Raw genomic sequence first — 115343 nt, forward strand, 5'->3', positions numbered from 1 at the left:
CCATGCGAGAGTAGGGAACTGCCAGGCATCAAATAAGTGAAGAAGCCCATCCTGCCGGATGGGCTTTTTTGCGTCTGCATTTTGGGGCATGCACTGCCGGATGGCGATGTAAACACCTTCTCCAGCCTACGGCTATCGTCCTACCCACTGCGTAACAAACTTTGCAATTTGCTGTATATCATTGATATCTAACAATGGGGCATCCACAGTGAGCGGGACATCACTGGCAACCGCGATAACATACTCATCCATCGCCAGCTCTTCAGGCGCGTGCCCGCAACCCTCGCGAAAAAGCAGGATCTTCGCGACAGGTTCGTGTTTAAAACCCTCCACCAGTACCAGATCCAGCGTTGAAGTATTCATTCGGCTCACCAGGTATGCTAAATCCAGCTCAGGCTCTTCCGGTGTTTCCGTCATCAACGCCCAGCGTTGCTGGCTGGCGACCAGCGTTTGTGCTGCTCCAGCTTTACGTAACTCATAGCTATCCTTGCCAGGTTTATCGACGTCCATATTGTGGTGGGTATGTTTAATTAATCCTGGGCGAATCCCTCTGGCACACAGTTCCGGGATCAGTTTTTTGAGCAGTGTGGTTTTTCCTGTGCCGCTCCATGCGGCAATACCGAGCAATGGGATCATGATTTATCCTGCCATTTGGCTAATTCTTCCGGCGTGTTCACGTTCACAAACGCATCTTTATGATCGCTAAAATCGACGGCGTGTCCGCCTGCCTGGCGCATAAAGACCATCACCCGTCGTTCGCCAGCCTGAAGATAGTCCTGCAGCAACGGCTGCATGGCTCTGTTCATCAGCGCAATGGTCGGGTGATCTCGTTCTCCATCATGCACCCACACCACTGGCGCATTTTTGCGCTGTTCTGCCAGTCGTGCGACCAGATTATGTGGGATATAAGGCATATCGCAGGGGCAGAATAAAAACCAGTCTCCTGCCTGCTGCAAAAATACCGACAGCATTCCAGCCAGCGGGCCCGGGAAATCAGCTAATGAATCGGGGATCACTTTCAGGCCGCTTTGCTGGTAAATATCCTGATGGCGATTGGCGTTAACCACTACGGTCTCGACCTGTAAGGCGAGAGCATCGGCGACATGCCGCCATAAAGGCTTACCGTCCAGCTCAAGCAGTCCTTTATCTGCTCCCCCCATCCGCCTGGCCTTACCGCCTGCCAGAACAACCCCTGTAATTGCACTATCCAGAATCACTGATATCGCCTCTTTTAATGTGGGATTGACCCTGCTAACGTATCTGTATTAAGCGTAAGGAGCACAACCATGAAATGTAAACGTCTGAATGAAGTTATTGAACTCCTCCAGCCAGCCTGGCAGAAAGAACCCGATCTTAACCTGATGCAATTTTTACAGAAACTGGCGAAAGAGTCAGGTTTTGACGGTGAACTGGCGGATTTAACTGATGACATTCTGATCTATCACCTGAAAATGCGTGACTCAGCGAAAGATGCGGTGATCCCAGGCATTCAGAAAGATTATGAAGAAGACTTTAAAACCGCACTACTGCGCGCACGTGGCGTAATTAAAGAGTAAAAGCTTGTAATCGCCGCCACCGAACGCGCTGCGAAATGATATCCTGAATCATTCGTAGTAATTTCCGGATGATGGGATGAATAACAACGCTTTTAATTTCCAGACGCTACACCCGGATACCATCATGGATGCGCTGTTTGAACAGGGGATCCGGGTGGATTCCGGGCTTACCCCGCTCAACAGCTATGAAAACCGTGTCTACCAATTCCAGGACGAAGATCGTCAACGCTTTGTCGTAAAGTTTTACCGTCCTGAGCGTTGGTCCGCCGATCAAATACAGGAAGAACATCAGTTTGCACTGGAGTTGGTGCGTGATGATGTGCCGGTTGCAGCGCCGATTGTGTTTAATGGCCAGACGTTATTGGGGCATCAGGGATTCCACTATGCAATATTCCCAAGTGTCGGGGGACGCCAGTTTGAAGCCGACAATATCGATCAAATGGAGTCGGTTGGCCGCTATCTGGGACGTTTGCACCAAACCGGGCGTAAGCAGCTTTTCGCTTTTCGACCGACCATTGACCTTGAAGAGTATCTGGTTGAACCGCGTAAACTTTTCGACAGTGCGCAGATTATTCCATCAGGGCAAAAGGCGGCTTTCCTGAAAGCAACAGATGCGCTTATCGCCGCGGTTACCGAACGCTGGCATACTCGTTTTGATCCCCTGCGCCTGCACGGTGACTGTCATGCCGGAAATATTCTCTGGCGCGATGGTCCGATGTTTGTCGATTTAGATGATGCCCGCAATGGCCCGGCCATTCAGGATTTATGGATGCTGCTTAATGGTGACAAAGCTGAACAACGTATGCAGCTTGAAACCATTATCGAAGCTTATGAAGAGTTTACTGAATTCGACATCGCTGAAATAGGACTCATTGAACCTTTACGCGCCATGCGTTTAGTTTATTATCTTGCCTGGTTGATTCGACGTTGGGCCGACCCTGCGTTCCCAAAAAACTTCCCGTGGTTAACCGGAGAAGATTACTGGCATCGTCAGACTGCGACCTTTATTGAGCAGGCAAAAATTCTGCAAGAACCCCCCTTGCAATTAACGCCAATGTATTAATCGGAGAGATTTGAACATGAAAAAAATATGGCTGGCGCTGGCTGGTATGGTTTTAGCTTTTAGCGCATCGGCAGCGCAGTTCCAGGATGGAAAGCAGTACATCACACTGGAAAAGCCTATTGCGGGTGAACCGCAGGTGTTGGAGTTCTTCTCCTTCTATTGCCCGCATTGCTACCAGTTTGAAGAAGTACTTCACGTGTCTGATAACGTGAAGAAAAAACTGCCGGAAGGCATCAAGATGACTAAATACCACGTTGAGTTTTTGGGACCTCTGGGTAAAGATCTGACCCAGGCGTGGGCTGTTGCTATGGCACTAGGGGTTGAAGATAAAGTTACGGTACCGTTGTTTGAAGCGGTACAGAAAACCCAGACCGTTCAGACTACCGCTGATATCCGTAAAGTATTTGTCGATGCGGGTATTAAAGGTGAAGATTATGATGCGGCATGGAATAGCTTTGTGGTGAAATCTCTTGTCGCGCAGCAAGAAAAAGCGGCAGCCGATCTGCAATTGCAGGGCGTTCCGGCGATGTTTGTTAATGGCAAATATCAGGTGAATCCGCAGGGCATGGATACCAGCAGCATGGATATCTTTGTACAGCAGTATGCTGATACCGTGAAATATCTGGTAGGTCAGAAGTAAACGAGAAAGCCGGTCAGAGACCGGCTTTTTTAGTTGAGGCTTTAAACGCATCTATTTGCGTATCTTTCTCGCCCCACAACATATTCAGCCACAGCTGAAATCGACGCTTAAACCCTTTATCGTTAACGTAATCACCGTGCAGTTCCTCTTTAACCGGTTCCAGATTCACCCGTACGACAATGCGCGTCAGCTTACCGCTCAGCATATCGTAGAAAGGATGACTGCTGTTTTCCGGATAACACAGCGTGACGTTCAGCAACTTATCAAACTGCGACCCTAAGACATTCAGCGCCATCGCAATACCGGCAGCTTTGGGCGGCAGCAGATTTTTATAAGGTGACCGGGTCTGCTGGCGTTTCTCCTGGGTGAACCGTGAACCTTCGACAAAATTAACGATAGTTGTCGGATGCACACGAAACTTCTCACAAGAAAGACGCGTCGTTTCCACATCTTTGCCACGTCGTTCAGGGTGGCGGAGTAAATAACCCCGTGAATAGCGCTTCATAAATGGCATATCCAGCGCCCAACACGCCAGGCCAATAAAGGGCACCCAGGCTAACTGCTGCTTAAGGAAGTATTTATTCATCGGGATGTGCTTACGAAACAGAACGCAGAGCACAACGATGTCGGCCCAGCTGTAGTGATTACAGATGAGCAGATACCAGTTTTTCTTGCTAAGACCTTCCAGTCCTTCAACATCCCACTTTAGCCGTGGATTAAGGTGCAGCAGTAGCGCCAGACCTTCACACCAGCAGTACATCATGAAATTACAGAACACGGAAACCTTGCGCCAGACGAAAGGTATGGGCAAAAGGAGTTTTACAATCCCGGCCAGGATGATCGGCACAGAACATAAAATCGTGACCAATATGGTCAATACGATACTCAGCAACAGCGTTATCGCGGCGAGTATTCTCGTCATAATTAAATTATTCAAAAGGTTAGCCATAGATAGTGCGCTAAAAGGGCGCAAGGGACTGATTTTATCAGAAAACGGACCAAATGATGGATCTTCGCTGAATAGAAAAAAAGGTAATATCTATCCACATCCCGATATAAGCCGGAAAGATGATATAAAATTCTGCGGCGTTAAATAATGCAATGAAAAATAAGGTAAATTACCATGATGTATAAATTATCTTGTGGCATAAAAAGGGTTGAAAATTATTTATTCACAAACTTATCCACAACTCACTTTGCGAACACCCCAGAAGATCTGCAAAAGTTTTTCGACAAATGCCGTGAAAAACTCATGTTTTCATCCTGTCTGTGGCATCCTTTACCCATAATCTGATAAACAGGCACGGACATTATGGTTCAGATCCCAGAAAACCCACTTATCCTTGTAGATGGCTCATCTTATTTGTATCGCGCATACCATGCGTTTCCACCGCTGACCAATAGCGCAGGAGAGCCTACTGGCGCGATGTACGGTGTCCTCAACATGCTGCGTAGCTTGATTTTGCAATATAAGCCGACGCATGCGGCGGTGGTATTCGACGCCAAGGGTAAAACCTTCCGTGATGAATTATTCGAACACTACAAATCGCATCGTCCGCCCATGCCAGACGACCTACGTGCGCAGATTGAACCTCTACACGCCATGGTAAAAGCAATGGGGTTACCGCTGCTGGCTGTCTCAGGTGTGGAAGCGGACGACGTTATCGGTACGCTGGCGCGTGAAGCGGAGAGTGTCGGCCGTCCGGTGCTAATCAGTACCGGTGATAAAGACATGGCTCAGCTGGTGACGCCGAATATTACTCTCATCAACACGATGACCAATACGATCCTCGGCCCGGATGAGGTGGTGAATAAGTACGGCGTGCCGCCGGAACTGATTATCGACTTCCTGGCGCTGATGGGGGACTCCTCCGATAACATTCCAGGTGTGCCAGGCGTGGGCGAAAAGACGGCGCAGGCGTTACTTCAGGGTTTGGGAGGGCTGGACACGCTCTATGCTGAATCAGACAAAATAGCAGGCCTGACGTTCCGTGGTGCAAAAACCATGGCCGGCAAGCTCGAGCAGAATAAAGAGGTGGCATACCTCTCTTATAAGCTGGCAACCATCAAAACAGATGTCGAGCTGGAATTAGCCTGCGAGCAGCTGGAAGTACGAGAACCCGCAGCAGACGAGCTGTTAAGTCTGTTCAAACAATATGAGTTCAAGCGTTGGGTTACTGATGTTGAAGCCGGAAAATGGCTGCAGGCGAAAGGAACGAAACCGGCGGCAAAACCACAGGAAACCATCGTCATTGATGAAACGCCTGAGGAACCTGCTACCGTTATCTCGTACGATAACTATGTGACGATTCTGGACGAAGTGACGCTGGAAGCGTGGATTGCGAAGCTGAAAAAAGCGCCGGTCTTTGCCTTCGATACAGAAACGGACAGCCTGGATAACATCTCTGCGAATCTGGTGGGGCTCTCGTTCGCCATTGAACCAGGCGTAGCTGCGTATGTCCCTGTCGCGCATGACTATCTGGATGCTCCCGATCAGATTTCCCGCGACCGTGCGCTGGCTCTGTTGAAGCCGCTGCTGGAAGATGAAAAAGCGCATAAAGTTGGGCAAAACCTGAAGTATGATCGCGGTATCCTGGCAAACTACGGTATTGAATTGCGCGGTATCGTCTTTGATACCATGCTCGAATCCTACATTCTCAACAGCGTCGCCGGGCGACACGATATGGACAGCCTCTCTGACCGCTGGCTGAATCATAAAACCATCACCTTTGAAGAGATCGCCGGGAAAGGCAAAAACCAGCTGACCTTTAACCAGATTGCACTGGAAGAAGCCGGTCGTTATGCAGCGGAAGACGCCGACGTCACGCTACAGCTGCATCTGAAAATGTGGCCAGAGCTGCAAAAACATAAAGGGCCGCTAAACGTCTTCGAGAATATCGATATGCCGCTGGTCCCGGTCCTGTCCCGCATAGAGCGTAACGGTGTCAAAATCGATCCTGCCGTATTGCACAAGCATTCAGCAGAGCTGACGCTGCGTTTGAACGAGCTGGAGCAAAAAGCGCACGAGATAGCCGGGGAAGCGTTTAACCTCTCCTCAACCAAGCAGTTGCAAACCATTCTGTTTGAAAAGCAGGGCATTAAACCGCTGAAGAAAACGCCAGGTGGTGCACCATCAACATCGGAAGAAGTGCTGGAAGAGTTAGCGCTGGATTATCCGCTGCCGAAGGTGATTCTGGAATATCGTGGGTTGGCAAAATTGAAGTCTACCTATACGGATAAGCTTCCGTTGATGATCAACCCCAAAACCGGACGCGTGCACACCTCTTATCATCAGGCTGTCACGGCGACCGGGCGTTTGTCCTCTACCGATCCTAACCTGCAAAATATTCCGGTGCGTAATGAAGAAGGACGCCGTATCCGCCAGGCGTTTATCGCGCCAGAAGACTACGTGATTGTCTCGGCGGACTACTCGCAAATTGAACTGCGCATTATGGCGCACCTCTCGCGTGATAAAGGGCTGCTTACCGCCTTTGCCGAAGGGAAAGACATTCACCGCGCAACGGCCGCAGAAGTCTTTGGTTTACCGCTTGATTCCGTAACCAGTGAACAGCGCCGCAGCGCGAAGGCTATTAACTTTGGTCTGATCTACGGCATGAGCGCCTTCGGTCTTGCGCGCCAGTTGAATATTCCTCGCAAAGAAGCGCAGAAGTATATGGATCTCTACTTTGAGCGCTACCCTGGTGTTCTGGAATATATGGAACGCACGCGTGCGCAGGCAAAAGAGCAAGGGTATGTTGAAACCCTGGAAGGGCGTCGCCTCTATTTACCGGATATTAAATCCAGTAATGGTGCGCGTCGTGCCGGAGCTGAGCGCGCGGCAATTAACGCCCCGATGCAGGGCACTGCTGCAGATATTATCAAACGCGCCATGATTGCTGTGGATGGATGGTTACAAACCGAGCAGCCTCGCGTGCGCATGATCATGCAGGTGCACGATGAACTGGTGTTTGAAGTGCACAAAGATGACCTGGAAAGCGTCTCGAAAAAGATCCATCAGTTGATGGAGAACGGAACGCGGATTGATGTGCCGTTGCTGGTGGAAGTCGGAAGCGGCGAAAACTGGGATCTGGCGCACTAGTGGTTTGCTGAATAACGCGCTCTTTTCGTAACTAAGCAACATAAGCGAGCACTTTTTGTGATGACCATTAGAATTCCCTATGTCGGGAATGAAAAAAAATTACAAAAAGTGCTTTCTGAGCTGCTTAAAAAAGAGTAAAGTTATTCGCGTAGGGTACAGAGGTAAGATGTTCTATCTTTCAGACCTTTTACTTCACGTAATCGGATTTGGCTGAATATTTTAGCCGCCCCAGTCAGTAATGACTGGGGCGTTTTTTATTGTGCGAAAGAAAGATTTCGCACATGCTGTAGACCGGATAAGACGCGCAGCGTCGCCATCCGGCATATCAGTGGATTACTCCCCGTCCTGCGCCTCTTCAATCGGTGCCAGTTCACTAAACCAGCTATCCAGTTTCTGACGCAGTTTATCCACGCCCAGCTTTTTCAGCGATGAGAATGCTTCTACCTGCACATCGCCATTAAACGCCAGCACGGCTTCACGCACCATATTTAGCTGCGCTTTGCGCGCACCGCTGGCCAGTTTGTCCGCTTTGGTCAGTAATACCAGTACCTGAACGTTGCTCTCAACTGCCCACAGGATCATCTGCTGATCGAGATCTTTCAGAGGATGGCGAATATCCATCAGTATGACCAAACCTTGCAGACTCTGGCGTTTTTCCAGGTACTCAGCCAGTGCGCGCTGCCATTTGCGCTTCATCTCTTCCGGTACTTCTGCATACCCGTATCCCGGTAAGTCAACCAGACGCTTACCGTCAACCACTTCAAACAAGTTGATGAGCTGAGTACGGCCCGGCGTTTTAGACGTACGCGCCAGACCCTTTTGATTTGTCAGGGTATTCAGTGCACTGGATTTGCCTGCGTTGGAACGGCCAGCAAAAGCCACTTCAATTCCCGTATCGGAAGGTAAATGGCGAATATCAGGCGCACTCATCACAAAATGCGTCTGTTGATAATTCAAGTTAGTCAACGTGGTCGTCTCCATCAATCAAGGCTTTGCAGCGATTATACCTGAACACCAGCAAAAGGCGGATTTTTCGACGCGCGGGTTATGTAAGTTAAAACCACGTGCTTTGTGAGACATTGCCGATAGTATTTATGCGAGATGAGAGAGTGAATATCAATACATGTTAAATAAATCATAGAGTTATAATTGAGTAGTATTCTGAAAAGCCGAAACTGTTAAGTCGGCTACTTGTGCGTGTAACCCAAAAGAGTAAAGTAGCGTCCATAGCGAGGGAGCTAACAGGATACACGACTCAGGATGAGGGTCAGGAGCGCCAGGAGGCGAAGACACAGGATTGTCAGGAAGACAAACGTCCGGAGACGTTAGTAAAAGGAAATGGAAACAACACGGAATGTTTCTGGCTAAGGGAAAAACAGGGTGTGTTGATAGCCGACATGGATTGTAGGGCCCGTTAAGGGTTGAGAGTCAGGAAAAAAGGCGGCAGATTACTCTGTCGCCTTTTTTCTTTATTTCTGCTAGATTCCGGCGCAAATATATACTGAATAAAAACAGCCAAAGACGAATCATTATGAAATCAACTTCTACACCACGCGGTAAAGGTCCTGCAAAAGCGCGTCGTAAAACACGCGAAGAAATTAACCTGGAAGCTCGCGACCGTAAGCGCCAGAAAAAACACCGTGGTCTTGCGGCAGGTAGTCGTGCGGCCGGCAGCGACGGCGCATCAGGTGGCGGAAACCAAAATAAGCACAAAGATCCTCGTATTGGCAGTAAAACTCCCATTGCATTGGGTGTGACCGAAAAGGTCACCAAACAGCACAAACCGAAGAGTGAGAAACCTATGCTTTCACCGCAGGCTGAGTTGGATTTACTGGAAACGGATGAGCGCCTGGATGCGCTGCTGGAACGTCTTGAAGCTGGAGAGGCTCTGAGCGCTGAAGATCAGGCCTGGGTGGATGCCAAGCTGGATCGCATTGATGAGCTGATGCAGAAACTGGGTCTCTCTTACGATGATGACGAAGACATCGATGAAGAGGATGAAAAACAGGAAGACATGATGCGCCTGCTGAAGGGTGGCAACTAACGGTTTTGTACCGTGGGTCTTCCCGTCCTGCTTATAACCCTTCCGGTTATATGTTATCTGGTGTGGTTATTCGTTAAACTACAGCGATTGTCGCGGCGCCAAAAGTGGCTGCGCAACCGGCTTATCACCCGCAGTGGAGGTAAGCCGGTACGCCGTACCCGCCAGAAACGCCATCGGAAGGAGTGAGTATGTCTGAGCAGTTAATCGACTGGGACCTGGCCCTGATCCAGAAATATAACTATTCCGGGCCACGATATACCTCGTACCCGACCGCGCTGGAGTTTTCCGCAGACTACGATGCCGAGGCATTTCTGCAAGCCGTAGCGCGTTACCCTGAACGTCCACTCTCTTTGTACGTCCATATCCCGTTCTGCCACAAACTGTGTTACTTCTGCGGCTGCAACAAAATTGTGACCCGTCAGCAGCATAAAGCCGATCAATACCTGGATGCCTTAGAACAAGAAATTATTCATCGTGCGCCGCTGTTTGCCGGTCGTCATGTCAGCCAGTTGCACTGGGGCGGCGGTACGCCAACCTATTTGAATAAAGCGCAAATCAGCCGCTTAATGACGCTGCTGCGTGATAACTTCGACTTTAACACGGATGCAGAAATCTCGATCGAAGTCGATCCGCGTGAAATCGAGCTGGATGTGCTCGATCATTTACGTGCTGAAGGCTTTAACCGCCTGAGCATGGGGGTGCAGGACTTCAACAAAGAAGTTCAGCGCCTGGTAAACCGTGAGCAGGATGAAGAGTTTATCTTTGCGCTGCTTAATCATGCACGTGAGATCGGTTTTACCTCCACGAATATTGACTTGATTTACGGTCTGCCAAAACAGACGCCGGAAAGCTTTGCCTTCACCCTGAAGCGTGTGGCTGAGCTGAACCCCGATCGCCTGAGCGTTTTTAACTATGCGCACCTGCCCACGCTTTTTGCCGCACAGCGTAAGATCAAAGATGCTGACCTGCCAAGCGCGCAACAGAAGCTGGATATTCTGCAGGAGACCATCTCTTCGCTGACCGAAACGGGCTATCAGTTCATCGGGATGGATCACTTTGCCCGTCCGGATGACGAGCTGGCGATTGCCCAGCGTGAGGGTGTTCTGCACCGTAATTTCCAGGGCTATACCACCCAGGGCGATACCGACCTGCTGGGCATGGGCGTTTCCGCCATCAGTATGATTGGTGACAACTACGCGCAAAACCAAAAAGAGCTGAAGCACTATTATCAGCAGGTGGACGAGCAGGGTAATGCGCTGTGGCGCGGAATTGCCCTGACCCGCGATGACTGTATTCGCCGGGATGTCATTAAGCTGCTGATCTGCAACTTCCGTCTCGACTACGCCGCTATAGAACAGCAGTGGGATCTAAGCTTTGCTGACTATTTTGCCGAAGACCTGAAACTGCTGGCGCCGCTGGCGAAAGATGGGCTGGTGGACGTGAGTGAGAAGGGGATTCAGGTGACGGCAAAAGGTCGTCTGCTGATCCGCAATATTTGCATGTGTTTTGATGCTTACCTGCGCCAGAAAGCGCGGATGCAGCAGTTCTCGCGGGTCATTTAGCGGTTCGCCGGATGGCGCTTCGCTTGTCCAGCCTACGGTGATGTAGATCCGGTAAGCGAAGCGCCACCGGGCGGTGCTTGTTCAGCTAAATAGCCCAACCAGTACCGCACACAGCACTGCGGCAACCGCAGTTTGTGGCGTATGGCTGTCAACCGAGCCGCTCGACAGCAGATTAATAATTGATTCCAGCATGATGGCTTCCCCCGTTTTCCGGGCACGATCATACTTAACTCATCGGAACAGTAAAGCTCAAAATAGCAGCACTTTGCGCTCAATTATCAATCTTTACACAGCGACAATCTCTCACTCCATACCGAGTTCTTTTAACTTACGCGTCAGGGTATTACGCCCCCAGCCGAGTAAGCGCGCCGCTTCCTGTTTATGGCCCTGAGTATGACGCAATGCGGTAGTTAACAGCGTGCGTTCCATTTCAGGCTGCGCTTCGGAGAGTAAGTTTTGATGACCGGAACGTAATGCCCGGTCAGCCCACTGTGCCAACAGGGTTGCCCAACTATCAGGCTGCATATGTGAAGGCGCGTCCGGAACGGTCGCTTCAAACAGTTCAGCCGGTAGGTCCTGAATCAGTACTTCCTGCCCGGCGGCCATCACGGTTAACCAGCGGCAGGTGTTCTCAAGTTGGCGAACGTTGCCCGGCCAGGCCAGACGCGTCAGCGCGGCCTCAGTTTCAGGGTGTAGCTGCTTGGCTTCCACTCCCAGTTCGTGAGCGGCTTCCTGCAAGAAATGACGCGCCAGGCGCGGGATGTCTTCCCGTCGCTCGCGCAGCGGCGGCAAATGGACGCGAATGACGTTCAGCCGGTGGAATAAGTCTTCGCGGAACTTGCCTTCCTGCACGCGCAGTTCCAGGTTCTGGTGCGTGGCCGCGATAATGCGCACGTCCACCTTCACTGGCGCATAGCCGCCGACGCGGTAAAACTGTCCGTCGGCTAACACACGCAATAATCGCGTTTGCACGTCCAGCGGCATATCACCAATTTCATCGAGAAACAGCGTGCCGCCATCAGCCTGTTCGAAACGTCCCTGACGAATGGTATTGGCACCGGTAAATGCGCCTTTCTCGTGACCAAACAGTTCAGATTCGATTAAATCCTTCGGAATAGCCGCCATGTTAAGGGCGATAAACGGCGATTTGGCGCGCGGGCTGTGACGGTGCAGAGCGTGAGCGACCAGCTCTTTACCGGTCCCGGACTCGCCGTTGATCAGGACGCTAATCGAAGAGCGGGAAAGCCGGCCAATAATGCGAAAGACATCCTGCATCGCGGGCGCTTCACCAATGATATCGGTGGTTGGGCCGTTGATCTGAATATTACGCGGCTGCTGCTGTTCCTGATAATGGCTAATGGCGCGCTCGACCAGCGCAACGGCCTCGTCAATATCAAACGGTTTGGGCAGATAATCAAACGCCCCTTGCTGGTAGGCGCTGACGGCGGCGTCCAGATCGGAGTGCGCTGTCATTATGATGACCGGAAGCATTGGATGGCGCTGTTTAATCTGTTTTAGCAGCGTCAGACCGTCCATCCCCGGCATGCGGATATCCGACAACAGCACGTCCGGCGTTTTGCTGGCGAGCGCGTCCAGTACCTCTTTTCCGCTTTCAAATGTGGTGCAGTTGAGTCCTGCCCCTGCGAGCGCACGTTCAAGCACCCAACGGATGGAACTATCGTCATCAACGACCCAGACTATTCCTCGTTGCATAAACGTCACCTCTATTTCCTGATAGGCAGGTAAACCGAAAACTCGGTATGACCCGGCCAACTGGTAAATTCAATTTTGCCGGAATGTTGATCAATCAAATTACGGGCGATGGATAATCCCAGCCCGGTTCCCCCCTCGCGTCCGCTGACCATTGGGTAGAACAGCGTATCCTGCAAATGTGGAGGAATACCCGGACCGTTATCCTCAACGTCAATACGCGCCGCCAGGCGGTAACGCATGCCGTGCAGTGTGAGTTGAAACGCGGTGCGGGTGCGCAGAATAATCTCACCGCCTTCCGGTCCCAGTGCCTGGAGTGCATTACGCACGATATTCAGCAGAACCTGTTCTATCTGGTCGGGATCGTGCAGAATTTCTGGCAGACTTGGGTCGTAATCGCGGATTAGCGTGACGTTTTCCGGGAGCTCCATAGAAACCAGCGCCACGACGCGCTCTGCCACTTTATGAATACTTTCCGTGATATGCATTCCGGGCTGCTGCGGCCCCAGCAGGCGGTCGACCAGGTTACGCAGGCGGTCCGCCTGCTCAATAATAACCTGGGTATATTCCTTTAGTGCCGGGTCCGGGAGCGCTTTACTCAGTAGTTGCGCCGCACCGCGTAATCCACCCAATGGGTTTTTAATTTCATGCGCCAGACCGCGCACCAGATCGCGGGCGGCTATTTGCTGGGCATGCTGGAGCTGTTCCTGACTCAGACGGCGCTGGTTATCCATGGGTGCCATCTCCAGCAGGATCAGGCCATCAGGCAGCCTCTGTGCGGTCACAGAGAGGATATGCGAGTGGCTATCTATCACCAGCGTCACTTCGTTGTCTGTGAAGCCCTGGCCCGCTTCCAGGCTCTCTCGCATCAGCCCGATGTTTAATGAGAAATAACTCAGCAGTTCAGAAAGCGGCGTGCCGAAGAGTTTGCGAGAACTTTGGGCAAGCAGTTGCTGTGCCGCGGGATTGGCGTAATGCACCGCCAGCTCATCGTCGACAAGTAAAATGCTGTTAATTAACGAATTGAGGATCTGCCCAGCATCGGGCAGCGTGCCGGTTGCCATTCAGCAGTCTCCTGAAAAAGGTTGCACCAATTTAGTGCATTATAGCTTTTTACGCATAAAAAACGCGAGAAAGCAGGTTGTCAGTGGAGAAAAAAGCCCATCGTGTGATGGGCTACAGATGACTGGCAAACGCAGATGCCGGATGGCGTCCTATCATTCGCCATCGATCTCAAGCCTGCCTGAGCAGGCTAAAAGTTCCACGGCAACTCAAACGATTAAACGCTGTAGTACAGCTCAAACTCTACCGGGTGCGGCGTCATGCGCACGCGGTCATCTTCTTCGCGACGCAGCGTAATGTACGCATCGATCGCTTCATTGGTGAACACGCCGCCCGCAGTCAGGAACTCGCGGTCCAGATCCAGTTCGTTCAGTGCTTCTTCCAGAGAGCCAGCAACCTGTGGGATCTCTTTCGCTTCTTCCGGCGGCAGGTCGTACAGGTTTTTGTCCATTGCTTCACCTGGGTGGATCTTGTTCTTGATACCATCAAGACCGGCCATCAGCAGCGCAGCAAAGCACAGGTATGGGTTAGCAGCCGGGTCCGGGAAGCGCACTTCGATACGACGTGCTTTCGGTGACGCGACCACCGGGATACGGATGGAGGCAGAACGGTTACGGGCAGAGTAAGCCAGCATAACCGGTGCTTCGTAACCCGGGACCAGACGCTTGTAGGAGTTGGTGGTCGGGTTCGCCAGGGCGTTGATGGCTTTAGCGTGTTTGATAACGCCGCCGATGTAGAACAGCGCCTGCTCAGACAGACCTGCATATTTGTCACCGGAGAACAGGTTTACGCCATTCTTGGACAGGGACATGTGGCAGTGCATACCGGAACCGTTATCGCCGAACATCGGTTTTGGCATAAAGGTCGCGGTTTTACCGAAACGGTGTGCGACGTTGTGAACCACATATTTGTAGATCTGAATTTCGTCCGCTTTTTTGGTCATGGTGTTAAAGCGGGTGGCGATTTCGTTCTGACCCGCGGTCGCCACTTCGTGGTGATGCGCTTCAACAACCAGGCCCATCTCTTCCATGACCAGACACATGGTAGAACGGATGTCCTGTGAAGAATCGACCGGAGGAACCGGGAAGTAACCGCCTTTCACGCCAGGACGGTGACCTTTGTTTCCACCTTCGTATTTGGTGGAAGAGTTCCATGCGCCTTCGATGTCATCGATAGCCACGTGGGAACCGGAAATAGAGCTGCCGAAACGGATGTCGTCGAACAGGAAGAATTCTGGCTCTGGCCCGAACAGCACGGTGTCTGCAATGCCGGTAGCACGCAGGTATTCTTCAGCGCGTTTAGCGATAGAACGCGGGTCGCGGTCATAGCCCTGTAGCGTACCGGGTTCCAGGATATCGCAACGGATGATCAGGGTAGATTCTTCAAAGAACGGGTCAATGAGTGCAGTAGAAGCATCTGGCATCAAAACCATGTCTGATTCGTTAATGCCTTTCCAGCCACCGATTGAGGAGCCGTCAAACATTTTGCCTTCTTCAAAGAATTCGGCATTTACCTGATGAGCAGGAATCGTGACGTGCTGTTCTTTACCTTTAGTGTCAGTGAAGCGCAAATCAACAAACTTCACTTCGTGTTCGTTCAGCATCGTCAAAACGTGTTCAGCGGACATACTTACTCTCCCGGATTGGTCATTGTCGTCGTGGTAACGAGGTCTTCAATTCTGCAAAAATTGGCCGTGTCGCCGTAAAAAATATAAAGCGAAATCTGTGCCAACTTTTAAATTGCCCCCAAAAGGCGTTATCATGCGCACTATCGTGCAAAGGGGTTGCACCATGAAGGTTGTATTGCACCATTATAGTGCTTTAATGTGAACATTAAGCACCATATTGGTGCAATTAACATGAGATTATCCCTTTTAACGCTCCGTGAATGTGATCACAAAGAAACTCTGCAATACTTGTTTGCGGAGGATGTTTGTGATCCTGTTTTGTACTGCGATTAATCCGTGTACAATAACGCGCTATTTCTAAAATGCCTGAGGCAAAGTTGTGATCGAAAATTTGCGTAACATCGCCATCATCGCGCACGTAGACCATGGTAAAACCACCCTGGTAGACAAGCTGCTCCAACAATCCGGTACGTTCGACTCTCGTGCCGAAACCCAAGAGCGCGTGATGGACTCCAACGATTTGGAGAAAGAGCGTGGGATTACCATCCTCGCTAAAAACACCGCTATCAAGTGGAATGACTACCGTATCAACATCGTTGATACCCCGGGACACGCCGACTTCGGTGGCGAAGTTGAACGTGTAATGTCCATGGTAGACTCCGTACTGCTGGTGGTTGATGCAATGGACGGTCCGATGCCGCAGACGCGCTTCGTGACCAAAAAAGCCTTTGCTCATGGCCTGAAGCCAATTGTTGTTATCAACAAAGTTGACCGTCCTGGCGCGCGTCCTGACTGGGTTGTTGATCAGGTGTTCGACCTGTTCGTAAACCTCGACGCAACCGACGAACAGCTGGACTTCCCGATCGTTTACGCTTCAGCGCTGAACGGTATCGCAGGTCTGGATCACGAAGATATGGCGGAAGACATGACCCCGCTGTATCAGACTATCGTTGACCGTGTACCGGCTCCGAACGTTGACCTTGATGGCCCGCTGCAGATGCAAATCTCCCAGCTGGACTACAACAACTACGTTGGCGTTATCGGCATCGGTCGTATCAAACGCGGTAAAGTTAAACCGAACCAGCAGATCACTATCATTGATAGCGAAGGCAAAACTCGCAACGGTAAAGTCGGTAAAGTTCTGACCCATCTGGGTCTTGAGCGTATCGAGAGCGACGTTGCAGAAGCGGGCGACATCATTGCGATCACCGGTCTGGGCGAACTGAACATCTCCGACACCATCTGCGATCCGCAGAATGTTGAAGCGCTGCCGGCGCTGTCTGTTGATGAACCGACCGTTACCATGTTCTTCAACGTCAACACCTCTCCGTTCTGCGGTAAAGAAGGTAAGTACGTTACTTCTCGTCAGATCCTTGATCGCCTGAAAAAAGAACTGGTACACAACGTTGCGCTGCGCGTTGAAGAAACGCCGGATGCAGACGCATTCCGCGTGTCTGGCCGTGGTGAACTGCACCTGTCCGTTCTGATTGAAAACATGCGTCGTGAAGGTTTCGAGATGGCGGTTTCCCGTCCGAAAGTTATCTTCCGCGAAATCGATGGCCGTAAACAAGAGCCGTTCGAAAACGTAACGCTGGACGTCGAAGAGCAGCACCAGGGTTCTGTCATGCAGGCACTGGGCGAGCGTAAAGGCGACCTGAAAAACATGAATCCAGATGGCAAAGGCCGCGTACGTCTTGACTACGTGATCCCAAGCCGTGGTCTGATCGGCTTCCGTTCAGAATTCATGACCATGACCTCCGGTACCGGTCTGCTGTACTCCACATTCAGCCACTACGACGACGTGCGTGCAGGTGAAGTGGGACAGCGTCAGAACGGTGTTCTGATCTCCAACGGCCAGGGTAAAGCAGTAGCGTTTGCACTGTTCAGCCTGCAGGATCGCGGTAAGCTGTTCCTGGGTCACGGTGCAGAAGTTTACGAAGGCCAGATCATCGGTATTCACAGTCGTTCTAACGACCTGACTGTAAACTGCCTGACCGGTAAGAAGCTGACCAACATGCGTGCTTCTGGTACTGATGAAGCAACCACGCTGGTTCCAGCGCAGAAAATGACTCTGGAGCAGGCTCTGGAATTCATCGATGATGATGAACTGGTAGAAGTCACGCCGACGTCTATCCGTATCCGTAAACGTCACCTGACTGAAAACGATCGTAAACGTGCGAATCGTGGTCCGAAAGAAGACTAATTAGCGCGCTTTAATGACAAGACCCTGCCTTACGAGGCGGGGTTTTTTTTGCCCGTAATCCCTGGTTTCAGGCGGGTTTACGTGGATTCCCTGCCTTGCGAAATATTCTTTCCTCAAGATGTCTGCCTTAAGAGAGCCTGGTCACAAATCTTTCTAAAGCTCAACGCGGTTGTTTGCTTTCTTTTTTATCGTCAGCGTATGATTGGGTTATCTGGTTTAAACCAAGTGGATTAAACAATGACAAGTAATCAGTCGACCGTTGAGAATGCGAAAGAGAAGTTAGATCGTTGGTTAAAAGATGGCATCACCTCCCCTGGCGGAAAACTGCCCTCAGAAAGAGAGTTGGGAGAGTTGCTGGGGATCAAGCGCATGACGCTACGCCAAGCGCTATTAAACCTCGAGTCTGAATCCAAAATCTTTCGTAAAGATCGCAAGGGATGGTTCGTCACGCAGGCACGCTTTAACTACAGCCCGGAATTATCAGCAAGCTTTCAGCGCGCAGCGCTTGAGCAGGGTAGAGAGCCTTCCTGGGGATTTATTGAGAAAAGCCGGGTTTCTCAGTACCCGGAAGTTGCCGCACCACTGGTGTCAGCAACGCCATCTGATGAACTGTATCGGATAACGGGCTGGGGAGCGCTGGAAGGTCATAAAGTTTTCTACCATGAAACGTTTATCAACCCGAAAGTTGCGCCAGGCTTTATTGAGCAGCTTGAAAGTCAGTCATTTTCTTCCGTATGGGAAAATGAATATAAAAAAGAAACCGTAATCAAAAAACTGGCTTTTAAACCCGTCAGAATGGCCGGTGACATTAGTAAGTTTATTGGTGGTTCTACCGGGATGCCCGCCATTCTTATTGAAAAACACCGGGCTGACCGCGATGGCAACATCGTACAAATAGATATTGAGTATTGGCGATTTGAAGCAGTTGATCTCTTCATTAACTTGTAGGTACGTTTATGGTCACTAAAGATAATGCACATAAAATTCTGGCGCGTGTAGATAGTCTTCCTCTTTATCTTCACGCTTATGCTTATCATTTGAATATGCGTGTTGAACGTATATTACCGAATGATTTATTAGACATTGCCAGTGAAAATAATTTACGCGGCGTGAAAATTCACGTTCTTGATGGTGAACGTTATTCTCTTGAAAAGATGAATAACAATGAACTGTCAGCGTTTGGTGATAAAGCGCGTAAGCTGCAACTGGATATTCATATTGAGACCAGTTCCTCAGATAAAAAAGCCATAGATCAGGCCGTATCTATTGCATTAAAAACCGGCGCTTCTTCCGTAAGATTTTACCCGCGCTACGAAGGTAATCTTCAGGAAGTACTTGCAACAATTACGCAGGACATCAAATATTTACGCGATAGCTATCGGGATAGCGGACTGACCTTTACCTTAGAGCAACATGAAGACTTAAAGAGTCATGAACTGGTGTCACTTATTCAGAACAGTGACATGGAATCGCTCTCTTTACTGTTTGATTTTGCTAATATGATTAATGCCAATGAGCATCCGTTGGCGGCGTTAGACACAATGTCACCGCATATTACCCAGGTACACATTAAAGATGCGTTAATTATTAATGAGGACGCGGGACTGGGTCATAAAGCCTGTACCTCAGGTCAGGGGGATATGCCGTTTAAAGATCTGCTGACCAGGCTTATCTGTTTAGGTGATGAGAAACCGCAGGTAACGGCTTACGGGCTGGAAGAAGAAGTTGATTATTATGCTCCAGCATTTCGTTTTGAGAATGAAGGCGATAACCCCTGGATACCGTGGCGTCAGGTGAGTGAAACACCATTGCCTGAATCAGAGCTACTCGAAGAGCGTTTGTTTAAAGAAAAAAAAGATGCCATCCAACAATTACAATTTGTGCGTAGCACGCTACAACAAATTAAAAATGAGGCGCATCATATTCTAATTAATAAACGATAACTACTATATAAAAATTCATTATCCATTCCAGGTGAATGGCTCAGTCGTTATTTTCAAAAAATGATTTAAATAATCATTTAGGGGATGCTATGCTCGCAAAAAAGCAATGGGCACTTTTTAGCCTGTTAACATTGTGTGGCGGTACAATCTATAAATTACCCTCACTGAAAGATGCGTTCTATATTCCGATGCAGGAATACTTCCATCTGACTAACGGTCAGATTGGTAACGCGATGTCAGTAAACTCGTTTGTGACGACCGTGGGTTTTTTCTTATCTATTTATTTTGCAGATAAACTTCCACGTAAATATACCATGTCTTTTTCGCTCATTGCGACCGGGTTGTTGGGCGTCTATCTGACCACCATGCCAGGCTATTGGGGGATCCTCTTCGTCTGGGCGCTGTTTGGTGTCACCTGCGACATGATGAACTGGCCGGTGCTATTAAAGTCCGTCAGTCGACTTGGCACCAGTGAACAACAAGGGCGTCTGTTTGGCTTTTTTGAAACGGGTCGCGGCATTGTTGATACGATTGTGGCGTTTTCCGCATTGGCCGTCTTTGCCTGGTTTGGCAGCGGACTGTTGGGATTCAAGGCCGGTATCTGGTTCTACTCTGCCATTGTGATTATGGTCGGGATCATCATCTTCTTTGTTCTGAACGATAAAGAAGAAATCCCTGCGGCAAAAATCCATGGTGCTGAAGATGCACCTAAAAACCCGACTATGTCGTCGGTACTGAAGGATAAGACCATTTGGTTAATTGCCTTCAACGTCTTCTTTGTTTATGCCGTATATTGTGGATTAACATTCTTCATCCCGTTCCTGAAAAATATTTATATGCTGCCAGTTGCGCTGGTAGGTGCTTATGGGATTATCAACCAATACTGTCTGAAAATGGTCGGTGGCCCGATTGGGGGGATGATCTCGGATAAGATCCTGAAATCACCAAGTAAATACTTATGTTATACATTTATTATTAGCACAGTGGCACTGCTGCTGCTGATGGTTCTGCCACATGAAAGTATGCCGGTTTATTTAGGGATGGTGTGTACGTTGGGCTTCGGTGCCATCGTATTTACCCAGCGTGCCGTATTCTTTGCCCCGATTGGTGAAGCTAAAATTGCAGAGAACCAAACGGGTGCAGCAATGGCATTGGGTAGCTTTATTGGTTATGCCCCTGCGATGTTCTGCTTCAGCCTGTACGGGTATATTCTGGATTTGAACCCAGGGCTTATCGGCTACAAAATTGTGTTTGGCATTATGGCGTGTTTTGCCTTCTGCGGCGCGATTGTCTCCGTGATGTTGGTTAAACGGATTAGTGAAAGAAAGAAAATGCTGCAAACTGCAGAAGCGTGATGCGTTTCGCTATCGGATAGGACGAAAAAGCCGCTGAATATCAGCGGCCTTTGCGTTAGTAAGCTCATACTTAGAAGAAGTATTTTGCACCAATACGAATCTGATTTTGTTCGCGATGATAAGGTTCCACATTACGATCTAACCAGCGTAACTCAAGGTAGGGCAGCCAGTTTTCGTTGATGCGATATTTAAAGGTATTGGTAATTTCCCAGTGGTGATCTTTACCATTACTACTATTGAAGTCATTCACCCGTATAAAGTAGTGAGGCTCAAAAGTATAGGAAAACTTGTCCGTAATGCTGAAGTTCCAATAGTTGCCGATCTCATAGGTATCGTTGTTATCCAGATCACCATTTAAATCGGTTGAGCTGTAGTTATTATGGTTATACCGGTTACGTACTGTAAGATTAAACCAGGGCGTAAACTTATAGTTCACATCCAGATACACCGCCCCGCCAGAACCAATACTTTTATCGTTTATCAGTCCGCCTGGCTGGATAGTGAGTTTATCTGTTGGTTTGAATAATGGATACCAACCTTCTATTTCGTTATAGCCATGTTTTAACTCATCTTTACGTTGCATGGTGTAGGTGTTAGTGAGCATGATACCCGCGCCCATATCGGAGTTATAGCCAACGCGCAGCATGACCTCCATCTGATCGGACGCCAGATTATACGCCTCGCGGTTTTCCACATAGACACCAGCAAAAACAGAGGTGGAGACGACAGAGGATAAAAGAATTATTGTATTTAACTTTTTCATAGTAAATCCATTTTTTAAGCGTAGGGAAGCCGCCATCCATTGAGATGGAATAAGCGGCAATTATTTTTATACGTTTACAATAGAGGTGTTCTTTTTATTACTGCCAGTATCAGACTGATAGTTTTTTTTCTTCCGTTGAGTTATTTCATCGATAATGAAAGCAAAGCGTGTTTCATTAAGTTTATAAAATAATCCCATCGTGAAGGCTGCGATAATGGCGAGTCCGCAGGGCCAGAGAAAAATAAGCTGACGCAAACCGAGCAAGGTGGTCTCACTTTGAGCGATGTTGGGAATATAGCCGATTTGCGTCAGCATGATGCCTGGCAAGAAACCCGCCAGCGCAGCGGAGATTTTTCGCGAAAAGGTGTAACCCGTATAAACTGAACCCTCGGCGCGAATCCCCGTTTTCCATTCACCATAGTCAACCGTATCCGGGACCAGCGCCCAGTTCAGACTGTTAACAAAAGCGGTCCCGAAAAACGCCATGCATGAGAACGTGACAAATAAAAACGACGTCCCGCCCCAGAAAAAGTTCAGCACATCGCCGATAGCCCATAGCGCCAGACCGCCGAGGTATACCTGTTTTTTACCGAAGCGCTTCACGGTTGCGGGAACCAACAGCACACCGACCAGAATGCACCCCATGCTGAAAAAACCCATCCATGACAGCAGATGGATATCGTTGAGCACGTACTGGGTGTAATAGACCTGAATCGCCAGTTTGATGTTGAATGCCGCCAGCGTACACAAGTTGGCGATGCACAGTACTAACAGGGGAGGGTTATAGAAAATCGCGCGAAACGATTTGAGAATGCTGGGCTTATGATGATCCGGCATGATGTCGATATAGCGTTCTTTCACGCCGCTGAAACACCACCACATACTGAACAAACCACAAACAGAGAAGATCAGCGCGGCAATCAGATAGCCCAGCGAAGGCGAACGGGTAAAAAGCGCCTGAATCGGCATAAAGCCAACGGTACACAGTAAAAGGCCTACGGTAGCACCGCCCTGACGCCAGGCGGCAAGTTGGGCGCGTTCATGCGGGTTTTTAGTGATGGCAGGAACCATCGCCCCGTAGGAGCAGTTCATCAGGCTGTAAAACAGTCCGAACAGCATAAATAACACCGTCGCCAGCCCTGTTTTCACCGTCAGCGTAAAACTGGTGGCGAAAAATTGCGTACTGGCAACCAGGGCGACAGGAAACGATGCATATAAAATAAAAGGTCTGAATTTCCCTTTTGCGCCAATATTACGCCGCGAATCCAGCAATACACCGGTCAGCATATCGGTAAAGGCGGTGAAGAACTTCGCCACCAGAAAGATGATTCCACCGTACCAGGCTGGCATCCCGAGTTCATCGGTATAAAATTTAAGCAGATACAGCGTGCCAATACACAGCATCAAATTTGAGCCGAAGTCGCCCACTCCGTAGGCGAATTTTTCACGCAGGCTCAGTTTTAGCGTTAGCGGATCATGGTCAGACATAATCGCTCCTTAATAACGCCCCGTAGGGCGCTATTCATTATTATTATCAAACGGGTTGTTTACGCGCTTCTATCTCTTCAACGATGCGAACATACATCTTCTCGTTAAGGTTGTAGAAGCAGCCCATTGCTACGATGGTGATGACTGCCAGGGCACACGGATAAATAAAAATTAGCTGGCGTAAACCCTCGACGGTACCCGCCGATTGCACCACGTTGGGTACGTAGCCAATCTGCGTTAGCATCCAGCCGGGGAAGAAGCCGGCCAATGCCTGTGAGACTTTACGGAAGAAGGTAAAACCGGTGTATACCGTACCTTCAGAGCGTACGCCGGTGCGCCATTCGCCATATTCCACCGTGTCAGAGACCAGCGCCCAGTTCAGGCTGTTTACAAACGCCGAACCAAAGAAGGCCAGACAGGAGAAGGCGACAAAACTGACCGACCCGCCGCCAAAGAAGTAGTTGAGCAGATCGCCCGCCACCCAAATCAGCAGGCCGCCAATGTAGACTTTCTTCTTACCAAAACGTCTGACCATCCCCGGCATCAAAAACACGCCGATGAAGATACAACCCATGCTGAAAAAGCCCATCCAGGAGAGCAGGATCGGGTCGTTCAATACGTATTGGGTGTAATAAACCTGAATCGCCAGTTTGACGTTGAACGCGCCCAACGTGCAGAGATTGGCAACGCACAGAATAAACAGCGGGCGGTTACCGGCAATGGCGCGGAAGGATTGCAGTAATCCCGGTTTTTGCGTCGCATCCACCGGCTTCACTTCTACATAGCGCTCTTTCACACCGGCATAGCACAGCCACATAAACAGCAGGCCGAACAGTGAAAATAGCGTGGCGGCGAAGATATAACCCAGCTGCGAGTTGCCTTCGATCAGGTTCATCACCGGAACAAAACCCACGGTACACAGCAACAAACCGAGGGTTGCGCCGCCTTGCCGCCAGGCGGCCAGCGAGGCGCGTTCGTCCGGGTTTTTGGTAATGGCAGGAACCATCGCGCCGTAAGAACAGTTCATCATGCTGAAGAACAGCCCGTACAGCATAAACAGTACTGTCGCCATCACCGTTTTACCGGTTACCTCAAACGGCGTGCCGACAAAGTTGGCAATAGCTAAAAGCGTTACCGGAAAAGCCGCGTAAAGCACAAACGGACGGAATTTGCCTTTCGGACCGATTTTGCGGCGCGAATCGAGCATAATCCCGGTCCCCATATCGGTAAACGCGGTAAAGAACTTGGCGATAAGGAAAATGATGCCACCGTAAGTCCCCGGTAGACCAAGGACATCGGTATAAAACTTGAGTAAATAGAGCGTACCAATGTCCAGCAGGATATTGGAACCTAAATCACCCATCCCATAGGCGAGTTTTTCTTTAAAAGGTAAGCGTAGGGTTGCCGGATTGGCTGTATTCTGACTCATGATTATCCCTCATTTGCCCGCGAGTTTCCGCGCGGGCGAGCCTGATTAGATGCTGCGTAAAGTTGCAAACAGTGATGCCCATTCACTCTTCGCGCGATAAAACACCGGAGGCTTGCCAATCGGCGCGTCCACGGTGATTTCTCCACCCTGGTAAGTTTCCCCGGTCCAGACGTTGACCCAACTATCCTCTGGCAGATACAGCGTCCAGTCGCGCTTACCCTGTTCGTGAACCGGTGCGACCAGCAGATCCTGACCCAGCAGATACTGGTATTTCAGGGTGTAGGTTGCGGCGTCGTCTTCGTAATGCAGGAACAGCGGGCGCATCACCGGCAGACCGGTAGCGCTGTTTTGTGCAACGGCCTGTTTGAGATACGGTTTCAGGGTGGTGAACACAGTGGTCATGCGGGCAAAGTGAGCGATGGTTTCTGCGTCACCATCAAACTGCCAGTTATCGCCAGGGCGGTTGCCTTCGTGGGTGCGCATCATCGGCGTGAAGGCGCTAAAGTCACACCAGCGTAGCAACAGCTCTTTACTGCGCTTCATGTCAAACAAGGTGGTGTAGCCGCCGATATCGCTGTGGTGCAGACCGTGGCCGGTCATCGCCAGCGACAACGCGGCAGGTACGACTGAGGCCAGACCATCGTCGAGGCTCCAGTCCACATTCTGATCGCCTGCCCACATCATGGTGGAGTATTTCTGGCTGCCGGTGTAACCCGCACGCATAAAGAACAGGATCTCGCCGAGTTTGCCGGTCTCCTGTAGCGCTTCGTAGTTACATTTAGCCCACAGTGCCGGCCAGGCGTTGTGCATGATTTCGGCGCTGACGCCGTTGTGCAGATACGTATCAGTCGGCAGGTATTCGCCAAAATCTGCCATCCAGCCGCCGCAGCCCAGTTCGATCATGTTTTTCTTGATGACCTCTTTGAACCAGTCGTAGGCCTCTGGGTTGGTCAGATCGACCACGCCGCCGTAAAACTCGCCGAACTCAACCAGGTAGTCATCGCCAGAGGCATCTTTTGCCAGATAGCCGTGTGCAGCCGCCTCGGCGCAGAGATCTTTATCGCTGGCAACGTACGGGTTGATGTAGGAGAGGAACTGCACGCCTTCTTCTTTCCACTGCTTAATACGCGTATCAAGCTGAGGATAGTTGTCGCTGTTCCACTTCCAGTTCCACATCACGCGTTTGCCAAAGGAGGTCATGCGGATCCCGGACCAGTCCTGCGCCCAAATGCCGTTTACTTTCACGCCTGCGTTACGCATGGTATCCAGCTTAGTCTGGCAAACCTCAGTACCGCCCTGAATACCGAGCGTGACGCCATCATAAATCCAGTCCGGCAGTTCCGGCTGACGACCCAGCAGCGCGGTCAGTTTTTCCAGCAATGAGATGTAAGTGTCAGCGCACTCGAAGCGCAGGGTAGTTTTGTCCTCCCACAGTGCCAGCTCGTGATACTCCGGTGCGCTGAAGTCGAAATTCATATAGCAACTGTTATCAACGTGGCAGTAGTACTTTTGCGTGCTGACGAAGGTCGGCTGTGGGAAGAAGGTCCAGTAATAGTCACCGCCGGCGTTCTCTTTACAGTCGGCCTGCCAGGTGACATAGCTGTTTTTATTACGGCCCACGCCCTGTTCGCTGGTCCACAGCGGGAACGGTTTACCGCGTAAGTCGAAGTAAGAGAACTGTTCACCGCAGCCGTAGATATGATCGTCCGCCCTGGCGGCCAGTCGCAGCCAGATGCGGTTATGGCTGAGATCGTCGTTGTGCAGATCCAGCTTCAGGCGACCCTGCACATCGGTAGAGATGTGCAGCGTGGCGTGGATGGTGCTGCCGCGGCTGAAATGCACCCGCCAGCCGTCAGGCGATTCGCTAACCGTGGTGTCGGTCAGGGCAATCTTCTCATTGAGCCTGTCTTTAATGCTGAAGTTGCCGCGGAACATATCAATGTCGGCAACGCCAGCGCCAATCCACAGACAAGGAGTTTCTGCGCTGTGACGTAAAATCAGGCGCTGGTGGTACGTTAAAGCAAATCCATCAGGTAATGATGTGAGTTCTAATGCGGTTGACCGTTGTTGTAGCGAATTCATTATCGTCTCCGTAAAAATAGGGTAATTCGGTAATTTGTCGGAAATCTGTTATTCACTGCCGATTAAAAAATGCATCTGATGTTGTTCTCCGGGTGCGAGATGAATCAGGCTCATTCCGGAATTAAAGGCATCTGGCGGGCAGGTCATGGGTTCTACCGCCAGGCCACGTCTGGCTAATTTCTCGCCGGTATACACCTGTAGCCAGGGCTGGTGGCTGCGTAAAAAAGTGGACATGTTTTGCGATGGGCTGGTCATCCTGACTTCCCACTCAGCGTCTGGTGGCAAGGTTCTGAACGTATGATCGAGAGTGGTCTGTGCGATTAAACGCGGCGTTGTGAAGTCCCGTTCATCATGCGTTTCTTCACACGCCGGAAGTGTTAATTGGCAGCTGTCGATGGATTGCAGGTTACAGGTCAAATAGGGATGCGCCCCTGCGCCATAAGGGGCCGTTTCCTCGCCCACATTCTGCGTGCAAATAGAAACGTGCAGCCCGCTGGTGGCATCCAGCCGGTAAATCACTTCTGAAATCAGCGCAAACGGGTAGCCATACGAAGGCGGCAGAAAAATTGTCAGCGCCACTTCCGAGGTCGACTGACGCTGTATTTGCCAGTCCCGCCAGGCCAGTAACCCATGAATCGCGGTATGCGAAACTGGGTCGTTAACGGCAAGCTGAAATACCTTGCCGTTATAGTGATAGCTGCCGTCTACAACTCGGTTTGGCCAGGGAATTAATACTTTCCCCAAATGCGCCAGCGGCATCTCTTCCGGCTTGTGGGGGATAACGAGATGGCGTCCGTAATGCGTCAGCTCCGCCAGCCCGGCACCAACCGTGACGATTTTCGCCTGGTAGTGGCCCGCCTGAAGATGAATAGTTTTTCCACTGTTATGCATGGCAGCTTACCTTGTGGCTTATTTGGCGTTAACGTCCAGAAGACCGGCGGCGACCGCCGGAGCAAGGCCCGGAGCCAACGGCAGACGCGGGATCACCAGGCAGTGCAGCAGGTGATAAATGTCCTGCTTGCCGTCCCAGACTTTGGTGGTCACCTTGTTATCGGTGTCCAGCTCCTGCCACCATGAACCGGTCTCGTAATCCATCAGCCAGGTGATGCAGTAATCCCACCACTTTTGATACCAGGCTTCGTACTGGCTGTCGCCGGTGAGGGTATACAGGGCGTAGGCGGTGCCCATGGCTTCGACTATTGGCCAACGCACTCTTTCGCGAACAATAGGTTTGCCGTCCCAGTCCACCGAATAGACAAAACCGTCTGCGCCGTCCGGTGCCCAGGCGTCGCGGATAGTCGCGTGGAACAAGCCTTTGGCATCTTCCAGCAGCCAGGCGGGAGGCGTTTCGAAGCGAGCTTCCAGCGCAGCATGCAGATGCAGCATCAGGCGGCCCCACTCGATCCAGTGGCCCGGCGTGCCGCCGTAGGCGCGGAAGCGGTGGGCTGGGTTATCCTTGTTGTAATCGCGAATAGGGTTCCACCGGGAATCGAAGTGTTCGTTGACGCGGTACTCGCCGCTGCGGGCGACATCATGAATAATCACCGACGCAATACGCAGTGCGCGATCCAGCCACTTACGGTCATGGGTGACGTCATACACGATCAGAAAGGCTTCCACTGCGTGCATGTTGGCGTTGCCGCCGCGATAGTCTTCGGTCTCGCTGAACGCTTCGTCCCAGGACTCCAGGCACATCTGCTCGTCTTCGCTCCAGAAGTACTTCTCGATAACCTCAATCGCATCATCAAGCAGTTTTCTGGCCTGCGGATGACCGGTGGTGACCGCGCTCGCCGCGCCGAGTAAAACGAAGAAATGCTGATAACCCTGCTTGGAGGCATCCATCACGCCTTCATCATTCACGCAGGCGTACCAGCCGCCATAGCGCGTGTCGCGCAGAGCACCGTTCAGGGCTTTTATTCCGTGATCGACCAGCTGATAAGCGCCGGGGCGACCCATCGATGCGGCCACGGAATAGACGTGCAGCATGCGGGCGGTGATCCACAGATGTGTCCCCATATCCGCTCTGACCTGACCACTGTTTCCCAGCCAGCCAAACCCGGTCGGCACCGCGGCGTTCTTACCAAAGTTGAAGATACGGTCGGTTTCCTGCTCCAGCCAGCGGTTGTGGCTTAGGGTGTTAAACCATTTCATGCTTTGATCCTCGATTAGCGGCGGGCCATCATTTCGTCGACGATATCGCCCAGGCGCTGCAGCTTCGGCGCAGAAACGTCACGCAGCATCAGCTCGGTATCCGGCAGACCCACGACCGATGACCAGACCGCGCGTCCGGCCAGGAAACCAGATGCGCCAGCTGTCATCGCGACGCTTACTGCGCGTGGGAACAGTTTTTCATCCACGCCGGAAGAGAGAATGACCCACGGCATGTTGATGTTTTCATTCAGGCGTTGGGAGGCGGTAAGCAGTTCTTGTTGAGAACCTTTGCCGTACAGCGGCATCTCGACCTTGTAGAGATCGGCGCCGCTGTCGCCCAGTTCTTTAGCGGCATCGATAATGGCCTGCTCGCGATTGAATTTATCGCCACGACGCGGCGGGCGGACTACCGGCTCGATAATGCTCAGCAGGCCACTGGAGTGGCACATTTCATTAAATTCTTTCACCATGTCCAGGCGCTGCTGGGCATCTTCATCGCTACGCCACAGCACCAGCAGTTTGAGCGCCTTGGCACCATCCTGCTTCACGGCCTGCGGATCGATATTTTTATCAATAATCACGCTATCAACGGGGATACCGTTGCCCGGAATGAACGCATCGGCGGCCACAATCATGGCGCAACTTTTAGCGATAGCGTTTTGTTCTACCACCTGGCGGTAGCAGAACTGCTGATCAACCAGAATGGCTGAGGCATAAGGAGAAAGAATCTTCGCCGCATTCACTTTGAAATCGGTCAGAATGCTGTCGCTGACCGGAGATTTCGCACCCGCTGCGGCAAACATTAAGCGCATAGCTTCGCGCTGATCGACTGCCAGCATGGCAAAACCACCGGAAGCTCGGGTGATATCTTTCAGGGAGTACTTCGTCATTGTTCAGTCCTTACTTATCTGTGTGTTTATTTAGCCCGGCGGATGCGCGAACCTGTTCAAGAATGGCGGTCCAGTCTTCCCGACCACGGCCAGCGGCGCGTGCCTGGTTATAGACTTCGCGTGAGGCGGCACCGAGTGGCATCGGCACATGCAGCTGATTGGCGACATCCAGCGCGATGCCAAGATCTTTGTGGGCCAGATCGATCATGAAGGCTGGGGAGAGATCGCCTTTCAGCACTTTGTTGGGCCAGGAGGTGGTGAAGTGGCCTTTTCCGGCGGGGGTACCGCTCATGACTTGCAAGGCCACATCAAAGGAGAGGCCGAGTGCCTCGCACAATACGGCGGCTTCGGCAGACAGCGCGTTCAGTGCGATACTCATGTAGTTGTTGATGAGCTTCACGCGGATGCCCATCCCGGGACCACCTGCATTGATCAATTCATTACCCATTGCCATCAGTACCGGCGTGGCGCGTTCGACCTGCTCTGCCGTTCCGCCCGCCAGCAGCAGCAGCGTGCCCGCGACCGCGTGATCGGAAGTGCGCCCGACCGGACAATCCATCATGCTGAAGCCTTTGGCGCGCATATCGGCAATTAACTTGTCGGTTTGCAGCGGGTGAATAGTGGACATATCAATCACTAATGCTTGCGGGGAAAGGCTTTCGCAGACGCCTGCTTCGCTGAATAAAACGCTGTGCACCAGATCGCCGTTAGGCAGCATGGTGATAACAAACTCCGCGCCTTTTGCGGCCTGAGCTGGGCTGCTGGCAGGCTGCGCGCCTTGTTTTACCAGGCGCTGAACAGCATCCGGGTTAACGTCAAAGACGCTGAGTTGATGGCCCTGTTTCAGCAAATTGCTCGCCATCGGTGAACCCATCTGACCTAATCCGATAAATGCTATAACTGCCATAACGTTCTCCTGAGACGTGGATGTCATTTTTTGTCATTTAAAATCGGTCTTTTCTGTCTGTTTTTGATCGTATTTGTAATTTATGGTCAAAAAATTGACAGCCGTCACTTTTTAAACATTTTGTGAAATTAAAATGAGCTCATCCCGAAACGTTTGAGGAATGACCATGATTCGTGTTGCTTGTGTGGGTATTACCGTGATGGATCGCATCTATTACGTAGAAGGCTTACCGACCGAAGGGGGCAAATATGTGGCGAAGCGCTATACAGAAGTGGGGGGAGGGCCAGCGGCAACGGCGGCAGTGGCTGCGGCGAAGCTGGGCGCGCAGGTGGACTTTATTGGCCGCGTGGGCGATGACGACACCGGAAATAGCCTGTTGGCGGAGCTTGAATCCCTGGGGGTAAATACCCGTTACACCCGACGCTATACGGGGGCGAAGTCTTCGCAGTCGGCGATTATGGTCGATCAACAAGGGGAGCGGATTATTGTCAATTACCCCAGCCCGGATTTACTGCCAGACGCCGACTGGCTCAACGAAATCGATTTTTCCCAGTGGGATGTGGTGTTGGCGGATGTTCGCTGGCATCAAGGCGCAAAACAGGCGTTCACGTTGGCGCACCAGGCAGGCGTGATGACGGTGCTGGATGGCGATGTTACGCCACAGGATATCAGTGAGCTGGTGGCGTTAAGCGACCATGCGGCATTCTCTGAACCGGGTCTGGCACGTCTGACCGGGATAAAAGAACCTGAAGCTGGACTAAAAAAAGCACAAACGCTCACAAATGGACATGTCTATGTGACGCGCGGCAGCGAAGGCTGCAACTGGATAAAAAATAACGTGTTACAACATCAGTCTGGGTTCTCAGTGGATGTGGTTGATACTACCGGTGCCGGGGACGTTTTTCACGGCGCACTGGCATTTAGTCTGGCTTGCGGCTGCGATCAGGAGGATGCTGTCAGGTTCGCCAGTGGGGTCGCGGCGCTGAAGTGTACGCGTCCGGGTGGACGTGCGGGGATCCCTGACTGTGATCAAACCCGATCTTTTCTGTCACTTTTTGTATAAAATGCCAGGGCAATGGTTTTTCGAGGAAATTTCATGAGCCTTACCGAACTAACCGGTAATCCGCGACACGATCAGCTGCTTATGCTGATTAGCGAGCGCGGTTATATGAATATTGACGAGCTGGCCAGTCTGCTGGATGTCTCCACGCAGACCGTGCGTCGTGATATTCGTAAATTAAGCGAGCAGGGATTGATTACGCGTCATCACGGTGGGGCGGGTAGAGCGTCCAGCGTGGTGAATACGGCATTCGAGCAGCGTGAAATCTCGTGGACGGAAGAGAAAAAAGCCATCGCGGAAGCGGTGGCTGACTACATTCCTGACGGCTCGACGGTGTTCATTACCATTGGTACCACCGTGGAGCAGGTGGCGCGGGCGTTGTTAAATCATAACCATTTACGCATTATCACCAATAGCTTGCGTGTGGCGCACATTCTTTACAACAATCCGCGTTTTGAAGTGATGGTGCCTGGCGGAACGCTGCGCCCGCATAACAGCGGCATTATCGGCCCTTCTGCGACGGCGTTTGTGGCTGATTTTAGGGCGGATTATCTGGTGACCAGCGTAGGGGCTATCGAAAGCGACGGTGCGCTGCTGGAGTTTGATGTTAATGAAGCCAGCGTAGTGAAAACGATGATGGCCCATTCGAGACACATTCTGTTGGCTGCCGACCATACGAAATACACGGCTTCCGCCGCAGTAGAGATTGGCAATGTGTCACAGGTGACGGCGCTGTTTACCGATGAATATCCCGGCCCGGCATTGCACAATTTACTCCAGTCACAACAGGTAGAAATTGTGCAGGTGAGTCCCTCTCAGGATGATGTTCTGGCGATGTAATCCCATCTGGTGATGGCGCGATAAGTTCGAAGCCATCACGTGCTCATAGTCAAACTTCTCCTTTCCCGCTACAGTTATTCATCCACGGCGAGTAAGGAGAAGGGCATGCTCTATATCTTTGATTTGGGTAATGTGATTGTCGATATCGACTTCAATCGCGTGTTAGGCACATGGAGCGATCTGAGCCGTGTACCACTGGCTTCGCTAAAGCAAAGTTTCACCATGGGGGAGGCTTTTCACCAGCATGAGCGGGGTGAAATAACCGATGAGGCCTTTGCCGAGGCGCTGTGTCATGACATGGCGCTGCCGCTGAGTTATGAGCAATTTTCCCACGGCTGGCAGGCTGTTTTTGTCGCCTTGCGCCCTGAGGTCATCGACATCATGCATAAGCTGCGTGAGCAGGGGCATCGAGTAGTCGTGCTGTCGAATACCAACCGTCTCCATACGACGTTCTGGCCGGATGAGTATCCTGAAGTGCGTCAGGCGGCAGACCATATCTACCTTTCTCAGGAACTTGGCATGCGTAAACCAGAAGCGCGGATTTACCAGCATGTCCTGCAGTCTGAAGGTTTTTCCGCCGCGGATGCGGTCTTTTTTGATGACAACGCCGATAATATTGAAGGGGCTAACCAGTTAGGGATCACCAGCATCCAGGTCGTCGATAAAACGACTATTCCTGACTATTTCGCGAAGTTGTTATGCTAAAAAACGTGCAACAAAAAGCCGGGCACCATACGCGTCCTGTACGGGCCTGGCTGAAGTTATTATGGCAACGCATTGATGAGGACAACATGACGACGCTGGCGGGGAATCTTGCCTACGTCTCGCTGCTCTCGTTAGTGCCGCTTATTGCCGTAGTTTTTGCGCTTTTCGCCGCATTTCCGATGTTTTCCGACGTCAGCATTCAGCTACGGCATTTTATTTTCGCTAACTTTATCCCTGCGACGGGAGACGTCATCCAGCGTTATATCGAACAGTTTGTTGCTAACTCGAACAAAATGACGGCCGTCGGCGCATGTGGGCTGATTGTGACAGCGCTATTGCTGATGTATGCCATCGACAGCGCGTTAAATACCATCTGGCGCAGCAAACGCACGCGGCCCAAAGTATACTCTTTTGCCGTCTACTGGATGATTTTAACGCTGGGTCCGCTACTGGCGGGGGCCAGTCTGGCGATCAGCTCTTATCTTTTGTCCCTGCGCTGGGCCAGCGAACTCAATACCGTTATTGATAACGTTCTGAGGATGCTGCCGCTGGTGCTCTCCTGGCTCTCGTTCTGGCTGCTTTACAGCATTGTACCGACCACGCGCGTGCCCAATCGTGATGCAGTGATCGGCGCTTTTGTCGCCGCCGTATTGTTCGAAGCCGGGAAGAAAGGATTTGCGCTCTATATCACCATGTTCCCGTCTTATCAGCTCATTTACGGCGTCCTGGCGGTGATCCCCATTTTATTCGTCTGGGTCTACTGGACGTGGTGTATCGTCTTGCTAGGCGCGGAAATAACTGTCACTCTCGGGGAATACCGCAAACTCAAACAAGCCGCAGAACAAGAAGAAGCAGACCAACCATGATTGCATTGATTCAGCGCGTAACCCGTGCCAGCGTCACCGTGGAGGGCGAGGTGACGGGTGAAATTGGCCCAGGACTTTTAGTCTTATTAGGTGTCGAAAGGGATGATGACGAACAGAAAGCGAACCGCCTGTGCGAACGCGTGCTCGGCTATCGAATCTTCAGCGATGCCGAAGGAAAAATGAACCTGAATGTGCAGCAGTCAGGCGGCAGCGTGCTGGTGGTGTCGCAATTTACGCTGGCGGCAGATACCGAGCGCGGTATGCGCCCGGGCTTCTCAAAGGGCGCAGCGCCCGATCGTGCAGAAGCGTTATATGAATACTTTGTTGAGCGCTGTCGCCAACAGGAGATGAATACGCAAACCGGACGATTCGCTGCCGATATGCAGGTTTCACTGGTTAATGATGGCCCCGTGACGTTCTGGTTACAGGTATGAACCAGCTTCCGGCGTGGTCGCGGGTAACAAGAGAGAATACAACTATGTATCACCTTCGAGTACCGCAAACAGAAGAAGAATTGGAGCGTTACTACCAGTTTCGCTGGGAGATGCTGCGTAAACCATTGCATCAGCCAAAAGGCTCTGAGCGGGATGCCTGGGATGCCATGGCGCATCACCAGATGGTGGTGGATGAAGAGGGTAATCTGGTCGCGGTTGGGCGTCTTTATATCAATGCGGATAACGAAGCTTCTATACGCTTTATGGCCGTTGACCCGTCTGTTCAGGAGAAAGGACTGGGTACGCTGATGGCAATGACCCTAGAGTCCGTGGCACGTCAGGAAGGAGTAAAGCGTGTAACCTGTAGCGCCCGTGAAGATGCGGTCGAATTTTTCGCCAAGCTGGGATTTGTGAGCCAGGGAGAAATCACCACGCCGCAAACTACGCCGGTGCGCCACTTTTTGATGATTAAGCCCATCGCGACGCTGGACGATATTCTCCATCGCGGCGACTGGTGCGGGCAATTACAGCAAGCCTGGTACGAACATATTCCGCTGAGCGAGAAAATGGGCGTACGTATTCAGCAATATACCGGGCAGAAATTTATTACCACGATGCCCGAGACCGGCAATCAGAATCCGCACCATACCCTGTTCGCCGGGAGCCTGTTTTCTCTGGCAACATTAACCGGTTGGGGGCTTATCTGGCTGATGCTGCGTGAACGCCATCTGGGCGGGACGATTATCCTCGCTGACGCGCATATCCGATACAGCAGGGCGATCACCGGAAAGCCGACGGCCATTGCCGATCTGGGTTCGCTGAGCGGCGATCTCGATCGTCTGGCGAGAGGCCGTAAGGCGCGAGTTCAGATGCAGGTTGAGCTTTTTGGCGATGACAAGGCGGGTGTGGTGTTTGAAGGCACGTACATTGTGCTACCCGCGAAGCCATTTGGCTCATATGAAGAAGGCGGGAACGAGGAAGAGTAGGGGGTATACCCTCTACTCGATAAATGCATCTGCCGGAAGTTTAAAGCGTTCTGCAAGCGCTTTAATATGGCTTACAGTCAGTGCTCTACGGCCATTTAGGATGTTGCTGACGTTCGATTTAGAACCAAGTTCGTTGGCGAGGTCGGTGGCTTTTAATCCGTACTGATCCATGAGCGTACGCAATACGGAAACGCCAGAGGGAGTTTGTTTCAGGCGTTGATTGAGCGCTCTGAATTCTGGTGCATGTTTTTCGTATTCACTGATTCGGGCACTGAGCAATTCAAATAGTGGGTTTTCAAGATCGTCGTGGTCAACCAGAAATTCTACTAGCGCTAGTGCCCTTCGATACTCCGTTTCATTACGTTCGTCCCCCAAAAGCGGGATGGTTTTTACAGCATGGCTGAAGGTATCAACGATCTTTTTTGCGCTGGCTGCGTCCATATGACGATGAGATCTCATTCTTTATGGCCCCGATAATATTCTGTCAGTTTGTCATATTCGGCGTGGAGAACGATATGCTTCACAAATACTTTATGTAACCTGAAATCTATGTAGGCAATGAGTCTCAGGTTGTTACCAGAAACATCAATTACCCACCATTTATTCCTGTACTTAAAATTATCAAGAGAAGGAATATACTGTTTCATCTCTTCAGGGTGATTGAATGTTTTTTTCTCCAAAACATTCAGCAACTCAGCGAGAGCAAGCCCATGGTTTGGATACATGAGCATAACCTCATTGAATGGTTTTCGGCTGATAACATGCACGATGTAGTTCCATTACATAGTTTTCAACCTGAAAACAATCTAACGCAATGCCATCATGTTTTCAAGTTGAAAACAATATTGAATATTAAGAAATCATCTCTGCTGATGGGCTTCTAACACGCCAGACCACGTCTTGCATGGCGCTTCGTGCCGCCTGGCTCACCCCTGCCAACTGGAAAAATCCGTGAATAACGCCGAGATAGCGTTGGCAAGTGCATTCCACATCCTGTTCCTGGAATCGTTGATACAGGGCCTCGCCTTCATCTCGCAGTGGATCGAATTCAGCGGTAATGATGTGCGTGGGCGGCAGACCGTTGAAGTCTTCACGCCAGAGTGGGCTGGCTTCGGGATGCAGCGGATCGGTTTTCGGCATATACATCTCGTAGCCCGACAGCAGCGTGTCGCGGGTGATAATGTAATCCTGTCCATTATGGTCATAGCTCGCAAACCTGGCGGTTGCGTCCAGCATCGGGTAGATCAGCATAAGCTGCGCAGGTTGCCATTGCCTGGCCGCTTTCAGGCGTAGTGCGGTGACCAGCGCCAGGTGTCCGCCTGCGCTGTCGCCAGCAAGGATTATGCGCTCGCGATCGACACCCAGTTTCTGGGCATATTTCCAGACAATATTAGCCCCTGTTTCAGCATCGTTATGTGCTGCCGGGAAGGTATGTTCTGGCGCGAGGCGGTACTGTACTGCAATGACCCGACAGCCGCTGAACCAGGCGAGTTGCCTTAGCTGGTTATCATGCGTGGCAAACCCACCGCTGACAAAACATCCACCATGATAGTAAATGATGCAGGGTAGCGTTCCCGCAGTGTTAAGAGGCGAAACAACGCGAAACGTCATGGCATCGAGTTCAATATCTTCAACCTGTACACGGTTTTCTGTTTCTCCGGCCAGCACCGTACTGGCGATGTAACCTGCCCTCCGGTCATCAATATTCAGCTCGCGTGAAGAGGGGCGGCCAGCCGTAATAAACTCAGCAACGAGGTCCGCAACTCCTTTTTCAAGTGCCATTTGTGGTCCCTTTATCTGTATGGATATACAGTCTTATAACCTGATTTGGTACGAATGGAAATGGGAAAATCGGTATGTGTATGATTCTGGAAAGCGGCTCGCAAAAGTAAAAATTGCCGCAACGAAGACTATTTTCTCGCCAATGGCAGGTGTATGTTGTTTGAAAATTAATCGCTGATGATATACTGGAGGTATATGTGAGTATAATGGCTGGGATGGATATGGGCAGAATATTACTCGATTTATCAGACGAAGTGATTAAACGCCTCGATGATCTCAAGGTGCAGCGCAACTTACCTCGTGCTGAACTCTTGCGGGAGGCAGTTGAGCAGTATCTGGAAAGGCAGGATCAGGCTGAAACCACAATTTCCAGCGCTCTCGGACTCTGGAAAGGTTGTGAGGAAGATGGCGTTGAGTACCAACGCAAACTTCGTGAGGAATGGTAATGGTTAAAGGAGCCGCGCTTTTTGACACCAATATTCTCATCGACCTGTTTAGTGGACGGAGTGAAGCAAAGCAAGCGATTGAAACATGGCCGCCGCAGAATTCAATTAGCCTTATCACTTGGATGGAGGTGATGGTTGGGGCAAAGAAATATCATCAGGAATCTCGCACACGCGTTGCGTTGAGCGCCTTTAACGTCATTGGAGTGTCACTGGATATTGCTGAAAGAAGCGTCAGTATCAGACAGGAACATGGGATGAAATTGCCGGATGCCATTATTCTGGCAACAGCACAGATTCATCGTCTTACGCTGGTTACGCGAAATACCAAGGACTTTGCGGGTATACCCGGAGTGGCTACACCGTATGCGCTATAACCCGGGCGGCTGACGCCGCCCGGTAGTACTGACGCCTTACTCCCCTTCGCCCGGGAACATGAACGGGTTGATGGAGCTGCGGGCGAAGCCCTCTTGCTCCATGTGCGCGTCCAGCATCAGTGAAGCGAGGTCGTCGGCAACGGCTTCGACTTTCGGGTCCTTTTCCTGATAGAGAATCTTCAGGTAAGTCCCGCAGTCGCCGCAGCTTTCGGCTTTAATTGCCGACTGCTCGTTATCCAGAGACCAGTAGTTCAAGTCACGGCTTTGCTCGCAGTTGCTGCACTTCACGCGTACCACGTGCCATTCGGTTTCACACAAGTTGCAGTGCAGATAGCGCAGCCCCTGAGTCGTACCAATTTGCACCATGCTGGAAACTGGCATTGAACCGCAAACCGGACAGAACTGGCGCTGTTCACCGTATTCCGCACGGGCTTTGCCGGGGATCAGGCTTGCCATTTGTGCCCAGTAGAGCGACAGGGCGGCCCAGATGAACGGCGCTTTATCGCTGCTGACGGATGCAAAGTCAGAGGCAAACAGCGCGCTGGCCATCAGTTCCAGCTCCTGCTCTGAGGCTTTTTCCAGATTCTCGATCACCGCTAACGCGGGACCGCTCATTTCTGGTTTCAGCTCAGCAATTAACGATTGCAGCAGTTTTTGCCAGTGCTTATCGCGTGGCAGTACGTGGATATCCAGCGGCGGCTTGCCCTGAACGTTCGCTTCTTTGATGCGCGCGGTCAGGTCTATCTGCAGCGGATGGTCGTACAGCACCACTTCCTGCGCGTGGGCGATCAGCGCAGCAAAGCGCAGATAATCACCCAGCGGGTTGTTCTCGGCCAGCTCGCGCAGACGCTCAGCGCGGCGGTTATACAAATTTTTGAGTCTGGGGAATAATAACGGCGGAATCATATCCGCCGTGCGTTTCTCGCTCTTCTCCAGCTCATCTTGCGGGATTATGCGAATACTCATTCAGATGACTTTTCCTGTTTCTGGCGGACTTCACGGTACCAGCGTGGGTGATGTTTCTTCGCCCATGAGCTGGTGACCCATCCTTCCACCATCGCGGTAATGGTGCCTTTCACCCATAGGGCGGCGTAAATGTGCACCATGATAACCACAATTAACGCTACTGCGGCAAATGAATGCAGCATTAACGCGAATCGGATCACCGGGATTGAGAAAGAAGGCGCAAAATACGGACGCCAGATGATCACTCCGCTCACCAGTAACAGGACCAGGAAGATAATCGCCGCCCAGAATACGCATTTCTGGCCGAAGTTATAACGTCCCGTGTCACCGACTTCCTCGTTGACGACAATCTTACGAATATTCTTCGCCCAAAAGATATCATCCCGATTGATTAGATTGTGGTGCCAGTAACGGAAAAACATGATGATAAACGAGGCAAACATAATCACGCCGACAAACGGGTGCAGAATTCGCGCCAGTTGCGGGGTGCCCATAATTTGCATCAGCCAGTTGAAGGATGGGAAGAAAAAGCCCAGCCCGCTTATCGCCGCTAGCATGAAGCAGAAGGCGGTGACCCAGTGGTTGATGCGTTCCGGCGCCGTATAGCGCACGATGGTGTCACGTCGTTTCATTTGCGCACCTCGTCGTCTTTTTCATGCAGATTGTCTTCTTCCTCTTCCGCACGGTTCGGACCTACGCCGACGTAGTGGAAGATGCTGGCCGCAAATGTCGCTGCAAAGCCGACGGCTGCGAGAGGTTTCCAGATGCCTTTCCAGAACTTCACGGTGGCGCTGATTTCCGGGTTCTCCGGCAGGCCGTGGTACAAATTCGGCTTGTCAGCATGATGCAATACGTACATGACGTGCGTACCGCCAACGCCGACCGGATCGTACAGACCGGCGTTATCGTAGCCACGGGTTTTCAGCTCTGCCACGCGCTCGCCTGCCAGCGTTTTCATCGACTCTTTAGTGCCGAAATGAATCGCGCCGGTTGGGCAGGTTTTCACGCAGGCCGGTTCTTGTCCTACCACCACACGGTCAACGCACAGCGTACATTTGTAAACGCGGTTGTCTTCCGGGTTGAGGCGCGGCACGTCGAACGGACAGCCCGCAATGCAGTAGCCGCAGCCAATACACTGCTCAGACTGGAAGTCGACAATGCCGTTGGCATACTGAATGATAGCCCCTTCCGCCGGACACGCCTTCAGGCAGCCCGGATCGGCGCAGTGCATGCAGCCATCCTTACGGATCAGCCACTCCAGTTTGTCGTCTTGCTCCACTTCCGAGAAACGCATCACCGTCCAGGATTTGGCGGTCAAATCAGCCGGGTTGTCGTACACCCCAACGTTGTTGCCCACTTCATCACGGATGTCGTTCCATTCCGAACAGGCCACCTGACACGCTTTACAGCCGATACAGGTGGTGACGTCGATAAGCTTCGCCACCTCTTCCTGGTGATCCCGCGCCTGAGGCGCGGGGGTGAAACCATTAGTAGCGGAACGACGAATGATGTCCTGCGATTGATAAGCCATAGGTCGTCTCCGTTACACCTTTTCCACGTTCACGAGGAAGGACTTAAATTCCGGCGTCTGCGTGTTCGCATCACCGACGAATGGCGTTAACGTGTTAGCGATAAAGCCTTTTTTCGCCACACCTTCGTAGCCCCAGTGAATCGGAATACCGATGGTATCGATATCCTGACCGTTGGCCTTCAACGTGCGAATACGTTTGGTCACCACTGCTTTGGCTTTAATGTAGCCGCGGTTAGAGGAGACTTTAACGGTATCGCCGTGAGAGATGCCGAGCTTATTCGCCAGCTTCTCGCCAATTTCCACAAACTGTTCCGGCTGTGCGATGGCGTTTAACAGCGCATGCTTGGTCCAGTAGTGGAAGTGCTCGGTCAGACGGTAGGTTGTGCCGACGTACGGGAACTTATCCGCTTTGCCCAGTGCTTCTTCGTCGCCTTTAAAGATACGGGCGGCTGGGTTAGAGATAACGTTCGGGTGCAGTGGGTTAGTGCCCAGCGGCGTTTCAAACGGCTCGTAATGTTCCGGGAACGGCCCTTCCGCCATCTTATCGATAGCAAACAGACGTCCCATCCCTTCCGGCTGCATGATAAACGGCCCAACGTTGCTGCCCGGTGCCGCGGCGCTGTAGTCCGGAATATCCATCCCGCTCCACTTCGCCCCATCCCATTTCAGGATCTGACGTTTTGGATCCCACGGATTCCCCTGCGGATCGGCGGAGGCGCGGTTATACAGAATGCGGCGGTTGAGCGGCCACGCCCAAGCCCAGCCCAGCGTATTGCCCAGACCCGACGGGTCGGCGTTATCGCGACGCGCCATCTGGTTGCCTTCTGGCGTCCAGCTACCGGCGAAAATCCAGCAGCCGCTGGAGGTCGTACCGTCGTCGCGCAGTTGGGCAAACGAGCTAAGCTGTTGGCCTTTCTTGACGATCACCGCGCCGGTTGCCGGGTCGGTAATGTCGGCCAGCGCTTTACCGTTGCTCTCCATCGCCACCTCTTCCGAAGCGGGTTCATGCGGCGTGGAGTAGTTCCAGGTCATGCTCAGCACCTGTTCCGGATTTGCACCACCCTGTTCGGCGTACATCTTGCGCATGCGCAGGAAGATACCAGCGAGGATTTCACCATCGGTGGCGGCAATCCCTGGGGCATCTGCGCCTTTCCAGTGCCACTGCAGCCAGCGACCGGAGTTAACGATAGAACCGTTCTCTTCGGCGAAGCAGGTGGACGGCAGACGGAACACTTCGGTCTGGATTTTCGACGGATCTACATCGTTCGACTCACCGTGGTTTTGCCAGAAGGTGGAGGTCTCGGTGTTGAGCGGGTCGATGGTCACCAGGAACTTCAGTTTGGACAGTGAAGCCACCACCTTGTTTTTATTCGGGAATGACGCGACCGGGTTAAAGCCCTGGCAAATATAGCCATTCACTTTGCCCTGGTTCATCATCTCGAAATACTGCAGAACGTCGTACCCTTTATCCCACTTCGGCAGCCAGTCGAAGCCCCAGCTGTTTTCCGCTGTTGCTTTATCGCCAAAGAAGGCTTTCATCATCGAGACAAAGAATTTCGGGTAGTTGCCCCAGTAGTTAACCTGACCTTCGAGCAACGGTTTAGGCGTGTTGGCGGCAAGGTAGGTTTGCAGGTCAGTCTGTTTTTCGCTCGGCAGCGTCATATAGCCCGGCAGGCTCTGTGACAGCAAGCCTAAGTCAGTCAGACCCTGAATGTTAGAGTGACCGCGCAGGGCGTTAACACCGCCGCCAGCCATCCCCATGTTGCCAAGCAGCAGCTGGATCATCGCCATGGTGCGGATGTTCTGCGCGCCCACGGAGTGCTGCGTCCAGCCTAGTGCATACAGGAACGACGCGGTTTTGTCTTTGACGCTGGTTTCTGCGATGTATTCGCATACTTTCAGGAAATCAGCCTTCGGCGTACCGCAGATGTTTTCTACGACATCCGGCGTGTAGCGGGAAACGTGCTGTTTCAGCAGGTTCCACACGCAGCGCGGGTGTTGCAGGGTGACATCGCGTTTGGCGAAGCCTTTTTCATCCAGCTCGTAGTTCCAGCTGGTTTTGTCATACTTGCGTTTGTCCGCGTCGTAGCCGGTGAACAGGCCATCTTCGAAACCGTAATCCTCACGCACGATCAGGCTGGCGTTGGTATAGGCCTCAGTGTATTCGCGGTTGAATTTTTCGTTGTTCAGCAGGTACAGCAAGACGCCTGACAGGAAAGCAATGTCAGTACCGGAACGAATCGGAGCATAGAAATCAGCCACCGCTGCGGTTCGCGTAAAGCGAGGATCAATCACAATCAGCTTCGCGCCATTGTGAATTTTGGCTTCCATCGCCCAGCGGAACCCGACCGGGTGAGCTTCAGCGGCGTTACCGCCCATCACCACAACGAGGTTGGCGTTTTTAATGTCGACCCAGTGGTTGGTCATCGCACCGCGACCAAATGTTGGAGCAAGACTTGCTACCGTTGGTCCGTGTCAGACGCGTGCCTGGTTGTCGACCGCGAGCATACCCAGCGCGCGGGAGAATTTTTGCGTTAAATAGCCGGTTTCGTTACTGGACGCGGAAGCACACAGCATCCCGGTGGAAAGCCAGCGGTTAACGGTTACGCCTTCGGCGTTTTTCGCAACGTAGTTAGCGTCGCGGTCTTCTTTCATCAGCTTAGCGATGCGGTCAAATGCCTCATCCCAGCTAATTTGTTGCCACTTATCGGAGCCCGGTGCGCGGTATTCCGGGAATTTCAGGCGACTTTCGGAGTGGATGAAGTCCACAAGTCCAGCCCCTTTCGGGCACAGCGCGCCACGGTTCACCGGATGGTCCGGATCGCCCTCGATATGGAAGATGGATGCTTTGGCGTTTTTCGCACCGTCACCGAGACTGTACATTAACAGTCCACAGCCAACGGAACAGTAAGTGCAGGTGTTACGGGTTTCGCGTGTGCGCAGCAGTTTATATTGCCGTGTTTCCGCGAGCGCCGCGCCGGGTGCAAAGCCCAGTGCCGCTGCCGTGGTGCCTGCCATACCGCCAGCGCAGATCTTAAAGAACTGCCTTCTGCTGACCTGCATGGTTTGCTCCTTGTTTCGACATTGTCACGTTCCCTTCACTTTTCCGTTACTCGATCGCGAGGGAAGTGGTTGTTATTTTTCTTTGCGGACGGGACCGCAAAGGTCCAGAATTGGGTGAATTTCCCTCCGTCCTGGAGGGATTTGTAAAGAATACCACAATGTTGGTATGTGTGTTCCAATATGGTTAAAAGAAAGTGAATAAGATTATTCAAGAAAACATCAAAAATGTGACGGCTTTGACAGGATCGCGCCAGCTGACCCTCTGGAAACGCGAGGATTTGCAACATCCTCAGCCGGATGTCGTCGCGGAAGAAGTGCCGGTTGCGCTGGTTTACAACGGGATCTCGCACGTAGTGATGATGGCGTCACCGAAAGATCTTGAGCACTTTGCGATGGGCTTTTCACTTTCTGAAGGCATTATTGAGCACCCACAAGATATCTACGGGATGGAAGTGGTCCCTTCCTGTAATGGATTAGAAGTGCAGGTTGAACTTTCCAGCCGTCGTTTTATGGGGCTGAAGGAGCGCCGTCGTGCACTGGCCGGTCGTACCGGTTGTGGCGTTTGCGGCGTTGAACAACTCAATGACATTGGCAAGCCGGTCCAGCCTCTGCCGTTTACCCAGACATTCGATCTGGCGCATCTCGATAACGCCTTAAGACATCTCCCTGATTTCCAGCCTGTTGGACAACTGACAGGCTGCACGCATGCAGCGGCCTGGGTACAGGCGTCAGGCCATCTGGCGGGTGGACATGAGGATGTTGGGCGTCACGTTGCGCTGGACAAACTGCTCGGACGGCGAGCGATTGAAGGGGAAAGCTGGCAACAGGGAGCCGTATTAGTTTCCAGTCGCGCCAGCTATGAGATGGTGCAAAAGTCAGCAATGTGCGGTGTGGAGATCCTGTTTGCGGTATCTGCCGCGACGACGCTGGCGGTGGAAGTTGCCGAGCGCTGTAACCTGACGCTGGTGGGCTTTTGCAAGCCGGGCAGGGCAACGATTTATACGCACCCGGAACGTTTGATTGCTGAATGATATATGTTCAATAAATTTGAATGAAACTGGCAAATCCTTCCGCTTTTAGTTGTGTGATGTGAGGGCTATTATTTATCACATCAAGGCGCAGTGCCTTACTCAAACAACTAAATTAAAGGGTTTATATCATGAAAAGCATCAAAACTTTTGTCGCAGTCATCGCTCTCGCTACATCTTTCGGTTCTTTCGCTGCTCAGACTGTTACCGCAACCGGTTCTACGCTGGAAAGCGCTGAAGCGAAAATTGCCGCTCAGGCTGAACGTGCAGGCGCCAGCGATTATAAAATCATCCAGGCTTACACTGGCAACCGCGTGCATATGACCGCTGAACTGCTGAAATAAGTCATCTCAGAACTGTAGAAAGAGCGCCTTCGAGGCGCTTTTTTAGTTTCTGCGGTTACTGTTTTAACAGCGCAATAAACGCCTCATACCCATCAAGCCCTGAAATCGTTTCGGCGGGATAGCGACACAGCACGCTGGATAAGTAACTGAAGATTTTTAACTCATGCCGCGCAGCCGCGGCCGCACAAGCGATCAGCACATGACTTACGGGCTCATTATTTACCTGAATGGTGCGCTCAAGGGTAATAAAGAATCCGCGAAAACGGTGTTCCTGTTCGCTCCAGCAGTGGGGGATCGCCAGGCGATTGACTATCAGGTTTTCGCCTTCATGTTCCCGGGCGCAAATGCGCAGCGCTTCGTCTTCGGTGATGTGGTTCTGGGCCACAAGTTGCCCGCAGATCCCCCCGATAATGCGCTGCCAGGTTTCGCCCTCGGTATTGAGATAATGGAAGCTTCCCTGTTGTAAAAAGAACCGTTCGGGCTGCTGGCGGATGAAAGCCGTCGCGAGGAAGTGTTTAATCTGCTCAGTACCTGCCGCAGTGATAATGTTTTTAATTGTGAGCGCATTCTTAACTGCATTATCAAGCAAATAGTGGCTATTGTTGACGATGAGTAATGGCGTGATTTCATCACAGATGGCACCCAATTCACCGACATTTCGCGCAATAATGACCCGACAATTCAATACGTCGCGTTCAATGGCCTGCTTATTTATGGTGGCGATGGCGTTTTGATCGGATAACAGCACAATGGGTTGACGCTCATTCTGGTGTCGCTCCAGCGCGCAGGCAAAATAGAGGCCGATCAGATCACTGTCGAACAGCGGAATATCTACCTGTTCGCGCAGCAGGGCGATAAAATGCAGGCTCATATCGAAGGCGGCAGGCCAGGCGGCTTTCAGGTTATTCATGCTGTTCTGGCGATGTTCCGGTATCCAGACGGGCGCTGAAATACATCTCAGTAAATGACCAGTAATATTATCGGTCAGTTGGGCGTCGATAATATTCAGCGAAGCAACGCCGGGAATGCTTCTTAACAAAGAGACTATGGCATCGGTGGAAATGGTCATCGCCTGACGCCGCCGGGTTTCCAGAAGACCAACAAGCGTTTTGAACGCGTTATCGCCCAGATAGATCCCAGCCTGCTCTACGAGTTTATTCAACATCGCGTGTCGGCATTCCGGCCACACGGTGGAGAGTTGATTACGCAAAGCGTAAACCGCCAGCACCAGACTGGCGAGATACTCCCCGGAAATCAGCGGAAAATCATTAATGTTTTCACATGCCGCGTTGAGTCGCTCGATGTTCTCGCGCGTGATGCCCGGTAGTGAAATCAGCAACGGATCTTTTTTGAGCAGATTCGCCAGCAGGATAATGCGCTTTTCTTCCGGTTCATCAATGAAATGACCTGCGCCAGGACGACTGGCCAGGCAAAATGCGCGCTCATAGCGCTGCTTCAAACGTGGCAGTCTGTCTGCGACCCAGGTTTCGGGCAAATTAAGCGCTGAGGCCAGCTGTATCCGGGGTGTAAAGGTATTCAGCAACAGAAACGCCAGCAACCGATCATCATTATCATGACGTTGCAGAAGCTGGAAAAAACTGCGCCTGTCGACGATATCCAGTTGATAGCCCGCGTTGCCGCCAGGCTGAATACGCGCCTTACCGCTGAGGGTAAAGTTGAGATAATCAATGTCGCGTAGGATAGTGCGACTCGAAACGCCAGTTTGACGCGCCAGCTCACCCAGCGGACAGGGCTGCTGTTCGAGTATGTCCACAATCTTTAACTGGCGTTCCGATAACATATACACTTCCTCCTTCAAGCTGCTTCTGCGTTGGCTGCATTCACTCACCCTGGTCACGTACTATTTGTACGTTCCCAGGGATTCATTCATTTGCCGCCTTGATGCAACTCGAATGAGTTTGTGTATCGTTCACCTGGCGAAAGTCGGTGAAGGATTTCACTTTCTCTGCCGTCAGTGAGGTCAGCAGCTCGCGCACCAGCGTAAACAGCGCGTCATAATCCGTTGCGGAAATCATACCGCTGTTAGCGTGAAGATAGCGAGTAGGCAAACATAGCGCCGCCACCGGACGACCGCCGCCCATCACGTTATAGCGCCCACCGTCCGTGGCCCCGGTTTTCATGGTGCAAAACTGTAATGGCGCATCGCTGCTTTGCGCGCTCTCTTTTAATGCGGCAACCAGTTGCTGGTTGGGGAAATAGCGTTTATCGAACAGCATTAGCCCCGGCCCATCACCAAGCTTCAGCGGGTATTTGATGTTATCGATACCAGGCACATCGCCCGCCACCGCCGTATCCAGCACGACAACCACGTCAGGCCTGATATGCTCCGCCGAGGTTTGCGCCCCGCGCAGCCCAACCTCTTCTTCCACGCTGCCAACGCCGTAGAGGGTGATTTCGGGGTTATCTACTGCTTGTAACAGTTCCGCCATCAGGGCGCAGCCAACGCGGTTGTCCAGCGCTTTGCCGACAATCTTATCTTCTCCCCAGCGGGCAAAGTTCGCCTCCGGGCTGATAAAGTCGCCAATATCAATACCGCGTTTTTCCACCTCTTCACGGTTTTTCGCGCCAATATCGATAAACATTTCGTCAAACGTCAGCGGTTGCTGTTTTTGCTTCTCCGCTAAAGCGTGCGGGGCGACGGAGCCAATAACGCCGGGGATCTTCACGCCCTTGCGAGTACGGATTGTGACCCGGTGATTGAGCATCGACTGGCTCCACCAACCGCCAATGGTGGTGAAGCGCAGAAAGCCACTATCGTCGATATGCGTCACCATAAAGCCCACTTCATCCATGTGCCCGACGATGGCAACCTTCGGTCCACTGCTACCTTTGCGGGCGACAAAGCTGCCGAGACCGTCAAAAGTGATTTCATCCACGCAGGGTTCCAGCGTGTTAATGAGGATCGTGCGAACTTCCTGTTCATCGCCGCTAACGGCGCTGGCTTCACATAACTGCTGTAGTAACTCAATGTTCATGGGCAAGCTCCTGCTGCGCGGCTTTACGTCTCAGCCACAATCCTTTCAGGATGATAATTAAGGAAATATTCAGCGCCAGACCGATGGCCAGCACCAGATAAAACGAACCTACGGGTGACATCAGGCCGATCAGCGGATCAAAGATACCTAAACCGGGCGCCAGACGTTTGATTCCGAAGGCGATAACCAGCATGCCGGTAATACCACCGGAGAGCGTATTGGCGGTGATCATCGGTAGCGGCGCAGCCAATGCGTAGGGGATCGCCGGTTCGGTAGCGACGGTCGCGCCGACCACAATCGCGCTGCTGGCGGCGGCTTTCTCCTGCTGGGTAAACAGTTTTGGGGCAATATAGGTAGCAATGCCTGCCGCGACGGGCGGCATCAGCGCCACCACGCCGACGATGGCGTACCAGTCATAGATATGTTTTTCCAGCAGTGAGAAGCAGAAGAACCAGGCCGTTTTATTGATGGGCCCGCCCATATCAAACGCCAGCATCGCGCCGACGAGGAAAGCCGCGCCCAGCTTCATGGAGGGTGGAATGGTGTTCAGAAAGTGCAGCAGGCCGCCCATGATATCGGACATCACCGGGCCGATGACGTAATAAGTCAGTACGCCAAACACCAGCAAGGTGACGAACGGGATCAGCATGGAGCCGAGCAGTGGCTGAAGCGCTTTGCCGAGCTTAACTTTGCGAAACCACAGTACGAAGTAGCCGATCGCCAGCCCCAGCACCACCGCGCCGAGAAATCCCGCGCCGGACTGTGTACCTAATAACCCTTTATCGTTCGCCAGATAGCACACCAGAAACGCCGGGGCGAAGGCAGGTTTATCGGCAATCGACCACGCGATATACGCACCCATAATCGGGATCATAAAGGTAAAACCCAGATAGCCGATGGATTCAACAACCCAGGTGAACGACGGTGCGCCTTTCGACATATCGGTATAGGGCAAACCGAACTGTACCAGCATATTAGCGAGCGCCACTAAGATACCGCCGCCGATAACAAATGGCAGCGCGGCGGAAACCCCCGCCATCAGATGGCTCATCACGCTACCTTGTTGCACATCCTGCTTGCCCAGTTTGACGCTGCTATCGGCGGTGAAAAGTTGTGAGTGAGAAGGCAACTGGATGAAAATCTGGTCGATGTTTTTCAGCGCCTGGGAAATGGCTATCTCATACACTTTTTTCCCAGCGAAACGCGCCCTGTCTTCGCCGCTTAGTCCACGCCCTGTTGCCAGAATCACATAATCCGCAGCGGCAATTTCTTCATTGGTCAGACGGTTTTCAACGCCGCTGGAACCCTGGGTTTCGACTTTAATGGTATGGCCGAGCGCGCGTGCTTTTTGCTCCAGCGCTTCCGCTACCATGTAGGTGTGAGCGATGCCCGCAGGACAGTTGGTGATCGCCACTAGACGTAAGGATGACTCCATAGCCGTTTCCTTATGAGGTTAAGGTCTGATTTAACAAGGTAAGTACCTGACCGGCATCACCCTGTTTCAGCTGGTTGATAAAATCCTGATGGATTATTTTGCGGCACAGAGTGCCGATAATTTTGACCTGGTCGTCCTCGCCAGTTTGCGGCACACCGAGGCAGATTCAGCAGTTGACGTCTTCACCGTCGCTGGCCTTCCAGTCCACGTTTTCTGATTTTCGCGCGAACAGAACGAAGGGTTGCTTGATGCAGGTACTTTTGCCGTGAGGGACGGCGATGCCTGAACCAAATCCGGTGGAGTGCAATTTTTCGCGTAACAGCAATGTTTGCAGGAATTGATGGCGATCGCTGACGTAGCCATTCTGAAACGCCATATCCGCCAGTTGTTTAAGAATGGAATAAGCGCTATTGCCCTGAATATTAAGATCAATACAGTTAGCGGTAAGGGCTGACATGGAAATCTCCGTCAAAATGGGGTTGATCCGATTTTAACGGTGAGACGGTGAAGAGATGAGCGGCAATATGTCAGAGGGGAGTGACAATTTGAGGCAGAGTCATGTCCCGGTTTTGTGGGGTAAAACACACGATGTTGGGGGATATTCCCCTGATGAATATTGATCGACAGGGGAATACTATTTTTAGTGTATGCCCGCCATTCGCAACAACGCTGTCACCACGGCAGCGGCGATAATCACCACAATTAGCGGCATTTTGCGCCAGGCGAGAAACACCGCAAAAGCCACGCCCAGCACGCGTGCCATGCCGGCAAAGTGTTCACCCTCGTAAAAGGTGGTCGCCAGCGCAACGGAGAACAGTAATACCGTTGCGGCGTCGGAAAGCAGCGCCTGCGAGCGCTCGGAAAACGCCAGACGATTCCCCAGTTTCGCTCCACCTAAACGCATTAAATACGTTCCCAGAGATAACACGGCGATCCCGACGATAAACAGCGTCATGTTGCCCATTATTTTTTCCTCGTCAGTAAGCCAAACAGTGAAAGCAGAACCGGCAAACCCACCGGCGCAAAAGGGACGGCGGCGAGAGACAGCGTGGCACCGCTGCAGGCGCGTATCAGCGTCGTACGGTTTTTAAATGCAGGTACCACTAAGGCCAGCAGGATGGCAGGGAAGACGGCATCCAGACCGATCGTTTCCGGCGCAGGCAGCAGCCTGCCAACCATCGCGCCAAGCAGCGTGCCCAGAGGCCAGACGATGGCAACGCCCAGACCGCACAGCCAGTAGGCGGCTTTGCGCTGTTCCGGCGTTTTTTGCGACAGGCCAAACACCACGCTTTCATCGTTCATGATATGACAGCCGAGGAAACTGGCGGCACGCTTTCCTACCAGGTCGCGCACCGTAACGCCGAACGGAACATGTCGGGCGTTAACCAGCAAACCAGCAGCCGCAGCGGCAAGTGGATTACCACCGCTGGCGACGATGCCGATAAACATAAACTCGGACGCTCCCGCCAGCACTGTAATAGAGAGCACAAACGGTACCCACAGCGGGAAGCCGTAGGCCATCGCCAGCGAACCGTAAGACATCCCCACTACGCCGACCGCCAGACACACCAAAAGAATCGCTTTTATGGTGTCGCCCTTGAGACTGGAAAAATAATGTTTCATCTTGCTTTAGCCATATCGAACGAATTTCCATTATAATGAACGCAACCAGTTTGATTTACAAGTCGAACGATTCGTTCGGTATAAAGAACATGGAGTCAAGTATGACCCAACCCATCAGCATGATTGCGAAAAGCCTGGTCCGTGAACGCCAGCGTACCGGTCTGTCGCTGGCAGAGATTGCCCGTCGTGCCGGAATTGCAAAATCGACGCTCTCGCAGCTGGAAGCGGGTAATGGCAATCCTAGCCTGGAAACGCTGTGGTCGCTGTGTGTGGCGCTGGATATTCCTTTCGCGCGGCTGCTGGAGCCACAGGAGCAAAAAACCCAGGTGATACGCCGGGGTGAAGGAACAAAAGTGGTGGCGGAACAGGCCCATTATCAGGCGATCTTACTGGCCGCTTGCCCACCGGGTGCCAGGCGGGATATCTATCTGCTACTGACGCAGCCTGGCGCGGATCGTATTTCACAGCCACATCCACCGGGATCGGTTGAGCACATTATTGTAACGCAAGGGAAAGCGGTGGTGGGATTGACCGATGCGCCGGAGGAGTTAGGCGAAGGGGATTACATTTGTTATCCCGCTGACCAGGCACATATTTTTAAAGCGCTGGAACCTGACACCCAGGCGATTCTGGTGTCTGAGCAGAGTTAATTGTTATGCCGGATGCGGCGCATCAGCGCCGTATCCGGCTTGCAAAATTACGGCAGATAAAACACTTCTTTCAATTCTGCGCTGACCGGGCTGTTGTCCGGGTTTGCAGGCATTACATCACGCATATGCTGCCACCAACGCTGGCACACGTCGGTACTGGCGACGGCGTTCCAGCGTTCTTCGGATTCAATCTCGACGGTAGCGAACAGCAGATTGCGTTGTTGATCGAGATAAATCGCGTAGTGATGCGCGCCGTGGGCTTTCAGTACGGCTTCCAGCTCTGGCCAGATGGGATTATGACGACGCTGATATTCAACGTGCGCGTCGGCATTCACCTGCATCACAAAGGCTTTGCGGATCATAATGCCTCCAGATACAGCGCGCGGACCTCGTCGCGGCTGGCGGTGCGCGGGTTACACGGCGCACATGGATCGGCGAGCGCTTTATCCAGCCACCCTTCGATGTCCTCTTTGGTCACGCCAAGCTGGCTGAAGCCCGCCGGAATGCCGACGCGCTTGCTCAGGGTACGGATGGCGTTGATGGCTTCCATGCTTGCCGTTTCATCGCTCATGCCAAGGGTATCGACGCCCATTGCCTGCGCCACGCGGGCAAAGCGCGCTACGGCGTTCGGGCGGTTAAAATTCTCGATAATCGGCAGCAGGATGGCGTTGCAGACGCCGTGCGGCAGATTATGGGTCGCACCCGGCTGGTGTGCCAGCGCATGCACCAGGCCAAGACCGGCGCTGTTGAACGCCATACCCGCCAGATACTGACCAAACGCCATTTGCTCACGGGCTTCGAGGTTATGACCCTCGTCGACCGCTTTGGGCAGCCACAGGTTGATCAGGCGAATGGCTTCCAGCGCGTTGGCGTCGGTGAGTGGGTGTGCGCCGACGGATACATAGGCTTCCACCGCGTGGGTCAGCGCATCCATACCGGTGGCGGCAGTGACGGAGGCCGGAATTTCCAGCATCACGCTGGCGTCATCGACGGCGATATCCGGAATAATATTCGGATCAATGATGACTTCTTTGACTTTGCGCGAGGAATCAATGATCACCGCATTGCTGGTCATTTCTGCTGCTGTACCGGCGGTGGTATTAATGGCGACCAGCGGTACGCCAGCATTTTTTACCTTACCCACGCCGGAATAGGCGGTAGACGGGCCAGGGTTGGCAGTCAGGATTTTCACCGCTTTGGCGGTATCGATCGGGCTACCACCGCCGAAAGCGATGATGTAATCACACTCTGCGTCCTGGTATGCCGCAAAGCCTTTCTGCACCAGCTCTTCCGTCGGGTTCGGGAACACTTCGTCAAACAGGTGATACGACATTTTATGCGCATCGAGGGCGGTAAACAGGCTGTCCAGCAGGCCCAGATTTACCAGTTGACCATCGGTGACGATGAGTGCTTTGCCCCATTGCTTGTTCGCCACGAGGTTGACCATATCGCCAATCGCACCAGCGCCGTGCAGGCTAATTTTGGGTAGTGCCAACATAAAGCTCATCACTATTCTCCTTACAATGCCAGTGCGCTTGCCAGCGGCGTCACGCCAAAACGTTTGCCAAGTGCTATCAGCTCTTCACGTGTGATGGTTTGCTTCATCCCACCCATCGAATAAATTTTGACCAAAACTTCGGCAGATTTCTCTGCGGTATCAATCAAGCCAAACGCTTCGTCGAGCGTGGGACCGCTGCCGAACACGCCGTGGAACGGCCACAGCACCAGCGTGTGTTTCTGCATTTCCTCGGCGGTCGCCTGACCGATTTCATCGGTACCTGGCACCATCCACGGCAGAATGCCGACGCCGTCCGGGAACACCACCAGGCACTCGGTGCTGCCTTCCCACAGTTTGCGGGTAATCAGCGCCGTGTTGTTTTCCAGCACATAGGTCAGGGCGATCAGGTTGGTGGCATGGCAGTGCATGATCACGCGGTCTTTGCCATGGGTGGCTTTAATGCGTTCACAGTGGGAAAGGAAGTGTGCGGGCAGTTCGGAGGTCGGTACGGCTTCGTGGGTCAGACCCCAAAGAATGTGGTAGCCCGCACCGTCGCTGTCGATTTTTACCACGCCCAAATTAGCCGCCGGATCGAGCTGAACGTTGCGGAAGAATTTACCGGAGCCGGTGACGATAAACGGCGTGTTAGCCAGCAGCGGCATCGGCTGACTCAGCGCGATATAGCGCGGTTTTTCGTGAAAATCGGCGCTAAACTGCGCAATATCCGTTTCATCCAGACGCAGCGTCAGGTTGCCGCCGTTACGTTCGTCCCAGCCTTTCAGCCAGGCATCGGAAGTGGCTTTGATCATCCCCTGGACGAACCAGGAAGTGGTAATGTTTTGCATGGTCGATGTTCCTGTTTAATGGTTGCCGGATAAGGCGTTGGCCGTATCCGGCGAGTCTGTTTAGCGGCGTTTGCTCAGAATCTCTTTTTCATAGGCCCGAACGCTCTCCAGCCACTGGCTGCCCGCTGGCGTGTCGTGGTGCTGGCAATACATCTCCCAGACGGCCTGCCACGGCAGCGATTTCTGCTCTTCCAGCAGGGCCAGGCGAGCGGTGTAGTCGCCACTGGCTTCGAGCTGACGAAGCTGTTCGGTTGGCTCTAACAGCGCGCGCAGCAGGGCTTTTTTCATATTGCGGGTGCCGATCACCCACGCGGCGATGCGGTTGATCGAGGCATCGAAGAAGTCGAGGCCGATGTGTACGCGGTCGAACAGGTTGTGGCGCACGATCTCGCTGGCAATCGCCTGGGTTTCGTCATCCAGCAGCACTACGTGGTCGCTGTCCCAGCGCACCGGACGGCTGACGTGCAGCAGCAGGCGCGGCACGTACAGCATGGCGGCGGAGATTTTGTCGGAAATCACTTCAGTCGGATGGAAGTGGCCCGCGTCCAGGCACAGCGCGGTCTGGCGGCTGGTGGCATAGCCCATGTAAAACTCGTTGGAGCCAACGGTGTAGCTTTCTGCGCCAATACCAAATAGCTTGCTCTCGACGGCGTCGATATGGTGCTCCGGGTCGAGTTTCTCGCTAATCACTTCGTCCAGCGCTTCCAGCAGGCGCTGGCGCGGTGCCAGGCGGTCAACGGTGATATCTTTCATGCCGTCCGGGATCCAGATGTTCATCACCGACGGCGTGCCCAACTGCTCGCCAAAATACGCCGAGACGCGACGGCTGGCTTTGCAGTGATCAATCCAGAACTGGCGGATGCTGTCGTCTGCGTGTGCCAGCGTGAAGCCGTCGGCGCTCAGCGGATGCGAGAAGCAGGACGGGTTGAAATCCAGCCCCAAGTGGTTTGCTTTCGCCCATTTCACCCAGTTTTTGAAGTGCTCAGGTTTGATTTGGTCGCGGGCAACCGGGGTGTCGGACTCCAGATAAATCGCGTGCAGGTTCAGGCGTTTTGGACCAGGAATAAGGCTCAGCGCCTGCTCCAGATCGGCACGCAATTCGGTGGCGTTACGCGCCTTGCCCGGATAGTTACCGGTCGCCTGAATACCGCCGGTGAGCGAGCCTTCCGGGTTTTCGAATCCGGCGACGTCATCGCCCTGCCAGCAGTGCATGGAGACCGGCAGACGATCGAGCTGGCGCAAGGCCTCCTCGGCATCGATGCCTACCGCGGCGAAACGCAGTTTTGCCAGTTCCCAGGCTTGTTCAAGTTGAGTGGTCATGCGCAAAGCTCCTTTGTCTGTGTCTGTCGTGTTGATTGAAACTGCGCCTGGTAGCGGGCAATTTCACTGTCAGGATTGGGAATGAAGGTGGTCAGCTCGTAGTTGGTTTGCACCACCTGGCGGAAATCATCGACGTTGTTTAGCTCGTCCAGCGTCATCAACTGAACGCCAATATTGCCGAGCGTGGAGGCCTCAACAGGCCCGGACATCACGCGAATACCGCAGGCATCCGCGCAAAGCTGGTTGAGCAGGGCGTTCTGGCAGCCACCGCCAACAATGTGCAGTTGGCTAAACGCTTCGCCGCGCAGGTTCGCCAGTTCCTGCAGGACATCTGCGTACAGCAACGCCAGACTGTCGAAAATGCAGCGTGCTAATTCAGCATCCTGAACCGGGACGGGTTGGCCGGATTCGCCACACGCGGCCTGAATTTCTGCACTCATGTCGGCGGGATTAATAAAACGATCGTCGTTTGGATTTACCAGGAACCGGCAGGCCGGCAGTGCTTTGGTTTGGGTGATAAGCGTGGGCAGGTCGGTAATCTGCCGCTCTTTTAATACCCGTTGCAGCAGCCACAGCCCCATAATATTTTTCAGCACGCGGTAACGGCCTTCCGCGCCGCCTTCGTTGGTGATATTTGCCGCCAGCGCCGCCTCGTTGGCATACGGTGTTTTGCTCTCAAAACCCATCAGTGACCAGGTACCGGAAGAGAGATAGGCGCTGTTGGTATCGGTCAGTGGTGAGGCGATGACCGCGCTGGCGGTGTCGTGACTGGCGACGGCAACCACCGGGATTTGATTTTTCTGCGGGCAAATCCAGTGACCAATTACGTTTCCGGGATGCGTCGGGCGACCAAACCAGGCTTTGTCCGCGCCGGTCCATGCCAGCAGGGTGTCATCCCAGTCGTCAGTGTTGATATTGACCAACTGCGTGGTGGTGGCGTTGGTATATTCCCAGTTCATTTCACCGGTCAGGCGGTAGCCGAAGTAATCGGGGATCAGCAGGGCATGCGCGACCTGTGGGACCAGTTCTGGCTGCTGTTCGACCAGCGCGCGGAGTTGATACAGGGTATTAAAGGGCAGAAACTGAATGCCGCTGCGGCGATAGATCTCGCTGTTACCAAGCTGCGCTAAGGCCTGCGACATCACGCCAGTTGTGCGGCTGTCGCGGTAAGAGACCGGCAGGCCGATGCGCTGACCGTTTTTGCCGATCAGGACGTAGTCCACGCCCCAGGTATCGATGCCGATACTGTCAATGAGAATGCCTTCATCGCAGACTTTCTTCAGCCCCAGACGAATGTCGTTCTCAAGGCTGTCGATATCCCAGGTGTCAAAGCCGTCAGTTTTTTGCAGACAGTTAACGAAGCGATGGATTTCACGCAGCGTCAGAGCGCGGTGGTCACTGTCGTAACGCGCCAGCATTACGCGTCCACTGGATGCGCCGAGATCGACAGCGACACAATGGCGAAGAGTCATAGCAAGGTCCTTCTGAGTTTTATTGCACCCAGTCTAAGAACCCCCGAAAAGGCGTACCTTCTTGTTAGTGACAGCCACAATAATCGGCTGGCAGCATGGCAAAGGTGAACGTGATGGTGTTCACAGATCTAATTAATGGGGGCTATTTGGTCTGATGTGACCCCTTCCGCATTTCCCGATCTTTCCCGCTATTTCTTGAAGAATTAACCGTGTTTACGCACTTTGGCGTCAAAAATTTAAGGTGAGGGGGATAACCCTTAATTACTATGCAGCCATGTTCATTTGATCAGGAAGGAAGTCATCATGACCGTACTGCATTGCGTGGATTTTTTTCCGACAGGTAAAGCACCCGTTGCGATCGAACCGCGGCTGCCTCAGGCCGCTTTTCCTGAGCATCATCATGATTTTCATGAAATTGTGATCGTTGAACATGGCACTGGTATTCATGTTTTCAATGGGCAGCCCTATACCATTAGCGGCGGAACGGTATGCTTTGTCCGCGATCATGACAGACATTTATATGAACATACTGACAACCTGTGTCTGACGAACGTGCTGTATCGTTCTCCGGATGCGTTTCAGTTTCTGGCCGGAATAAACCAGCTGTTGCCCCAGGAACAGAATGGTCAGTATCCGTCCCACTGGCGTGTGAATCAGAACGTACTGCAACAGGTTCATTATTTAATTGGACAGATAGAACATCTTGGTGAGGAGATGGATACGCCGACGGCGGCAAATCGCGAGATCCTGTTTATGCAGCTGCTGGTGCTGTTACGCAAAAGCAGCCTGATGGATGCGGCAGCGGATAACGATGCGCGGCTTAATCGCCTGATGGCGTGGCTGGAAGATAACTTTGCCGACGAAGTATGCTGGGAAGCGGTGGCTGAACAGTTTTCACTCTCTTTACGCACCCTGCACCGTCAGCTCAAGCAGCAAACCGGGCTGACGCCGCAGCGCTATCTCAATCGCCTGCGGCTGATCAAAGCCCGGCATTTATTACGTCACAGCGACGACAGCGTGACGGATATTGCATATCGCTGTGGTTTTGGCGACAGTAATCACTTTTCGACGCTGTTTCGCCGAGAGTTTGACTGGTCGCCCCGCGATATTCGCCAGGGCCGTGACGTCATGGCGGAAAGCGGTCTCCAGTAACGCGAAAGCTATCAACGTTTTTTGCCGTCTGTTTGCTGATAATCATACCCTTTCATGCCGGATGGCGGCTGCATTCAGGTTGAGGTGATGTGATGGCGAATCATCTGGTCCTTCTGAAATCTGACTTTTTTGCGAATGACCAGCAGGCCGTCGCGGTGGCTGACCGTTATCCGCAGGATGTCTTTGCCGAGCACACTCATGAGTTTTGCGAACTGGTGATGGTGTGGCGCGGCAATGGTCTGCATGTTCTTAACGATCGCCCATACCGGATAACCCGTGGCGATCTGTTCTACATTCGCGCCGAAGATAAACACTCGTATACCTCCGTTAACGACCTCGTCCTGCAAAATATCATCTACTGTCCGGAGCGGCTGACGCTGAACCTGGGGTGGGAAGGTGCGATCCCCGGATTTAACGGTACGCAGCGACAACCCCACTGGCGGCTCGGCAGCGTCGGTATGACCCTGGCCCGACAGGTGATTAGCCAGCTGGAGCATGAAAGCCAACAGCGCGATCCGTTAAGTAATGACATGGCAGAACTGCTGTTTGGGCAACTGGTGACTCTCCTCAAACGTCATCGTTATGCCACGGATACGCTCCCGGCGACATCGAGTGAAACGCTGCTGGACAAACTGATTACCGCGCTGGCCGGCAGTCATGAACATGCCTTTGAACTGGATAAATTTTGTGAGCGCGAGCAGTGCAGCGAGCGGGTTTTGCGCCAGCAGTTTCGCAGTCAAACCGGGATGACCATCAACCAATACCTTCGGCAGGTGCGGGTCTGTCATGCTCAGTATCTGCTCACGCATAGTCGGTTGATGATTAGTGAGATTTCCATGCGCTGTGGCTTTGAGGACAGTAACTACTTTTCGGTGGTATTCACGCGGGAAACCGGGATGACGCCGAGCCAGTGGCGTCATCTCTGTAATCGACAGGACTAGCTTGCCATCCCCATACCGACAATATTGGCGGCGACAATAATCACGACGCAGCCGAGGCTCAGTACGCTGACCGGACGGCGACCCGCATTGCTCCACTCTTTCATGATCAGGCCTACGATACCGCCGCACAGGACGTAGAAACTCATGTGCAGCATCCAGCTCATGTAGTCATACTGCGCCGGAATTTTGGCATGGCCCCAGGCGTAAAAGAAGAACTGGAGATACCACATCAAACCGGCGAGCGCCGAGAACAGGATATTGCTGATAATCAGCGGTTTTGCTAACGAGAAGTCGGCTTTTACCGACAGGTTTTTCATTTTTGCCAGACGAATGAAGCAGTATCCCAGGTTGATCACCGCGCCGCCGCCCATGATGACCACGTAGCTTGGCAGAGCGACATACAGCGGATCGATACCGAGTGCGGCGGCGGCTTCGTGCATTGGTTTAGCCGCATCCATGGCAAAGGACATCCCGGCGGAGAAAAAGCCGCACATCACCGCCAGTATCAGACCTTTTTTCAGGTTGAACTCCTCGGCTCTGATACCCATTTTGCGCTCTTTTAGCTGTCCGGCACGGGTGACAATCGCCACACCGATTAGGGCGACCAGCACGCCGAACAGGGTCATTCGGCCACCCGGTGTGCCGATCAGTACATCAAATTTACCAGCAATGATGGGCGTCATTAAGGTGCCGACAATCAGCGTAATGCCGATGGCGATACCGATCCCCATCGACATGCCGAGGTAGCGCATGGTCAGGCCATAGTTGATGTTACCGATCCCCCACATGGCACCGAACAGGAATATCGGCAACAGCGTGGACGCGCTGAACGAACTGTAATAAGCCCAGAAGTCCGGTAGCAGGATTGTGCTAACGAGCCAGGGAAGGATCAGCCATGAAACAAAGCCGCCTATGGACCACATCGTTTCCCAGGACCAGTGTTGTACCTTTTTAAAAGGGGCATAGAAACAAGCGGCACTGGCGGCACCGATCAGATGCCAGAATATCCCCATCGTAATTGCGTTACCCATTCTGTTTCCTTTTAAATTATCGATCTGGCTGAATGAAAATCACCCGTTTTGATAATGAAAAGTCTAAAGAGTGAGCAATGAATTAACCTTCAGCATGCTGCCGTAGGATGGGCAATGCTGGCAAAATTCAGGGGATGAAAGGGATGTTGATCACAAATTATCGTTCCACCCCTCTTGTTTAAGAAGGGCGGAACGTCGCGGGTTAGCAGATTTTTACCGCCTGAATGCCCAGTAGCCAGGCGAGCTTTTCCAGCACGTCACCATGATGACCAAGGCCAATACTGCAATGATGGGCTGGACCGCCCATGCACCATTGCGTGGTGAAATCACGAGCCGATAACGGGAAGCGATAGCGGCTGTTGGTGTTGCCAATATCCAGGACTTCACCCGCTACAGCCTCCCCTTCGGCATACTGCAACCGTACCCCGTTTTCGACATCTTCAATCACCGAAAGAAAGGTTACCGGGCCAGGCTTCACGGTCATCTGGATTGATACACCTTTACCGGGCTTACCATGATAAACCGGCAGCGGCACCAGACTCACCGGGCCATCCGCCATCAGCGGGTGTGCCGGGCCGTCATGTCCCCACAGTACGGCATCATCAATAAATTCAATTCCATAGGGTTCTGAGAACGATCCTCCGGCGCCCAGCAGTTGCTGGATCTTCATCGCCAGCACATTTTTGATTTCATATTCACCCGCCACGGGAATACCGCGGTGGGTGAGCAGCGTGTTGCCGAGGATTATTGAGGTGATAATGTTCTCGTAAGCATTGCCGTTACGGCCTTCGTAGTAATAGGCCAGTGCGCCGAGCGTATTCTGGGCAATCAGTTTATCCATGGCGCAGGCGGTGGTGAGTGCACGGTCAAGCTCTGCGGGTTCGCATGCGGCGTCCAGCTGTAGCACGCGGTGCATTTCCTGTCGTTTAGCGCAGAGATCTGTCTCGCTGACCTGTTCGCGGTATTCCGCCAGCTCACACATTTCCAGCGGCTTAAAGCGTACGCCCAATCTGGCGGATAAATTCGTCATATTGCTGTAAACGTCCACCATGCCGTCATAATAGTGTCCGAGTACGCCGACCTGACAGGTTGACAGCATCTGACGAGCGTTAAGGGCCTGTAGCCACTGCGCAGTCTGTTGCCAGACGTACTCATCGCCCTGTAACGCACCCACAATAAGCTGAAAGCGGATATTCGCGCGGTTAAACACGTTTGCCAGTTCGGGCGCGCTGCAGGCCTGGCAGTGCGCCAGCCATTCTCCGGTGCGCCCGCCCCGATCCGGGATTTGACGGATCGTCGAATAGGGCAGGCCAGCCTCCGGTTGTAGAGCTAAAATAATGACCGGCTTATTGATACTTTGCACAAGGGGTAGCACCGTTGAGCTGAGCGCATAGGTGCTGATGTAAAGGCAGATGGCATCCACTGGCTGATGCTGCAACCGCCTGATAAAGGCATCGGCTTTATCGACGTTATCAATCAGGCCGCCGTTAATGATGGTGGCTTGTTGCGCTGTCAGGCGCTCATCAATCGTTTGTAGATAACCCTGAAGACGTGACTCCAGACCAGTAAACTGGGGCCAGTATGTGTCGAGGCCGATGCCGAAAAGGGCGATTTTTACAGACATAGCAATATTTCCTCGTGAGATAATTCGCAGACTATCTCGTGCTTTGCCTCCCAAGTCCTTTACGTTGCTGCCTGTTTTCTGCGCAGGCTGGCAAAATTCGCCTGATTTTCCCGCTGATGCTCACATTTTTATCGCATAATAGCCCTGTAAAAAGTACGGCATTGATAATCATTTTCAATATCATTTAATTAACTATAATGTCCCAACTGCTTACGCGGCGTTAACACCTGGCCGCCCGACAATACTGGAGATGATTATGAGTTATACACTGCCATCCTTGCCGTACGCTTATGATGCCCTTGAACCGCACTTCGATAAGCAGACGATGGAAATCCACCATACCAAACACCATCAGGCCTATGTAAACAACGCTAACGCTGCGCTGGAAAGCCTGCCTGAATTCGCTAACCTGCCTGTTGAAGAACTGATCACCAAACTGGATCAACTGCCAGCAGACAAGAAAACCGTACTGCGTAACAACGCGGGCGGCCACGCTAACCACAGCCTGTTCTGGAAAGGTCTGAAAACCGGCACCACGCTGCAGGGTGATCTGAAAGCAGCTATCGAACGTGACTTTGGCTCCGTTGATAACTTTAAAGCAGAGTTTGAAAAAGCGGCTGCGACCCGTTTCGGTTCCGGCTGGGCATGGCTGGTACTGAAAGGCGATAAACTGGCTGTGGTTTCTACCGCTAACCAGGACTCCCCGCTGATGGGTGAGGCTATCTCTGGCGCTTCCGGCTTCCCGATCGTGGGCCTGGATGTCTGGGAACACGCTTACTATCTGAAATTCCAGAACCGTCGCCCGGATTACATCAAGGCGTTCTGGGACGTAGTGAACTGGGACGAAGCTGCAGCGCGTTTCGCCGCGAAGAAATAAGTTCTACGTTTTAATGATGCCCCTGCAAGCGATGCTTGTGGGGGCTTTTTTGTGATCAAAATCAATATAAAAACAATGATCCATTTAAATTGAAACAAGGTTTTATTATGCGGGCGTGATCACTTTTATAATCTCTGCGAATGTCTATCTTCTTTTCATCGAGACGGGCGCATCTCAACAGCAAGATGCAATCGCCCATAAAAAATGTCCTATTTTTATGTCTACAGGTGATGGAAATGCAGATCAAACGTACGATAGAGAAAATCCCAGGCGGTATGATGCTGGTGCCGCTTTTTCTGGGCGCACTGTGTCACACCTTTTCCCCTGGCGCCGGGAAATACTTCGGCTCCTTTACTAACGGTATGATCACCGGGACGGTGCCGATTCTGGCCGTCTGGTTTTTTTGCATGGGGGCGTCAATAAAACTAAGCGCCACCGGCACCGTGCTGCGTAAATCTGGCACGTTAGTGATAACCAAGATTCTGGTGGCATGGGTGGTTGCGGCGATAGCCTCACGCATTCTTCCGGAGCATGGGGTAGAAGTGGGTTTCTTCGCCGGGTTGTCCACGCTGGCGCTGGTGGCCGCGATGGATATGACCAATGGCGGGCTGTATGCATCGATTATGCAACAGTACGGTACCAAAGAAGAGGCAGGGGCGTTTGTCCTGATGTCGCTGGAATCGGGCCCGCTGATGACCATGGTGATTCTGGGAACCGCAGGGATTGCCTCGTTTGAACCGCATGTGTTTGTCGGCGCGGTATTGCCGTTCCTGATAGGTTTCGCGCTGGGGAATCTGGACCCTGAGCTGCGTGAGTTCTTCAGTAAAGCGGTACAAACACTCATCCCTTTCTTTGCTTTCGCACTGGGTAACACCATTGACTTGAGTGTGATTGCTCAGACCGGCGTACTGGGGATCTTACTGGGCGTGGCGGTGATTATCATCACCGGTATCCCACTGATTATTGCCGATAAACTGATTGGCGGCGGGGACGGTACAGCAGGGATTGCAGCTTCCAGCTCTGCGGGGGCGGCGGTTGCTACGCCGGTGCTGATTGCGGAAATGGTCCCGGCGTTCAAACCCATGGCGCCAGCGGCAACCTCTCTGGTGGCGACCTCGGTGATTGTAACCTCCATCCTCGTGCCGATTATCACCTCCATCTGGTCGAAAAGAGCCAAAGCCAGAGCGGCGGCAATCGATATGCGCAATGCAGTGAAGTAACGTGATTAAGCCGGATGGTCTGTACCATCCGGCATAACCGTTTTAACCTTTGACTACAAACACCTCATCAATTGTTCGACACTCGCTTTCATTCAGCTCCCCACCTGCATTACGCGAAACTCCGGTGCAATAGCCAAACTTACGTGACACCACGGTTTTAATGGTGGTGACAAAATCCTCGCCAATGGCGTAGATGGACATGTAGGTGCCAATCTTATCCTGAATATCACGCAACGCCGCCAGGTCGCCCTGTTTAAACGCTTCGCGCGCGCGGACAAACAGTTCCGGCATCACGTTATTCAAACTGGAAATAATCCCCGCGCCGCCTGCCAGCAGGTTGGGAATGTAATATTCGTCGTAGCCGGAGAGCACGGCAAAATCCTCACGCACGGCGCGGGTGGTCTGAATCATGCTGCGGGTATGGGACTGGCAGTCTACGGTGTCTTTGATGCCGGCGAAGTTCGGGAATTCGGCCACGAGCGTGGCAACCAGTTCAGGTGTTAAATCACAGCCTGTACGTGCCGGGAAGTTATAGGTAAACCATTTGCCGCTAATTATCTGCCCTAACTGGCGGAAGTAGCTCAGTAGCTGTTTAGCCGTTTGTCCGTAATAGTACGGCGGCAGGATCATGACGGCATCGTATCCTGCGCGATGCGCCTCTTGCGCCATCAGCAGCACATCATTCTGGCAGGTAGATGAGACATTGGCGACCATCTTCAGCGAGCTCATGGCGCGGGCCTCGCGGATCAGCAGCAGCCTCTCTTCGAGCGTAAAGGAGGCAAATTCCCCAATACTACCCATCAGCAAAATAACGTCGATCTGTGCCTCGGTAAGGCGTTTGAGATGCTGGCTCAGACCGTTGAGATCGATCTTGCCGTCATTGTCCATTGGCGTAATGGAAGGACACCAGACGCCAGCAAATTGCGATTGACCCGTCACGTGTGACTCCTTAATTGAAATGATGTTTCAAAACCAACTTACATTGATAGCATGTGTCCCTAAGTTTCATGTGAACCGTGCTCTCATTTTGAGCGACTGAGGTAAAATAAATATGGTGTAATGGGGAAAAGTTATCGGGAGAGGGAACAAATGCGATATCCGGTTGATGTATTTGCGGGCAAGGTTCGGGATTACACGGGAAGTCGTCCCAGTGCAATTGCGAAGGTCCAGGTTGATGGCGAACTGATGCTGACCGAACTGGGTCTGACGGGGGATGAACAGGCGGAAACGAAAATCCACGGCGGGCCAGATCGCGCGCTGTGTCACTATCCGCGTGAACATTATCAGTACTGGAGACAAGCCTTTCCTGAACAGGCGGAGTTGTTTGTCGCCCCTGCTTTTGGTGAGAACCTCTCTACAGAGGGGCTGACGGAAGAGAATGTCTATATCGGCGATATCTTCCAGTGGGGCGAAGCGCTGATTCAGGTCACTCAGCCGCGCTCGCCGTGTTTTAAGCTGAATTTCCATTTTGGCATTAGCGACATGGCAAGCCAGATGCAGGATGCGGGCAAGACCGGTTGGTTGTGCAGCGTGATTGCTGCGGGCATGGTGTCGGCGGATGCGCCGCTGGTGCTGGCGTCTCGCGTGAGCGATGTCAGCGTGCAGGAGGCGATTGCCATTGCCTGGCATATGCCGTTTGATGACGACCAGTATCACCGTTTGCTGTCGGCGGCAGGGCTCTCGAAAAGCTGGACCAGAACGATGCAGAAACGCCGCTTAAGCGGTAAGATCGAAGATAATTCGCGGAGATTGTGGGGGAAATAATTCCCCCAGCAGGAAACGTAGGCCGGGTAAGGCGACACCGCCACCCGGCACAACAGGTTTAATTACGAGCGTTTATACAGCGGCAGCCAGAGCACCAGACGCAGACCACCCAGCGGGCTGTCTTCTGCCTTCACCCAGCCACGGTGCTGCTGAATGGCGGTTTCAACGATCGCCAGACCCAGACCCGTACCGCCGGATTCGCGATCGCGCGCTTCATCGGTACGATAGAACGGACGGAAAATCTGTTCTCTGTCTTCGGGACTCACGCCCGGGCCATCATCGTCTACGGTGATGGTGATCCCGTCTTTATCCACCGCGAAACCTACTTCAATCTTGGTGTGCGAATAGCGTAGGGCGTTGCGAACGATGTTCTCCAGCGCACTTTCCAGCGCATTCGGGTTACCGTACAGCGGCCACGGTCCTGGCGGGAAGTTAACCGTTAACGACTTGCCCATCTGCTCGGCTTCAAAGGCGGCGTTATCCAGCACGTCACCCCACAGATGGTTCGCTTTTACGGTTTCACTAACCAGCGCGTTTTTCTGCTGATTGCGCGACATGACCAGCAGGTCGTTGATCATGCTGTCCAGCCGGTGCGCTTCCGTTTCAATACGTTCCAGCTCTTTGCTCTCGCCGCTACGACGACGCAACAGCGCAGTACCCAGTTGCAGACGCGTTAATGGCGTTCTCAATTCGTGAGAGATGTCCGACAGCAGGCGTTGCTGTGAGGTCATCATGCGTTCCAGCGCCGTCACCATCTGGTTAAAACTGGCGCCTGCCGCCAGAAACTCCTGCGGGCCAGCTTCCAGTTCAGGATGTTGACGCAGGTTACCCTGGGCGACTTCATCCGCCGCGTTTTTCAGCTTACGCGCCGGTTTCGCCAGGCTCCAGGCCAGCCAAAGCAGCAATGGAGAGCTGACTAACATGGTGACGATCAGCAGCAACAGCGGTCGGTCAAACAGCAGGTTGATAAAGTCAGATTGTGAACTGCTGGCAGGTCGAATGAGATACAGCTGGTAGTTATCTTCGCCATCTCTGACGGAGAAGGGTCCGACCATCTCAACGCGACCGTATTTTTTCTTTTGTGGATGATCGGCGTTATCGGCCTGACCAATAAAGTTACGAATGATCTGCATCTCGTTGCGTTCTGCGCCGATCACGCGTCCTTCTGTCGTAACAAGTAATAACCGTTGTCCTGGCGGCGCCCACTTGTCTATCGCCCGAAACAAGCGACGCCACCACATCAAATCGTTGGGTGGATCGTTCGCCAGTTCGGCTTCAACGTGCTGCTCAATCATTAACCCCTGGCGCTGCTCGCTGTCCAGTAACTCGGTCATCTGGCGTGAGTCGAGCTTGGGTAACATCAGTACCAGCATCAGCACCAGAGCCAGCGTCAACCAGAAGATGGCAAAGATGCGCGCGGTTAAACTCCCTATCATGAAGCGGAGACCATCAGGTAGCCGCGACCGCGCAGGGTTTTAAACCACGGGTGTCCGTCTTTACGCTCAGGCAGCTTACGACGCAGGTTCGAGATATGCATGTCGATAGCGCGATCGAAAGGCGTCAGGCGTTTGCCCAGCACTTCCTGGCTTAAATGTTCACGGGAAACCACCTGGCCGAGATGCTGCGCCAGCAAATAGAGCAGGGTGAATTCAGTGCCGGTTAACTCCAGGGTTTGCCCGTCAAAGCTGGCTTCCTGGCGACCCGGATTGAGGCTTAATGCATCCACTTCCAGCGTCGGCGAACCGTTGTCACTGTTCTGCTGTTGTTCGCTCCAGTGAGAGCGACGCAGAATAGCGCGGATGCGCGCGACCAGTTCACGGTCATTAAACGGTTTGGGTAAATAGTCGTCCGCGCCCAGCTCAAGGCCGAGTACGCGATCCAGTTCGCTGCCACGGGCGGTCAGCATGATTACGGGTGTCTGGTGTGTCTGGCGAAGCGCTTTCAGCGTATCGATGCCGTTTTTCTTCGGCATCATGACGTCGAGCAAAAGTAAATCGATGCTGTCATCCAGAAGCTCAAGCGCTTGCTCCCCGTCATGGGCAACCAGCACATCGAAACCTTCCATTTCGAGCAGCTCCTTTAACAGGGATGTCAGCTCTCGGTCATCATCAACTAGCAGTATTTTATTCATTTTTTACGTACCTCCGAGGCAGAAATTACGTCATCAGGCGGCGCTAATCTATGACTTTACGTTGTTTTACACCCCCTGACGCATGTTTGCAGCCCGAATCGTAAACTGTCTCTCGTTGAATCGCGACAGAAAAGATTTTGGGAGCAAGTGATGGGCAAAGTTACCGCTGCCGTCATGGCCTCAACGCTGGCACTCAGTACGTTAAGCCATGCAGCTGAAGTCGTCACAGGCGATCACTGGCACCTGGGTGAGAACTCTTCGCAACGCAATGCGCAGAGCCACATGTTTGACGGTATCAGTTTAACCGAACATCAACGTCAACAGATGCGAGATTTAATGCAGCAGGCCAGACATGAGCAGCCTCCTGTTAATGTTAGCGAAATGGAGACAATGCATCGTCTTGTCACCGCAGAGAATTTTGATGAAAGCGCTGTGCGCGCTCAGGCAGAAAAGATGGCACAACAGCAGGTTGCCCGCCAGGTTGAAATAGCCAAGGTTCGCAATCAGATGTATCGCCTGTTAACGCCCGAGCAGCAAGCGGTTTTAAATGAGAAACATGAACAACGAATGGAGCAGCTGCGCGACGTGGCGCAATGGCAAAAAGGCTCATCGTTGAATTTATTGAGTAGTAGCAACTCACGTTCCCAGTAGTAACCCTGTTTTCCTTGCCATAGACACCATCCCTGTCTTCCCCCACATGATGTGGGGGTTTTTTTTGCCCAAAATTTGACACTCGGTTATTGCCTGACTGTTTTACTTCATCCGTTATACTAGCGGCATATCCTGGCAGGAGTGTTTATGAATCAAAACTATGGTCGGCTGGTGAGTCGGGCGGCAATCGCGGCAACAGTGATGGCCTCGCTGTTACTTTTGATCAAAATTTTTGCATGGTGGTACACCGGGTCGGTGAGTATTCTGGCGGCACTGGTGGACTCTCTGGTCGATATCGCTGCGTCGTTAACCAATCTGTTGGTGGTGCGCTATTCGCTGCAACCCGCTGATGATGAGCACACGTTCGGACACGGAAAGGCAGAATCACTGGCGGCGCTGGCGCAAAGTATGTTTATTTCTGGATCGGCGCTGTTTTTATTTTTGACCGGTATTCAGCATCTCGCCCAACCTACGCCGATGAAAGATCCTGGCGTCGGGGTGATCGTCACCGTCATTGCGCTGGTTTGTACTATCATACTGGTCACGTTTCAGCGCTGGGTGGTAAAGCGTACGCAAAGTCAGGCCGTGCGGGCAGATATGCTTCATTATCAGTCTGATGTTATGATGAACGGAGCCATCCTCGTCGCGCTTGGCCTGGCCTGGTACGGTTGGCATCGTGCGGATGCCTTGTTTGCGCTTGGGATTGGCATCTATATTTTATATAGCGCCTTGCGTATGGGCTACGAGGCGGTGCAATCCTTGCTGGATCGCGCCTTGCCTGATGAAGAACGTCAGGAAATTATTGATATTGTGACATTATGGCCGGGAGTCAGCGGCGCTCACGATCTTCGCACGCGGCAGTCAGGGCCGACCCGCTTTATTCAGATTCATTTGGAAATGGAAGATAATCTGCCGCTCGTTCAGGCGCATTTAGTGGCTGAACAGGTTGAGCAGGCAATTTTGCGGCGTTTTCCGGGATCGGATGTCATTATCCATCAGGATCCCTGTTCAGTCGTCCCCAAGGAAGGCAAGATGTTTGAGCTTTCATAATTCGTTGTTAAAAAGTGAGCAGGGCCAGCATTTTGTGTATAAATTACCACCATTTGGCCTGACCTGAATCAATTCAGCAGGAAGTGATTGTTATACTATCTGCATATTCGTTGGATCGTTTCGATATGCGGAATCGACTTCCGGCAGCAGATTTCATTTTGCATTCCAAAGTTCAGAGGTAGTCATGATTAAGAAAATCGGTGTGTTGACAAGCGGCGGTGATGCGCCGGGCATGAACGCAGCAATCCGTGGTGTTGTACGTGCAGCGTTGACGGAAGGGCTGGAAGTCATGGGGATCCATGATGGCTACCTGGGTTTGTATGAAGACCGTATGGTTCAGCTTGACCGTTATAGCGTGTCCGACATGATCAACCGCGGTGGTACTTTCCTCGGTTCTGCCCGCTTCCCGGAATTCCGCGACGAAAACGTGCGCGCTGTGGCTATCGAAAACCTGAAGAAGCGTGGTATTGACGCCCTGGTTGTTATCGGTGGTGACGGTTCGTATTTGGGTGCAAAACGTCTGACTGAAATGGGCTTCCCGTGCATCGGCCTGCCAGGCACTATCGACAACGATATTAAAGGTACCGACTACACCATCGGCTACTTCACTGCGCTGGGTACCGTAGTAGAAGCGATTGACCGTCTGCGTGACACCTCTTCTTCTCACCAGCGTATCTCTATCGTTGAAGTGATGGGCCGCTACTGCGGCGATCTGACCCTGGCGGCAGCAATCGCTGGCGGCTGTGAGTTTGTGGTGGTTCCGGAAGTTGAATTCAGCCGTGACGATCTGGTCGCTGAAATCAAAGCCGGCATCGCGAAAGGTAAGAAACACGCAATCGTTGCGATCACTGAGCACATGTGTGACGTAGACGAACTGGCGCACTACATCGAGAAAGAAACCGGTCGTGAAACGCGTTCAACCGTACTGGGTCACATCCAGCGTGGTGGTTCTCCGGTACCTTACGACCGTATTCTGGCCTCCCGTATGGGCGCGTATGCTATTGATCTGCTGCTGGAAGGTCACGGTGGTCGTTGCGTCGGTATTCAGAACGAACAGCTGGTTCACCACGACATCATTGACGCTATCGAAAACATGAAGCGTCCGTTCAAAGGTGACTGGCTGGACTGCGCGAAAAAACTGTACTGATTGTTTTTTGTTGCCCGGTGGCGCTTTGCTGACCGGGCCTACAAGAGTACGCGCATAAGCCGGATAAGGCGCTAGTCGGTATCCGGCAAAATCACCCCTCATTTATTCTCCCAGGTTATAGCAAATCTTTTTTTATTCTTTAATGTTTGGATCGCTTTCTGGCACGCTCTGCTCATCACAACATGACATAAGAGAGCTGGGCGATGAACAAATGGGGCGTGGGGTTAACATTATTGCTGGCATCGACCAGCGTGCTGGCAAAGGATATTCAGTTACTTAACGTATCGTACGATCCAACGCGTGAGCTGTACGAACAGTACAACAAAGCATTCGCCGCGCACTGGAAACAGGAAACGGGCGATAACGTGGTGATCCGCCAGTCGCACGGTGGCTCCGGTAAACAGGCGACTTCCGTCATCAACGGCATCGAAGCTGATGTCGTTACCCTGGCGCTGGCCTACGACGTGGATGCCATTGCTGAGCGTGGCCGTATCGATAAAAACTGGATTAAACGCCTGCCGGACAACTCAGCCCCTTACACCTCCACCATCGTCTTCCTGGTCCGCAAAGGTAACCCCAAACAAATTCACGACTGGAACGATCTGATCAAACCGGGCGTGTCAGTCATTACGCCAAACCCGAAAAGCTCCGGCGGGGCCCGCTGGAACTATCTGGCAGCGTGGGGTTACGCCCTGCACCATAACAACAACGATCAGACCAAGGCTCAGGACTTCGTCAAAGCCCTGTATAAGAACGTTGAAGTATTGGATTCCGGCGCGCGTGGCTCAACCAATACGTTTGTTGAGCGCGGAATTGGCGATGTGCTGATCGCCTGGGAGAACGAAGCGCTGCTGGCGACAAACGAACTGGGTAAAGACAAGTTTGAGATCGTCACTCCGAGCGAATCCATTCTGGCAGAACCGACCGTTTCTATTGTCGACAAAGTCGTGGAAAAGAAAGACACCAAAGCTGTGGCAGAGGCCTATCTGACATATCTCTACTCTCCACAAGGTCAGGAGATTGCGGCGAAAAACTATTACCGTCCGCGTGATGCTGACGTGGCGAAGAAATACGAAAATGCGTTTCCGAAACTGAAGCTGTTCACCATCGACGACGAGTTTGGTGGCTGGACCAAAGCGCAAAAAGAACACTTCTCTAACGGCGGTACGTTTGACCAAATCAGTAAACGCTAAGGCGGATGTGTTTACCGACCCGGTGGCATAACGCGACCGGGTTTTTTATTTGTCATCATTTTACGTTACGCTTATCCCTCAATGGGATACAGGAAACGCGTAATGAAAAAAGCAGGTTATCTTTTACTGACGGTGATGGTTATCGCCGCCGCTGCGGGCATAGGTTACTGGAAATTTACCGGCAACCCGGACGCATTACGCCAGATTGTTCTTGAGCAATGCCTGCCGAATCAGCTGCAACGGCATAATCCTGCGCCGTGTGCGGAGGTGAAGCCGGAGGCCGGGTACGTGGTGTTCAAAGACCGTAATGGCCCTCTGCAATATTTGTTGATGCCCACTTACCGCATCAACGGCACGGAAAGCCCGCTGCTGTTGCTATCAGGCACGCCGAACTTTTTCTGGCTTGCCTGGCAGGCGCGGAGTTTCATGAGCCAAAAATACGGTCAGGAGATCCCGGACAAAGCGGTATCACTGACGATCAACTCAATGACGGGCCGCACGCAAAACCATTTCCACATTCATATCTCCTGCCTGCGAACCGATGTCAGAGAGCAGTTGGATGACAATCTGGCGAAAATCGGCACCCGCTGGCTGCCGTTACCCGGCGGGCTGCGCGGACATGAGTATCTGGCGCGCCGCGTCACGGAAAGTGAACTGGCGCAACGCAGCCCGTTTATGATGCTGGCGGAAGAGGTGCCGGACGCCCGTGACCATATGGGCCGCTATGCGCTGGCGATGGTACGTCAGAGCGATGATTCTTTCGTTCTGCTGGCGACACAGCGCAATCTGCTGACGCTGAATCTCGCCTCCGCTGAGGAAATTCAGGCTCATGATTGTAATATATTAACCTATTCTGAAAAATAGCCTGCGGTGTGGTGTGTATTTTAATTTGAGGATAAAATAGAGTATCAATTGAAAAGGACTTCTTATGCTTATCCAGCGGATATTGTTGCCTGCTGTTTTTCTTTTTGGCTATTCTGCCATTACGTTTGCGAATGATTCGTATGTCATCGACAAAGAAGAGTCACCGCAGGCCCGCGCAGTACGGTTGAATAACTTAACAGCAACCTATGAAAAGTATCAGATTAAACCTCAAGAAAAATTTATATATACGGGGAGAGGCAGTAAGACATATCTATGGGAAATGCAGATTATTTATCGAAACTATTCCGCAGGAGATAATGACTATGTCTATATTCCCGGTGTTACAGGGCTAGGTCATTCGGTAACGTTATTGCCAGAATCGGTCAGACCACTTTCAGATTTGACAAAAGAAGGAACGGATAGTCGGATTAGTCATTCATTTCTAGAGAAAGATATACATTCACCGGCAGTGAAGTATTACGGTGATAAATACGATGCCTATCATCAACGCAATGTCGATTTTGCCAGGAAAGTGATAACATCGCATTCATGCGATACGGTAATTTATGTTGATGTGTATAATTTTGGTGGCGAATATTTAAATGCCGTCTGTGGCGATCGTAGAGAAATAAAGCAATCGCTTGATGACCTCAGAGATAACAAACCATTAAATACCGCTATTACTGAAAGTTACCTCGTGATGCCGAAAGAAAAATTGGATGCGCTGAGACATAATAACTAAAGTATAACCTTTTTTATTTACGCATTAATAAGCAAATATAATGGAGTCTAATATGAGAGCAGAGAATAAAACATTATCTGTGCTAAGTGCGGTTATACTTTTTTTAGGATTGTTGACGACATCTGTTAAGGCTAAAGAATATAACTGGCAATTACCAGAAAATAGCACCCTGACAGTGAATGTTGCTCGCGGAGCGTTGTTAATCGTGACGCGTAATGACAATAAACCACAGGTTACTTTGGATCTGCAAAAAGTAAATATCGCCCGCGAGTCAACGTTAACGACGCGTAAAATCACGGGTGATATTTCATCCGAAGAGCCACAGTGGTCGATCAATGGTCAGGCCGCGACGCTTACACTGCCTGCGCCTGCCGATATTGACTTGCAAAAGGTTAAAGGGGTGACGGCGGCGTTGAGTATTCCCGCTGGCGGTCAGTACGAAATTAATGGCACGCTGTCAAATGTGTATCTCAAAGGCACGAAAAATAATATCCGTATCAATGTGATTAATGGCAAGGTCAATGCACAAAATGCGGTCAGCGGAGATGTCGCCATTGACGTGATGAATGGCGACATTCTCACGGAAGCGATGAAAAGCAATCTGTCATTAAAACTGCGCAGTGGCTCTCTGACCGATAAAGGGTCTGAGGGGGCAATGAATATTGATCTGGTGAGCGGGGATTTAACGCTTAACTCACTGACTAAATCGCTCCACATCAGACAGACAACCGGCACGCAAGCTGTTGACGCGCCCTTTTGCGAAAACTTCAGTAACGATTTGCAAACCGGCAGCGGAACAATTCGCCTGGGAACGCCGCTGACTAAAGGGAATATTTTTTCAGCTGATGGTGAAATAACGACGGTAATCCCCGTTGACTGGCAGGGAAAGATTATTGCGAAGGGGGTTACAGGTCATAACATCGTTAATCAATTATCTGAGCAAAAGCCTGAGTCTGTTAAGCCACCGTTGGCGGATGAACATCTGGAATTAATACAGGGGACAGCGGAGAATGCTGAAATAACGCTCTCGACTATCGGGGGAGTATTTACACTCCAGCACCCAACGCAGGGAGGTAAATAAAATGAAAAACTGGATGTTAACCGCAATGCTTGGCGCTTCTTGTGTGTCCGCAAGCGCGATTGCTGCCGATCAAGGTAAACTGGTTCACGGGCCTTTAGCCACACATGATGGACAAACGCTTTCATTTTACCTGAAAGATAATAACGTCACGGCCTATTTTACCTCACCGGAAGAGACGGAAGATCATACCATATCGGATTATGAACTGATCGAAAATCACCAGTACGCGTTGGGAAATGTCTCTATTGTCGCTGTTTTTTTTCAGGATTTGGATCAGGGCGGGCAGGATGAAGTTATCGTGATGTACCGTGATGAGACTGGAAAACCTCATCTTCGTGCCTGGGGAGCCGATCCCGATCGGGCGCTACCTCTTACCCGTTTTACACCACAACTGGAGAAGGTGGCAATATCGCTGAATCCATTTACCGTTGCCAGTGCGCGCAAAGCGATTGGTCATTTGTTGCCGCAGCAATATTTAGTGCTCGATTATCCGCAGAATTTAGCCGATCCGGTTTTTAACGAACTTCTTGCTGCGCCGGATAAATACCGTTCCAGATTCCTACGGTATTTTGATGAGATAGGCGATGATGCCAGTAACCTGAAGGACGCGAGTGGCTATTCCATTGTTTTTCCAGACAAGGTTATCGAACGCGTAAATGATAAAGGTGAAAAAACACGCTACACGCTGACGATGGATATTATCCGTCAGGGCACTTGTGGAATGGATGAACACGGTTTTGTCATAAGTGGTCTTTATTACCAGAACGTAACCGCCAGCAATGAGCATATAAAAGAAGGGCCATTTGCTGATTTCAGTCTACAAGGATGTCATTTAGTTCCGAATCTTTTGGGGCAATATCATCTGAATGCATTTGAGGGTGAGGTAACACATTATAGTGCCGAAGAAGGGCGATTACTTGAGAAAGGGAATTACCACGAAGGTGAGCGTGACGGGCTTTGGCAAGAATATAACATTGAATTTCAGCGCCAGGAAGGAAAGTATCTTCAGGATGAAAAGGATGGTGTATGGCAGACCTTTTCTGACGCTGGAGACGTTGTTGCGGTGGAAACCTGGCAGAACAAAATGTTAAACGGATTCTGGCAGCGGAAGGTCCAGCAAAAGGGTAATGAATCGGCGTGGGTCATTGAGGAGGAAGGGAAATATCTCAATGGGAATAAGGAGGGGGTCTGGAAAGAAACGCTGACCACTGCGCCCCATTATGCGCAATATCATAATGGATTGCTGGAGGGTGAACAGCGCGTTACCAACCCTGCGGGACAAAATATCGAAGTTAAACACTACCTGCATGGCTTATTAAATGGAGAAAGCAAAGAATGGTTTGCTAATGGCAACTTAAAAAGGCTTGCAAACTATTCAAATGGTCAGTTACAGGGCGAAGAGATTTATTACGAGGAGAATGGCCTGGTATCTGAACTTCGCCATTGGAAGATCATTTCAGCTGCGGATAGCGGTTTGTGTAAAGATATTGAGAATCAGGAGAATTGCGATCGGCGCACATCTAATTTGACCGCTTCGGCAAAAGACGGCGAATGGCGCTCCTGGCATCAAGAAGGGGGGTTGGCATCGTTAGTAAACTGGAAAAATGGCGAACAATTTGGCGGAGAATACAAGTTTAACCATTCTGGAAAGTTGTTTTCTTATGCGCGCTGGGAGGGGGGGAGTTATCCAGTAGAAAGTACCAGTTATGACTATTCGAGCTCAGATGATTATAACCATAAACCTATCCATATGCGGCTGTCGGCTGATTCGCATGTTATCAGGAAGGGACTGACAGAGCAGTCGACCTTTCAGGGGGGCGATAATAGTTTAATGCGACAAAATTTCTGGTGTACGACGTCGTGGACCGCTGGGGCGGTTTGTGGGATGGAATACTGGTGGCATAACTCCGGTTTTTTGGCATCAAAAGTACTGCAACACAATAACCGGAAAATCGAAAGTACCAGTTGGGATGATGAGGGTGTGATTGATCGGCAGTTAGTGAAAACCTCAGAGAGCACCTTTAGCGATCGCTTCTATTACGATGGTGTGTTGTACAGCAACACGGTGCGTTTGGCGACGACCTATCATGACGGCAATGAAGATGTGGTCACGGTGGATCCGTCCGGCACAGGCGTCAATTACTATTACGATAAGCAAGGCAATGAAGTGTCCATTGAAGAGCTGCGCAAGCAACGCAAATCAGGTGAATTTAAACGCCTTTCTGAGTAAGCGTAGTGAGTAACCCCACCTAATCTGGCGTTTACTCCGCATGCCTGTCCCCGTATTCTTGTTGAAAAAAACAACAGGAGACAGGCATGTCGCTCTGGCTTACACACCCTCTGTTTATCCCCTCTCTGGTGGTTGGCATCACCATCCTGCTCTGGGCGACCTCGTTGCTGCCGGAGTTCATCACGGCGCTGATTTTCTTTGCCGTAGCGATGGTGGCCAAAATCGCGCCGCCGGAGGTGATCTTCGGCGGCTTTGCCTCGTCGGCGTTCTGGCTGGTTTTCAGCGGTTTTGTGTTGGGCATCGCGATCCGTAAAACGGGGCTGGCAGACAGGGCGGCGCGCGCGTTGTCATCCCGACTGACCGATTCCTGGCCGTTGATGGTGGCGAGCGTGGTGCTGCTGAGCTACGCGCTGGCGTTTGTGATGCCGTCCAATATGGGGCGTATTGCATTACTGATGCCGATTGTCGCGGCGATGGCGAAACGGGCCGGAATTAATGATGGTACGCGTGCCTGGTATGGTCTGGCGCTGGCCGTGGGTTTTGGTACCTTCCAGCTTTCTGCGACGATTTTACCCGCTAACGTGCCGAATCTGGTGATGAGCGGCGCAGCGGAAGGCTCTTACGGTATCCATCTTAATTATCTTCCCTATTTGCTGCTGCATACGCCGGTGCTGGGCTGGCTCAAAGGCGCGGTACTCATCGTACTTATCTGCTGGCTGTTCCCCGGTAAGCCCCATGCCCCACGCGATGTCACGCCGCCTGCGCCGATGAGTGGGGATGAAAAACGACTGGCCTGGATGCTGGCGGTGGTGCTGTTGATGTGGGTCAGCGAAAGCTGGCACGGCATCGGTCCGGCGTGGACCGGGCTGGTGGCAGCGATCATTACGCTGCTACCTCGGGTTGGCTTTATCAATGGCGAGGAGTTTTCCTCTGGGGTGAACATCCGCACCTGTATTTACGTCGCGGGGATTCTGGGGCTGGCGATCACCGTCACGCAAACCGGTATTGGTCGCGCGGTGGGTGAGGCGTTGTTACAGGTTATGCCGCTGGATGCAGAAAAACCGTTTACCAGCTTCCTGGCGTTAACCGGCATTACCACCGCGCTCAATTTTATTATGACCGCCAACGGCGTTCCGGCGCTGTATACCACGCTGGCGCAGAGCTTTGCCGATGCAACAGGGTTCCCGTTGCTGTCGGTGATTATGATTCAGGTGCTGGGCTATTCCACGCCGCTATTGCCGTATCAGGCTTCGCCGATCGTGGTGGCAATGGCGCTCGGGAAAGTGCCTGCAAGGGCCGGGATGCTGCTGTGTATCGCACTGGCGGCGGCAACGTATCTGATCCTTCTGCCGCTGGATTACGCCTGGTTTACTGTGTTGGGAAAACTATAGTTTCATCGCGGTGTTAATTATTTGTTTTGTGAGATGATGAATTGTTTTATGTAGGCTGATAGCGGTTAATACCCGGGCGCAGATTTGCGTACTGGAAACTCAAGGATTGACTCATGGACAGATTGACCCCCATCCGCTGTTGGCCTGCCATTATCTCGATCGTAATTACGCTAACCATCTGGTTTGTTATCCCGTGTCCTCCTGACGTAACTCCCGAAGCGTGGCACCTGCTGGCGCTGTTTATCGGTACGATCGCGGCGATTATCGGGAAAGCCATGCCCATTGGTGCTATTGCGATTGTGGCGATTATGCTGGTGGCAATGACCGGCGTGACGCATCCCGGCAAACCTACCGCAGCGCTGAGTGATGCGCTGAGCGGCTTTTCGAATCAACTGATTTGGCTTATCGGTATTTCCATCATGCTATCGCAAAGCCTACTGAAAACGGGGTTGGGCGCGCGAATTGGCTATGGGTTTATTGCCTTGTTTGGTAAACGGACGCTGGGTATTGCCTGGGCATTAACCCTGGCGGAAACGCTGATAGCCCCCGTGACGCCAAGCAATACCGCGCGTGGCGGCGGGATTATTCACCCGGTGATGCGGGCGATTGCCGAAAGCCTGGGTTCTCAGCCGGGAGATAAGGAAAATGGTTCTACGGGCCGCTATCTGGCTCTGGTGAACTACAACATTAACCCGATCACGTCGGCGATGTTTATTACCGCGACCGCGCCTAACCCGTTAATTGTCAGCTTTTTGACCAAAGGGACGGATGGGGTGCTGAATATGACCTGGGGGATGTGGGCCATCGCCGCACTTCTCCCTGCGGTGGTCTCACTGGTAGTGATGCCCATTATTATCTGGTGGCTCTATCCGCCAGCCATCACGCGCACACCAAATGCGCCGCAGTTCGCGCGACAAAAACTGGATGCGCTGGGCCCGCTTTCACTGGCAGAGAAAATCACCCTTGCGGTCTTTATTTTGCTGCTGTGCCTGTGGGCGGGGGTTCCTGCGATGATCATGGGCAGTACCTGGGCCGTTAACCCCACCAGTGCGGCGTTAATCGGCTTATCAATCCTGTTAGTGACAGGCGTATTAAGCTGGGACGATATTCTAAAATGCCGCGGGGCGTGGGATACGATAGTCTGGTTTGCCGCGCTGGTCATGATGGCGGACTTCCTGAGTAAACTGGGCCTGGTCGGCTGGCTGGCGACCAGCGTGGGGAGCGCCATCGATCATCTCGGCGTTCACTGGAGTATTGCCACGCTGCTGCTGATCCTGCTGTACGTCTATTCGCACTACTTTTTTGCCAGTACGACTGCGCATATTACGGCGATGTTCGCTGCGTTCTTTGCCGCGGGATTAGGACTTGGCGCGCCACCAGCGCTGCTTGGCCTGATGCTGGGATTTTCATCCTCGTTAATGATGTCGCTCACGCACTATGGCACGGGTACTGCGCCCATCATTTTTGGCTCGGGTTACGTCACGCTGGCTGAGTGGTGGAAAACAGGGCTGGTGATGAGTGTGGCTAACCTGACGATCTGGGGGATAACGGGTGCCTTTTGGTGGCACTGGCTGGGATACTGGTAATGCGGGGATGAGAAGGGGGGCGATGCCCCCCTTGCAACAACTTAAGCCTGTTTAGCGGCTTCCGCTGCCTTAACGATCACGGCGAAGGCGTCTGCTTTCAGAGAAGCTCCACCTACCAGCGCACCGTCGATGTCCGGCTGTGCGAACAGTTCTGCCGCGTTAGCTGCGTTTACGGAACCGCCGTACTGGATGATAACCTGCTGCGCGATTTTCGCGTCAGCTTTAGCAATGTGGTCACGGATGAATTTGTGAACAGCCTGAGCCTGTGCCGGAGTTGCAGATTTGCCGGTACCGATAGCCCATACTGGTTCGTAAGCGATAACTACGCCTTCGAATGCTGCCGCGCCCTGAGTCTTCAGTACTGCATCGATCTGACGTGCACATACTTCTTCCGTTTTGCCTGCTTCGTTTTCTGCTTCGGTTTCACCGATGCACAGAACCGGAATCAGACCCTGCTCTTTCAGCACGGCGAATTTTTTAGCGATCAGTTCGTCAGACTCTTTGTGGTAAGTACGACGCTCAGAGTGACCGATAATGATGTATTTCGCGCCGATATCTTTCAGCATTTCAGCAGACGTTTCGCCGGTGAATGCGCCAGACAGGTTCAGGTCAACGTTCTGCGCGCCCAGGATGATGTGGCTACCGGCTGCGGCGTGGTTCGCCAGGTCGATATACATTTCCGGCGGAGCGATTGCTACTGCACAGCCAGCAACGCCAGCCAGTTCTTTACGCAGATTAGCAACCAGTTCGTTTACCATGTGGCGGCTGCCGTTCAGTTTCCAGTTACCCATCACTAAAGGATGTCGCATTTCATTTCTCCACGCTTGTCAGCGAATTAAGGAATATGGCCGCCCGTTTAGGGCAGCATGGTCTGTGAAACAGTATAGAGATTGATCATCACGAAGGCTTTGCTTTTTGTCATTTATTCGACCCTTCGAGGTTTTCAGATAGCGCCAGCTTAATCGGTTCAACAGCGAAGGTCAGCCCCTTTTCGCCGTTATCTGCCACGACATAGCGAATTGCGCCCTCGGTTTCTGCGTAGTAGTGCTTACCTTTGCCAGCGGCGAGCAGTTTTTGCAGCTTTTTCTGGCTTTGTTCTTTGGTCAGTAAGGGGGCCACGGTGCGGATAACGGCGCTCATGTATTCCAGCGCTTTCGCTTTGGCGGCCTTTTGTTCCGGCCCCTGAATCGGCAGCCAGGTTATCTGCATGCTTTTGATTTTCAGCGTACCTCGCTCAAGGGCCGATGACGCATACAGGTTTTCATTGATCTTACTGGCAGCGCGAGTCAGGTTGGCCTTATCGCGACTGCTGTCGATAGCGCGGAACTCATTCAATGCAAGCTTCGGATTCTGCGTATTAAAGTTTTCACGAAATTGGCTGATCGACAGATCAAACGTCGGTGCGCCCGCCAGCAGGTAGGGGGCCGTGGTTGCCGTCGAGGGCTCTTCCGCCAGTACCGCAGTGCTTACGGACAGGGCTGAAAACAGTAATAAAAACAGAGTAAATCCTTGCTTCATCAATCGTACCTTTCGTTATGACTGACCACGATTAAAACGGTAACCGTCGGGCTTGTCAAAAGGGTAAACTGTTCTGGAAGGTAATAATAAAGGAACTTACATGACCATACAGCAGTGGTTATTCTCAATTAAAGGGCGTATCGGACGCCGTGATTTCTGGATTTGGGTCGGCCTCTGGATTGTCGGTATGCTGGTTCTGTTCTCGCTGGCGAGCAAAAAGCTCCTCGATATTCAGACGGCGGCCTTTTGCCTGGTGTGTTTGTTGTGGCCAACGGCGGCGGTGACGGTAAAACGTCTGCATGACCGGGGGCGCTCTGGCGCGTGGGCGTTATTGATGGTTCTGGCGTGGATGCTGCTGGCGGGAAACTGGGCGATGTTACCCAGTGTATTGCCGTGGGTAGTCGGGCGCTTTGTCCCCACGCTGATTCTGGTCGGCATGCTCATTGACCTGGGCGCGTTTGTTGGCACCCAGGGCGAGAATAAGTTTGGCAAGGATATGCAGGATGTGAAGTATAAAGCCGACCAAAAATAGTTTGTCGACCGGATAAGGCGCGCCGCCATCCGGCAAAAATCATTACCAGTAATGCTCAGCAGTCATATGACCCGGTCGGCGACGCAGGTGTTTGGTCATCTGCCGGGTCTCTTTCAGTAACTGCTGGGTATCGCGCACCATCTGTGGGTTCCCACAGAGCATCACATGGCTGGTGGCAGTATCTATGGGCAGGCCAACCGCGTTTTCCAGCTCGCCGCTTTCAATCAGTGCGGGGACGCGACCAGTAAGCGAGCCAGCGGCCGTTTCACGACTGACAACCGTCTGGATGCGTAATTTCCCTTCGTAACGCTTTTCCAGCGCCTGCATCAACGGCAGATAGCTTAAATCGGCGGCATAACGCGCGGCGTGGACCAGAACCAGATTTTTAAAGCGATCGAGATCTTTGCCCTGTTGCAGAATGGACAGATAGGGGCCGATCGCCGTGCCGGTTGCCAGCATCCACAGCGTATCGCAATCGGGGATTTCATCCAGCACGAAGAAGCCAGCGGCTTCACTCACCACCTGTACATCATCACCAGGCTTCAGTGCAGCCAGACGCGGGCTGAGCTTTCCGTCAGGAACCGTCACCAGGTAAAACTCTAAATCGGGATTGTCAGGGGCATTCACGTAGGAATAGGCGCGCTGGACGCGCTCGCCGTCGATCTCAAGGCCAAGCTTGGTAAACTGACCTGCAGTGAAGGGGAGAACCGGCGCGCGCACGGTTAAACTAAACAGGGCGTCGGTCCAGTTCTGCACCTTTGTGACTTTACCTGTTACCCAATCTGCCATGGTTTTCTCCTGTCTGCTTTGATTGCCTTATCTTCGTTCGTTGCACGAAAGATTTCCAGCCCGGATGGACTGGAAGGCTCTATTGATCAAATCAATTACAGGATGTGCGCCTGCACATCGGGATCTTTGCGATCGAGATAGTGAATCGACTGAATACGACGGATCGTGCGTGACTTGCCGCGGATCAGCAGCGTTTCGGTGGTGGCGATATTACCTTTACGGCTAATCCCATCCAGAAGATCGCCTTTGGTGATGCCGGTCGCGGAGAAGATAACGTTATCGCTGCGCGCCATTTCGTCCAGACGCAGCGCTTTACCAGCTTCGATACCCATGGCCTGGCAGCGAGCCAGTTCTTGCTCGCCAATGCGACGGTTCTCTTCGCTGTCGCCTTTGACGTCATGACGTGCCAGCAGACGCCCCTGCATGTCGCCATCCAGCGCGCGGATAACGGCGGCAGAAACCACGCCTTCCGGCGCACCGCCAATGCCGTACAGCACGTCAACTTCGCTGTCTGGCATGCAGGTCAGAATGGAGGCTGCGACGTCACCGTCGGGAATGGCAAACACCCGCACGCCCAGCTTTGCCATCTCGGCAATAACGTCATCGTGGCGAGGCTTGGCCAGAATTGTCACGGTCAGTTCGCCGAGCGGCTTGCTGAGTGCGGCGGCGATGTTACGCAGGTTAGCTTCGAGCGACAGGTTCAGGTCGATAGCCCCTTTTGCGCCCGGCCCGACAATCAGCTTCTCCATGTACATATCCGGCGCGTTGAGGAAGCAGCCTTTGTCACCAACCGCGAGGACCGCCAGCGCATTCGCCTGACCCATCGCCGTCATGCGCGTACCTTCGATAGGGTCGACCGCAATATCTACGGCATCGCCAAGACCGGTACCGACTTTTTCACCGATAAACAGCATCGGCGCTTCATCAATCTCACCCTCGCCAATCACGATGGTGCCGTCAATATTGACCTGGTTAAGCATAATACGCATGGCGTTCACCGCCGCGCCGTCAGCGGTATTTTTATCGCCGCGACCCAGCCATTTATAGCCAGCCAGCGCCGCCGCTTCAGTCACGCGTGAAAATTCAATGGCAAGTTCTCGTCTCATTGCAAACTCGTAGCAGAAAGGAATGGCGCGAAGTGTAGCACAGGGGAGGGCGGTGGATTATTGATGTATGTGCGGGGTTACCCCCGCACTTGTGTGACAGGAATTACTCTTCGTGGTCTTCCCACGCCAGGGCGCGTTTCACGGCTTTTTTCCAGCCGCTGTAACGGAAGTTACGCTCGGTGGTTTCGATGCCTGGGCGGAATTCGCGCTCGATGACTGCTTTTTCCTGCAGCTCATCCAGGTTTTGCCAGAAGCCTACTGCCAGGCCTGCCAGATACGCGGCTCCCAGCGCGGTGACTTCGCGAACTTCCGGGCGTTCCACGCGGGTGCCAAGAATGTCGGACTGGAACTGCATCAGGAAGTTGTTGGCGACCGCACCGCCGTCAACGCGCAGCGCGTGCAGACGAATACCGGAGTCGGCCTGCATCGCTTCCAGCACATCGCGGGTCTGGTAAGCGATAGACTCAAGCGTAGCACGGATGATGTGGTTGGAGTTTACGCCACGGGTCAGGCCGAAGATGGCGCCACGGGCATACGGGTCCCAGTACGGCGCACCCAGACCGGTGAAGGCCGGAACCACGTACACACCGTTGGTATCCTTCACTTTGGTGGCGAAATATTCGGAGTCGAACGCATCGCTGATGAGTTTCATTTCATCACGCAGCCACTGGATAGATGCGCCTGCCATAAACACGGCCCCTTCCAGCGCGTAGTTCACTTCCCCGGTCGGACCGCAGGCGATGGTGGTCAGCAGCCCGTTTTCAGACTTAACGGCTTTCTCACCGGTATTCATCAGCATGAAGCAGCCGGTGCCGTAGGTATTTTTCGCCATCCCTTCTTTCACGCACAGCTGACCGAACAGCGCGGCCTGCTGATCGCCTGCGATGCCCGAGATAGGAATACGCGTGCCGCCTTTACCGCCAATGTTGGTCTGACCGTAGACTTCAGAAGAACGACGCACTTCCGGCAGCATGGCACGCGGAACGTCCAGCGCGTCCAGCATTTTGTCGTCCCAGTCCAGGGTATGGATGTTGAACAGCATGGTACGTGAGGCGTTGGTGTAATCCGTGACGTGTACGCGCCCCTGGGTCATTTTCCAGATAAGCCAGGTGTCTACGGTACCGAACAGCAGTTCGCCGCGACGAGCGCGCTCACGCGAGCCTTCTACGTGGTCGAGGATCCACTTCACTTTGGTGCCGGAGAAGTACGGGTCAATGACCAGTCCGGTGTTGTTGCGGACGTATTCTTCCATGCCGTCACGCTTGAGTTTCTCGCAGATATCCGCGGTACGGCGGCACTGCCAGACAATGGCGTTATAGATTGGTTTACCGGTTTCACGTTCCCAGACGATGGTGGTTTCACGCTGGTTGGTAATGCCGATCGCTGCAATTTCGTCAGAACTGATATCGGCTTTCGCCAGAACTTCTACCAGCGTGGAGCTTTGGGTTGCCCAAATTTCCATGGGGTCGTGTTCTACCCAACCTGCTTTTGGATAGATTTGCTCGAATTCGCGCTGTGAAACGGCAACGATATTCGCATCGTGGTCCATTACGACCGCGCGGGAGCTGGTGGTGCCCTGGTCGAGCGCAACGATATATTTTTTCTCAGTCATGTTTTTTGTCCCGTAGTCACATTACAGCGAAGCTTTTTGTTGAGTGTTGGCCGCAGCGTCTTTCTCTTCAATCGCGCAGACATCACACGGTAAATGACGACCAATCAGTTTGCGATATGCCCATGCGCCCAAAATCGCGCCGGTAATCGGGCCAAACACCGGTACCAGGAAGTAAGGGATATCGCGACCACCCGTGAAGGCAATCTCACCCCATCCCGCCATCCAGGCGAAGAGTTTCGGTCCAAAGTCACGTGCCGGATTCATCGCAAAACCGGTCAGTGGGCCCATGGAAGCACCAATAACGGCAATCAATAAGCCGATCAGCAGCGGTGCCAGCGGACCACGAGGTACACCGTTACCATCGTCGGTCAGCGCCAGAATCAGCCCCATTAGAATAGCGGTAATGACCATTTCAACCGCGAAGGCCTGCACAAAATTGATATGCGGGTTCGGATAGGTGGAGAAAGTGCCAGCCAGACCCAGACTTTCGGTACTGCCGCGCACGATATGGTTGGTTTGTTCAAAGTCGATGAAAAGATTGTAATAAAGCCCGTAAACCAATGCCGCTGCGCAAAAGGCGCCGGCAATTTGTGAAATGATAAAAGGAACAACTTTACGCTTGTCAAAGCAGGCAAACAGCCACAGTGCGATGGTTACCGCCGGATTCAGGTGTGCACCAGAAACACCTGCTGTCAGATAGATAGCCATCGCTACCCCCAGACCCCAGATGATACTGATTTCCCACTGACCAAAAGTAGCCCCAGCCACTTTGAGTGCAGCGACACATCCCACACCGAAGAAAATCAACAACCCGGTACCGAGGAATTCAGCAATGCACTGGCCTTTCAAGGTTGATGTTTGACTCATAATCGGATCCTGAAGAGAGATTAATGTTTATTGTGTGCGAGAAGGTCACTGACATCCCCGGAGCCGGTAGGCACACTGTTAATTTATCGTTAACGAGCAAAAACGAGAAATATCGAAATTAAAATGTGTGTACTGCATCAACAAAATGAGCGTTTTCGCGCTACTACGAGGCATTTGTTATACATAATTAGTGTGAGCTGAATCATTTCATTAACCAATATGTTAACACTTTGGAGTTATAAGGGATTTGTCGCCAGGACAAAGATTAAAAGTGTTGTAAACCGCAATCTACGCGGGATGCTGCTGGACAGCGATGGCGCGGCTTCATACAATCGGAGCTAAGTAGAGAACGCGCGTTTTTATTAAGGCGTCACCGGTTATCGGGACGAGGATTTTTATCCATCAACGCCTTGCAATTCAGGAGAGGTATGACGATGTCATTAGAAGTGTTTGAGAAACTGGAAGCAAAAGTACAGCAGGCGATTGATACCATCACGCTGTTGCAGATGGAAATCGAAGAGCTGAAAGAAAAGAACAACTCACTGTCGCAGGAAGTTCAGTCTGCACAGCAGCAGCGTGAAGAGCTGGAACGTGAGAACAACAACCTGAAAGAACAGCAGAGCGGCTGGCAGGATCGTCTGCATGCTCTCCTGGGCCGTATGGAAGAAGTCTAATTCTGATTTCTTTAAAAAGGCATCCATTATGGATGCCTTTTTACTATGTAGAGATTAGGATATCGTAACTTTTAAATTCCAAAGAATACGATATGACAAAACGAAACGATATTATTGATGACTCGGATCGACTTATCACTAGAGATATTAGATATGGTCTTATCTATACAGAGAATCTAGGATGGATTGATTTAGGCCATGCTAATCCGGCAGGTGCTGAGCAATTATGGTTTGAAATGACAAGGCCTCGTGGTGGTGATAGTGAGTTTTATGAAGTGAATTATCATCAAAGTATGTCCAAAAATATTCATGGCATAAATATTAATACTGGTATATATCGTAGATTTATGGTGCGACGAGGATTGCAGGAGCGAACCTTACAAGGTATTGCTTTATCGATATTCTTAGGTACGTCACATCGCTTTGAATCCTTACAGGACTTTTGGCCTTATGTTTATTTAACTGATAGTGGTTATAGTGCCGAAGATTTGGTCTCAAATCTATTTGGTTTTTACCAGGCAGTAAATTATGCAGATTACACCTCTTATCTTCAGATATGCTCGAAAGAAAAGGCTTATCGTATCTGGGACTTCTATGGCCCAGTTGGTGAGTTTAAGAACAAAAGTGTTATTCCGTTACTGTTTCCTGATCCTATCGATAAAGACAAGAAACATGAACCCTATTCGGGTGAATTACCTTTATTTATGGATGTAATAGAACCTGTTGCGAATCCTGATTATGTTCGGGAACTCCGCATATGAAATCCAGAAAATTAGGTTTCATTATTGTATTTATAATTTTCATTGCGCTACTTTATTGTTATTTCATGGCGAGCATTTTTACAGAAACACGCTACACACAACAAAATTTATTATTTTATCATCTGCTAACACCGAAACCTCTTAAACAGGTTCCAAGGGTATCCAGCGACTGGTTTTTTGTAAGCTATGCAGATGAAGGTAGCCATCTTCAACGCAGTGAAATAATCTTTACCGGGATACAAAAGAGTGGCGTTCAGATAGCTGAGGATGAATTAAATGCTTATATCGGAACTTATCCTGCCAGTCGTGAGATGATGAGTGTTGTTGTCGAAGAAAAACATGAAAAGTATGATATTAAAGTCATTCATTACGCATCAAATGAATAAAAAAAGGCCATCAGCAAATTTGATGGCCTTTTTTACTTACTCGATATCAAGCGGGTCTTCGGAGAGGATGATGCCGGTGTTGTCGGCGTACAGGTGGTCGCCGGAGAAGAACGTCACGCCACCGAAGTTGACGCGCACATCGCTTTCTCCAATGCCTTCACCTGCGGCACCCACCGGAATAGCGGCAATCGCCTGAATGCCGATATCCAGTTCTTCCAGATCGTCTACCTGGCGTACTGAGCCGTAGATGACCAGACCTTCCCATTCGTTCTGTACCGCCAGACGTGCCAGTTCGGCATCGACTAGCGCACGACGGACAGAACCGCCGCCATCGACCAGCAGAATGCGACCACGGCCATTTTGTTCGAGCAGATCGTACAGCAACCCGTTGTCCTCGAAACATTTTACCGTGATGATTTGTCCGCCAAACGACGACCGTCCTCCAAAGTTAGAGAACAGTGGTTCCACGACGTTGACATCTTCCTGATAGATGTCACAAAGCTCGGATGTATCGTATTTCATAGGCTCAACGTTCAGTTGCTGCGAGAATTTTTAGTATATCGCGCTATGTGTACTGTTGGCAAAATCATCAATTGTTAATTGATATTTGTCAGTTAAACAGACCACTGGCTTAAGAAAATCCCAACAACAAACAGCAGGTTAGTTAACAGTGCTGCTTTGACGGTGCGTTCGAGCATCGGACGCATTGCCGCTGGATCCATTTCACGCATTACGTATCGCGCCTGCTTAATCAGTAGCGGGGCGGCGAGGATAAACAGCCATCCCCACAAGCTTTGCAGCGAAAACAGGTTAAACAGCGCCAGGCAGACCAGCGTACCCATCAGCAGACAGGCATGGTAACGACGTGCGTTAACAGCGCCCAGACGCACTACCAGCGTGTTTTTACCGTTCTCTTTGTCGCTATTGATATCGCGCAGGTTGTTAACGTTAAGCACGGCGGTGGCCAGCAGGCCGCAGGCGGTAGCTGGCAGAATGAGTGCGGGAATCAGCGTATGCGCCTGCAGATACCAACTGCCCATAACGCTCAGCCAGCCGAAGAAGACCAGCACGGAAATATCACCGAGCCCGATGTAGCCATAAGGGCGATTGCCAACGGTATAGGTGATCGCGGCGATAATCGACAGGCCACCGAGCACCAGGAAGCCGACAAAATCAGCCATCGTGTGGCAGGCCACCGCCACCAGCGCCAGGCCAGACAGACAGATTAAGGCCACGGTGACAATCAGTGCGCGCTTCATCTGCTGTTGGGTGATGACCCCTTTTTGCATACCGCGCAGTGGCCCAATGCGGTCAGGCTTGTCGCTGCCTTTGACGGCGTCGCCATAGTCGTTCGCAAGATTGGACAGGATTTGCAGCAGTCCTGCGGTGATCAATGCCAGCAGAGCCACCAACGGATCGAAATACCCTTGCCACCATGCTAATGCCGTACCGACGATGATCGCCGCAAAGGCGAGCGGTAAGGTCTTAGGTCGTAAACTTTCCAGCCAGGCTTGTGAGCGGCTAATTTGTTGTTGTTCAGTCATATTTAGCGCCAATAAAAATGGGGCTTTATCAGCCCCATCAACAGTGATGAAAATGCATTGAACGCGATTATAGGATAAAACGGCTCAGATCTTCATCTGCGACCAGCGCATCCAGATGTTTGCTCACATATTCGGCATCAATTGTGATGCTTTGGCCGTTCAAATCGCTCGCATCATAGGAAATATCTTCCATCAGACGTTCAAGCACGGTGTGCAGACGACGGGCACCGATGTTCTCGGTGGTTTCGTTGACCTGCCAGGCGGCTTGAGCGATGCGCTTGATGCCATCTTCTGTGAACTCAATATTCACGCCCTCAGTCGCCATCAGCGCTTTGTACTGCACGGTGATGGAGGCATTTGGTTCAGTCAGGATACGCTCAAAATCGCTGGTGGTCAGCGCCTGCAGCTCGACACGAATCGGCAGACGACCCTGCAGTTCCGGGATCAGGTCGGACGGTTTAGCCACCTGGAACGCACCCGAAGCGATAAACAGAATGTGATCGGTTTTCACCATGCCGTGCTTGGTGGAGACGGTGCAGCCTTCAACCAGCGGCAGCAGGTCGCGCTGTACGCCTTCACGGGAAACGTCCGGGCCGGAGGATTCGCCGCGCTTACAGATTTTGTCGATTTCGTCGATAAACACGATCCCGTGCTGCTCAACGGCGTCGATGGCGTCTTGTTTCAGCTCTTCCGGGTTTACCAGCTTCGCCGCTTCTTCCTCAATCAACAGCTTCATGGCTTCTTTGATTTTCAGCTTACGCGGTTTTTGTTTCTGGCCGCCCAGGTTCTGGAACATGGACTGCAGCTGGCTGGTCATCTCTTCCATACCCGGAGGCGCCATAATTTCAACACCCATCGGCGCGGCGGCGAGATCGATTTCAATCTCTTTGTCGTCCAGTTGGCCTTCACGCAATTTTTTACGGAATGCCTGACGCGCAGCGGAAGGTTCCTGCGGCTGCTCAGACTGCCCCCAGTTATTTTTAGCCGGTGGGATCAGCACGTCGAGAATGCGCTCTTCCGCCATTTCTTCGGCGCGAAAGCGGTTTTTCTCGATAGCCTGAACGCGGACCATTTTAATGGCAGAATCGGTCAGATCGCGGATGATGGAGTCAACTTCTTTACCCACATAGCCGACTTCGGTGAATTTCGTGGCTTCAACTTTGATGAACGGCGCGTTGGCCAGTTTTGCCAGACGACGGGCGATTTCGGTTTTACCGACGCCGGTTGGGCCAATCATCAGAATATTTTTTGGCGTGACTTCATGGCGCAGCTCTTCGTCGAGCTGCATACGGCGCCAGCGGTTACGCAGGGCAATCGCCACGGAACGCTTGGCGTTGTCCTGGCCGATGATATGTTTGTTCAGTTCGCTGACAATTTCGCGTGGGGTCATTTCAGACATGGGGGATCCTTACGCTTTGGAGTTCAATTCTTCGATGGTATGGAAGTGGTTGGTATAAATGCAGATATCCCCTGCAATATCCAACGCTTTCTCAGCAATCTCGCGTGCGCCAAGCTCGGTGTTTTCCAGCAGAGCGCGTGCAGCAGCCTGGGCGTAGGGACCGCCGGAGCCGATAGCAATTAGATCGTTTTCTGGCTGGATGACGTCGCCGTTACCGGTGATGATGAGCGATGCAGTTTCATCTGCAACGGCCAGCAGCGCTTCGAGTTTGCGCAGCATACGGTCGGTACGCCAGTCCTTCGCCAGCTCAACGGCAGCTTTCACCAGATGCCCCTGGTGCATTTCCAGTTTGCGTTCAAACAGTTCAAACAGCGTGAATGCATCCGCAGTGCCGCCCGCAAAGCCCGCGATGACTTTGTCGTTGTACAGACGGCGGACTTTCTTCACGTTGCCTTTCATTACGGTGTTACCCAGTGTGGCCTGACCATCACCGGCGATTACCACATGGCCGTTACGGCGTACGCTTACTATTGTTGTCACGAGCAGACCCCTTGGTTACAAATACAGAATACAGGCCCCGCACAGTGTACGGGGCGTAATGCAAGTATAGATGGGGGGGATTTTGGGGGTTTCAACCCCCGGCAGACAGTCGAATGCAGTTTGTGTGGCCCGCGACTTTCAAACGACTGATGGTGTTGTCGGCGTTTTCCTTGCCTTTAACCGGGCCAATGACCACGCGATTCCAGCCGTTGTTGGTCGTGATGTGGGAGTTGAATCCCTCAAAGGCCAACTGTGCACGCACGGTTTCTGCCTGTTCAGCACCTTTAAACGACCCGCACTGCACCATCCAGCGGCGCTCATCTTTTTTCTCAGCAGTCTGCTTCGGCACTTCGGTAATTGGTGCCGCTGGCTGCGTTTTAGGCTGAGCGGCAGCGGTATGTGCAGGCGTCTGTAGCAGATCCTGGTACGGCTGCTGCGCCGCCGGTTTGGGCTGCGTTTGGCGCGGCTGCTGTACCGGTGCGGCTTGTGCGGTACGCGTTTGCTGCTGCGGTTGCTGATAAGGCTGTTCCGTTACCCGTGGTTGTGTACGCGGCTGCTGAGCCTGTTGCTGCGCATTGGTCCACTGTTGTTGCTGCACCTGACGCTGACGCTGCAGCGTTTGCTGGCGTTGCTCAGGTGTTTGTTCATTCCACGGAACTTCGTTGAGCTGTGTAGGCTGCTGACGCATATCAGCCTGCATTTGCGCCAGCAGTTGGCGCTGCTCATTCGTCAGCTGATCGGCATTCAGCACTTCGCCGCCAGCAGAGGGTTCGGTTGGCGCACGTACGCCAGGCTGACGGCTTTCCAGCTCTTTGATGTATCGCCAGCGTTCTTCCGGTTTCGGTGGGATGCCATTGCCGGTCACTTTCTGGTTTTGCAGCGTCTCGGACTCTTCTTTCTTGTGATGCGTAATGAAGTACAGACCACCGATAAAGGTCACGAGTACGGCTGCTGCAATAGCAACCATCGCGGGTGAAACCGCGGGTGTATTGCGTTGCTTATTCCGTGAGGTGCTCTTTTTGCGCCGCGAAGGTGCCGGTTGGCCGCGACGTACATAATCTCGTTGTGCCACTATCGTTTCGCTGTATTTATTCGTTCGTCAGCCCGCCATGTTACTTAAGCGGCGGGCCTTTGACCAGACAGGGGAGTCCGAAAGCGCTTTACTTTATGTCAGCGCCCGGGTCGTGCCCCGAATAATGAGCTCACAGTCCAGTAAACGTGAACCACTGCTGACGCTCTGCCCCTGTAATTGATCGAGCAGTAACAGCATAGCCTCGCGCCCAATATCGAAACGCGGCTGTGCGACGGTTGTCAGGGGTGGATCACAAAATTCCGTCAGTGAAATGTTATCAAAGCCAATAATCGACAGGTCGTCAGGGACTTTTAAACCCTGGCGTTTGGCATAGGAGAGCGCACCCAGCGCCATGACATCGCTGTGACAAAAGACGGCGGTCGGCGGGTGCGGTAGCTCAAGCAGCTGTTTTAGCGCGTTAGCTCCCGCTTCATAGGTAAAATCACCGCGCGCGATAAAATGCGGATCGACCGTAATCCCGCTGCGGCGTAACGCCTGAACGTAACCTTGCAGACGGTAGTGGCACAGCGGCATATCCTCTGGCCCGGCGATACAGCCGATGCGTTTATGCCCCAGTTCCAGCAGATAGTTCATCGCGTTAAAGGCGGCGGTGAGGTTATCAATGTGAACGGTGGGCAGCTCCAGTTCTGGCGCGAATTCGTTGGACATCACCATCGGCGGTAAATTGCGCTGTTCTTCTACGCTGGCATCAAAGGGCAGGCGTGAACTGAGCAGCACCATGCCGTCGATCTGCTTGGTAATAATGAGGTTAAGAAAGGTCTTTTCCTGCTGATTCTGGTGCGCGCAATCGCCGATTAGCACCAGATAACCTTGCTCGGCGGCGGTGACCTCTATACCGCGAATCACTTCGCTAAAAAAGGGATCGCAAATATCCGGGACGATGACCAGGATGGTGCGTGATTCGTTACGCTTAACGTTGCGGCCCATCGACTGTGGTAAATATCCTACTTCCAGGGCGGCTTGCTCAACCCGGCTACGGGTGGACTGAGAGACTTTGTCTGGATTCATTAATGCACGGGAGACGGTTGCCGTGGAGACTTTCGCCTTCAGGGCAACATCTTTCATCGTCGCGGCAGTGACCTGCTTGTTCGGTTTCACTCTTTCTCCTCGCCAGGGCGCTGCTGGTGCAGACCTGTCCCTGGGTAACCTTCATCTGAAATATTTTTATCAGATAGTGAATAGAAGCAGTTACAGAATTTTCATAAAAAGTGTGATGGATGTTTAATTTTACGATCCGCCTCGCATCATGAGGGGTTATCCCTCAATGGGATCGACATCCAGCACCCATTTGACCTTGCGTGCATCGGGTAGCGTATTAATCAACGCCAGCGTACCGCTGACGATATGCTGCAGGCGAATACGCGACGGGTGTTGCAACAATATTTGCCAACGATAGCGGCCGCCACGTTTAGGGGCCAGAGCCGGAACCGGACCTAATACCCACAGCTTATCGTCTGCCAGCGGGCTGGCCTGGATCAGATTGCGTAGCTGCTGTAAAAACAGCGGCGCCTGCTGATTGTTGTGGTCTTCTGCCCGCACGATGACGTGGCTGGTCCACGGTGGAAGCTGCAACGTCTGCCGCTCGGCAAGCGCCTGCTCGGCAAAGGCGTCGTAGCCTTTATGCAATAAGATTTGCAGCAAAGGATGTTCAGGGTGATGCGTCTGCAGTACCACTTCGCCCTGTTTCCCGGCGCGTCCTGCGCGCCCGGATACCTGAGTGTAGAGTTGGGCGAAGCGTTCTGCGGAACGGAAGTCGGCAGAGAATAATGCTCCGTCGACATCCAGCAGCGCTACCAGCGTAACGTCCGGGAAGTGGTGCCCTTTCGCCAGCATTTGCGTGCCGATCAGGATGCGTGCGCCGCCGCGATGGACTTCCGCCAGATGCTGTTCCAGCGCCCCTTTACGGCTGGTGGTATCGCGATCGATTCGTGAGATTGGCACGCCGGGGAAGAACGGCGCTAAGGCCTGTTCGAGCTGCTCGGTACCGAGCCCCACTGGCACCATGTGCGTAGAGCCGCAGGACGGGCATTGACGCGGTATCGGGCGCTGGCTGTCGCAGTGGTGGCAGCGCAGATGATGCTGCGCCTGATGTAGCGTGTAGTAGTGATCGCAGCGTGGACATTCGGCAATCCAGCCGCAGTCGTGGCACAGCAACGCTGGGGCAAAACCCCGGCGATTAAGAAACAGGATCACCTGGTTATCGGCCTGCAAATGCTGACGCATACGGGCGATCAGCGCCGGGGCCAGTCCGGCCTGTATCTGCTGACCTTTTAAATCCAGTACGTGCTGCGTCGCGGGACGTGCGTTTCCGGCACGGCGTGTCAGGCGCAGCATGTGGTATTTTTTTTGCCGCACGTTGCACAGTGTTTCCAGCGCCGGCGTCGCTGAACCCAGAATAATCGGGATCTGCTCGCTGTGTGCGCGGTAAACAGCCAGGTCGCGGGCGTGGTAGCGCCAGCCTTCCTGTTGTTTATAGGAGCTGTCGTGCTCTTCGTCGATGACAATCACACCAAGATTTTTAAACGGCGTAAACAGCGATGAGCGGGTACCGATGACAATCGCCGCTTCGCCATTTTTCGCTTTCAGCCACGCGGAAAGGCGCTCGCTGTCATTTAAACCGGAGTGCAAAACTTCGACCGGGGCATTGAAGCGTTCGCGAAAGCGGGCGATGGTTTGCGGCGTCAGGCCAATTTCCGGCACCATGACCAGTGCCTGTTTGCCCTGTGCGAGGACATTTTCCAGCACGCTTAAATAGACTTCTGTTTTGCCCGATCCCGTCACGCCCGCTAACAGCCAGGCGCTAAAGCTGTCTGAGGCGCTGTGAATTGCCCCGACGGCAGTGGCTTGCTCGGTGTTCAGTCGAAGACGCTCACCGGAAACCGCATAGTGCGTACGCCAGTCGCTGAAACCTGGCGTTTCGCTCGCCAGATCGCACAGGCCTTTTTTACGTAGCGCCTGCAATGCGGCATCGTTAAATTCAAGGTCGGCCACCTGGTCACGCCAGATTTTTCCCTGGCGCAGCGCTGCCAGGGCCTGCTGCTGTTTTGGCGAGCGTTTCAGACTGTTGAGGTCAGTGGCCTGGCCTTCTTCGGTGGCAAACCAGTACCACATTGGCGTATTGGTGGCGGGTCTGCCCTGACGCAGCAGAATCGGCAGGGCGTGAAACAGCACGTCGCCAATGGGGTGATGGTAATAATCAGCCGCCCACAGCAGCAAACGCCAGACGGAGGTCGAATAAACCGGTTCGTCGTCCAGCACCTCGATAACCGCTTTTAATTCGTTGATCGGCAGTTCACTGTGCTCGCTGACCGACAGGACAATACCGACGCGTTCCTGTTGTTTGCCAAAGGGTACACGTACGCGACACCCGGCTTTGGCGCTCATGCCTTCCGGCAAGAGGTAGTCAAAGGTACGGGGTAGCGGGACGGGTAAGGCAACGTGAGCAACGGGCATTGAATCATCCTGACTTGAATTCTGGCGGGTTAGTATACACATTAGTGGACAGCGGAATGCGGATCAGTTTGCATGAGCGGGCTAATTTCTGTATGATTCGCCGCCTTTGATGCAAATTGATTGCGTCAAAACTATACTATTAACATCGCGTGGTGTCTGGCGTTAGGGCTGGAAGAGCGACGCGGCCTTAACTGAGGTTCTCCCCATGAAAAAAGATATTCATCCGAAATACGAAGAAATTACTGCAAACTGCTCTTGCGGTAACGTCATGAAAATCCGCTCTACCGTTGGTCACGATCTGAACCTCGACGTGTGCGGTAAATGCCACCCGTTCTACACTGGCAAACAGCGTGATGTTGCTACCGGTGGCCGTGTTGATCGCTTCAACAAGCGTTTCAGCGTACCGGGTACCAGCAAATAAGTTTTTGCTGTCAGAAAAAAGCGCCTTACGGCGCTTTTTTTGTACCTGTGAATCCGTCTGAAGCATGTATGCATTCGGTGAATGTAAGTAATCATCAATAAATAAAACAGCGTTTTTATTTTATCGATAAAATGTTTCTATTGGTGATCTTTATCGTTTTCATCTTTACATCTTTGCCATTAATTTGAATTGTTGGCAAAATTTAAAAGGTTTTGTCTCTCCGGCTTAAATACAATTTTTAGGAAATCTAAAATTATTCATAGATCCAATTTGGCTTTCCTTTTTAGGACGTCATATGGGTTAATTCCTTAATTGTTTATGGGAAGGGACGTTTATGAAATTAAACGCTGCATTATTACTTATTCCATTATTCTCTGCAGCTGCACACGCGGGTTATGTTGATTACCGTCATGAGTATTATGATGATGGACGCAATTACGACCGTGTTTATATGTCTCACCGTTTTGCTACCGGTTTTGGTGTCGCCGTCGAAGCTATTTCACGTTCTGATGATACGCAATCTAATGATGCGTGGAACAATATGGAAAGTAATGGCAACGAGTATACGGCAAGCTATCAGTTTACCTGGCAGGGGTTTATCTGGCAGCCGGGTATTGCTGTCGAAACGGGTGATAACATTACGATTTATAAGCCTTACATTCGCGTACAGTATAATATTAATGACAACTGGTGGACCGCGTTTCGCTATCGCCAGGAGTACATGCGCAGAAACACTGACGGCAAAGATGACCGCATGGTCTATCGTCCGGAAGCATGGCTCGGTTATAACATCAATGACTGGATGTTTGAGCTAAACGGTATTTATAAAATTGCCGATAGCGAAGATTTATATAACAACAGAAAAGACGATTACGAATATAACTTCCGCGTTGCTTATAAAATAGGTTCCTGGGTTCCGTTTGTTGAAGTCGGTAATGTTTCTTCAGGTTATAACACCACAACTACCGACGATCGTCAGACCCGCTATCGTGTCGGTCTCGGTTATAACTTCTGACCGTTAGTACTCTTCGTTTCGGTTTATTACGTAAGCATAATTTGCGTGAGTAATGTGTCTAAGGAGTTGGCATCATGTCTAATGATGGAACTATGATCGGAAGCAATAAAGGTATTGCTGTCAGACCTTTTGGATTCAGAGATAAAATTGGTTATTTGTGTGGTGACCTGGGAACCTGTTTTATTCTTGGGTTGGTCAATAGTTTTTTAATGATTTATTACACCAACGTACTCGGTGTTTCCGGCGTCATTGTTGGCTCACTCTATTTTGTGACCAAACTCTTTGATGCGTTTGTTGACGTTGGCGTAGGGCGCTTATGTGATACGTCAAAACTGACGGTCCATGGGCGTTTTAACCCCTGGGTGCGGCGCATGAAGTATCCGTTCTGCATCATTGCGGTTGTCCTGTTCCTGCCGTTTGTAAATGATTTCTCTTATACAGCGAAAATTATCTACATCTGCTGCTCCTATTTTATTTACGGTTCACTGCTATCGACCGTGAGTATTCCTTATGGCGCTATGTCTGCGGCGATTAGCTCTAACCCGGAAGATCGCGTATCCCTCTCAACCTACCGTAGCGTCGGGTCAGCAATTGGCGGCGGGGCAACCGGATTCTTTATTCCTATCCTGATGTACACCACCCTGGTGGATGGCAGTCAGGTGATCTCCGGGCAGCATTTCTTCTGGATTTCCATTGGTTGTGCAGTGCTGGGTTTTATCTTTTTAACATTGACCTGTCAGCTAACTACCGAGCGCGTGCGTGTGGAGAAAAAAGAGAGCATGCCCGTTTCGGTGTTGCTGAAGGGGCTGCTGCGCAATAAAGCGCTGATTGTGTTAGTGGTTGTGGATCTGCTTATTGTGATTAATCAGGGGCTTTCTGGCACCAACATGACCTACCTGTTTAATGACTATTTCCACAATAAGGAGGCCATGTCTGTCGCGCTGTTGTTTACCTTTGGCTCCCTGATTTTGCTGGCGCCGTCGGCCTCCTGGCTCACGAAGCGGTTTGGTAAAAAAGAGGCCAGCGTAGGGGCGTTGCTCTTCGCGGTAGCGATGTATCTGATTATGTACTTTGTCCACATTACCGACGCGAAAGTCTATCTGGTGTTCCTTTTCCTGGCGACGCTGGGGGCGGGATTATTCAACCTGATGATCTGGGCGTTTATGACCGATGTGTGTGACTACCACCAGTATGTTACCGGTGACCGTGAGGATGGCACCGTTTATGGCGTAAACTTCTTTGCCCGCAAAATTGGTCAGGCGTGCGCAGGGGCTATTGGCGGGTTTATGCTGGCGATTATTGGTTATCAATCTTCGTCAACGGGCGGCGCTGTGCAAACCAGCATCGTGCAGGAAAATATTTATACGATGGCGAATCTCCTGCCGGCTTTATGCCTGTTTTTGGCGGCAGTCATTCTGATTTATTTCTATCCGTTGAACCGTAAAGAAACGCTCAAAATGGAAGAAACGCTGAATAAATTCAATGGTATTAGTAAGTAACACTGTGAGAAGAGGTGGGAACTATCCCGCCTCTTCTCATCTTTCTAAACGTCAGTCGCCGTTTTAGCTATCAGTACTCCCACGTCTCCGGGTCGATGCCCAGTTCACGCATGATTACCTTGGCTTCTTCCGGGATTTCATCGCTGCGTTCTTTACGCAGGTCGTCATCGTTAGGTAACGGTTGCCCGGTAAAGGCATGCAGAAACGCTTCACACAGCAGTTCGCTGTTGGTGGCGTGGCGCAGGTTGTTCACCTGACGACGCGTGCGTTCATCGGTAAGGATCTTTAACACCTTCAGAGGAATGGAAACCGTAATTTTTTTGACTTGCTCACTCTTCTTACCGTGCTCAGCGTATGGGCTGATATATTCGCCGCTCCATTCAGCCATGAGATACTTAATCCTCTTTGTCATTAAAATTGAGGCCAGAACCTGAGCCCGGACCATAATTGTGCGTAGTTTATCGTAGTGGCGCGGCCCTGACACGAAGTTAGCCGACGCGGATGTACGCTAATGCATATAATTTTAACGGCTATTTCGAGTTTGCTCAATCTATACGCAAAGAAGTTTAGATGTCCAGATGTATTGACGGCTATTGTAACAATGATTACTCTGGGGTCTGACTATTCACCAGCTCAGCCAGGATCTCCTCAATATGACGCGTAAACAGGCCACCATCGCAGTGCGTAGCGGGTTAAATGACGACGAGCAGTACGGTTGCGTTGTCCCACCGATTCACCTTTCCAGTACTTATAATTTCACCGGTTTCAACGAACCTCGTGCCCATGACTATTCGCGCCGCGGTAACCCGACGCGTGACGTCGTTCAGCGTGCGCTGGCGGAACTGGAAGGCGGTGCGGGCGCGGTGCTGACCAATACCGGCATGTCGGCGATTCTTCTGGTGACCACGGTGTTCCTCAAGCCGGGCGATCTGCTGGTTGCGCCGCACGACTGCTACGGCGGCAGCTACCGTCTGTTTGACAGTCTGGCAAAACGTGGCTGTTATCGCGTGCTGTTTGTCGATCAGGGTAATGAAGAAGCGCTGAAAGCCGCATTGGCGGAGAAACCGAAGCTGGTGCTGGTGGAAAGCCCAAGCAATCCGCTGTTACGCGTGGTCGATATTGCGAAAATCTGCCAGCTGACGCGTGAGGCTGGCGCGGTCAGTGTTGTCGACAACACTTTTTTAAGCCCGGCACTGCAAAATCCACTGGCATTGGGCGCCGATCTGGTGTTGCATTCATGCACGAAATATTTAAACGGTCACTCAGACGTGGTGGCTGGCGTGGTGATTGCAAAAGATCCGGAAACGGTTACTGAGCTGGCATGGTGGGCGAATAATATTGGCGTCACCGGCGGCGCGTTTGATAGTTATCTGCTGTTGCGTGGCCTGCGTACTCTGTCACCCCGTATGGAGGTGGCACAACGTAACGCTCAGGCGATTGTCGACTTTTTGCAAACCCAGCCGCTGGTGAAAAAACTGTATCACCCGTCACTGCCGGATAATCAAGGGCATGAGATTGCCGCGCGCCAGCAAAAAGGCTTCGGCGCGATGTTGAGTTTTGAACTGGATGGCGATGAGCAAACGCTGCGCAACTTCCTTGGCGGGTTATCATTGTTTACGCTGGCGGAATCATTAGGGGGCGTTGAAAGCCTGATCTCCCACGCCGCGACCATGACACACGCGGGGATGGCGCCAGAAGCGCGTGCTGCTGCCGGCATTTCTGAGACGCTGCTGCGTATCTCCACCGGTATTGAAGATGGCGAAGATTTAATTGCCGACCTGGAAAATGGCTTCCGGGCTGCAAACAAGGGGTAAACATGAGTGTGATTGCGCAGGCAGGGGCGAAGGGTCGTCAACTGCACAAATTTGGTGGTAGCAGTCTGGCAGACGTGAAATGTTATTTGCGTGTCGCAGGTATTATGGCGGAGTACTCGCAGCCTGACGACATGATGGTTGTTTCCGCTGCGGGCAGTACCACTAACCAGTTGATTAGCTGGCTGAAATTAAGTCAGACCGATCGTCTCTCTGCGCATCAGGTTCAGCAGGCGTTGCGTCGCTATCAAAGCGAGCTGATTAGTGGTCTGTTACCGCCAGAGGTAGCCGATGGGCTGGTAGGCGCATTTATCAACGATCTGGAGCGCCTGGCCGGCTTGCTCGACAGCGGCGTCAACGATGCGGTCTACGCCGAAGTGGTAGGGCATGGTGAAGTGTGGTCGGCGCGTCTGATGTCTGCCGTCCTTAACCAGCAGGGTCTGGAATCGACCTGGCTGGATGCGCGCGAGTTTTTGCGCGCGGAACGCGGCGCTCAACCGCAAGTGGATGAGGGCCTTTCATATCCCTTACTGCAACAGTTGCTGGCACAGCATCCGGGTAAACGTCTGGTGGTGACTGGCTTCATTAGCCGCAGCAATGCGGGCGAAACGGTGCTATTAGGGCGTAACGGCTCTGACTACTCGGCGACCCAGGTTGGCGCGTTGGCGGGTGTTTCCCGCGTGACTATCTGGAGCGACGTGGCCGGGGTATACAGCGCTGACCCGCGTAAAGTGAAAGATGCGTGCCTGCTGCCGCTGCTGCGCCTTGATGAAGCCAGTGAACTGGCGCGTCTGGCGGCTCCGGTTCTGCATGCCCGCACTTTACAGCCGGTTTCTGGCAGCGATATCGACCTCCAGTTGCGCTGTAGCTACACGCCGGATCAGGGGTCGACGCGCATTGAACGCGTACTGGCTTCCGGTACCGGGGCGCGTATTGTAACCAGCCACGACGACGTCTGCCTGATTGAGTTCATGGTTCCTGCCAGCCAGGACTTTAAGCTGGCGCATAAGGATATCGATCAGATCCTGAAGCGTGCCCAGGTGCGTCCGCTGGCGGTAGGTGTGCACCCCGATCGCCAGTTGCTGCAATTTTGCTACACCTCCGAAGTTGCCGACGGCGCGCTGAAAATTCTTGATGAAGCAGGTTTGCCGGGCGAGTTGCGTTTGCGTCAGGGTTTGGCGCTGGTAGCGATGGTCGGTGCTGGCGTGACGCGTAACCCACTGCACTGCCACCGTTTCTGGCAACAACTGAAGGGCCAGCCGGTTGAGTTCACCTGGCAGTCGGAAGAGGGCATTAGCCTGGTTGCCGTGCTGCGTACTGGCCCGACCGAAAGCCTGATCCAGGGTTTGCATCAGTCAATCTTCCGTGCTGAAAAACGCATCGGTCTGGTGCTGTTTGGTAAGGGAAATATCGGTTCGCGTTGGCTGGAGCTGTTTGCCCGCGAGCAGAGTACGCTTTCTGCGCGTACCGGTTTTGAATTTGTGCTGGCAGGCGTGGTGGATAGCCGCCGTAGCTTGCTGAACTACGAAGGGCTGGATGCCAGCCGCGCGCTAGCCTTCTTTGATGACGAAGCGGTGGAGCAGGATGAAGAATCCCTGTTTTTGTGGATGCGCGCTCATCCGTATGACGATTTAGTGGTGCTGGACGTCACCGCCAGCGAGCAACTGGCGGATCAGTATCTGGATTTCGCCAGCCACGGTTTTCACGTGATTAGCGCCAATAAACTGGCGGGAGCAAGCACCAGTAATAAGTATCGCCAAATCCACGACGCCTTTGAGAAAACTGGTCGCCACTGGCTGTATAACGCCACCGTGGGCGCAGGTTTGCCGATCAACCACACGGTGCGTGATCTGATTGACAGCGGAGACACTATTTTGTCGATCAGCGGGATCTTCTCCGGCACGCTGTCGTGGTTATTCCTGCAATTTGATGGTTCTGTTCCGTTTACCGATCTGGTGGATCAGGCGTGGCAGCAGGGGCTGACCGAACCTGACCCGCGCGTGGATCTCTCTGGCAAAGATGTGATGCGTAAACTGGTGATTCTGGCGCGTGAGGCGGGATATGACATCGAACCGGACCAGGTACGCGTGGAGTCACTGGTGCCTGCGCACTGTGAAGAAGGCTCCATTGACCATTTCTTTGAAAATGGCGATGAGCTGAATGAGCAGATGGTTCAGCGTCTGGAGGCCGCCCGTGAAATGGGGCTGGTATTGCGCTATGTGGCGCGATTCGATGCTAACGGTAAAGCACGCGTTGGCGTAGAAGCGGTCCGTCCTGAGCATCCGCTGGCGGCGCTGCTGCCGTGCGATAACGTGTTCGCCATTGAAAGCCGCTGGTACCGCGATAACCCGCTGGTGATCCGTGGGCCAGGTGCCGGTCGTGACGTCACCGCCGGGGCTATTCAGTCCGATATCAACCGTCTGGCGCAGTTGCTGTAACGTTGTTGAAATTTATTATCCGGCCTACACGATCCGTAGGCCGGATAAGATGCGTAAGCATCACCGCCCGGCAAGTTGCTGCCGGGCTATGAGGTCGTTGTATTTCCCCGCCAGTGCTCTTATCGCCTGAAACACATAATGAGCAGAGTAACGGGCGCTATCCCGAAATTCCGTCTGTTGCCGCAACCAGACGATAAAATGGCGGCTTGCCGCCAGCGTTATTGATGTCCCTGTTTCAACGTGCCCCTCTGTTAGCAGACATACCATTTTACGATTGCAGCCTTGCTCCAAAATCTGCCATTGGTTCTGCCACCATCCCTGATCCGTTTTGCCCCGTAGTTGCCAGGGTAATGTGCATTTACTGTCATTTATCTCTTCATCTATAAACCACAGCGAGGCGTGACGATTGCGAAACAATTCGGCCCAGGCGGTGATTGTCGCGCCGCGCAGAAAGCATTCGTGAGAGATAATGTGTGTTTTTACCTGTGGCCAGAGGTGACTCAGTATGCGGAAATGCCCGTGTGCAGCAATTACCGGACGTAAAATAGCGCCGCTGGCGTTACGTTTGAGCATCGCGCTGCCGTACTGAATTTCGTCAAACTGGCTGCGGCGCAAAAACTGGGTTTCTCGCTGACTCACGCGTTGAATCATATCGTCCTGAATCTCTGTTGCCTCACCGATGCCGCGCCATCGGTAACGTAATGACGCGCCAACATGATGAGGCGTGAAATTACTGGAAATATGCAGAATATTTCCGCGCAGGGCGTCAAAACTGAGTAATACGTAGAGTTGCTGATCGGCGCTTGCACCCTGAAATGGCACTATAAGAGGGACCGTCGCGATTTGCTCTGGCGGGCTGATGACGTTCAGCGACGACTGTCCTGGGGTCCAGACCTTTTTACAGCTCCGACACTGAACGCGCTGGGTACCTCGTGGGTTATGACCATAACGTATGGTCTCTTTCTGATAGCAAACAGGGCAGAAAAACCCACTATTTACGGCAAAATGGGTCAAATATGCGGATAACCAGGCGTGAAATTGTTCAGTGTCAAACAGTGGAGGATAACTTCCACATGCCCGGCAGTGCAGTGCGGCATACCCCAGTCGATAATCTGGCCAGTTGTAGTCAGGTGAGCTCGCCAACCCCAGGTTTTGACAACCAAAAGACTTGCAGCAATTGATGGTGAACAGAGATGTCATCGCGCTACCAACGATTTTTAATGGTTGCTGATTTTGGACTGCAACTATCACAGCTGGATGTGAGTTTTCTCACATAAAAATACCTTTCAGAACGTAACGTAGCATCTCTTTATATGACTGAAAGGGATTGATTATGAAGTTAAAAATGCTTGCTGCTGGCGTTTTGGTATCACTGCCGTTCTGGGCTAGTGCCAAAGATGTCACGATTATCTATACCAACGATCTCCACGCTCATGTCGAACCTTATAAGGTCCCATGGATTGCCAATGGCGCACGCGATATTGGTGGTTGGGCCAATATCACCACGATGGTGAAGCAGGAGAAAGCGAAAAATAGTGCCACCTGGTTTTTTGATGCTGGCGATTATTTTACCGGGCCGTATATCAGCAGCCTGACCAAGGGTAAGGCGATTATCGATATCATGAACACCATGAATTTTGACGCTGTCACCATGGGCAATCATGAATTCGATCACGGTTGGGACAATACGCTGCTGCAGCTGAGTCAGGCAAAGTTTCCGATCGTGCAGGGCAATATCTTTTACCAGAACAGCAGCAAAATGTTCTGGGACAAGCCTTACACCATTATTGAAAAAGATGGCGTGAAGATTGGCGTGATTGGTCTGCACGGCGTGTTTGCCTTTGACGATACGGTTTCTGCTGCGACGCGTGTAGGTATCGAAGCACGGAATGAAGTGAAGTGGCTGCAGCGCTATATCGATGAGCTAAAAGGCAAAGTTGATCTGACCGTGGCGCTGATCCATGAAGGCACGCCAGCGCGTCAGTCTAGTATTGGGGGGACCGATGTACGCCGTGCGCTGGATAAAGACATCCAGACTGCAGGTCAGGTGCATGGGCTGGACATCCTTATTACCGGGCATGCGCATGTTGGGACGCCGGAGCCGATTAAGGTGGGTAATACCCTGATCCTCTCTACCGACAGCGGTGGTATTGATGTGGGTAAACTGGTGCTGGATTATCAGGATAAACCTCACCGATTTACCGTGAAAAACTTCGAGCTGAAGACCATTTTTGCTGATGAGTGGCAGCCAGACCCGCAGACTAAACAGGTCATTGATGGCTGGAATAAACAGCTCGACAAGGTCGTGCAGCAAACGGTCGCAAACTCACCGGTTGAGTTGACGCGTGCTTACGGGGAGTCCTCTTCGTTGGGGAATCTGGCGGCAGATGCACTGTTGGCGGCAGCGGGTAAAGATACTCAATTAGCGCTGACGAATTCAGGCGGCATCCGTAATGAAATTCCGGCGGGCGCTATCACCATGGGGGCCGTCATTAGCACCTTCCCGTTCCCGAATGAGCTGGCTACGATGGATCTCACCGGTAAGCAGTTGCGTAGTTTGATGGAGCACGGCGCGGGATTAAGTAACGGTGTACTGCAGGTGTCCAAAGGGCTGGAGATGAAGTACGACAGCAGCAAACCGGCCGGTCAGCGGGTCACCGTCTTGACGCTTAACGGTAAGCCAATTGAGGACTCCGCGGTTTATCATATTGCTACCAATAGCTTCCTGGCAGATGGCGGTGATGGTTTTACGGCATTTACCGAAGGTAAAGCGCGAAATACATCCGGTGGTTACTACGTCTCTAATGCCGTCGTTGATTATTTCAAAGTGGGGAACACGCTTACGGATGAGCAACTGAAAGGCATGCGTGTGGAAGATATGAAAAAGTAACGAGTTCAGGCCAGCAGAGTATCTGCTGGCCTGTTGTTTTAACCCTTGTGAGAGGCAAACACCTCTTTTGCGGCGAACAACCCATTCAGTGCAGCGGGAAAACCTGCATATACAGCCATTTGCATAATCACTTCAACGATCTCATCCTGCGTTAAACCAACGTGTAATGCCGCGCCAATATGCACTTTCAACTGTGGTGCGGCGTTACCCAGCGCCGTTAATGCCGCAACGGTAGCAATTTCTCTGCTGCGTAAATCCAGCCCCGGTCTTGAATAGATGTCGCCAAAAGGAAATTCCAGCAGGTAGCGGGCGAAGTCAGGTGCAATATCTTTCAGGCTCTCGACGACGGCCTCGCCCCCTTTACCATCCACTTTTTGCAACATCTCCTGACCTGTAATAAAGCGTTCTGAAGGCATCATTTCTTCCTCATTTGTGTGGTGTATGGCGTGAGGATAGAGCGGGCAGAATAATTGGGATAATACCGACTCTGTGATACCTTTTCGGTATGACTACCTCTCCGCTTCACTCACTGGATATTCGCCTGCTGCGTTACTTTGCCGTGGTGGCACAAGAGAACAACATGAGCCGCGCGGCGCAGCGCTTGTTTATGTCGCAGCCACCGCTGAGTCGCCATATTCGCCAGCTCGAAGAACGCCTGGGGGTAACGCTTTTTGTCCGTCATACCAAGGGGTTGACACTCACGGAGGAAGGGGGGCGCGTACTGGAGCTTATCCGTCCGCTGCTGGCACAGCAGGATGAAACCTATGCGGCATTGAGCAAGCTTGGGCAAACCGGTACACAGTCGCTACGATTTGGATTGACTACCGCGTTTGAGCAGGGGGTTTTTGCTGCGCTTGAGTCACAGCTTAATACACGTGTACAGAAGCTACATATTGTCCGTCATGGTTCGCCTGAACTGGCGCGCCAGGTTCGTCGGGGAAAGCTTGATGCTGCACTGGTGGCGCTACCTCTTGAGACCACGGGACTTAGCGTCGCACCGCTCGGCTGGCAAGAATCGATGATTGCCGTCTTACCCGCGCTCTGGCCAGAAGCGGAGCAGCCTTCTGTCTCGTTAACGGCGCTGAACCACCGGCCACTGTTCTGGTTCAAACGCGAGCGTAATCCCGCCTTTTTTGATTACACCCGACACATTTTTCGTCGTGCTGGTTACTCTCCTGCTTATATTGAAGAGCCGCTGGAACATGACGTGCTGCTGGCGCGGATCGCGCAGGGTGACGGTCTGAGTTTACTTCCGGCTTCATTTTCCGCTATCCAGCGTCAGGGAGTGATATTCCTTCCGCTTACCGATACCGAATTGCGTATTAGCATAGGGTTGCTGATGCTGCCTGAGAACGTAACAAAATTAGAATGGCTGCAGACGGTCGTGACGCAATCCCTCACCATTTCAGGTTGATGTGAATTTTTTTCACGTTGACTGAGTATTCCTCACCTTTAACGATGATTTTTATGTTGACGTTACTGCGCTTTTCCGTCATTTTTACATCTAGACGTCTAAACGTATAGCAGTTCACAACACAACATATAACGACAAAAGATTGATGAGGTAAGGTATGAGCTTTTTTCACGCCAACCAGCGGGAAGCCCTGAATCAGAGCCTGGCTGAAGTCCAGGGTCAGATTAACGTTTCGTTCGAGTTTTTCCCGCCGCGCACCAGTGAAATGGAGCAAACACTGTGGAACTCAATCGATCGTCTGAGCAGTCTGAAGCCAAAGTTTGTCTCCGTGACCTACGGCGCAAATTCCGGTGAGCGCGACCGCACGCACAGCATCATTAAAGGGATTAAGGATCGTACCGGCCTTGAAGCGGCCCCGCACCTGACCTGTATTGATGCGACCCGCGATGAACTGCGTACTATCGCTCAGGATTACTGGAACAACGGCATTCGCCATATTGTTGCCCTGCGCGGTGACCTGCCGCCAGGCGGCGGAAAGCCGGATATGTACGCCACCGATCTGGTTGGGTTACTCAAAGAAGTGGCAGACTTTGATATCTCTGTTGCGGCCTATCCGGAAGTGCATCCAGAAGCCAAAAGCGCCCAGGCCGATCTGCTCAACCTGAAGCGTAAAGTTGATGCTGGCGCGAACCGCGCAATCACCCAGTTCTTTTTTGATGTGGAAAGTTACCTGCGTTTTCGTGACCGCTGTGTGACCGCGGGAATTGATGTGGAAATTATTCCAGGTATCCTGCCCGTCTCTAACTTTAAGCAGGCGAAGAAATTTGCCGACATGACTAACGTCCGCATTCCGGCGTGGATGTCGACAATGTTTGATGGTCTGGATGATGACGCGGAAACCCGCAAGCTGGTGGGCGCGAATATTGCCATGGATATGGTGAAGATTCTAAGCCGAGAAGGGGTGAAAGATTTCCACTTCTATACCCTTAACCGCGCCGAAATGAGCTACGCTATTTGTCACACACTGGGTGTAAGACCTAACTAAACAGATGCCCCAGCCCTCTACGGAGGGCTTTTTATTGATCATTTTGATCTACATCTCTGTAACGTAAAATATAAAAGGAATTAGCTATCGAATCTGTGGGTTATTTCGACTATATCTTATCTCTGGTGGTGTATATCGTAGTCAGAACACTGTAAAGGGAGCATATAGATGAGCATGTCCGACGATAACCATAACGCATCAACTGCCGGTAAGTGTCCTTTCCATCAGGGTGGGCCCGATCACAGCGCGGGAGCAGGAAGAAATAACCGCGACTGGTGGCCGAATCAACTCCGTGTAGACCTTTTGAATCAACATTCCAACCGTTCGAACCCGCTGGGTGAGGACTTCAACTACCGCAAAGAATTTAGCAAACTCGACTATTCTGCCCTGAAAGGGGATCTCAGAGCCCTTCTGTCCGAATCTCAACCGTGGTGGCCTGCTGACTGGGGCACGTATGCCGGTTTGTTTATCCGTATGGCATGGCACGGCGCTGGGACCTATCGCTCTATTGATGGGCGCGGTGGCGCAGGTCGCGGACAGCAGCGTTTTGCACCACTGAACTCCTGGCCGGACAACGTGAGCCTTGATAAAGCGCGCCGTCTGCTGTGGCCTGTGAAGCAAAAATATGGTCAGAAAATTTCCTGGGCCGACCTGTTTATCCTTGCGGGTAACGTCGCGCTGGAAAACTCCGGCTTCCGTACCTTTGGTTTTGGTGCCGGTCGTGAAGATGTTTGGGAACCGGATCTTGATGTGAACTGGGGTGATGAAAAAGCCTGGTTAACGCACCGTCACCCGGAAGAGCTGGCGAAAGCCCCGCTGGGTGCGACCGAGATGGGACTTATCTATGTGAACCCGGAAGGGCCGGACCATAGCGGCGAACCCCTTTCTGCGGCAGCAGCGATTCGCGCGACCTTCGGTAACATGGGAATGAACGACGAAGAAACCGTGGCGCTGATTGGCGGCGGTCATACGTTGGGTAAAACCCACGGCGCAGGTCCTGCATCACACGTCGGTCCCGATCCAGAATCGGCGCCGATTGAAGCGCAGGGCCTTGGCTGGGCCAGCAGCTACGGCAGTGGTGTGGGCGCAGACAATATCACCTCCGGTCTGGAAGTGGTCTGGACGCAGACGCCGACTCAGTGGAGCAACTATTTCTTCGAGAACCTGTTCAAATACGAATGGGTACAGACCCGCAGCCCGGCCGGTGCTATCCAGTTTGAAGCGGTCGATGCGCCAGAAATTATTCCGGATCCGTTTGATCCCGAGAAAAAACGTAAGCCGACAATGCTGGTTACTGACCTGACGCTGCGTTTTGATCCGGAATTCGAAAAGATCTCCCGTCGTTTCCTTAACGATCCGCAGGCGTTTAACGAAGCCTTTGCTCGCGCGTGGTTTAAACTGACGCACCGGGATATGGGACCAAAATCACGTTACATTGGACCAGAAGTCCCGCAGGAAGATCTGATTTGGCAGGATCCGCTGCCGCACGCATTCTTCAACCCAAGCGAAGAAGATATTCTTAACCTGAAGGCGACCATTGCGGCTTCCGGGCTGTCCGTCGGTGAACTGGTATCGGTGGCGTGGGCTTCTGCGTCAACGTTCCGCGGTGGTGATAAACGCGGTGGTGCTAACGGGGCGCGTCTGGCGCTGGACCCGCAACGCGGCTGGGATGTGAATGCTACGGCAGCCCGTGTTCTGCCGGTGCTGGAAGGTATTTATAAATCTGCGCATACCGCCTCGTTGGCCGATATTATCGTGCTGGCTGGCGTCGTAGGTGTGGAGAAAGCGGCAAGTGCGGCGGGTGTCAGCATCACTGTACCTTTTGTTCCGGGCCGCGTGGATGCGCGTCAGGATCAAACTGATATTGAGATGTTTGAACTGCTCAAGCCGATTGCCGACGGGTTCCGTAATTATCGTTCCCGCCCCGATGTTTCAACCACCGAGTCGTTGCTGATCGATAAAGCACAGCAGTTGACGCTAACCCCGCCGGAAATGACCGTGCTGGTGGGCGGCATGCGCGTGCTGGGGACCAACTTCGATGGCAGCCAGCACGGTGTCTTTACCGACCGTCCGGGCGTGCTCAGCACCGACTTCTTTGTCAATCTGCTGGATATGCGTCACGAATGGAAGGCGGTTGATGAGTCACAGGAGCTGTTTGAAGGCCGTGACCGTCTGAGCGGTGAAGTGAAATACACGGCAACCCGCGCCGATCTGGTGTTTGGTTCTAACTCGGTACTGCGCGCAGTGGCTGAAGTTTATGCCAGCAGCGATGCCCATGAGAAGTTCGTGAAGGACTTTGTCGCGGCATGGGTGAAAGTGATGAATCTGGATCGTTTCGACTTGCAGTAATTTGCTGATTGTTTAATGAAAAATCCCCGCATTTGCGGGGATTTTTATTTGGGGATTATTCCCACTCTTGTAAATAACGCTGACCGTACTGGTCTGCTACCAGTAGAGCAGCGTAAACCTGATCCGGCGTGGCGCCGCCAGGCATGTTGTGGATGGTTTCGCCTTCCGCGCAGGAGGCTTGCGCCACCGTGCGCATTTTCGCCGGGATATCTTGCTTGATATCCAGTTGTGCCAATGTAATTGGCAGACCCACGGAATGGCACAGCGCGGCAACGGTTTCAATTTCTTCGACCGGCGCGTTTTCCAGCACCAGTTGCGTCAGCGTACCGAACGCCACTTTTTCACCGTGATAGTAGTGATGTGCGTCCGGAATTGCCGTCAGGCCGTTATGGATAGCGTGCGCGGCTGCCAGACCACCGCTTTCAAAACCGACGCCGCTCAGATAGGTGTTGGCTTCAATGATGCGTTCCAGCGCCGGAGTGACCACATGCTGCTCGGCGGCCAGCATCGCTTTTTCACCTTCTTCAATCAGCGTGTTGTAGCACAGTTCAGCCAGTGCAAGTGCAGCCTGAGTACATTGACCACCCGCCATAGTCGTTGCACCGCTGCGTGAACAGGCGCGTGCTTCAAACCAGGTTGCCAGCGCATCGCCGATGCCCGCAGCTAACAGACGCGCTGGTGCGCCCGCGACAATTTTGGTGTCAACAATAACCCTGTCCGGGTTGTTCGGTAGCAGCAGATAGCGATCGAATTCGCCCGCATCGGTATAAATAACGGACAGCGCGCTGCACGGTGCGTCGGTAGACGCGATGGTTGGTGCAATGGCGACGGGTACGCCCATAAAATGCGCCAGCGCTTTGGCGGTATCCAGCGTTTTACCGCCGCCAATACCGAGTACTGCGCCACACTGTGCTTTTTCTGCCACGCCGCGCAGACGGTCGATTTCATTTTGTGAACATTCACCGCCAAATGGTGCGATTTCCAGTGCCAGGCCTGCATCATGGAAGCTTTTTTCCAGAGCGGGCTGCGCAAAGCCTAAAACAAATTTGTCCCCCACGACCAGCCAGCGTTCAGCCAGTGGTTTGAGGTAGCTGCCAAGACGAGTAATAACATCGGCACCCTGGATGTATTTACCCGGTGATTGAATAATGCGATCCATACGTTATCTCCTTAAAGAGTGATACGACCAAATGCGTTGTTCCAGTCCTGTTCAAACTTCTCTATAGCTGACTCTACCGCAGGGGTGTTGAGCATTTGTTGCGCTACGTCTAATGGCAGGGTGATTGCTTCACATCCTGCCAACAAGCAATCCAGCGCCTGACGCGGGGTTTTAAAGCTGGCCGCCAGCACCATGCTGTTCGGCGCATGCAGCTCCAGTAACGTTTGCAGTTCCTGTACCGTACGGATACCGTCGCCGCCCTGGGCGTCAACGCGGTTCACATATGGCGCCACATATTTCGCGCCCGCCAACGCCGCCAGCAGACCTTGAGATGCGCTGTACACGGCGGTGCCAAGCGTAGTGATCCCTTCTTTTTTCAACTGCTTGATAGCGGCCAGACCTTCTGCAGTGACCGGAATTTTTACCACGATGCCCGGTACGGCATTACTCAGGCGTTTGGCTTCCTCCACCATACTCTGCGCATCGCGGCCCATGGTCTGAGCAAACAGAATGCCTTCTTCGCCGATGGCTTTTTGCAGGCGGGGCAGTACATCCCAGATGGACTCTTTACTTGCTGCCACAATGCTCGGATTAGTGGTGACGCCAGCAATTGGGAAAATACGTGCCAGACGTTCGACTTCCGCCACGTTGGCGGTATCCAGATACAGTTCCATAGCCTTTCCTTTACAGTTCAAGTTCATGTTGCAGCAGGCTGGCAATCGCCTCGGCAGAAACAGCGTTAACCAGCGCATTGCGGAATTCTTCGTGCATAATGCGGCGCGCCAGACGCGAGAAAATACGCATATGCTGGTCGCCCGCGGCGTGTTTGTTGAGCGTCAGCATGATGATGAATTGCGCATCGTCATCGCCCCAGCGTACTGGGGCTTTCAGCCTCGCCACGCTGATGGTCGACTGCTCAATATGTTCAGATTTGCTGTGCGGGATGGCGAAACTAAATCCCAGCCCGGTAGAAAATACCGCCTCGCGTGCCCACAGGTCGGCCTCCAGCTTACGCGGGTAGCGGCAGCGACCTGCCAGCAACAGGTTGTCGGTCATCCCTTTGATGACCTCCTCTTTACTGCGCCAGTCGCTATCAAGCGTGATGCACTGGGCGGTGACCAGTGGGGCATCCTGCTGGGCCATGCGAAACTGCGCCAGCAGATGCTCCACTTCCAGCGAGGTGCGACAGGCCATCGACTGATTCAGTAACTGGCGGCAGGCGCGGCTGTCGAGTTGTGCCATCCGCGCTTTGGCGGCGGGAATTGACGGGGCGCTCATGCTAATCTCATCCAGCCCCAGACCAACCAGCAGCGGCAGGATGGAGCCTTTCGCCCCCAGTTCACCGCACAGACCAATCCATTTACCCTGGCGATGTACTGCCTGAACCGCGAAATCCAGCGCGCGCAGGAAAGCAGGGTTGAGGCTGTTGTAGTGACGGGTGACTTTGGCGTTGTCGCGATCGACCGCCAGCAGATACTGGGTCAGGTCATTGCTACCAATACTAAAGAAATCAATCTCCTCACAGCACTGGTCGATGATGAACATCACCGACGGGACTTCCAGCATGATGCCGAACGGGATCTTCTCATCAAACGGGACGTGTTCATTACGCAACTGCTGTTTGGCTTCAGCCAGTTTCTCTTTCACCCACAGGATCTCTTCCATCGACGAGATCATCGGGATCATGATTTTCAGGCTACCGTGCGCTGACGCGCGGAGGATCGCCCGCAGTTGGGTGGTAAACAGGGCGACGTATTCTTCATAGATACGTACGGCGCGATAGCCAAGGAACGGGTTGGCTTCGGCAGGAATGTTCAGATAATCAACGGGTTTATCACCGCCGATATCCATGGTGCGCACAATAATGCTGCGACCCGCTGCGGATTCCAGCGCCTGGCAAAAGATATTGTACAGTTCGCTCTCGCCGGGGGCGCTGGTTCTGTCCATATACAGCATTTCTGTGCGAAACAGGCCGACCGCTTCCGCGCCGTTGCCAAAAGCCGCCTGCGCTTCCACCGAATGAGCGATGTTGGCGGCGACTTCCATGCGAATTCCATCTGCGGTGCGCGCTTCCTGCGTTAGCCAGATCCGCTGTTGTTCGCGCAGCGCGTCCTGTACGCGGGCTTCCTGCTGATAATAACGCGCCACCGCCTCATCTGGTGCCACCATCACCGCGCCTGCATTACCATCAATATAAACGGTCTGGTTTAACCATGGGGTTAACGCCTCGACCTCCACGCCAACCAGCGTCGGGATGTTAAATGAACGGGCGAGAATAACGGTATGAGATGTGTTGCCGCCGCTTTTTAACAGCAAGCCTTTGAGGAACGTTTTATCCAGTTCAAGAAACTGGCTTGGGGTGAGTTCGTCAGCCATACAGACCGTTGGCTGCGTCAGTTTGCCGGGTGCCGGGAAGCGCTGCTCGCCGTAAATCAGTTGAAGCAACTGGAAGCAGACGTCGCGCACGTCCAGCGCCCGTTCCTGCAGATAGCTGCTGCTGGATCGGGCAAATTCTTCGCAGAAGTGATTCGCGCTTTCAGTAATAGCCTCAGCGCAGCTCAACCCCTGCGAGACACCCGCCAGCAGGTGTTGGCGTAAGGATGTATCGCCCGCCAGTGAGCGGTGTGCTTCCAGAATCGCGCTGGTGGCGCCGTCGCTGTCCAGTAAACGAAACTCGATGTTTTTTATCAACAGTATTAAGCCGTCATCCAGTGCAGACTGCTCTGCTTCCGGGCCTTTGGTGGCGGGAAGTTCTCCGAGCGCGTTGAGATCGAGAGAAGAGAGCTGCGTCAGCACGCCGCCTGCGCAGCCGTTGCAAACAGCACGGGCGCGGAATAACTGCGGATTCAGGTTGGTGAGCGAAGCCGGAAGCGGCTCCATTTCGTTGTTTTTGACCTCCGCCAGCGGAGCGTCGCACAGCGGAAACTCCTCTCGCAACCACTGGCTCAGACGCTGGTGCGCAACCTGCTCATCCGCGCCGGAAATCAGCAACTGGCAGTTGTCGCCCGTCAGCGTGTCGGTGCCAATCAGCGCCAGCGCGCTTTTGGCGTTGCCCTTACGGTCAGAGCGCAGGTTATGCCACTCAATATGCGAGGTAAACGTATTGCACAGTGTTTCAACGTGGCTTGCCGGGCGTGCATGTACGCCATTCGGTAGCTCACAGGTAAATTCCACAATCAGGGCCATGGCCTCTCTCCCATAAAGGTTCCTTGTTTACAGGATAAAAGGGCAATGCCCGCGCGTGCCATGTGACAAATCTGCCAAAAGCTGGACAAATGTAATGTAAGTTTCAAAGTGAGAGATGCTTCACAAGTCAGCTTAGCGTGGAAATTTTGGGAAGGTTCATAAGTTATGAGGCGGATCGCATTTTTGCAGTGACATTACAAAAGTCCAGTAAATGGCCTTTTTATCCACTGTCTGCATCGTCCCGGATTGCCTATTGTTTGCCACAACAATGTTATGGACATGGGCTTTTAACAGCCCGGGAGCGACTTATGAAAGAGTTGGTGCAGATC

At 52.5% G+C, this 115343-nt stretch carries 110 protein-coding genes and 1 pseudogene (1 of these 111 running past the window's edge); 53 read left to right on the top strand and 58 right to left on the bottom strand.

Translation table 11 applies throughout. The features are described from left to right. Positions 1 to 132 precede the first annotated feature (132 nt). Together mobB and mobA are read right to left on the bottom strand one after the other, a co-directional pair. On the bottom strand, positions 133 to 636 hold the full coding sequence (mobB, locus tag JQ822_RS20585) for a molybdopterin-guanine dinucleotide biosynthesis protein MobB (protein ID WP_213135014.1): 504 nt from the start codon (positions 634 to 636) through the stop codon (positions 133 to 135). Next, a complete protein-coding gene (gene mobA, locus JQ822_RS20590; RefSeq protein WP_213135015.1) occupies positions 633 to 1217 on the bottom strand; it encodes a molybdenum cofactor guanylyltransferase MobA in 585 nt (194 codons plus the stop codon). Before mobA ends, mobB begins: the two co-directional genes overlap by 4 nt. 69 nt (positions 1218 to 1286) lie before the next feature. Here mobA and JQ822_RS20595 point away from each other — a divergent pair, with 69 nt between their 5' ends. From JQ822_RS20595 to dsbA, 3 genes are all read left to right on the top strand, one after another. Beyond that, positions 1287 to 1556 (top strand): YihD family protein, encoded by a 270-nt coding sequence (locus JQ822_RS20595; RefSeq protein ID WP_042325406.1) that lies wholly within the window; start codon positions 1287 to 1289, stop codon positions 1554 to 1556. Between the two features lie 76 nt (positions 1557 to 1632). Then, positions 1633 to 2619 (top strand): serine/threonine protein kinase, encoded by a 987-nt coding sequence (locus JQ822_RS20600; RefSeq protein WP_213135016.1) that lies wholly within the window; start codon positions 1633 to 1635, stop codon positions 2617 to 2619. A 16-nt stretch (positions 2620 to 2635) separates the two neighbouring features. Further along, complete coding sequence (gene dsbA, locus JQ822_RS20605) at positions 2636 to 3259, top strand: thiol:disulfide interchange protein DsbA (RefSeq protein ID WP_213135017.1); 624 nt, start codon at positions 2636 to 2638, stop codon at positions 3257 to 3259. A gap of 13 nt (positions 3260 to 3272) precedes the next feature. On the opposite strand, the gene JQ822_RS20610 is transcribed toward dsbA, so the two are convergent. After that, the gene (locus JQ822_RS20610; protein WP_244849055.1) at positions 3273 to 4136 is read right to left on the bottom strand and encodes an acyltransferase; all 864 of its coding nucleotides are present in this window, start codon (positions 4134 to 4136) and stop codon (positions 3273 to 3275) included. Here JQ822_RS20610 and JQ822_RS24465 point away from each other — a divergent pair. The 3 genes from JQ822_RS24465 (at position 4021) to JQ822_RS24705 (ending at position 7572) form a co-directional block, all read left to right on the top strand. Then, positions 4021 to 4356, top strand: a complete 336-nt coding sequence (locus JQ822_RS24465; protein ID WP_244849063.1) for a hypothetical protein — start codon at positions 4021 to 4023, stop codon at positions 4354 to 4356. The genes JQ822_RS20610 and JQ822_RS24465 overlap by 116 nt on opposite strands. A 215-nt stretch (positions 4357 to 4571) precedes the next feature. Continuing rightward, complete coding sequence (polA, locus tag JQ822_RS20615) at positions 4572 to 7358, top strand: DNA polymerase I (RefSeq protein WP_213135019.1); 2787 nt, start codon at positions 4572 to 4574, stop codon at positions 7356 to 7358. Positions 7359 to 7524: 166 nt separating this feature from the next. Then, positions 7525 to 7572, top strand: coding sequence for a spot 42 RNA, inhibition of DNA synthesis (locus JQ822_RS24705; protein WP_071892919.1), 48 nt, complete (start codon positions 7525 to 7527; stop codon positions 7570 to 7572). A 119-nt stretch (positions 7573 to 7691) separates the two neighbouring features. Here the strand turns inward: JQ822_RS24705 and yihA are convergent, their stop codons facing one another. Continuing rightward, complete coding sequence (gene yihA, locus JQ822_RS20620) at positions 7692 to 8324, bottom strand: ribosome biogenesis GTP-binding protein YihA/YsxC (RefSeq protein WP_213135020.1); 633 nt, start codon at positions 8322 to 8324, stop codon at positions 7692 to 7694. 227 nt (positions 8325 to 8551) lie between these two features. On the opposite strand from yihA, the gene JQ822_RS20625 reads away from it, so the two are divergent. From JQ822_RS20625 to hemN, 3 genes are all read left to right on the top strand, one after another. Continuing rightward, a complete protein-coding gene (locus JQ822_RS20625) occupies positions 8552 to 8776 on the top strand; it encodes a hypothetical protein (protein WP_213135021.1) in 225 nt (74 codons plus the stop codon). Between the two features lie 113 nt (positions 8777 to 8889). Continuing rightward, positions 8890 to 9402 carry a Der GTPase-activating protein YihI gene (yihI, locus tag JQ822_RS20630; protein WP_244849053.1) on the top strand — a complete coding sequence of 171 codons (513 nt, stop codon included), beginning with the start codon at positions 8890 to 8892 and terminating at the stop codon, positions 9400 to 9402. Positions 9403 to 9590: 188 nt separating this feature from the next. Then, entirely contained in the window at positions 9591 to 10964 is a 1374-nt protein-coding gene (gene hemN / locus JQ822_RS20635) for an oxygen-independent coproporphyrinogen III oxidase (protein WP_213135022.1), read from the top strand. A gap of 81 nt (positions 10965 to 11045) precedes the next feature. Here the strand turns inward: hemN and JQ822_RS20640 are convergent, their stop codons facing one another. From JQ822_RS20640 to glnA, 4 genes are all read right to left on the bottom strand, one after another. After that, positions 11046 to 11156: a YshB family small membrane protein gene (locus JQ822_RS20640; protein WP_213135023.1), complete on the bottom strand. Its 111-nt coding sequence runs from the start codon at positions 11154 to 11156 to the stop codon at positions 11046 to 11048. 111 nt (positions 11157 to 11267) lie between these two features. Further along, positions 11268 to 12677, bottom strand: coding sequence for a nitrogen regulation protein NR(I) (gene glnG / locus JQ822_RS20645; protein WP_213135024.1), 1410 nt, complete (start codon positions 12675 to 12677; stop codon positions 11268 to 11270). A gap of 11 nt (positions 12678 to 12688) precedes the next feature. After that, the gene (gene glnL / locus JQ822_RS20650; RefSeq protein WP_115259821.1) at positions 12689 to 13738 is read right to left on the bottom strand and encodes a nitrogen regulation protein NR(II); all 1050 of its coding nucleotides are present in this window, start codon (positions 13736 to 13738) and stop codon (positions 12689 to 12691) included. A gap of 215 nt (positions 13739 to 13953) precedes the next feature. Further along, complete coding sequence (gene glnA / locus JQ822_RS20655; RefSeq protein WP_096758883.1) at positions 13954 to 15363, bottom strand: glutamate--ammonia ligase; 1410 nt, start codon at positions 15361 to 15363, stop codon at positions 13954 to 13956. Between the two features lie 379 nt (positions 15364 to 15742). Here glnA and typA point away from each other — a divergent pair, with 379 nt between their 5' ends. The 4 genes from typA (at position 15743) to JQ822_RS20675 (ending at position 20864) form a co-directional block, all read left to right on the top strand. Then, a complete protein-coding gene (gene typA, locus JQ822_RS20660; protein ID WP_135323685.1) occupies positions 15743 to 17566 on the top strand; it encodes a ribosome-dependent GTPase TypA in 1824 nt (607 codons plus the stop codon). Between the two features lie 237 nt (positions 17567 to 17803). Continuing rightward, positions 17804 to 18514: a GntR family transcriptional regulator gene (locus JQ822_RS20665; RefSeq protein ID WP_213135025.1), complete on the top strand. Its 711-nt coding sequence runs from the start codon at positions 17804 to 17806 to the stop codon at positions 18512 to 18514. 8 nt (positions 18515 to 18522) lie between these two features. Further along, complete coding sequence (locus tag JQ822_RS20670) at positions 18523 to 19509, top strand: sugar phosphate isomerase/epimerase family protein (protein ID WP_213135026.1); 987 nt, start codon at positions 18523 to 18525, stop codon at positions 19507 to 19509. Positions 19510 to 19598: 89 nt separating this feature from the next. Further along, on the top strand, positions 19599 to 20864 hold the full coding sequence (locus JQ822_RS20675; protein WP_213135027.1) for an MFS transporter: 1266 nt from the start codon (positions 19599 to 19601) through the stop codon (positions 20862 to 20864). Positions 20865 to 20934: 70 nt separating this feature from the next. Here JQ822_RS20675 and ompL read toward each other — a convergent pair whose 3' ends face one another. The 8 genes from ompL to yihU all read right to left on the bottom strand — a co-directional run bounded on the left by ompL (position 20935) and on the right by yihU (position 30574). Continuing rightward, positions 20935 to 21627, bottom strand: a complete 693-nt coding sequence (ompL, locus tag JQ822_RS20680; protein ID WP_213135028.1) for a porin OmpL — start codon at positions 21625 to 21627, stop codon at positions 20935 to 20937. A gap of 66 nt (positions 21628 to 21693) precedes the next feature. After that, on the bottom strand, positions 21694 to 23115 hold the full coding sequence (locus JQ822_RS20685) for an MFS transporter (RefSeq protein ID WP_213135029.1): 1422 nt from the start codon (positions 23113 to 23115) through the stop codon (positions 21694 to 21696). 46 nt (positions 23116 to 23161) lie between these two features. Then, the gene (locus tag JQ822_RS20690) at positions 23162 to 24544 is read right to left on the bottom strand and encodes an MFS transporter (protein WP_213135030.1); all 1383 of its coding nucleotides are present in this window, start codon (positions 24542 to 24544) and stop codon (positions 23162 to 23164) included. A gap of 45 nt (positions 24545 to 24589) precedes the next feature. After that, positions 24590 to 26626 (bottom strand): alpha-glucosidase, encoded by a 2037-nt coding sequence (locus JQ822_RS20695; protein ID WP_213135031.1) that lies wholly within the window; start codon positions 26624 to 26626, stop codon positions 24590 to 24592. A 48-nt stretch (positions 26627 to 26674) separates the two neighbouring features. After that, entirely contained in the window at positions 26675 to 27517 is an 843-nt protein-coding gene (locus tag JQ822_RS20700; RefSeq protein WP_213135032.1) for an aldose-1-epimerase, read from the bottom strand. Between the two features lie 18 nt (positions 27518 to 27535). Beyond that, positions 27536 to 28777, bottom strand: a complete 1242-nt coding sequence (gene yihS, locus JQ822_RS20705; RefSeq protein ID WP_213135033.1) for a sulfoquinovose isomerase — start codon at positions 28775 to 28777, stop codon at positions 27536 to 27538. Between the two features lie 14 nt (positions 28778 to 28791). After that, positions 28792 to 29667, bottom strand: coding sequence for a sulfofructosephosphate aldolase (yihT, locus tag JQ822_RS20710; RefSeq protein WP_213135034.1), 876 nt, complete (start codon positions 29665 to 29667; stop codon positions 28792 to 28794). 10 nt (positions 29668 to 29677) lie between these two features. Beyond that, positions 29678 to 30574, bottom strand: coding sequence for a sulfolactaldehyde 3-reductase (yihU, locus tag JQ822_RS20715; RefSeq protein WP_213135035.1), 897 nt, complete (start codon positions 30572 to 30574; stop codon positions 29678 to 29680). A 166-nt stretch (positions 30575 to 30740) separates the two neighbouring features. On the opposite strand from yihU, the gene JQ822_RS20720 reads away from it, so the two are divergent. From JQ822_RS20720 to fabY, 6 genes are all read left to right on the top strand, one after another. After that, complete coding sequence (locus JQ822_RS20720) at positions 30741 to 31637, top strand: sugar kinase (protein WP_213135036.1); 897 nt, start codon at positions 30741 to 30743, stop codon at positions 31635 to 31637. A 33-nt stretch (positions 31638 to 31670) separates the two neighbouring features. After that, on the top strand, positions 31671 to 32474 hold the full coding sequence (locus tag JQ822_RS20725; RefSeq protein ID WP_213135037.1) for a DeoR/GlpR family DNA-binding transcription regulator: 804 nt from the start codon (positions 31671 to 31673) through the stop codon (positions 32472 to 32474). A 105-nt stretch (positions 32475 to 32579) separates the two neighbouring features. Beyond that, positions 32580 to 33179 (top strand): glucose-1-phosphatase, encoded by a 600-nt coding sequence (gene yihX / locus JQ822_RS20730; protein ID WP_213135038.1) that lies wholly within the window; start codon positions 32580 to 32582, stop codon positions 33177 to 33179. Beyond that, positions 33173 to 34045, top strand: a complete 873-nt coding sequence (locus tag JQ822_RS20735) for a virulence factor BrkB family protein (RefSeq protein WP_213135039.1) — start codon at positions 33173 to 33175, stop codon at positions 34043 to 34045. The genes yihX and JQ822_RS20735 overlap by 7 nt, the downstream gene beginning before the upstream one ends. Then, entirely contained in the window at positions 34042 to 34479 is a 438-nt protein-coding gene (gene dtd, locus JQ822_RS20740; protein ID WP_003825289.1) for a D-aminoacyl-tRNA deacylase, read from the top strand. Before JQ822_RS20735 ends, dtd begins: the two co-directional genes overlap by 4 nt. A 44-nt stretch (positions 34480 to 34523) precedes the next feature. Next, entirely contained in the window at positions 34524 to 35465 is a 942-nt protein-coding gene (gene fabY, locus JQ822_RS20745) for a fatty acid biosynthesis protein FabY (RefSeq protein ID WP_213135040.1), read from the top strand. Positions 35466 to 35477: 12 nt separating this feature from the next. Here the strand turns inward: fabY and JQ822_RS20750 are convergent, their stop codons facing one another. The 3 genes from JQ822_RS20750 to JQ822_RS20760 all read right to left on the bottom strand — a co-directional run bounded on the left by JQ822_RS20750 (position 35478) and on the right by JQ822_RS20760 (position 37247). Continuing rightward, positions 35478 to 35924, bottom strand: coding sequence for a helix-turn-helix domain-containing protein (locus JQ822_RS20750; RefSeq protein ID WP_213135041.1), 447 nt, complete (start codon positions 35922 to 35924; stop codon positions 35478 to 35480). Further along, on the bottom strand, positions 35921 to 36232 hold the full coding sequence (locus JQ822_RS20755; protein ID WP_213135042.1) for a type II toxin-antitoxin system HigB family toxin: 312 nt from the start codon (positions 36230 to 36232) through the stop codon (positions 35921 to 35923). Before JQ822_RS20755 ends, JQ822_RS20750 begins: the two co-directional genes overlap by 4 nt. A gap of 85 nt (positions 36233 to 36317) precedes the next feature. Next, positions 36318 to 37247, bottom strand: coding sequence for an alpha/beta hydrolase (locus tag JQ822_RS20760; RefSeq protein ID WP_213135043.1), 930 nt, complete (start codon positions 37245 to 37247; stop codon positions 36318 to 36320). A 203-nt stretch (positions 37248 to 37450) separates the two neighbouring features. Between JQ822_RS20760 and JQ822_RS20765 the strand changes: the two genes are divergently transcribed. Together JQ822_RS20765 and JQ822_RS20770 are read left to right on the top strand one after the other, a co-directional pair. Next, on the top strand, positions 37451 to 37693 hold the full coding sequence (locus tag JQ822_RS20765; protein ID WP_213135120.1) for a ribbon-helix-helix domain-containing protein: 243 nt from the start codon (positions 37451 to 37453) through the stop codon (positions 37691 to 37693). Beyond that, positions 37693 to 38067: a type II toxin-antitoxin system VapC family toxin gene (locus JQ822_RS20770; protein ID WP_213135044.1), complete on the top strand. Its 375-nt coding sequence runs from the start codon at positions 37693 to 37695 to the stop codon at positions 38065 to 38067. Before JQ822_RS20765 ends, JQ822_RS20770 begins: the two co-directional genes overlap by 1 nt. A gap of 36 nt (positions 38068 to 38103) precedes the next feature. Here JQ822_RS20770 and fdhE read toward each other — a convergent pair whose 3' ends face one another. From fdhE to fdnG, 4 genes are read right to left on the bottom strand one after another with little or no spacing between them, the layout of a single operon-like run. After that, complete coding sequence (gene fdhE, locus JQ822_RS20775) at positions 38104 to 39033, bottom strand: formate dehydrogenase accessory protein FdhE (RefSeq protein ID WP_213135045.1); 930 nt, start codon at positions 39031 to 39033, stop codon at positions 38104 to 38106. Next, positions 39030 to 39665 (bottom strand): formate dehydrogenase cytochrome b556 subunit, encoded by a 636-nt coding sequence (fdoI, locus tag JQ822_RS20780; RefSeq protein WP_213135046.1) that lies wholly within the window; start codon positions 39663 to 39665, stop codon positions 39030 to 39032. Before fdoI ends, fdhE begins: the two co-directional genes overlap by 4 nt. Further along, positions 39662 to 40564 carry a formate dehydrogenase O subunit beta gene (gene fdoH, locus JQ822_RS20785; RefSeq protein WP_213135047.1) on the bottom strand — a complete coding sequence of 301 codons (903 nt, stop codon included), beginning with the start codon at positions 40562 to 40564 and terminating at the stop codon, positions 39662 to 39664. The genes fdoI and fdoH overlap by 4 nt, the downstream gene beginning before the upstream one ends. A 12-nt stretch (positions 40565 to 40576) precedes the next feature. After that, positions 40577 to 43627, bottom strand: a complete 3051-nt coding sequence (gene fdnG / locus JQ822_RS20790; protein ID WP_213135048.1) for a formate dehydrogenase-N subunit alpha — start codon at positions 43625 to 43627, stop codon at positions 40577 to 40579. A gap of 194 nt (positions 43628 to 43821) precedes the next feature. Between fdnG and fdhD the strand changes: the two genes are divergently transcribed. Both fdhD and JQ822_RS20800 read left to right on the top strand, forming a co-directional pair. Next, positions 43822 to 44658, top strand: a complete 837-nt coding sequence (gene fdhD, locus JQ822_RS20795) for a formate dehydrogenase accessory sulfurtransferase FdhD (protein ID WP_213135049.1) — start codon at positions 43822 to 43824, stop codon at positions 44656 to 44658. 128 nt (positions 44659 to 44786) lie between these two features. After that, positions 44787 to 44999 (top strand): DUF1471 domain-containing protein, encoded by a 213-nt coding sequence (locus JQ822_RS20800; protein ID WP_213135050.1) that lies wholly within the window; start codon positions 44787 to 44789, stop codon positions 44997 to 44999. Positions 45000 to 45054: 55 nt separating this feature from the next. On the opposite strand, the gene JQ822_RS20805 is transcribed toward JQ822_RS20800, so the two are convergent. The 6 genes and pseudogenes from JQ822_RS20805 to JQ822_RS20830 all read right to left on the bottom strand — a co-directional run bounded on the left by JQ822_RS20805 (position 45055) and on the right by JQ822_RS20830 (position 51053). Next, the gene (locus tag JQ822_RS20805; protein WP_213135051.1) at positions 45055 to 46800 is read right to left on the bottom strand and encodes a putative frv operon regulatory protein; all 1746 of its coding nucleotides are present in this window, start codon (positions 46798 to 46800) and stop codon (positions 45055 to 45057) included. A gap of 82 nt (positions 46801 to 46882) precedes the next feature. Next, positions 46883 to 47995 (bottom strand): aminopeptidase, encoded by a 1113-nt coding sequence (locus JQ822_RS20810; RefSeq protein ID WP_213135052.1) that lies wholly within the window; start codon positions 47993 to 47995, stop codon positions 46883 to 46885. After that, positions 47985 to 49430 carry a PTS fructose-like transporter subunit IIBC gene (locus JQ822_RS20815; protein ID WP_213135053.1) on the bottom strand — a complete coding sequence of 482 codons (1446 nt, stop codon included), beginning with the start codon at positions 49428 to 49430 and terminating at the stop codon, positions 47985 to 47987. The genes JQ822_RS20810 and JQ822_RS20815 overlap by 11 nt, the downstream gene beginning before the upstream one ends. A 10-nt stretch (positions 49431 to 49440) precedes the next feature. Continuing rightward, a pseudogene (locus JQ822_RS20820) lies at positions 49441 to 49887 on the bottom strand (PTS fructose transporter subunit IIA). 183 nt (positions 49888 to 50070) lie between these two features. Further along, positions 50071 to 50394, bottom strand: a complete 324-nt coding sequence (locus JQ822_RS20825; RefSeq protein WP_213135054.1) for an AzlD domain-containing protein — start codon at positions 50392 to 50394, stop codon at positions 50071 to 50073. Continuing rightward, positions 50394 to 51053: an AzlC family ABC transporter permease gene (locus JQ822_RS20830; RefSeq protein ID WP_213135055.1), complete on the bottom strand. Its 660-nt coding sequence runs from the start codon at positions 51051 to 51053 to the stop codon at positions 50394 to 50396. Before JQ822_RS20830 ends, JQ822_RS20825 begins: the two co-directional genes overlap by 1 nt. Before the next feature lie 101 nt (positions 51054 to 51154). On the opposite strand from JQ822_RS20830, the gene JQ822_RS20835 reads away from it, so the two are divergent. Then, entirely contained in the window at positions 51155 to 51703 is a 549-nt protein-coding gene (locus JQ822_RS20835; protein WP_213135056.1) for a helix-turn-helix domain-containing protein, read from the top strand. A 47-nt stretch (positions 51704 to 51750) separates the two neighbouring features. On the opposite strand, the gene rhaM is transcribed toward JQ822_RS20835, so the two are convergent. Genes rhaM through rhaB form a run of 5 tightly spaced genes read right to left on the bottom strand, consistent with a single transcriptional unit; the run spans position 51751 to position 56838 of the window. Beyond that, complete coding sequence (rhaM, locus tag JQ822_RS20840; protein ID WP_213135057.1) at positions 51751 to 52065, bottom strand: L-rhamnose mutarotase; 315 nt, start codon at positions 52063 to 52065, stop codon at positions 51751 to 51753. After that, on the bottom strand, positions 52062 to 53210 hold the full coding sequence (gene fucO / locus JQ822_RS20845) for a lactaldehyde reductase (protein WP_213135058.1): 1149 nt from the start codon (positions 53208 to 53210) through the stop codon (positions 52062 to 52064). The genes rhaM and fucO overlap by 4 nt, the downstream gene beginning before the upstream one ends. 11 nt (positions 53211 to 53221) lie before the next feature. Further along, a complete protein-coding gene (gene rhaD / locus JQ822_RS20850) occupies positions 53222 to 54046 on the bottom strand; it encodes a rhamnulose-1-phosphate aldolase (protein ID WP_213135059.1) in 825 nt (274 codons plus the stop codon). A gap of 60 nt (positions 54047 to 54106) precedes the next feature. Beyond that, positions 54107 to 55366: an L-rhamnose isomerase gene (gene rhaA, locus JQ822_RS20855; protein ID WP_213135060.1), complete on the bottom strand. Its 1260-nt coding sequence runs from the start codon at positions 55364 to 55366 to the stop codon at positions 54107 to 54109. Next, positions 55363 to 56838: a rhamnulokinase gene (gene rhaB, locus JQ822_RS20860; protein WP_213135061.1), complete on the bottom strand. Its 1476-nt coding sequence runs from the start codon at positions 56836 to 56838 to the stop codon at positions 55363 to 55365. The genes rhaA and rhaB overlap by 4 nt, the downstream gene beginning before the upstream one ends. A gap of 303 nt (positions 56839 to 57141) precedes the next feature. Here rhaB and rhaS point away from each other — a divergent pair, with 303 nt between their 5' ends. Beyond that, positions 57142 to 57990: an HTH-type transcriptional activator RhaS gene (rhaS, locus tag JQ822_RS20865; protein WP_213135062.1), complete on the top strand. Its 849-nt coding sequence runs from the start codon at positions 57142 to 57144 to the stop codon at positions 57988 to 57990. 92 nt (positions 57991 to 58082) lie between these two features. Further along, positions 58083 to 58931, top strand: a complete 849-nt coding sequence (rhaR, locus tag JQ822_RS20870; protein WP_213135063.1) for an HTH-type transcriptional activator RhaR — start codon at positions 58083 to 58085, stop codon at positions 58929 to 58931. Here the strand turns inward: rhaR and rhaT are convergent. Both rhaT and JQ822_RS20880 read right to left on the bottom strand, forming a co-directional pair. Continuing rightward, positions 58928 to 59962 (bottom strand): L-rhamnose/proton symporter RhaT, encoded by a 1035-nt coding sequence (gene rhaT, locus JQ822_RS20875; RefSeq protein ID WP_213135064.1) that lies wholly within the window; start codon positions 59960 to 59962, stop codon positions 58928 to 58930. The genes rhaR and rhaT overlap by 4 nt on opposite strands. 202 nt (positions 59963 to 60164) lie before the next feature. Further along, a complete protein-coding gene (locus JQ822_RS20880) occupies positions 60165 to 61586 on the bottom strand; it encodes an L-fucose/L-arabinose isomerase family protein (RefSeq protein WP_213135065.1) in 1422 nt (473 codons plus the stop codon). Between the two features lie 256 nt (positions 61587 to 61842). Between JQ822_RS20880 and sodA the strand changes: the two genes are divergently transcribed. Continuing rightward, a complete protein-coding gene (gene sodA, locus JQ822_RS20885) occupies positions 61843 to 62463 on the top strand; it encodes a superoxide dismutase [Mn] (RefSeq protein WP_213135066.1) in 621 nt (206 codons plus the stop codon). Positions 62464 to 62699: 236 nt separating this feature from the next. Beyond that, a complete protein-coding gene (gene kdgT / locus JQ822_RS20890; protein WP_213135067.1) occupies positions 62700 to 63683 on the top strand; it encodes a 2-keto-3-deoxygluconate transporter in 984 nt (327 codons plus the stop codon). Positions 63684 to 63725: 42 nt separating this feature from the next. Here the strand turns inward: kdgT and JQ822_RS20895 are convergent, their stop codons facing one another. Next, on the bottom strand, positions 63726 to 64622 hold the full coding sequence (locus tag JQ822_RS20895; protein ID WP_213135068.1) for a dihydrodipicolinate synthase family protein: 897 nt from the start codon (positions 64620 to 64622) through the stop codon (positions 63726 to 63728). 150 nt (positions 64623 to 64772) lie between these two features. Here JQ822_RS20895 and yiiM point away from each other — a divergent pair, with 150 nt between their 5' ends. Further along, a complete protein-coding gene (gene yiiM / locus JQ822_RS20900) occupies positions 64773 to 65447 on the top strand; it encodes a 6-hydroxyaminopurine reductase (RefSeq protein WP_213135069.1) in 675 nt (224 codons plus the stop codon). A gap of 62 nt (positions 65448 to 65509) precedes the next feature. On the opposite strand, the gene cpxA is transcribed toward yiiM, so the two are convergent. Both cpxA and cpxR read right to left on the bottom strand, forming a co-directional pair. Continuing rightward, complete coding sequence (gene cpxA, locus JQ822_RS20905; protein ID WP_135323647.1) at positions 65510 to 66883, bottom strand: envelope stress sensor histidine kinase CpxA; 1374 nt, start codon at positions 66881 to 66883, stop codon at positions 65510 to 65512. Continuing rightward, a complete protein-coding gene (cpxR, locus tag JQ822_RS20910; RefSeq protein ID WP_005121756.1) occupies positions 66880 to 67578 on the bottom strand; it encodes an envelope stress response regulator transcription factor CpxR in 699 nt (232 codons plus the stop codon). The genes cpxA and cpxR overlap by 4 nt, the downstream gene beginning before the upstream one ends. Positions 67579 to 67728: 150 nt before the next feature. Between cpxR and cpxP the strand changes: the two genes are divergently transcribed. From cpxP to JQ822_RS20960, 10 genes are all read left to right on the top strand, one after another. Further along, positions 67729 to 68229, top strand: a complete 501-nt coding sequence (gene cpxP, locus JQ822_RS20915) for a cell-envelope stress modulator CpxP (protein ID WP_213135070.1) — start codon at positions 67729 to 67731, stop codon at positions 68227 to 68229. 147 nt (positions 68230 to 68376) lie between these two features. Beyond that, complete coding sequence (gene fieF / locus JQ822_RS20920; protein ID WP_213135071.1) at positions 68377 to 69279, top strand: CDF family cation-efflux transporter FieF; 903 nt, start codon at positions 68377 to 68379, stop codon at positions 69277 to 69279. Between the two features lie 184 nt (positions 69280 to 69463). Further along, the gene (gene pfkA, locus JQ822_RS20925) at positions 69464 to 70426 is read left to right on the top strand and encodes a 6-phosphofructokinase (protein WP_117343655.1); all 963 of its coding nucleotides are present in this window, start codon (positions 69464 to 69466) and stop codon (positions 70424 to 70426) included. 203 nt (positions 70427 to 70629) lie between these two features. Then, on the top strand, positions 70630 to 71619 hold the full coding sequence (gene sbp, locus JQ822_RS20930) for a sulfate/thiosulfate ABC transporter substrate-binding protein Sbp (RefSeq protein ID WP_213135072.1): 990 nt from the start codon (positions 70630 to 70632) through the stop codon (positions 71617 to 71619). Between the two features lie 102 nt (positions 71620 to 71721). Further along, on the top strand, positions 71722 to 72483 hold the full coding sequence (locus JQ822_RS20935; RefSeq protein WP_213135073.1) for a CDP-diacylglycerol diphosphatase: 762 nt from the start codon (positions 71722 to 71724) through the stop codon (positions 72481 to 72483). A gap of 64 nt (positions 72484 to 72547) precedes the next feature. After that, positions 72548 to 73225: a hypothetical protein gene (locus JQ822_RS20940; RefSeq protein WP_213135074.1), complete on the top strand. Its 678-nt coding sequence runs from the start codon at positions 72548 to 72550 to the stop codon at positions 73223 to 73225. Between the two features lie 52 nt (positions 73226 to 73277). Beyond that, positions 73278 to 74306 carry a DUF4097 family beta strand repeat-containing protein gene (locus tag JQ822_RS20945; RefSeq protein WP_213135075.1) on the top strand — a complete coding sequence of 343 codons (1029 nt, stop codon included), beginning with the start codon at positions 73278 to 73280 and terminating at the stop codon, positions 74304 to 74306. Position 74307: 1 nt separating this feature from the next. Next, positions 74308 to 76536 carry a toxin-antitoxin system YwqK family antitoxin gene (locus JQ822_RS20950; RefSeq protein WP_213135076.1) on the top strand — a complete coding sequence of 743 codons (2229 nt, stop codon included), beginning with the start codon at positions 74308 to 74310 and terminating at the stop codon, positions 76534 to 76536. Positions 76537 to 76622: 86 nt separating this feature from the next. Continuing rightward, positions 76623 to 77927: an SLC13 family permease gene (locus tag JQ822_RS20955; RefSeq protein ID WP_213135077.1), complete on the top strand. Its 1305-nt coding sequence runs from the start codon at positions 76623 to 76625 to the stop codon at positions 77925 to 77927. A 113-nt stretch (positions 77928 to 78040) separates the two neighbouring features. Next, positions 78041 to 79513, top strand: a complete 1473-nt coding sequence (locus JQ822_RS20960; protein WP_213135078.1) for a DASS family sodium-coupled anion symporter — start codon at positions 78041 to 78043, stop codon at positions 79511 to 79513. A gap of 41 nt (positions 79514 to 79554) precedes the next feature. Here the strand turns inward: JQ822_RS20960 and tpiA are convergent, their stop codons facing one another. Further along, complete coding sequence (gene tpiA, locus JQ822_RS20965; protein ID WP_213135079.1) at positions 79555 to 80322, bottom strand: triose-phosphate isomerase; 768 nt, start codon at positions 80320 to 80322, stop codon at positions 79555 to 79557. A 109-nt stretch (positions 80323 to 80431) separates the two neighbouring features. Next, complete coding sequence (locus tag JQ822_RS20970; RefSeq protein WP_213135080.1) at positions 80432 to 81031, bottom strand: YiiQ family protein; 600 nt, start codon at positions 81029 to 81031, stop codon at positions 80432 to 80434. 100 nt (positions 81032 to 81131) lie between these two features. On the opposite strand from JQ822_RS20970, the gene JQ822_RS20975 reads away from it, so the two are divergent. Continuing rightward, on the top strand, positions 81132 to 81563 hold the full coding sequence (locus tag JQ822_RS20975; RefSeq protein ID WP_213135081.1) for a DUF805 domain-containing protein: 432 nt from the start codon (positions 81132 to 81134) through the stop codon (positions 81561 to 81563). A gap of 42 nt (positions 81564 to 81605) precedes the next feature. Here the strand turns inward: JQ822_RS20975 and fpr are convergent, their stop codons facing one another. The 4 genes from fpr to JQ822_RS20995 all read right to left on the bottom strand — a co-directional run bounded on the left by fpr (position 81606) and on the right by JQ822_RS20995 (position 85937). Beyond that, complete coding sequence (fpr, locus tag JQ822_RS20980; protein WP_213135082.1) at positions 81606 to 82352, bottom strand: ferredoxin--NADP(+) reductase; 747 nt, start codon at positions 82350 to 82352, stop codon at positions 81606 to 81608. A 95-nt stretch (positions 82353 to 82447) separates the two neighbouring features. Continuing rightward, positions 82448 to 83458 carry a class II fructose-bisphosphatase gene (glpX, locus tag JQ822_RS20985; protein ID WP_213135083.1) on the bottom strand — a complete coding sequence of 337 codons (1011 nt, stop codon included), beginning with the start codon at positions 83456 to 83458 and terminating at the stop codon, positions 82448 to 82450. A 103-nt stretch (positions 83459 to 83561) separates the two neighbouring features. Next, the gene (glpK, locus tag JQ822_RS20990) at positions 83562 to 85070 is read right to left on the bottom strand and encodes a glycerol kinase GlpK (RefSeq protein WP_213135084.1); all 1509 of its coding nucleotides are present in this window, start codon (positions 85068 to 85070) and stop codon (positions 83562 to 83564) included. A gap of 21 nt (positions 85071 to 85091) precedes the next feature. Next, positions 85092 to 85937, bottom strand: a complete 846-nt coding sequence (locus JQ822_RS20995; protein WP_032490558.1) for an MIP/aquaporin family protein — start codon at positions 85935 to 85937, stop codon at positions 85092 to 85094. Between the two features lie 428 nt (positions 85938 to 86365). On the opposite strand from JQ822_RS20995, the gene zapB reads away from it, so the two are divergent. The 3 genes from zapB (at position 86366) to JQ822_RS21010 (ending at position 87758) form a co-directional block, all read left to right on the top strand. Next, positions 86366 to 86611, top strand: coding sequence for a septal ring assembly protein ZapB (gene zapB, locus JQ822_RS21000; protein ID WP_006686209.1), 246 nt, complete (start codon positions 86366 to 86368; stop codon positions 86609 to 86611). Positions 86612 to 86703: 92 nt separating this feature from the next. Beyond that, positions 86704 to 87372, top strand: coding sequence for a hypothetical protein (locus JQ822_RS21005; protein ID WP_213135085.1), 669 nt, complete (start codon positions 86704 to 86706; stop codon positions 87370 to 87372). Beyond that, entirely contained in the window at positions 87369 to 87758 is a 390-nt protein-coding gene (locus JQ822_RS21010) for a hypothetical protein (protein WP_213135086.1), read from the top strand. The genes JQ822_RS21005 and JQ822_RS21010 overlap by 4 nt, the downstream gene beginning before the upstream one ends. A 36-nt stretch (positions 87759 to 87794) precedes the next feature. Here the strand turns inward: JQ822_RS21010 and rraA are convergent, their stop codons facing one another. The 7 genes from rraA to priA form a co-directional block, all read right to left on the bottom strand. Next, positions 87795 to 88280 carry a ribonuclease E activity regulator RraA gene (gene rraA / locus JQ822_RS21015; RefSeq protein WP_003028798.1) on the bottom strand — a complete coding sequence of 162 codons (486 nt, stop codon included), beginning with the start codon at positions 88278 to 88280 and terminating at the stop codon, positions 87795 to 87797. A gap of 92 nt (positions 88281 to 88372) precedes the next feature. Beyond that, positions 88373 to 89302, bottom strand: a complete 930-nt coding sequence (gene menA, locus JQ822_RS21020) for a 1,4-dihydroxy-2-naphthoate polyprenyltransferase (RefSeq protein WP_135323633.1) — start codon at positions 89300 to 89302, stop codon at positions 88373 to 88375. Positions 89303 to 89369: 67 nt separating this feature from the next. Beyond that, a complete protein-coding gene (gene hslU, locus JQ822_RS21025; RefSeq protein ID WP_135323632.1) occupies positions 89370 to 90701 on the bottom strand; it encodes an HslU--HslV peptidase ATPase subunit in 1332 nt (443 codons plus the stop codon). Positions 90702 to 90710: 9 nt separating this feature from the next. Further along, entirely contained in the window at positions 90711 to 91241 is a 531-nt protein-coding gene (gene hslV / locus JQ822_RS21030; protein WP_003028805.1) for an ATP-dependent protease subunit HslV, read from the bottom strand. 91 nt (positions 91242 to 91332) lie between these two features. After that, a complete protein-coding gene (gene ftsN, locus JQ822_RS21035) occupies positions 91333 to 92313 on the bottom strand; it encodes a cell division protein FtsN (RefSeq protein ID WP_213135087.1) in 981 nt (326 codons plus the stop codon). A 93-nt stretch (positions 92314 to 92406) separates the two neighbouring features. Further along, the gene (cytR, locus tag JQ822_RS21040) at positions 92407 to 93432 is read right to left on the bottom strand and encodes a DNA-binding transcriptional regulator CytR (RefSeq protein WP_213135088.1); all 1026 of its coding nucleotides are present in this window, start codon (positions 93430 to 93432) and stop codon (positions 92407 to 92409) included. A 156-nt stretch (positions 93433 to 93588) separates the two neighbouring features. After that, complete coding sequence (gene priA / locus JQ822_RS21045) at positions 93589 to 95787, bottom strand: primosomal protein N' (protein ID WP_213135089.1); 2199 nt, start codon at positions 95785 to 95787, stop codon at positions 93589 to 93591. Between the two features lie 205 nt (positions 95788 to 95992). Between priA and rpmE the strand changes: the two genes are divergently transcribed. From rpmE to JQ822_RS21060, 3 genes are all read left to right on the top strand, one after another. Beyond that, entirely contained in the window at positions 95993 to 96208 is a 216-nt protein-coding gene (gene rpmE, locus JQ822_RS21050; protein ID WP_096758811.1) for a 50S ribosomal protein L31, read from the top strand. Between the two features lie 334 nt (positions 96209 to 96542). Then, positions 96543 to 97223, top strand: coding sequence for an oligogalacturonate-specific porin KdgM family protein (locus JQ822_RS21055; protein ID WP_213135090.1), 681 nt, complete (start codon positions 96543 to 96545; stop codon positions 97221 to 97223). Between the two features lie 74 nt (positions 97224 to 97297). After that, on the top strand, positions 97298 to 98722 hold the full coding sequence (locus tag JQ822_RS21060) for an MFS transporter (RefSeq protein WP_213135091.1): 1425 nt from the start codon (positions 97298 to 97300) through the stop codon (positions 98720 to 98722). Between the two features lie 70 nt (positions 98723 to 98792). On the opposite strand, the gene metJ is transcribed toward JQ822_RS21060, so the two are convergent. Further along, positions 98793 to 99110, bottom strand: a complete 318-nt coding sequence (gene metJ, locus JQ822_RS21065; protein WP_003862042.1) for a met regulon transcriptional regulator MetJ — start codon at positions 99108 to 99110, stop codon at positions 98793 to 98795. Positions 99111 to 99375: 265 nt separating this feature from the next. On the opposite strand from metJ, the gene metB reads away from it, so the two are divergent. Both metB and metL read left to right on the top strand, forming a co-directional pair. Next, positions 99376 to 100536 carry a cystathionine gamma-synthase gene (metB, locus tag JQ822_RS21070; RefSeq protein ID WP_213135092.1) on the top strand — a complete coding sequence of 387 codons (1161 nt, stop codon included), beginning with the start codon at positions 99376 to 99378 and terminating at the stop codon, positions 100534 to 100536. Between the two features lie 2 nt (positions 100537 to 100538). After that, positions 100539 to 102971 (top strand): bifunctional aspartate kinase/homoserine dehydrogenase II, encoded by a 2433-nt coding sequence (gene metL / locus JQ822_RS21075; RefSeq protein WP_213135093.1) that lies wholly within the window; start codon positions 100539 to 100541, stop codon positions 102969 to 102971. A 60-nt stretch (positions 102972 to 103031) separates the two neighbouring features. Here metL and JQ822_RS21080 read toward each other — a convergent pair whose 3' ends face one another. Further along, complete coding sequence (locus JQ822_RS21080) at positions 103032 to 104171, bottom strand: IS1/IS1595 family N-terminal zinc-binding domain-containing protein (protein ID WP_213135094.1); 1140 nt, start codon at positions 104169 to 104171, stop codon at positions 103032 to 103034. 133 nt (positions 104172 to 104304) lie between these two features. Between JQ822_RS21080 and JQ822_RS21085 the strand changes: the two genes are divergently transcribed. Then, positions 104305 to 105861, top strand: coding sequence for a bifunctional metallophosphatase/5'-nucleotidase (locus JQ822_RS21085; protein ID WP_213135095.1), 1557 nt, complete (start codon positions 104305 to 104307; stop codon positions 105859 to 105861). 38 nt (positions 105862 to 105899) lie between these two features. Here JQ822_RS21085 and JQ822_RS21090 read toward each other — a convergent pair whose 3' ends face one another. Further along, positions 105900 to 106277: a carboxymuconolactone decarboxylase family protein gene (locus tag JQ822_RS21090; RefSeq protein WP_213135121.1), complete on the bottom strand. Its 378-nt coding sequence runs from the start codon at positions 106275 to 106277 to the stop codon at positions 105900 to 105902. Positions 106278 to 106366: 89 nt separating this feature from the next. On the opposite strand from JQ822_RS21090, the gene JQ822_RS21095 reads away from it, so the two are divergent. The 3 genes from JQ822_RS21095 (at position 106367) to katG (ending at position 110669) form a co-directional block, all read left to right on the top strand. Then, complete coding sequence (locus JQ822_RS21095; protein WP_213135096.1) at positions 106367 to 107275, top strand: LysR family transcriptional regulator; 909 nt, start codon at positions 106367 to 106369, stop codon at positions 107273 to 107275. Between the two features lie 157 nt (positions 107276 to 107432). Next, positions 107433 to 108320: a methylenetetrahydrofolate reductase gene (gene metF, locus JQ822_RS21100; RefSeq protein ID WP_213135097.1), complete on the top strand. Its 888-nt coding sequence runs from the start codon at positions 107433 to 107435 to the stop codon at positions 108318 to 108320. 168 nt (positions 108321 to 108488) lie between these two features. Then, positions 108489 to 110669: a catalase/peroxidase HPI gene (katG, locus tag JQ822_RS21105; protein ID WP_213135098.1), complete on the top strand. Its 2181-nt coding sequence runs from the start codon at positions 108489 to 108491 to the stop codon at positions 110667 to 110669. A 55-nt stretch (positions 110670 to 110724) separates the two neighbouring features. Here katG and gldA read toward each other — a convergent pair whose 3' ends face one another. The 3 genes from gldA to ptsP are packed head-to-tail and all read right to left on the bottom strand — an operon-like array spanning position 110725 to position 115014. Beyond that, a complete protein-coding gene (gene gldA, locus JQ822_RS21110; RefSeq protein WP_213135099.1) occupies positions 110725 to 111828 on the bottom strand; it encodes a bifunctional L-1,2-propanediol dehydrogenase/glycerol dehydrogenase in 1104 nt (367 codons plus the stop codon). 11 nt (positions 111829 to 111839) lie between these two features. Further along, on the bottom strand, positions 111840 to 112502 hold the full coding sequence (gene fsa, locus JQ822_RS21115) for a fructose-6-phosphate aldolase (protein WP_213135100.1): 663 nt from the start codon (positions 112500 to 112502) through the stop codon (positions 111840 to 111842). A gap of 10 nt (positions 112503 to 112512) precedes the next feature. Beyond that, a complete protein-coding gene (gene ptsP / locus JQ822_RS21120; RefSeq protein WP_213135101.1) occupies positions 112513 to 115014 on the bottom strand; it encodes a phosphoenolpyruvate--protein phosphotransferase in 2502 nt (833 codons plus the stop codon). A gap of 308 nt (positions 115015 to 115322) precedes the next feature. Here ptsP and JQ822_RS21125 point away from each other — a divergent pair, with 308 nt between their 5' ends. Continuing rightward, a protein-coding gene (locus JQ822_RS21125) for a PTS fructose transporter subunit EIIC (protein WP_213135102.1) crosses the window boundary here: on the top strand, positions 115323 to 115343 show its start. The gene runs 1059 nt beyond the window's last position; only the first 21 of its 1080 coding nucleotides appear in the window; the start codon lies at positions 115323 to 115325; the stop codon falls past the right edge of the window.

The sequence above is a fragment of the Citrobacter sp. FP75 genome (assembly GCF_018342065.1).
Lineage (GTDB): Bacteria > Pseudomonadota > Gammaproteobacteria > Enterobacterales > Enterobacteriaceae > Citrobacter.

Excerpts from the sequence above, each read along its gene's own strand:
- fdoI (WP_213135046.1), bottom strand. The coding sequence starts at position 39,665 with ATGAAACGACGTGACACCATCGTGCGCTATACGGCGCCGGAACGCATC.
- JQ822_RS20950 (WP_213135076.1), top strand. The coding sequence starts at position 74,308 with ATGAAAAACTGGATGTTAACCGCAATGCTTGGCGCTTCTTGTGTGTCC.
- JQ822_RS20935 (WP_213135073.1), top strand. The coding sequence starts at position 71,722 with ATGAAAAAAGCAGGTTATCTTTTACTGACGGTGATGGTTATCGCCGCC.
- JQ822_RS20835 (WP_213135056.1), top strand. The coding sequence starts at position 51,155 with ATGACCCAACCCATCAGCATGATTGCGAAAAGCCTGGTCCGTGAACGC.
- katG (WP_213135098.1), top strand. The coding sequence starts at position 108,489 with ATGAGCATGTCCGACGATAACCATAACGCATCAACTGCCGGTAAGTGT.
- JQ822_RS20830 (WP_213135055.1), bottom strand. The coding sequence starts at position 51,053 with ATGAAACATTATTTTTCCAGTCTCAAGGGCGACACCATAAAAGCGATT.
- JQ822_RS21085 (WP_213135095.1), top strand. The coding sequence starts at position 104,305 with ATGAAGTTAAAAATGCTTGCTGCTGGCGTTTTGGTATCACTGCCGTTC.
- JQ822_RS20750 (WP_213135041.1), bottom strand. The coding sequence starts at position 35,924 with ATGAGATCTCATCGTCATATGGACGCAGCCAGCGCAAAAAAGATCGTT.
- sbp (WP_213135072.1), top strand. The coding sequence starts at position 70,630 with ATGAACAAATGGGGCGTGGGGTTAACATTATTGCTGGCATCGACCAGC.
- glpK (WP_213135084.1), bottom strand. The coding sequence starts at position 85,070 with ATGACTGAGAAAAAATATATCGTTGCGCTCGACCAGGGCACCACCAGC.
- JQ822_RS21010 (WP_213135086.1), top strand. The coding sequence starts at position 87,369 with ATGAAATCCAGAAAATTAGGTTTCATTATTGTATTTATAATTTTCATT.
- JQ822_RS20880 (WP_213135065.1), bottom strand. The coding sequence starts at position 61,586 with ATGTCTGTAAAAATCGCCCTTTTCGGCATCGGCCTCGACACATACTGG.
- JQ822_RS20600 (WP_213135016.1), top strand. The coding sequence starts at position 1,633 with ATGAATAACAACGCTTTTAATTTCCAGACGCTACACCCGGATACCATC.
- JQ822_RS20810 (WP_213135052.1), bottom strand. The coding sequence starts at position 47,995 with ATGAACATTGAGTTACTACAGCAGTTATGTGAAGCCAGCGCCGTTAGC.
- fpr (WP_213135082.1), bottom strand. The coding sequence starts at position 82,352 with ATGGCAGATTGGGTAACAGGTAAAGTCACAAAGGTGCAGAACTGGACC.
- JQ822_RS20685 (WP_213135029.1), bottom strand. The coding sequence starts at position 23,115 with ATGTCTGACCATGATCCGCTAACGCTAAAACTGAGCCTGCGTGAAAAA.
- JQ822_RS20665 (WP_213135025.1), top strand. The coding sequence starts at position 17,804 with ATGACAAGTAATCAGTCGACCGTTGAGAATGCGAAAGAGAAGTTAGAT.
- rhaB (WP_213135061.1), bottom strand. The coding sequence starts at position 56,838 with ATGACTCTTCGCCATTGTGTCGCTGTCGATCTCGGCGCATCCAGTGGA.
- rhaT (WP_213135064.1), bottom strand. The coding sequence starts at position 59,962 with ATGGGTAACGCAATTACGATGGGGATATTCTGGCATCTGATCGGTGCC.
- JQ822_RS20955 (WP_213135077.1), top strand. The coding sequence starts at position 76,623 with ATGTCGCTCTGGCTTACACACCCTCTGTTTATCCCCTCTCTGGTGGTT.
- tpiA (WP_213135079.1), bottom strand. The coding sequence starts at position 80,322 with ATGCGACATCCTTTAGTGATGGGTAACTGGAAACTGAACGGCAGCCGC.
- JQ822_RS21060 (WP_213135091.1), top strand. The coding sequence starts at position 97,298 with ATGTCTAATGATGGAACTATGATCGGAAGCAATAAAGGTATTGCTGTC.
- JQ822_RS20960 (WP_213135078.1), top strand. The coding sequence starts at position 78,041 with ATGGACAGATTGACCCCCATCCGCTGTTGGCCTGCCATTATCTCGATC.
- yihU (WP_213135035.1), bottom strand. The coding sequence starts at position 30,574 with ATGGCAGTTATAGCATTTATCGGATTAGGTCAGATGGGTTCACCGATG.
- JQ822_RS20770 (WP_213135044.1), top strand. The coding sequence starts at position 37,693 with ATGGTTAAAGGAGCCGCGCTTTTTGACACCAATATTCTCATCGACCTG.
- JQ822_RS21080 (WP_213135094.1), bottom strand. The coding sequence starts at position 104,171 with ATGACATCTCTGTTCACCATCAATTGCTGCAAGTCTTTTGGTTGTCAA.
- glnL (WP_115259821.1), bottom strand. The coding sequence starts at position 13,738 with ATGGCAACCGGCACGCTGCCCGATGCTGGGCAGATCCTCAATTCGTTA.
- JQ822_RS20720 (WP_213135036.1), top strand. The coding sequence starts at position 30,741 with ATGATTCGTGTTGCTTGTGTGGGTATTACCGTGATGGATCGCATCTAT.
- hemN (WP_213135022.1), top strand. The coding sequence starts at position 9,591 with ATGTCTGAGCAGTTAATCGACTGGGACCTGGCCCTGATCCAGAAATAT.
- gldA (WP_213135099.1), bottom strand. The coding sequence starts at position 111,828 with ATGGATCGCATTATTCAATCACCGGGTAAATACATCCAGGGTGCCGAT.
- priA (WP_213135089.1), bottom strand. The coding sequence starts at position 95,787 with ATGCCCGTTGCTCACGTTGCCTTACCCGTCCCGCTACCCCGTACCTTT.
- rhaM (WP_213135057.1), bottom strand. The coding sequence starts at position 52,065 with ATGATCCGCAAAGCCTTTGTGATGCAGGTGAATGCCGACGCGCACGTT.
- JQ822_RS20975 (WP_213135081.1), top strand. The coding sequence starts at position 81,132 with ATGACCATACAGCAGTGGTTATTCTCAATTAAAGGGCGTATCGGACGC.
- JQ822_RS20800 (WP_213135050.1), top strand. The coding sequence starts at position 44,787 with ATGAAAAGCATCAAAACTTTTGTCGCAGTCATCGCTCTCGCTACATCT.
- JQ822_RS20690 (WP_213135030.1), bottom strand. The coding sequence starts at position 24,544 with ATGAGTCAGAATACAGCCAATCCGGCAACCCTACGCTTACCTTTTAAA.
- zapB (WP_006686209.1), top strand. The coding sequence starts at position 86,366 with ATGACGATGTCATTAGAAGTGTTTGAGAAACTGGAAGCAAAAGTACAG.
- fdoH (WP_213135047.1), bottom strand. The coding sequence starts at position 40,564 with ATGGCTTATCAATCGCAGGACATCATTCGTCGTTCCGCTACTAATGGT.
- JQ822_RS20695 (WP_213135031.1), bottom strand. The coding sequence starts at position 26,626 with ATGAATTCGCTACAACAACGGTCAACCGCATTAGAACTCACATCATTA.
- JQ822_RS20735 (WP_213135039.1), top strand. The coding sequence starts at position 33,173 with ATGCTAAAAAACGTGCAACAAAAAGCCGGGCACCATACGCGTCCTGTA.
- rhaR (WP_213135063.1), top strand. The coding sequence starts at position 58,083 with ATGGCGAATCATCTGGTCCTTCTGAAATCTGACTTTTTTGCGAATGAC.
- JQ822_RS20670 (WP_213135026.1), top strand. The coding sequence starts at position 18,523 with ATGGTCACTAAAGATAATGCACATAAAATTCTGGCGCGTGTAGATAGT.
- dtd (WP_003825289.1), top strand. The coding sequence starts at position 34,042 with ATGATTGCATTGATTCAGCGCGTAACCCGTGCCAGCGTCACCGTGGAG.
- JQ822_RS20640 (WP_213135023.1), bottom strand. The coding sequence starts at position 11,156 with ATGCTGGAATCAATTATTAATCTGCTGTCGAGCGGCTCGGTTGACAGC.
- dsbA (WP_213135017.1), top strand. The coding sequence starts at position 2,636 with ATGAAAAAAATATGGCTGGCGCTGGCTGGTATGGTTTTAGCTTTTAGC.
- JQ822_RS20700 (WP_213135032.1), bottom strand. The coding sequence starts at position 27,517 with ATGCATAACAGTGGAAAAACTATTCATCTTCAGGCGGGCCACTACCAG.
- JQ822_RS20940 (WP_213135074.1), top strand. The coding sequence starts at position 72,548 with ATGCTTATCCAGCGGATATTGTTGCCTGCTGTTTTTCTTTTTGGCTAT.
- yihS (WP_213135033.1), bottom strand. The coding sequence starts at position 28,777 with ATGAAATGGTTTAACACCCTAAGCCACAACCGCTGGCTGGAGCAGGAA.
- yiiM (WP_213135069.1), top strand. The coding sequence starts at position 64,773 with ATGCGATATCCGGTTGATGTATTTGCGGGCAAGGTTCGGGATTACACG.
- JQ822_RS20945 (WP_213135075.1), top strand. The coding sequence starts at position 73,278 with ATGAGAGCAGAGAATAAAACATTATCTGTGCTAAGTGCGGTTATACTT.
- JQ822_RS20595 (WP_042325406.1), top strand. The coding sequence starts at position 1,287 with ATGAAATGTAAACGTCTGAATGAAGTTATTGAACTCCTCCAGCCAGCC.
- JQ822_RS20825 (WP_213135054.1), bottom strand. The coding sequence starts at position 50,394 with ATGGGCAACATGACGCTGTTTATCGTCGGGATCGCCGTGTTATCTCTG.
- ompL (WP_213135028.1), bottom strand. The coding sequence starts at position 21,627 with ATGAAAAAGTTAAATACAATAATTCTTTTATCCTCTGTCGTCTCCACC.
- yihI (WP_244849053.1), top strand. The coding sequence starts at position 8,890 with ATGAAATCAACTTCTACACCACGCGGTAAAGGTCCTGCAAAAGCGCGT.
- glnG (WP_213135024.1), bottom strand. The coding sequence starts at position 12,677 with ATGCAACGAGGAATAGTCTGGGTCGTTGATGACGATAGTTCCATCCGT.
- mobB (WP_213135014.1), bottom strand. The coding sequence starts at position 636 with ATGATCCCATTGCTCGGTATTGCCGCATGGAGCGGCACAGGAAAAACC.
- JQ822_RS20970 (WP_213135080.1), bottom strand. The coding sequence starts at position 81,031 with ATGAAGCAAGGATTTACTCTGTTTTTATTACTGTTTTCAGCCCTGTCC.
- JQ822_RS21005 (WP_213135085.1), top strand. The coding sequence starts at position 86,704 with ATGACAAAACGAAACGATATTATTGATGACTCGGATCGACTTATCACT.
- polA (WP_213135019.1), top strand. The coding sequence starts at position 4,572 with ATGGTTCAGATCCCAGAAAACCCACTTATCCTTGTAGATGGCTCATCT.
- metF (WP_213135097.1), top strand. The coding sequence starts at position 107,433 with ATGAGCTTTTTTCACGCCAACCAGCGGGAAGCCCTGAATCAGAGCCTG.
- fabY (WP_213135040.1), top strand. The coding sequence starts at position 34,524 with ATGTATCACCTTCGAGTACCGCAAACAGAAGAAGAATTGGAGCGTTAC.
- fucO (WP_213135058.1), bottom strand. The coding sequence starts at position 53,210 with ATGAGCTTTATGTTGGCACTACCCAAAATTAGCCTGCACGGCGCTGGT.
- sodA (WP_213135066.1), top strand. The coding sequence starts at position 61,843 with ATGAGTTATACACTGCCATCCTTGCCGTACGCTTATGATGCCCTTGAA.
- glnA (WP_096758883.1), bottom strand. The coding sequence starts at position 15,363 with ATGTCCGCTGAACACGTTTTGACGATGCTGAACGAACACGAAGTGAAG.
- fsa (WP_213135100.1), bottom strand. The coding sequence starts at position 112,502 with ATGGAACTGTATCTGGATACCGCCAACGTGGCGGAAGTCGAACGTCTG.
- JQ822_RS20815 (WP_213135053.1), bottom strand. The coding sequence starts at position 49,430 with ATGGAGTCATCCTTACGTCTAGTGGCGATCACCAACTGTCCTGCGGGC.
- yihX (WP_213135038.1), top strand. The coding sequence starts at position 32,580 with ATGCTCTATATCTTTGATTTGGGTAATGTGATTGTCGATATCGACTTC.
- rhaS (WP_213135062.1), top strand. The coding sequence starts at position 57,142 with ATGACCGTACTGCATTGCGTGGATTTTTTTCCGACAGGTAAAGCACCC.
- JQ822_RS20760 (WP_213135043.1), bottom strand. The coding sequence starts at position 37,247 with ATGGCACTTGAAAAAGGAGTTGCGGACCTCGTTGCTGAGTTTATTACG.
- rhaD (WP_213135059.1), bottom strand. The coding sequence starts at position 54,046 with ATGCAAAACATTACCACTTCCTGGTTCGTCCAGGGGATGATCAAAGCC.
- JQ822_RS21090 (WP_213135121.1), bottom strand. The coding sequence starts at position 106,277 with ATGCCTTCAGAACGCTTTATTACAGGTCAGGAGATGTTGCAAAAAGTG.
- cpxA (WP_135323647.1), bottom strand. The coding sequence starts at position 66,883 with ATGATAGGGAGTTTAACCGCGCGCATCTTTGCCATCTTCTGGTTGACG.
- cpxR (WP_005121756.1), bottom strand. The coding sequence starts at position 67,578 with ATGAATAAAATACTGCTAGTTGATGATGACCGAGAGCTGACATCCCTG.
- fieF (WP_213135071.1), top strand. The coding sequence starts at position 68,377 with ATGAATCAAAACTATGGTCGGCTGGTGAGTCGGGCGGCAATCGCGGCA.
- cpxP (WP_213135070.1), top strand. The coding sequence starts at position 67,729 with ATGGGCAAAGTTACCGCTGCCGTCATGGCCTCAACGCTGGCACTCAGT.
- rhaA (WP_213135060.1), bottom strand. The coding sequence starts at position 55,366 with ATGACCACTCAACTTGAACAAGCCTGGGAACTGGCAAAACTGCGTTTC.
- JQ822_RS20805 (WP_213135051.1), bottom strand. The coding sequence starts at position 46,800 with ATGTTATCGGAACGCCAGTTAAAGATTGTGGACATACTCGAACAGCAG.
- metJ (WP_003862042.1), bottom strand. The coding sequence starts at position 99,110 with ATGGCTGAATGGAGCGGCGAATATATCAGCCCATACGCTGAGCACGGT.
- rraA (WP_003028798.1), bottom strand. The coding sequence starts at position 88,280 with ATGAAATACGATACATCCGAGCTTTGTGACATCTATCAGGAAGATGTC.
- hslU (WP_135323632.1), bottom strand. The coding sequence starts at position 90,701 with ATGTCTGAAATGACCCCACGCGAAATTGTCAGCGAACTGAACAAACAT.
- glpX (WP_213135083.1), bottom strand. The coding sequence starts at position 83,458 with ATGAGACGAGAACTTGCCATTGAATTTTCACGCGTGACTGAAGCGGCG.
- rpmE (WP_096758811.1), top strand. The coding sequence starts at position 95,993 with ATGAAAAAAGATATTCATCCGAAATACGAAGAAATTACTGCAAACTGC.
- yihT (WP_213135034.1), bottom strand. The coding sequence starts at position 29,667 with ATGACGAAGTACTCCCTGAAAGATATCACCCGAGCTTCCGGTGGTTTT.
- JQ822_RS20725 (WP_213135037.1), top strand. The coding sequence starts at position 31,671 with ATGAGCCTTACCGAACTAACCGGTAATCCGCGACACGATCAGCTGCTT.
- JQ822_RS21095 (WP_213135096.1), top strand. The coding sequence starts at position 106,367 with ATGACTACCTCTCCGCTTCACTCACTGGATATTCGCCTGCTGCGTTAC.
- ptsP (WP_213135101.1), bottom strand. The coding sequence starts at position 115,014 with ATGGCCCTGATTGTGGAATTTACCTGTGAGCTACCGAATGGCGTACAT.
- fdhE (WP_213135045.1), bottom strand. The coding sequence starts at position 39,033 with ATGAGTATTCGCATAATCCCGCAAGATGAGCTGGAGAAGAGCGAGAAA.
- JQ822_RS20995 (WP_032490558.1), bottom strand. The coding sequence starts at position 85,937 with ATGAGTCAAACATCAACCTTGAAAGGCCAGTGCATTGCTGAATTCCTC.
- JQ822_RS20675 (WP_213135027.1), top strand. The coding sequence starts at position 19,599 with ATGCTCGCAAAAAAGCAATGGGCACTTTTTAGCCTGTTAACATTGTGT.
- JQ822_RS24465 (WP_244849063.1), top strand. The coding sequence starts at position 4,021 with ATGAAATTACAGAACACGGAAACCTTGCGCCAGACGAAAGGTATGGGC.
- kdgT (WP_213135067.1), top strand. The coding sequence starts at position 62,700 with ATGCAGATCAAACGTACGATAGAGAAAATCCCAGGCGGTATGATGCTG.
- metL (WP_213135093.1), top strand. The coding sequence starts at position 100,539 with ATGAGTGTGATTGCGCAGGCAGGGGCGAAGGGTCGTCAACTGCACAAA.
- metB (WP_213135092.1), top strand. The coding sequence starts at position 99,376 with ATGACGCGTAAACAGGCCACCATCGCAGTGCGTAGCGGGTTAAATGAC.
- pfkA (WP_117343655.1), top strand. The coding sequence starts at position 69,464 with ATGATTAAGAAAATCGGTGTGTTGACAAGCGGCGGTGATGCGCCGGGC.
- menA (WP_135323633.1), bottom strand. The coding sequence starts at position 89,302 with ATGACTGAACAACAACAAATTAGCCGCTCACAAGCCTGGCTGGAAAGT.
- JQ822_RS21055 (WP_213135090.1), top strand. The coding sequence starts at position 96,543 with ATGAAATTAAACGCTGCATTATTACTTATTCCATTATTCTCTGCAGCT.